Annotated in this window: 99 protein-coding genes and 2 pseudogenes (2 of these 101 cut by a window edge); 71 read left to right on the forward strand and 30 right to left on the reverse strand. The window is 70.7% G+C overall.

The features are described from left to right. A protein-coding gene (locus K3N28_RS14580; protein WP_228093278.1) for a carbon starvation protein A crosses the window boundary here: on the reverse strand, positions 1-1,505 show its 5' portion. The gene continues 244 nt to the left of window position 1, outside the view; the window shows 1,505 of its 1,749 coding nt (coding positions 1-1,505); it begins with the start codon at positions 1,503-1,505; its stop codon lies off the left edge, out of view. Positions 1,506-1,668: 163 nt separating this feature from the next. Here K3N28_RS14580 and K3N28_RS14585 point away from each other — a divergent pair, with 163 nt between their 5' ends. From K3N28_RS14585 to secG, 23 genes are all read left to right on the forward strand, one after another. After that, positions 1,669-3,051 carry a replication-associated recombination protein A gene (locus K3N28_RS14585; protein WP_228093279.1) on the forward strand — a complete coding sequence of 461 codons (1,383 nt, stop codon included), beginning with the start codon at positions 1,669-1,671 and terminating at the stop codon, positions 3,049-3,051. After that, positions 3,041-3,601: a hypothetical protein gene (locus K3N28_RS14590; protein ID WP_228093280.1), complete on the forward strand. Its 561-nt coding sequence runs from the start codon at positions 3,041-3,043 to the stop codon at positions 3,599-3,601. The genes K3N28_RS14585 and K3N28_RS14590 overlap by 11 nt, the downstream gene beginning before the upstream one ends. Before the next feature lie 347 nt (positions 3,602-3,948). Further along, positions 3,949-4,455, forward strand: coding sequence for a DUF948 domain-containing protein (locus tag K3N28_RS14595; protein ID WP_228093281.1), 507 nt, complete (start codon positions 3,949-3,951; stop codon positions 4,453-4,455). 63 nt (positions 4,456-4,518) lie between these two features. Continuing rightward, positions 4,519-4,803 (forward strand): hypothetical protein, encoded by a 285-nt coding sequence (locus K3N28_RS14600; protein ID WP_228093282.1) that lies wholly within the window; start codon positions 4,519-4,521, stop codon positions 4,801-4,803. Positions 4,804-4,822: 19 nt separating this feature from the next. After that, complete coding sequence (alaS, locus tag K3N28_RS14605) at positions 4,823-7,504, forward strand: alanine--tRNA ligase (RefSeq protein WP_228093283.1); 2,682 nt, start codon at positions 4,823-4,825, stop codon at positions 7,502-7,504. Beyond that, positions 7,505-7,996 carry a Holliday junction resolvase RuvX gene (ruvX, locus tag K3N28_RS14610; RefSeq protein ID WP_228093284.1) on the forward strand — a complete coding sequence of 164 codons (492 nt, stop codon included), beginning with the start codon at positions 7,505-7,507 and terminating at the stop codon, positions 7,994-7,996. Positions 7,997-8,003: 7 nt separating this feature from the next. After that, entirely contained in the window at positions 8,004-9,272 is a 1,269-nt protein-coding gene (mltG, locus tag K3N28_RS14615) for an endolytic transglycosylase MltG (protein ID WP_228093285.1), read from the forward strand. Continuing rightward, positions 9,272-10,105 (forward strand): shikimate dehydrogenase, encoded by an 834-nt coding sequence (locus tag K3N28_RS14620; protein ID WP_228093286.1) that lies wholly within the window; start codon positions 9,272-9,274, stop codon positions 10,103-10,105. The genes mltG and K3N28_RS14620 overlap by 1 nt, the downstream gene beginning before the upstream one ends. After that, the gene (locus K3N28_RS14625; RefSeq protein WP_228093287.1) at positions 10,102-10,503 is read left to right on the forward strand and encodes a thiol-disulfide oxidoreductase DCC family protein; all 402 of its coding nucleotides are present in this window, start codon (positions 10,102-10,104) and stop codon (positions 10,501-10,503) included. Before K3N28_RS14620 ends, K3N28_RS14625 begins: the two co-directional genes overlap by 4 nt. A gap of 51 nt (positions 10,504-10,554) precedes the next feature. Further along, positions 10,555-11,553, forward strand: a complete 999-nt coding sequence (locus tag K3N28_RS14630) for an ATP-binding cassette domain-containing protein (protein WP_228093288.1) — start codon at positions 10,555-10,557, stop codon at positions 11,551-11,553. An 82-nt stretch (positions 11,554-11,635) separates the two neighbouring features. Continuing rightward, positions 11,636-12,433 carry an ABC-2 family transporter protein gene (locus tag K3N28_RS14635; RefSeq protein WP_228093289.1) on the forward strand — a complete coding sequence of 266 codons (798 nt, stop codon included), beginning with the start codon at positions 11,636-11,638 and terminating at the stop codon, positions 12,431-12,433. Next, entirely contained in the window at positions 12,426-13,247 is an 822-nt protein-coding gene (locus K3N28_RS14640) for an ABC transporter permease (RefSeq protein WP_228093290.1), read from the forward strand. The genes K3N28_RS14635 and K3N28_RS14640 overlap by 8 nt, the downstream gene beginning before the upstream one ends. A 1-nt stretch (position 13,248) precedes the next feature. After that, complete coding sequence (locus tag K3N28_RS14645) at positions 13,249-14,037, forward strand: ABC-2 family transporter protein (protein ID WP_228093291.1); 789 nt, start codon at positions 13,249-13,251, stop codon at positions 14,035-14,037. Then, a complete protein-coding gene (locus K3N28_RS14650; RefSeq protein WP_228093292.1) occupies positions 14,027-14,833 on the forward strand; it encodes an ABC transporter permease in 807 nt (268 codons plus the stop codon). The genes K3N28_RS14645 and K3N28_RS14650 overlap by 11 nt, the downstream gene beginning before the upstream one ends. A 337-nt stretch (positions 14,834-15,170) precedes the next feature. Further along, entirely contained in the window at positions 15,171-16,103 is a 933-nt protein-coding gene (locus K3N28_RS14655; RefSeq protein ID WP_228093293.1) for a serine protein kinase RIO, read from the forward strand. Positions 16,104-16,140: 37 nt separating this feature from the next. Beyond that, positions 16,141-18,033 carry an excinuclease ABC subunit UvrC gene (uvrC, locus tag K3N28_RS14660; RefSeq protein ID WP_228093294.1) on the forward strand — a complete coding sequence of 631 codons (1,893 nt, stop codon included), beginning with the start codon at positions 16,141-16,143 and terminating at the stop codon, positions 18,031-18,033. Between the two features lie 94 nt (positions 18,034-18,127). Then, positions 18,128-19,027, forward strand: a complete 900-nt coding sequence (gene rapZ, locus K3N28_RS14665) for an RNase adapter RapZ (RefSeq protein ID WP_374209785.1) — start codon at positions 18,128-18,130, stop codon at positions 19,025-19,027. 144 nt (positions 19,028-19,171) lie between these two features. Then, on the forward strand, positions 19,172-20,104 hold the full coding sequence (gene yvcK / locus K3N28_RS14670) for a uridine diphosphate-N-acetylglucosamine-binding protein YvcK (RefSeq protein ID WP_228093529.1): 933 nt from the start codon (positions 19,172-19,174) through the stop codon (positions 20,102-20,104). Positions 20,105-20,107: 3 nt separating this feature from the next. Beyond that, positions 20,108-21,094, forward strand: a complete 987-nt coding sequence (gene whiA, locus K3N28_RS14675; RefSeq protein WP_255640278.1) for a DNA-binding protein WhiA — start codon at positions 20,108-20,110, stop codon at positions 21,092-21,094. Positions 21,095-21,486: 392 nt separating this feature from the next. Beyond that, positions 21,487-22,482 carry a type I glyceraldehyde-3-phosphate dehydrogenase gene (gap, locus tag K3N28_RS14680; protein WP_228093297.1) on the forward strand — a complete coding sequence of 332 codons (996 nt, stop codon included), beginning with the start codon at positions 21,487-21,489 and terminating at the stop codon, positions 22,480-22,482. Positions 22,483-22,489: 7 nt separating this feature from the next. Continuing rightward, the gene (pgk, locus tag K3N28_RS14685; RefSeq protein WP_228093298.1) at positions 22,490-23,686 is read left to right on the forward strand and encodes a phosphoglycerate kinase; all 1,197 of its coding nucleotides are present in this window, start codon (positions 22,490-22,492) and stop codon (positions 23,684-23,686) included. A 75-nt stretch (positions 23,687-23,761) separates the two neighbouring features. Further along, on the forward strand, positions 23,762-24,547 hold the full coding sequence (gene tpiA / locus K3N28_RS14690) for a triose-phosphate isomerase (RefSeq protein WP_228093299.1): 786 nt from the start codon (positions 23,762-23,764) through the stop codon (positions 24,545-24,547). A gap of 314 nt (positions 24,548-24,861) precedes the next feature. Next, positions 24,862-25,110 carry a preprotein translocase subunit SecG gene (secG, locus tag K3N28_RS14695; RefSeq protein WP_228093300.1) on the forward strand — a complete coding sequence of 83 codons (249 nt, stop codon included), beginning with the start codon at positions 24,862-24,864 and terminating at the stop codon, positions 25,108-25,110. A 235-nt stretch (positions 25,111-25,345) separates the two neighbouring features. Here the strand turns inward: secG and K3N28_RS14700 are convergent, their stop codons facing one another. Then, positions 25,346-26,011 carry a class I SAM-dependent methyltransferase gene (locus K3N28_RS14700; RefSeq protein ID WP_228093301.1) on the reverse strand — a complete coding sequence of 222 codons (666 nt, stop codon included), beginning with the start codon at positions 26,009-26,011 and terminating at the stop codon, positions 25,346-25,348. Between the two features lie 245 nt (positions 26,012-26,256). Here K3N28_RS14700 and K3N28_RS14705 point away from each other — a divergent pair, with 245 nt between their 5' ends. Together K3N28_RS14705 and K3N28_RS14710 are read left to right on the forward strand one after the other, a co-directional pair. Further along, positions 26,257-27,180, forward strand: coding sequence for an NADP-dependent oxidoreductase (locus tag K3N28_RS14705; protein WP_228093302.1), 924 nt, complete (start codon positions 26,257-26,259; stop codon positions 27,178-27,180). A gap of 257 nt (positions 27,181-27,437) precedes the next feature. After that, a complete protein-coding gene (locus tag K3N28_RS14710; RefSeq protein WP_228093303.1) occupies positions 27,438-27,791 on the forward strand; it encodes an RNA polymerase-binding protein RbpA in 354 nt (117 codons plus the stop codon). 110 nt (positions 27,792-27,901) lie between these two features. On the opposite strand, the gene pgl is transcribed toward K3N28_RS14710, so the two are convergent. The 6 genes from pgl to tkt are packed head-to-tail and all read right to left on the reverse strand — an operon-like array spanning position 27,902 to position 36,011. Beyond that, on the reverse strand, positions 27,902-28,645 hold the full coding sequence (gene pgl / locus K3N28_RS14715; protein ID WP_228093304.1) for a 6-phosphogluconolactonase: 744 nt from the start codon (positions 28,643-28,645) through the stop codon (positions 27,902-27,904). Then, the gene (locus tag K3N28_RS14720; RefSeq protein WP_228093305.1) at positions 28,642-29,586 is read right to left on the reverse strand and encodes a glucose-6-phosphate dehydrogenase assembly protein OpcA; all 945 of its coding nucleotides are present in this window, start codon (positions 29,584-29,586) and stop codon (positions 28,642-28,644) included. The genes pgl and K3N28_RS14720 overlap by 4 nt, the downstream gene beginning before the upstream one ends. A gap of 15 nt (positions 29,587-29,601) precedes the next feature. Further along, a complete protein-coding gene (gene zwf, locus K3N28_RS14725; RefSeq protein ID WP_228093306.1) occupies positions 29,602-31,140 on the reverse strand; it encodes a glucose-6-phosphate dehydrogenase in 1,539 nt (512 codons plus the stop codon). Continuing rightward, positions 31,141-32,757 carry a glucose-6-phosphate isomerase gene (locus K3N28_RS14730; RefSeq protein ID WP_228093307.1) on the reverse strand — a complete coding sequence of 539 codons (1,617 nt, stop codon included), beginning with the start codon at positions 32,755-32,757 and terminating at the stop codon, positions 31,141-31,143. It abuts the gene before it with no gap. Beyond that, complete coding sequence (tal, locus tag K3N28_RS14735; RefSeq protein WP_228093308.1) at positions 32,754-33,875, reverse strand: transaldolase; 1,122 nt, start codon at positions 33,873-33,875, stop codon at positions 32,754-32,756. The genes K3N28_RS14730 and tal overlap by 4 nt, the downstream gene beginning before the upstream one ends. Before the next feature lie 57 nt (positions 33,876-33,932). After that, positions 33,933-36,011 carry a transketolase gene (gene tkt, locus K3N28_RS14740; protein ID WP_228093309.1) on the reverse strand — a complete coding sequence of 693 codons (2,079 nt, stop codon included), beginning with the start codon at positions 36,009-36,011 and terminating at the stop codon, positions 33,933-33,935. Between the two features lie 212 nt (positions 36,012-36,223). On the opposite strand from tkt, the gene K3N28_RS14745 reads away from it, so the two are divergent. After that, positions 36,224-37,210, forward strand: coding sequence for a heme o synthase (locus K3N28_RS14745; RefSeq protein WP_228093310.1), 987 nt, complete (start codon positions 36,224-36,226; stop codon positions 37,208-37,210). A gap of 37 nt (positions 37,211-37,247) precedes the next feature. Continuing rightward, complete coding sequence (locus K3N28_RS14750) at positions 37,248-37,463, forward strand: hypothetical protein (protein WP_228093311.1); 216 nt, start codon at positions 37,248-37,250, stop codon at positions 37,461-37,463. On the opposite strand, the gene K3N28_RS14755 is transcribed toward K3N28_RS14750, so the two are convergent. The 4 genes from K3N28_RS14755 to K3N28_RS14770 all read right to left on the reverse strand — a co-directional run bounded on the left by K3N28_RS14755 (position 37,442) and on the right by K3N28_RS14770 (position 39,472). Further along, positions 37,442-38,158, reverse strand: a complete 717-nt coding sequence (locus K3N28_RS14755; RefSeq protein ID WP_228093312.1) for a spermidine synthase — start codon at positions 38,156-38,158, stop codon at positions 37,442-37,444. The two genes, K3N28_RS14750 and K3N28_RS14755, sit on opposite strands and share 22 nt — an antisense overlap. 110 nt (positions 38,159-38,268) lie before the next feature. Further along, positions 38,269-38,589, reverse strand: coding sequence for a multidrug efflux SMR transporter (locus tag K3N28_RS14760; RefSeq protein ID WP_228093313.1), 321 nt, complete (start codon positions 38,587-38,589; stop codon positions 38,269-38,271). Further along, the gene (locus K3N28_RS14765) at positions 38,589-38,945 is read right to left on the reverse strand and encodes a multidrug efflux SMR transporter (protein ID WP_228093314.1); all 357 of its coding nucleotides are present in this window, start codon (positions 38,943-38,945) and stop codon (positions 38,589-38,591) included. Before K3N28_RS14765 ends, K3N28_RS14760 begins: the two co-directional genes overlap by 1 nt. After that, positions 38,942-39,472, reverse strand: coding sequence for a TetR/AcrR family transcriptional regulator (locus tag K3N28_RS14770; protein ID WP_228093315.1), 531 nt, complete (start codon positions 39,470-39,472; stop codon positions 38,942-38,944). Before K3N28_RS14770 ends, K3N28_RS14765 begins: the two co-directional genes overlap by 4 nt. Positions 39,473-39,682: 210 nt before the next feature. Here K3N28_RS14770 and K3N28_RS14775 point away from each other — a divergent pair, with 210 nt between their 5' ends. From K3N28_RS14775 to K3N28_RS14810, 8 genes are all read left to right on the forward strand, one after another. Next, positions 39,683-43,000, forward strand: coding sequence for a DUF4132 domain-containing protein (locus K3N28_RS14775; RefSeq protein WP_228093316.1), 3,318 nt, complete (start codon positions 39,683-39,685; stop codon positions 42,998-43,000). A gap of 134 nt (positions 43,001-43,134) precedes the next feature. Further along, on the forward strand, positions 43,135-46,461 hold the full coding sequence (locus tag K3N28_RS14780; protein WP_228093317.1) for a DUF4132 domain-containing protein: 3,327 nt from the start codon (positions 43,135-43,137) through the stop codon (positions 46,459-46,461). Between the two features lie 340 nt (positions 46,462-46,801). After that, the gene (locus tag K3N28_RS14785) at positions 46,802-48,934 is read left to right on the forward strand and encodes a DUF4132 domain-containing protein (protein ID WP_228093318.1); all 2,133 of its coding nucleotides are present in this window, start codon (positions 46,802-46,804) and stop codon (positions 48,932-48,934) included. A gap of 16 nt (positions 48,935-48,950) precedes the next feature. Next, complete coding sequence (locus K3N28_RS14790) at positions 48,951-50,033, forward strand: AAA family ATPase (protein ID WP_228093319.1); 1,083 nt, start codon at positions 48,951-48,953, stop codon at positions 50,031-50,033. Then, the gene (locus K3N28_RS14795) at positions 50,030-52,333 is read left to right on the forward strand and encodes a DUF5682 family protein (RefSeq protein ID WP_228093320.1); all 2,304 of its coding nucleotides are present in this window, start codon (positions 50,030-50,032) and stop codon (positions 52,331-52,333) included. The genes K3N28_RS14790 and K3N28_RS14795 overlap by 4 nt, the downstream gene beginning before the upstream one ends. After that, positions 52,330-53,487 (forward strand): VWA domain-containing protein, encoded by a 1,158-nt coding sequence (locus tag K3N28_RS14800; protein ID WP_228093321.1) that lies wholly within the window; start codon positions 52,330-52,332, stop codon positions 53,485-53,487. The genes K3N28_RS14795 and K3N28_RS14800 overlap by 4 nt, the downstream gene beginning before the upstream one ends. Further along, on the forward strand, positions 53,484-55,439 hold the full coding sequence (locus K3N28_RS14805; protein ID WP_228093322.1) for a hypothetical protein: 1,956 nt from the start codon (positions 53,484-53,486) through the stop codon (positions 55,437-55,439). Before K3N28_RS14800 ends, K3N28_RS14805 begins: the two co-directional genes overlap by 4 nt. A 180-nt stretch (positions 55,440-55,619) precedes the next feature. After that, positions 55,620-56,783 carry an NADP-dependent malic enzyme gene (locus K3N28_RS14810; protein WP_374209786.1) on the forward strand — a complete coding sequence of 388 codons (1,164 nt, stop codon included), beginning with the start codon at positions 55,620-55,622 and terminating at the stop codon, positions 56,781-56,783. A gap of 37 nt (positions 56,784-56,820) precedes the next feature. Here the strand turns inward: K3N28_RS14810 and K3N28_RS14815 are convergent, their stop codons facing one another. Continuing rightward, complete coding sequence (locus K3N28_RS14815; RefSeq protein WP_228093324.1) at positions 56,821-57,774, reverse strand: ADP-ribosylglycohydrolase family protein; 954 nt, start codon at positions 57,772-57,774, stop codon at positions 56,821-56,823. 81 nt (positions 57,775-57,855) lie between these two features. Continuing rightward, complete coding sequence (locus K3N28_RS14820; protein WP_228093325.1) at positions 57,856-58,782, reverse strand: alpha/beta fold hydrolase; 927 nt, start codon at positions 58,780-58,782, stop codon at positions 57,856-57,858. 62 nt (positions 58,783-58,844) lie between these two features. Between K3N28_RS14820 and K3N28_RS23550 the strand changes: the two are divergent. After that, positions 58,845-59,296 (forward strand): annotated as a pseudogene (locus K3N28_RS23550) (hypothetical protein); the annotation flags it as partial. Between the two features lie 188 nt (positions 59,297-59,484). Continuing rightward, positions 59,485-61,962, forward strand: coding sequence for an alpha-L-arabinofuranosidase C-terminal domain-containing protein (locus K3N28_RS14825; protein ID WP_228093326.1), 2,478 nt, complete (start codon positions 59,485-59,487; stop codon positions 61,960-61,962). A gap of 61 nt (positions 61,963-62,023) precedes the next feature. Here K3N28_RS14825 and K3N28_RS14830 read toward each other — a convergent pair whose 3' ends face one another. Then, positions 62,024-63,001 (reverse strand): heme A synthase, encoded by a 978-nt coding sequence (locus tag K3N28_RS14830; RefSeq protein ID WP_228093327.1) that lies wholly within the window; start codon positions 62,999-63,001, stop codon positions 62,024-62,026. A gap of 164 nt (positions 63,002-63,165) precedes the next feature. Between K3N28_RS14830 and K3N28_RS14835 the strand changes: the two genes are divergently transcribed. From K3N28_RS14835 to K3N28_RS14875, 9 genes are all read left to right on the forward strand, one after another. Next, positions 63,166-63,894 (forward strand): metalloregulator ArsR/SmtB family transcription factor, encoded by a 729-nt coding sequence (locus K3N28_RS14835; protein ID WP_228093328.1) that lies wholly within the window; start codon positions 63,166-63,168, stop codon positions 63,892-63,894. Positions 63,895-63,921: 27 nt separating this feature from the next. Then, positions 63,922-65,355, forward strand: a complete 1,434-nt coding sequence (gene sufB / locus K3N28_RS14840; protein WP_228093329.1) for a Fe-S cluster assembly protein SufB — start codon at positions 63,922-63,924, stop codon at positions 65,353-65,355. A gap of 36 nt (positions 65,356-65,391) precedes the next feature. Beyond that, positions 65,392-66,615, forward strand: coding sequence for a Fe-S cluster assembly protein SufD (sufD, locus tag K3N28_RS14845; RefSeq protein WP_228093330.1), 1,224 nt, complete (start codon positions 65,392-65,394; stop codon positions 66,613-66,615). Next, positions 66,616-66,954 carry a non-heme iron oxygenase ferredoxin subunit gene (locus K3N28_RS14850; protein ID WP_228093331.1) on the forward strand — a complete coding sequence of 113 codons (339 nt, stop codon included), beginning with the start codon at positions 66,616-66,618 and terminating at the stop codon, positions 66,952-66,954. Between the two features lie 13 nt (positions 66,955-66,967). After that, positions 66,968-67,729 carry a Fe-S cluster assembly ATPase SufC gene (sufC, locus tag K3N28_RS14855; protein ID WP_228093332.1) on the forward strand — a complete coding sequence of 254 codons (762 nt, stop codon included), beginning with the start codon at positions 66,968-66,970 and terminating at the stop codon, positions 67,727-67,729. 20 nt (positions 67,730-67,749) lie between these two features. After that, the gene (locus K3N28_RS14860; protein ID WP_228093333.1) at positions 67,750-69,018 is read left to right on the forward strand and encodes a cysteine desulfurase; all 1,269 of its coding nucleotides are present in this window, start codon (positions 67,750-67,752) and stop codon (positions 69,016-69,018) included. Next, complete coding sequence (gene sufU, locus K3N28_RS14865; RefSeq protein WP_228093334.1) at positions 69,018-69,470, forward strand: Fe-S cluster assembly sulfur transfer protein SufU; 453 nt, start codon at positions 69,018-69,020, stop codon at positions 69,468-69,470. The genes K3N28_RS14860 and sufU overlap by 1 nt, the downstream gene beginning before the upstream one ends. 97 nt (positions 69,471-69,567) lie before the next feature. Then, on the forward strand, positions 69,568-69,906 hold the full coding sequence (locus K3N28_RS14870) for a metal-sulfur cluster assembly factor (protein ID WP_228093335.1): 339 nt from the start codon (positions 69,568-69,570) through the stop codon (positions 69,904-69,906). A 151-nt stretch (positions 69,907-70,057) separates the two neighbouring features. Further along, positions 70,058-70,714: an acVLRF1 family peptidyl-tRNA hydrolase gene (locus K3N28_RS14875; protein ID WP_228093336.1), complete on the forward strand. Its 657-nt coding sequence runs from the start codon at positions 70,058-70,060 to the stop codon at positions 70,712-70,714. A gap of 15 nt (positions 70,715-70,729) precedes the next feature. Here the strand turns inward: K3N28_RS14875 and K3N28_RS23555 are convergent. Continuing rightward, positions 70,730-70,831, reverse strand: a pseudogene (locus tag K3N28_RS23555) (aspartate racemase); the annotation flags it as partial. 112 nt (positions 70,832-70,943) lie between these two features. On the opposite strand from K3N28_RS23555, the gene K3N28_RS14880 reads away from it, so the two are divergent. The 3 genes from K3N28_RS14880 (at position 70,944) to K3N28_RS14890 (ending at position 72,998) form a co-directional block, all read left to right on the forward strand. Then, on the forward strand, positions 70,944-71,420 hold the full coding sequence (locus tag K3N28_RS14880) for an RDD family protein (protein WP_228093337.1): 477 nt from the start codon (positions 70,944-70,946) through the stop codon (positions 71,418-71,420). Positions 71,421-71,580: 160 nt separating this feature from the next. Further along, positions 71,581-71,799: a hypothetical protein gene (locus K3N28_RS14885; RefSeq protein ID WP_228093338.1), complete on the forward strand. Its 219-nt coding sequence runs from the start codon at positions 71,581-71,583 to the stop codon at positions 71,797-71,799. After that, positions 71,796-72,998, forward strand: a complete 1,203-nt coding sequence (locus K3N28_RS14890; protein ID WP_228093339.1) for an MFS transporter — start codon at positions 71,796-71,798, stop codon at positions 72,996-72,998. Before K3N28_RS14885 ends, K3N28_RS14890 begins: the two co-directional genes overlap by 4 nt. 97 nt (positions 72,999-73,095) lie before the next feature. Here K3N28_RS14890 and K3N28_RS14895 read toward each other — a convergent pair whose 3' ends face one another. The 5 genes from K3N28_RS14895 to K3N28_RS23560 form a co-directional block, all read right to left on the reverse strand. Beyond that, the gene (locus tag K3N28_RS14895) at positions 73,096-73,728 is read right to left on the reverse strand and encodes a hypothetical protein (RefSeq protein ID WP_228093340.1); all 633 of its coding nucleotides are present in this window, start codon (positions 73,726-73,728) and stop codon (positions 73,096-73,098) included. 130 nt (positions 73,729-73,858) lie between these two features. Continuing rightward, positions 73,859-75,001, reverse strand: a complete 1,143-nt coding sequence (locus tag K3N28_RS14900) for a DUF6183 family protein (RefSeq protein WP_228093341.1) — start codon at positions 74,999-75,001, stop codon at positions 73,859-73,861. Between the two features lie 105 nt (positions 75,002-75,106). Further along, positions 75,107-75,958, reverse strand: a complete 852-nt coding sequence (locus K3N28_RS14905) for an NAD(P)H-binding protein (protein ID WP_228093342.1) — start codon at positions 75,956-75,958, stop codon at positions 75,107-75,109. 77 nt (positions 75,959-76,035) lie between these two features. Beyond that, positions 76,036-76,281, reverse strand: coding sequence for a DUF397 domain-containing protein (locus tag K3N28_RS14910; protein ID WP_228093343.1), 246 nt, complete (start codon positions 76,279-76,281; stop codon positions 76,036-76,038). Between the two features lie 2 nt (positions 76,282-76,283). Then, positions 76,284-76,559, reverse strand: a complete 276-nt coding sequence (locus K3N28_RS23560) for a Scr1 family TA system antitoxin-like transcriptional regulator (RefSeq protein WP_374209787.1) — start codon at positions 76,557-76,559, stop codon at positions 76,284-76,286. On the opposite strand from K3N28_RS23560, the gene K3N28_RS14915 reads away from it, so the two are divergent. Further along, on the forward strand, positions 76,558-77,022 hold the full coding sequence (locus K3N28_RS14915) for a hypothetical protein (RefSeq protein WP_228093344.1): 465 nt from the start codon (positions 76,558-76,560) through the stop codon (positions 77,020-77,022). The genes K3N28_RS23560 and K3N28_RS14915 overlap by 2 nt on opposite strands. Positions 77,023-77,132: 110 nt before the next feature. On the opposite strand, the gene K3N28_RS14920 is transcribed toward K3N28_RS14915, so the two are convergent. From K3N28_RS14920 to K3N28_RS14940, 5 genes are all read right to left on the reverse strand, one after another. Beyond that, on the reverse strand, positions 77,133-77,747 hold the full coding sequence (locus tag K3N28_RS14920; RefSeq protein ID WP_228093345.1) for an NADPH-dependent F420 reductase: 615 nt from the start codon (positions 77,745-77,747) through the stop codon (positions 77,133-77,135). Between the two features lie 33 nt (positions 77,748-77,780). Beyond that, on the reverse strand, positions 77,781-79,373 hold the full coding sequence (locus K3N28_RS14925) for an MDR family MFS transporter (RefSeq protein WP_228093346.1): 1,593 nt from the start codon (positions 79,371-79,373) through the stop codon (positions 77,781-77,783). A gap of 46 nt (positions 79,374-79,419) precedes the next feature. After that, a complete protein-coding gene (locus K3N28_RS14930; protein WP_228093347.1) occupies positions 79,420-81,330 on the reverse strand; it encodes a beta-galactosidase in 1,911 nt (636 codons plus the stop codon). 232 nt (positions 81,331-81,562) lie between these two features. Further along, positions 81,563-82,279, reverse strand: a complete 717-nt coding sequence (locus K3N28_RS14935) for a type 1 glutamine amidotransferase (protein WP_228093530.1) — start codon at positions 82,277-82,279, stop codon at positions 81,563-81,565. A 25-nt stretch (positions 82,280-82,304) separates the two neighbouring features. Continuing rightward, on the reverse strand, positions 82,305-83,549 hold the full coding sequence (locus K3N28_RS14940; protein ID WP_228093348.1) for a MurT ligase domain-containing protein: 1,245 nt from the start codon (positions 83,547-83,549) through the stop codon (positions 82,305-82,307). Positions 83,550-84,257: 708 nt separating this feature from the next. On the opposite strand from K3N28_RS14940, the gene mraZ reads away from it, so the two are divergent. The 5 genes from mraZ (at position 84,258) to K3N28_RS14965 (ending at position 89,764) form a co-directional block, all read left to right on the forward strand. Then, positions 84,258-84,689, forward strand: a complete 432-nt coding sequence (mraZ, locus tag K3N28_RS14945; RefSeq protein ID WP_228093349.1) for a division/cell wall cluster transcriptional repressor MraZ — start codon at positions 84,258-84,260, stop codon at positions 84,687-84,689. A gap of 17 nt (positions 84,690-84,706) precedes the next feature. Then, positions 84,707-85,678: a 16S rRNA (cytosine(1402)-N(4))-methyltransferase RsmH gene (gene rsmH, locus K3N28_RS14950; protein WP_228093350.1), complete on the forward strand. Its 972-nt coding sequence runs from the start codon at positions 84,707-84,709 to the stop codon at positions 85,676-85,678. Next, a complete protein-coding gene (locus K3N28_RS14955; protein WP_228093351.1) occupies positions 85,675-86,247 on the forward strand; it encodes a hypothetical protein in 573 nt (190 codons plus the stop codon). Before rsmH ends, K3N28_RS14955 begins: the two co-directional genes overlap by 4 nt. Before the next feature lie 8 nt (positions 86,248-86,255). After that, positions 86,256-88,514 (forward strand): penicillin-binding protein 2, encoded by a 2,259-nt coding sequence (locus tag K3N28_RS14960; RefSeq protein ID WP_228093352.1) that lies wholly within the window; start codon positions 86,256-86,258, stop codon positions 88,512-88,514. Positions 88,515-88,852: 338 nt separating this feature from the next. Then, a complete protein-coding gene (locus K3N28_RS14965) occupies positions 88,853-89,764 on the forward strand; it encodes a proteasome assembly chaperone family protein (RefSeq protein ID WP_228093353.1) in 912 nt (303 codons plus the stop codon). 54 nt (positions 89,765-89,818) lie between these two features. Here K3N28_RS14965 and typA read toward each other — a convergent pair whose 3' ends face one another. Then, complete coding sequence (gene typA / locus K3N28_RS14970; RefSeq protein WP_228093354.1) at positions 89,819-91,693, reverse strand: translational GTPase TypA; 1,875 nt, start codon at positions 91,691-91,693, stop codon at positions 89,819-89,821. A gap of 174 nt (positions 91,694-91,867) precedes the next feature. Between typA and gsmA the strand changes: the two genes are divergently transcribed. The 4 genes from gsmA (at position 91,868) to K3N28_RS14990 (ending at position 97,302) form a co-directional block, all read left to right on the forward strand. Then, a complete protein-coding gene (gsmA, locus tag K3N28_RS14975) occupies positions 91,868-92,932 on the forward strand; it encodes a sporangiospore maturation cell wall hydrolase GsmA (RefSeq protein WP_228093355.1) in 1,065 nt (354 codons plus the stop codon). Positions 92,933-93,213: 281 nt separating this feature from the next. Next, positions 93,214-96,120, forward strand: a complete 2,907-nt coding sequence (gene uvrA / locus K3N28_RS14980; RefSeq protein ID WP_374209794.1) for an excinuclease ABC subunit UvrA — start codon at positions 93,214-93,216, stop codon at positions 96,118-96,120. Between the two features lie 134 nt (positions 96,121-96,254). Beyond that, positions 96,255-96,866: a prepilin peptidase gene (locus K3N28_RS14985; protein ID WP_228093357.1), complete on the forward strand. Its 612-nt coding sequence runs from the start codon at positions 96,255-96,257 to the stop codon at positions 96,864-96,866. A 112-nt stretch (positions 96,867-96,978) separates the two neighbouring features. Next, positions 96,979-97,302 (forward strand): hypothetical protein, encoded by a 324-nt coding sequence (locus K3N28_RS14990; protein WP_228093358.1) that lies wholly within the window; start codon positions 96,979-96,981, stop codon positions 97,300-97,302. 166 nt (positions 97,303-97,468) lie between these two features. Here K3N28_RS14990 and K3N28_RS14995 read toward each other — a convergent pair whose 3' ends face one another. Both K3N28_RS14995 and K3N28_RS15000 read right to left on the reverse strand, forming a co-directional pair. Then, complete coding sequence (locus K3N28_RS14995) at positions 97,469-100,048, reverse strand: glycoside hydrolase family 9 protein (protein ID WP_228093359.1); 2,580 nt, start codon at positions 100,046-100,048, stop codon at positions 97,469-97,471. Positions 100,049-100,257: 209 nt separating this feature from the next. Then, entirely contained in the window at positions 100,258-101,244 is a 987-nt protein-coding gene (locus tag K3N28_RS15000; protein ID WP_255640279.1) for a LacI family DNA-binding transcriptional regulator, read from the reverse strand. 244 nt (positions 101,245-101,488) lie between these two features. On the opposite strand from K3N28_RS15000, the gene K3N28_RS15005 reads away from it, so the two are divergent. From K3N28_RS15005 to nusB, 6 genes are all read left to right on the forward strand, one after another. Then, entirely contained in the window at positions 101,489-101,827 is a 339-nt protein-coding gene (locus K3N28_RS15005) for a hypothetical protein (RefSeq protein WP_228093361.1), read from the forward strand. A 161-nt stretch (positions 101,828-101,988) separates the two neighbouring features. Continuing rightward, a complete protein-coding gene (gene aroC / locus K3N28_RS15010; protein WP_374209788.1) occupies positions 101,989-103,170 on the forward strand; it encodes a chorismate synthase in 1,182 nt (393 codons plus the stop codon). Positions 103,171-103,321: 151 nt separating this feature from the next. After that, positions 103,322-104,878 (forward strand): 3-dehydroquinate synthase, encoded by a 1,557-nt coding sequence (aroB, locus tag K3N28_RS15015; protein WP_228093363.1) that lies wholly within the window; start codon positions 103,322-103,324, stop codon positions 104,876-104,878. Further along, entirely contained in the window at positions 104,875-105,300 is a 426-nt protein-coding gene (gene aroQ / locus K3N28_RS15020; RefSeq protein ID WP_228093364.1) for a type II 3-dehydroquinate dehydratase, read from the forward strand. The genes aroB and aroQ overlap by 4 nt, the downstream gene beginning before the upstream one ends. Positions 105,301-105,578: 278 nt before the next feature. Next, complete coding sequence (gene efp / locus K3N28_RS15025; RefSeq protein WP_228093365.1) at positions 105,579-106,136, forward strand: elongation factor P; 558 nt, start codon at positions 105,579-105,581, stop codon at positions 106,134-106,136. Positions 106,137-106,138: 2 nt separating this feature from the next. Next, a complete protein-coding gene (gene nusB / locus K3N28_RS15030; RefSeq protein WP_228093366.1) occupies positions 106,139-106,579 on the forward strand; it encodes a transcription antitermination factor NusB in 441 nt (146 codons plus the stop codon). 62 nt (positions 106,580-106,641) lie between these two features. On the opposite strand, the gene K3N28_RS15035 is transcribed toward nusB, so the two are convergent. After that, positions 106,642-107,142 (reverse strand): transcriptional regulator, encoded by a 501-nt coding sequence (locus K3N28_RS15035; RefSeq protein ID WP_228093367.1) that lies wholly within the window; start codon positions 107,140-107,142, stop codon positions 106,642-106,644. Between the two features lie 272 nt (positions 107,143-107,414). On the opposite strand from K3N28_RS15035, the gene pyrR reads away from it, so the two are divergent. The 6 genes from pyrR to K3N28_RS15065 form a co-directional block, all read left to right on the forward strand. After that, positions 107,415-107,996: a bifunctional pyr operon transcriptional regulator/uracil phosphoribosyltransferase PyrR gene (pyrR, locus tag K3N28_RS15040; protein ID WP_228093368.1), complete on the forward strand. Its 582-nt coding sequence runs from the start codon at positions 107,415-107,417 to the stop codon at positions 107,994-107,996. Next, the gene (locus K3N28_RS15045; RefSeq protein WP_228093369.1) at positions 107,993-108,913 is read left to right on the forward strand and encodes an aspartate carbamoyltransferase catalytic subunit; all 921 of its coding nucleotides are present in this window, start codon (positions 107,993-107,995) and stop codon (positions 108,911-108,913) included. Before pyrR ends, K3N28_RS15045 begins: the two co-directional genes overlap by 4 nt. After that, positions 108,910-110,211, forward strand: coding sequence for a dihydroorotase (locus K3N28_RS15050; protein WP_228093370.1), 1,302 nt, complete (start codon positions 108,910-108,912; stop codon positions 110,209-110,211). Before K3N28_RS15045 ends, K3N28_RS15050 begins: the two co-directional genes overlap by 4 nt. Next, a complete protein-coding gene (carA, locus tag K3N28_RS15055; protein WP_228093371.1) occupies positions 110,208-111,356 on the forward strand; it encodes a glutamine-hydrolyzing carbamoyl-phosphate synthase small subunit in 1,149 nt (382 codons plus the stop codon). The genes K3N28_RS15050 and carA overlap by 4 nt, the downstream gene beginning before the upstream one ends. Then, positions 111,349-114,672: a carbamoyl-phosphate synthase large subunit gene (gene carB / locus K3N28_RS15060; protein WP_228093372.1), complete on the forward strand. Its 3,324-nt coding sequence runs from the start codon at positions 111,349-111,351 to the stop codon at positions 114,670-114,672. The genes carA and carB overlap by 8 nt, the downstream gene beginning before the upstream one ends. A 75-nt stretch (positions 114,673-114,747) precedes the next feature. Continuing rightward, on the forward strand, positions 114,748-115,343 hold the 5' portion of the coding sequence (locus K3N28_RS15065) for a quinone-dependent dihydroorotate dehydrogenase (RefSeq protein ID WP_228093373.1). It continues 487 nt past the right edge of the window; the window shows 596 of its 1,083 coding nt (coding positions 1-596); its start codon is at positions 114,748-114,750; its stop codon lies off the right edge, out of view.

Consider the following 115,343-nt stretch of genomic DNA (forward strand, 5'->3'; position numbering starts at 1 on the left):
AGGATCGCGATCGGGTTGGAGCGGCGCTTGGTCACCCACACCGCGATCACGGCGAGCGCGAGGCCGGCCAGGAGCTGGTTGGTGGTGCCGAACAGCTGCCACAGCACCCCGAAGGCGTATCCGGCGTCCTCGCCGCCCGGCATGAGGGCCAGGGCGAGCGGGACGGCGACGGCGACGAGCCCGGCGAGCGTCAGGTTGTCCGCCAGGCGGCGCCAGCCGACCAGCTGGGCGATCTCCTGCACGACGTACCGCTGCAGCCGGACGCCGGTGTCCATGGTCGTGGCCGCGAAGGAGATCACGACGACCGCGCCGAAGATGACGGCCAGGTCGAAGGGGATGCCGATGTTGTTCGCGAACGTGGCGATGCCGGTCACGAAGTTGCCGACCGCGCCGCCCGAGGCGGTCCCGAAGTCGGCGTAGAGCCCGTCCCATTCGGCGCGTGAGGCGGCCACGCCCGCGCCGACGGCGAGGATCGAGCACAGCGCGAGCGTGCCCTCGCCGAGCGCGCCGCCGTAGCCGACGTACTTCGCGTCGGTCTCCTTGTCGAGCTGCTTGGCCGTGGTGCCGGAGGAGACCAGGCAGTGGAAGCCGGAGATCGCGCCGCAGGCGACGGTGATGAACAGGAACGGGAAGAGGCTCGGGCTGCCTTCGGGGACGGCGTTGATCGCGGGCGCGACCATCGTGTTCCATCCGACGCCCACGCCGAGGAGCACGATCGCGAGCGCGATGAACAGCTGGTGGGAGTTGATGTAGTCCCGCGGCTGGAGGAGCACCCACACCGGGATGCGCGAGGCGATGAAGGTGTAGACGAAGAGGATCACGATCCACACGTTGCGGGTCTGCTCGACCCCGAGCGCCTCCGCGAGCGGCGTGATGTCCACCGGGACGGCCTGGCCGACCCAGATGAGCAGGTACAGGGCCGCGACGCCGAGCAGGCTCGGGACGAGGGCGGCGCTGCGCCTGCGGTAGACGTGGTAGCCGATGGCGATCGCGATGGGGATCTCGCCGAAGATCGGGATCACCGCGCCGGGGTTGGCGACCAGCAGGTTGCCGATGACCACCGAGAAGACGGCGTTCACGAGGGTCAGCAGGAAGAAGATGACGATCAGGAACAGGGTCCCGGCGCGCCGTCCGATCACGTCCTTGGTGAGCGTACCGATGCCTCGGGCCCGGTGCCGCACGGAGAGCACGAGGGCGCCCATGTCGTGGACGCCGGCGGCGACGATGGTGCCGAGGACGATCCAGATCAGGGCGGGCATCCAGCCCCAGTAGACGGCGATGGCCGGGCCGACGATGGGCGCGGCGCCGGCCACCGAGGTGAAGTGGTGTCCGAAGAGGACGTGCTTGTTGGTGGGGACGAAGTCGACGCCGTCGCGGTACCGGTGGGCGGGGGTCACGTAGTCCGGGTCGAGCCGGTAGACCTTTTGGGCGAGATACCGGGCGTAGAAGAGGAATCCGCAGGCGAACAGCGCGAGGACCGCTATCGCCAGGACCATGGCGGGCATCCTTGCCTCCCAATGTGATTGTGATGTGGGCAACATTTCGGTGCTCCCAACTTAGGGTAGGCAATCACGCCTGTCAATGCTTCTGCGGCGATGGGCCCGGAACCTCCCGGTTCGACGGCGGATCTGCGTTCTGCCTATGCAGATGGCTTACGCTGGAGAGGACATGGACGCACCAGGCTTGTTCGACATCGCCGGCCCCCCGGAACCCCAGGGCTCGGGCATCCTCGGCACCGGCTCGGCCACCGGCGACGAGCCGCTGGCCGTGCGGATGCGCCCGCGCACGCTCGACGAGCTCGTGGGCCAGGACCACCTCCTCGGGCCCGGCTCGCCCCTGCGCCAGGTGGTCGAGGGCCGCCAGCCGCTCTCGGTGATCCTGTGGGGCCCGCCCGGCTCCGGCAAGACCACCATCGCGCACCTCGTCGCGCAATCCGGCGACCGGCGCTTCCGCGCGATGTCGGCGCTCAACTCCGGCGTCAAGGACGTGCGCGCCGCGATCGACGAGGCCCGCCGCGTCCGCCGCACCGGCGGCCCCCAGACGATCCTGTTCATCGACGAGGTCCACCGCTTCACCAAGACCCAGCAGGACTCCCTGCTCGGCGCCGTCGAGGACCGCACCATCACGCTCCTGGCCGCCACCACCGAGAACCCCTACTTCTCGGTCGTCGCCCCGCTCGTGAGCCGCTGCGTGCTCCTCACCCTGCGCGAACTCGACGCCACCGACATCGGCGAGCTCGTCGACCGGGCCGTGGCCGACGAACGCGGCCTCGGCGGCGCGGTCACCCTCGAACCCGAGGTCCGCGACCACCTCGTGCGCACCGCCGCCGGCGACGCCCGCAAGGCCCTCACCGCACTGGAGGCCGCGGCGCTCACGGTCCAGGCGGACGACCCCGGGAAGCCGCCCGCCATCACCGTCGCCGTCGTCGAAGCCGCCATCGACACCGCCGCGGTCCGCTACGACCGGGACGGCGACGGCCACTACGACGTCGCCAGCGCCCTCATCAAGAGCCTGCGCGGCTCCGACGTGGACGCCGCGATGCACTACCTCGCACGGATGATCGTCGCGGGGGAGGACCCGCGCTTCATCGCCCGCCGCCTGGTCGTCTTCGCGTCCGAGGACGTCGGCATGGCCGACCCGACCGCGCTCCAGACGGCCACGGCCGCCGCCACGGCCGTCGAGCGGATCGGCCTGCCCGAGGCCCGCATCAACCTCGCCCAGGCCGTGGCGCACCTGGCGACCGCCCCGAAGTCGAACGCGGTCATCGTCGCGATCGACGAGGCCATTCGCGACGTGCGCCAAGGGAAGGTCGGCCCGGTGCCGCCCGACCTGCGCGACTCCCACTACCAAGGCGCGGGCCAGCTCGGCCACGGCGTCTCCTACGTCTACCCGCACGACGACCCACGCGGAGTCGTCCCGCAGCGGTACGCCCCGGACGTGGTCGCCGGGCGCGACTACTACCGCCCGACCCGGCACGGCAACGAGGCCGAGATCGGCCCGCGGCTCGAGAAGCTGCGCCGGATCGTCCGCAAGCGGGCCGATGGCGACTGACCGTCCGCCGCGCCCCGGCCGCGCTTCGGACCGGCTGACGGCCGACCTGGAGCACACGGGCGCGCGCATCGAACGGCTGCGCATGACCGTCCTGGCCATCGCCGTCTCCGCGGTCCTCCTCGTGGCGGCCGTGCTGTGGCTGGGCCGGGCCTTCACCGTCGACCCGACGCGCCGGGCCGCCGACGAACTGGCCGTGCCCCGCTGGGCCGCCGTCACCGTGGCCGACGAGACCTACGGCAGCCGCTGGTGCCTGGGCGAGTGCCGGGTCCGGATGCGCACCTGGACCTCCGAGGGCACCGTGGACGACACGGCGCGCGAGTACTGGCAGGCGGCCCTGAACGCGGGCTGGATCCCGGCCGACCCGGAGACCTGCATCGGCGGCCCCGGCGAGGAGGGCTGCTACGTGCGCGACGAGCTGTACCTCGAACTGTGGGTCGTCCCGGTCGACTGCGGGGACCGCTACGAGCTGTGCGTCGGCGCCGAGGTGACCGCCGTCGTGGCCGCCCGGGCCGCACTGCCGCGACTGGCCGAGGAGCGCCACACCGGTTGACGGCTCGGCGGCTTCGCCGAGACCGCCTGCCTGCGGCTCGCCGGTGCGCCGCCGCACGGCTCGCCGCCTTCACCAGGCCAACCGCCGCGGTGCAACTGGAAAGTGGACTGACTGCCCCATTGCACCGGATGTCCGGTCCCGCAATGTAAGGTCGGTACCGCGCCGCTCAAGCGCGAGATTCCGGCCGAGTCGCCGGCGCCGCGTTTCCGGCGCGTTCGGGCCCACGGCGCCGACTCACGGCTCGCAGCCTGCGCTCGCAGGCCGTGGACGATCATGCCGAGGGCGGCCGAGAGACCACACACTTCATCGCCGGTGGAGCCACCGGCGGTATCGGACAGGGGGAGACCGTGCCTGAGGACACCGTTGCGGCGGGATGGACCGGAAGCGTCTGGGAGCTGGGGGTCCTGCTCGCCGGACTCGGATTCTTCCTGCTCTGCGTCATGCTCGCGTTCCGACTGATCAACAAGGCCACCGCCACGCTCAAACGGGTCAACTCGACCCTCGACAAGGTCGACCACGAGATCGGCCCGATCCTGCGGAACGTGAACACCACGCTCGACAACGTCAACGGGTCCCTCACGCAGGTCGAGGGCGAGCTGGAGAAGGTCGGCGCCATCACCGGGAACGCCGCGCACATCTCGTCGAACGTCGCCAACGTCACGAGCCTGGTCGTCGCGGCCGTCGGCTCGCCGCTGGTGAAGGCCGCCGCGTTCGGCTTCGGCCTGCGCTCGGCCGTGAAGAAGCGCAACCAGGGCGTCGAGGAGGACCAGGTCCGCCGCATGGTGGAGGCGTCCCGCCAGAGCAAGCGCGAGTCCAAGCGCGCCGCCAAGGCCCGCAAGCGCGTCACGCAGTAGCCGAGCAGTAATCGACTGGCGCCGCTGCCGGGCATCGGCGAGGATCGTGAGGGGAGTCCCGTGTTGAAACGGATCATCTGGGTAGGCATCGGCATCGCCGTCGGCGTGGTCGTGGTCCGCAAGGTCACCAAGGTGGCGGAGTCGGTCACTCCCGGCGGGGTCGCCGAGCGTGTGGGCGATGCCGGTGCTGAAATGAAGGCGTCGTTCAAAGCGTTCTGGGCCGACGTCTCGGAGGCCAAGCAGGCCAAGGAGGCCGAGCTGTTCGACGCGATCGAGCGCGGCGAGGACGTCACGTCGCTCCTCGGCGAAGAGGACGACGAACAGGCCCTGAACGGCCGGCAGTACTAGCCCTTGAAGGAGGTGCCCCATGGAGACCGCTGAAATCCAACGCCGGTTTCTGAAGTTCTTCGAGTCCAACGGCCATACGGTGGTCCCCAGCGCACCGCTGCCGGCGATCGAGGACCCGAACCTGCTGTTCATCAACGCGGGCATGGTCCAGTTCGTGCCCTACTTCCTGGGGCAGGCCGACCCGCCGTGGAACCGCGCGACGTCGGTGCAGAAGTGCCTGCGCACGCCCGACATCGAAGAGGTCGGCAAGACCTCCCGCCACGGCACGTTCTTCCAGATGAACGGCAACTTCTCCTTCGGGGACTACTTCAAGGAGCAGGCGATCCGCTTCGCCTGGGACCTGTCCACCGGCTCGGTCGCCGACGGCGGCCTCGGGCTGGACGGCGACCGCCTCTGGGCGACGGTCTACCTCGACGACGACGAGGCGCTCGACATCTGGCACAAGCAGATCGGGCTCCCGCTCGACCGCATCGTGCGCCGCGGCCAGGTCGACAACATGTGGTCCATGGGCATCCCCGGGCCGTGCGGCCCCTGCTCGGAGCTGTACTACGACCGCGGCCCGGCCTACGGGCCCGAAGGCGGCCCCGAGGTCGACGAGGACCGCTACCTCGAGTTCTGGAACCTCGTGTTCATGCAGCAGGAGCGCGGCGAGGGCCCGGCCAAGGAGGACTACGAGATCCTCGGCGACCTGCCCAAGAAGAACATCGACACGGGCATGGGCCTGGAGCGCATGGCCGCGCTCCTCCAGGGCGTCGACAACATGTACGAGACCGACCAGGTCCGTCCCATCATCGACAAGGCCTCGGAGCTGACGGGCAAGCGCTACGGCGTCTCGACCTCGCAGACGGCCTCCGAATCCCACCCGGACGACGTCCGCTTCCGCGTGATCGCCGACCACGTGCGCTCCTCGCTCATGCTCATCGGCGACGGCGTCGTGCCCTCCAACGAGGGCCGCGGCTACGTGCTGCGCCGCATCATGCGCCGCGCGATCCGCGCCGTGCGCCTGCTCGGCTACGACAAGCCCGCGATGCCCGAGCTGCTGCCGGTGGCCATGGAGCGCATGGCGACCGCGTACCCCGAGCTGCGCACCGACTTCGACCGGATCTCCTCCTACGCGTACGGCGAGGAGGAGGCGTTCCTGAAGACCCTCAAGCACGGCACCACGATCCTCGACACCGCCGTGTCGGAGACCAAGGCGCAGGGCGGCGCGACCCTCTCCGGGGCCAAGGCGTTCGAGCTGCACGACACGTACGGCTTCCCGATCGACCTGACCCTGGAGATGGCCGAGGAGCAGGGCCTCGCGGTCGACCAGGACGGCTTCCGGCAGCTCATGACCGAGCAGCGCCGCCGCGCGAAGGCCGACGCGGCCGCGCGCAAGACCGGCCACGCCGACCTGTCCGCGTACTGGCAGCTCCTCCAGGAGCAGGGCCCGACGGACTGGAAGGCCTACGAGACCCTCGAGACCGAGTCCCGCGTCATTGGCCTGCTGTCGGGCGGTCAGTCGGTGCCCGTGGCGAAGCCGGGCGAGATCGTCGAGGTCGTGCTCGACCGGACCCCGTTCTACGCCGAGTCCGGCGGCCAGCACGCCGACGCCGGCGTGCTCATCGGCCCGAACGGGCGCGCGGAGGTCGTCGACGTCCAGCGCCCGGTCAAGAAGCTCGTGGTCCACCGCGTCCGCGTCCTCGAAGGCGAACTCGTCCTCGACGACAAGGTCGAGGCCTCCGTCGACCCCGAATGGCGCCTCGGCGCCCGCCAGGCCCACTCGGGCACCCACGTGGTGCACGCGGCCCTGCGCGAGGTGCTCGGCCCGTCCGCGCTCCAGTCCGGTTCGTTCAACCGGCCCGGCTACCTGCGCCTGGACTTCTCGTGGCGCTCGAAGCTCTCGGACGAGACCAAGAGCGAGATCGAGGAGGTCTCCAACCGGGCCGTCCGCGACGACCTCCCGGTCGCCGTCAAGTACATGACGCTCCCGGAGGCCAAGGAGTACGGCGCGGTGGCGCTGTTCGGCGAGACCTACGACGAGACCGTCCGCGTCGTCGAGATCGGCGGCCCCTGGTCGCGCGAGCTCTGCGGTGGCACGCACGTGTCGCACTCGGCCCAGATCGGTCCGCTCGTCCTCACCGGCGAGTCCTCGGTCGGCTCCGGCCAGCGCCGCGTCGAGGCCGCCACCGGCATGGAGGCCTACAAGTACCTCGCGCGTGAACGCGACCTCGTCTCGCAGATCGCGGAGGAGATCGGCGCGCAGCGGGGCGACGTCCTCGAACGCGTCCGGGCGATCCTCCAGCGCTCCAAGGAGGCCGAGCGCGAACTCGCGGGCCTCCAGGCGAAGCTCGTCTCCGGCCGCGCGGCCGAGTTCGCGGCCGCCGCGAAGCAGGTCGGGCCCGTCAAGGTCGCGGCCGTGCAGGCGCCCGAGGGCACCAAGGGCGGCGACGTCCGGAACCTGGCGACCCAGATCCGCGGGCACCTGCCCGAGAGCGAGCCCGGTGTCGCGGCGGTCGTCGCGACCGCGGGCGGCAAGGCCAGCATCGTGGTCGCCGTCAACGCCGCCGCGAAGGCGCAGCACGTCTCGGCCCAGGCCCTCGTCAAGGCCGCGCTGTCCGGCAAGGGCGGCGGCAACGACGAGATCGCCCAGGGCGGCGGCGTCCCCGCCGACCAGGCCCCGCGGCTGCTCGACGCCGTGGTCGGAGCGCTCGACTCCTAGATGGAAGACGCATCGAACGGCCCCGCCGCCACTCCCGCCACTCGGGAGTGGCGGCGGGGCCGCCGTCTGGGCATCGACCTCGGCAAGGCCCGCATCGGCGTCGCCGTGTGCGACCCGGACGGTCTGCTCGCCACCCCGGTCGCGACCATCCGTCGCGACCCACGGGCCCCAAGTGAGGACATACCCGCCGATATTCGCGAAATAGGCGACCTCGCCTCGGAATACGACGTGGTCGAGATCGTGGTCGGCCTACCCGTTACCCTTTCGGGTGAGGAGGGGCTCGCCGCGGCTCACACCCGGCAATGGGTCGAGCGGTTCGCGAGTCATGTCTCACCCGTTCCGGTGACCCTGACCGACGAGCGCATGACCACCGCCGTCGCCACCCGCAGACTGAACGAAGGCGGCGTGCGCGGCAGGCGGAAACGCTCCATCGTCGACCAGGCCGCCGCGGTGGAGATCCTCCAGCATTGGCTGGACCGGCGGCGGAGGTAAGAAGAGGATGCTCGGCGACTTCAGGACCGAGGACGAGCGCGACATCGCGCCCCGACGCCACCGCCGCAAGGACTCCGGCAAATCCCTGATCGCCATGACGCTCGTCGTCGCGCTCTTCGGCGTGCTCGGCGTCGGCGGCTGGTGGGCGTACGAGAACGTCATCAAGGAGCACTTCATCGCCGAGGACTTCACCGGCGCCGGCAACGGCACCGAAGTCGTCGTCACCGTCGAGGAGGGCTGGACCGTCGCCGACATCGCGAACGAGCTGGAAGCGCAGGGCGTCGTCGCCTCCGCGCGGGCCTTCCTGAACGCCTCCGAGGACGACGGGAACTCCGGCCAGGGGATCCAGCCGGGCACCTACGAGATGCAGGCCGAGATGTCGGCCGCCTCGGCGCTCGCGTTCCTCCTCGACGCGGCGAATCGCATGACCAACGCGGTCACCATCCCCGAGGGCTACCGCATCTTCGAGGTCTTCACGAAGCTCTCCGAGCACACCGGCGTCCCCGTCGCCGACTTCGAGGCCGCCGCCGCGGACCCGGAGGCGCTCGGCGTCGACCCGCTCTGGTTCGAGGGCTTCGGCGACCGCCAGGTCAAATCCGTCGAAGGCTTCCTGTTCCCGGCCACCTACGAGTTCGACGACGAGATGACCGCCGCGCAGATGCTCTCGGAGATGATCGCGAAGTTCAACGCGACCATCGAGGAGATCGGCTTCCTCGAGGACATCCAGAACATCCAGGACCCCGACCCCGACTTCGACCCCAGCGCCCTCACCGAGCAGACGTTCAACCCGCCCACTAACGGCGAGTTCGAGATCTACCCGTGGATGGCGCTCCAGATCGCCTCGATCGTCCAGTCCGAGTCCGGCATCCCCGAAGACGACGCCAGGATCGCCCGCGTCATGTACAACAAGCTCTACCTCAGCTGGATCGAGCACGGGCAGACCAACTGCAACTGCTTCGAGAGCGAGGCGATCTGGAACTACGGCCGCCTCTACAACGGCGAGGAGGCCATCACCTCGCACGCGGACATCGACTGGTTCTCGGTCATGCGCGACCCCGACAACCCGTGGGCCGCGAGCGCCCCGGAGAACGCGGGCTACATGCCCACGCCCATCTCCAACCCCGGCGCCGCCGTGCTCGAAGCCGCCGCCAACCCCGTCGACGGCGACTGGCTGTTCTTCGTGACCGCCTACGAGGACGGCAGCGCCCTCTTCGCCCACGACTACGACGACCACGAGGACAACACCGAGATCGCCCAAGCGAACGGGATGGCCTGATGCGCGCCGCAGTCCTCGGCAAACCCATCGAGCACTCGCTGTCTCCGGTGATCCATAACGCCGGGTACACCGCCGCGGGGCTCACCGACTGGTCCTACACCCGCCGCGAATGCGACGAGCCCGCGCTCGCCCGCTTCGTCGACGGCCTGGACGAGACCTGGGCCGGGCTCTCGCTCACCATGCCGCTCAAGGAGATCGCCCTCGCCGTCGCCGACGAGGCCACCCCCGTGGCCGAGGCGATCGGCGCGGCCAACACGCTCGTCCTGCGCGGCGGCCGCCGCGTCGCGGACAACACCGACGCGCCCGGGATCCTCGACGCGCTGGCCCAGATCGGCATGACCGAGGCCTCCGAGGTCGCCGTCCTCGGCGCGGGCGGCTCCGCTCGCGCCGCGCTGGCCGCGGCCCGGCAGCTCGGCGCGGGCACCGTCCACGTCTACGCCCGCCGCCGCGAGGCGATCCGCGACCTCGAACCGGTCGCCTCGGCGCTCGGCCTGCGGCTCAAGGCCTCGGGCTGGGACGACGCGATCCTCGCCGGGAGCGCCGACCTCGTCGTGGCCACCGTTCCCAAGGGCGTCACCGACGACCTGCACCTCGCGTGGAACCCCGGCGCGGTCCTCTTCGACATCCTCTACGACCCGTGGCCCACCCCGCTCGCCGCGCGGGCCGCGACCGCCGGCGTCCGCGTCCTCGACGGCCTCGCCCTCCTGCTGGCCCAGGCGGTGCGACAGTGGACACAGTTCACCGGCCTGGACGAGGCCCCCGTCACCGCCATGCGCGAGGCCCTCTACCGGGCGGTACCGTCGAGGGAGGACACCGGGACGAGGCCTGCATGACGCGCACCTTCCTCTACGACGGCGACTGCGCCTTCTGCAGCGCCAGTGCGCGATTCCTCAAGCGGCACATACGCACCGACGCCGAAGTCGTCCCGTGGCAGTGGGCCGATCTCGATCGTCTCGGCGTCACCGAGGAGGAGGCCGAGTCGGCCGTCGTCTGGGCCGAGACCGGTCTCACCAAAGCCGGACCGGACGCGATCGCGGTCCTCCTGCGCCGCGCCCAGTGGTACTGGAGACCCGTCGGCGGCGTCCTCTCGTTGAAGCCCGTCTCGCGCCTGGCCTGGCCGGTCTACCGGCTCGTGGCCCGCAACCGCCACCGCCTGCCCGGCGGCACCGCCGCGTGCTCGCTCACCCAGGCCCAGCGCGACCGCCTCGCGGAGGCCGAAGCGGCGTCCTGACCAACGGAAAACGGGTGGAACATCGCCGCCGCATTTTCCTACGGTTGACGCATGCCGATTCTCGAAGCCCGATCCCTCACCAAGAACTTCCGCAGGCCCGACAAGGCCTCGGGTTTCAAGGGCGCCGTCACGCACCTGATGCAGCGCAAGTACAAGAACTACACCGCGGTGAACGGGATCGACCTGTCGATCGAGGCGGGGGAGTCGGTGGCCTACGTCGGCCCCAACGGCGCGGGCAAGTCCACCACCGTCAAGCTCCTCACCGGCATCCTCAAGCCCAGCGAGGGCACCGTCCGCGTGATGGGCCGCGACCCGCACGCCGAGCGGATCGCCAACGCCCATGACATCGGCGTCCTCTTCGGCCAGCGCACCCAACTGTGGTGGGACCTGCCCGTGGAGGAGTCCCTGAAGCTCCTCAAGCACATGTACGGCGTCTCGGACGCCGACTATCGCGCCCGAATTGCAAGGTTCGACGCGCTGCTCGACCTCGGCGAGTTCATGCCCGCGCTCGCCCGGACCCTCTCGCTCGGGCAGCGGATGCGCGCCGACCTCGCGTGCGCGCTCATCCACGACCCGAAGATGGTCTACCTCGACGAGCCGACCATCGGCCTGGACATCTCGGTGAAGGACCGCCTGCGGGCGTTCCTGCGCGAGATGGCCGACGACGGCACGACGCTCCTGCTGACGAGCCACGACCTGGCCGACATCGAGGAGGTCTGCGAGCGCATCGTCGTCATCGACAAGGGCGCCATCGCCTACGACGGGCCGATCCGCCAGCTCAAGGCCCACTACATCACGACCAAGACCGTGCACCTGTTCCTGGAGGGCCCGGCGGACGTGCCGGTCCTGGCCGAGAAGTTCCCCGACTACGACTGGGCCGCTGGTGAAGCCCCCAGCGAAGTGGTCGTCACGTACGAGTCGAACCGCTTCACCACCGCCGAAGTGCTCGGCAGCCTCACGAGCCGGCTCGCCCCGCGCGACCTGTCGCTCTCCGAACCGAGCATCGAAGACGTCATCCGCCGCCTGTACGCGGGGGAGCTCACCGAATGAGCCCCGCACCGCCCGGCCCGTCCCGGGACACCCGGCGCGCCCGCCGTATCCGACCGCTCGCACCGAACCGGAGTGAACGACGATGAGCCACGCCCACGCGGTCGACCGCGCGCTCGTGGTCGTCTCGTTCAAGCGGCGGCTCGCGTACAAATCCCAGTGGGCCCTCGGGCTCGCCCTCGGCGGCGGTTCGATGCTCATCGCGATGGCCATGTGGCACAACCTGCTCGGTTCCGGCACGCTCGCCGGGTACGACTGGGACTCGATGCGCGCCTACACGATCATCGGCTTCGTCGCCGCCACCATGGTCTTCGGCGCGGCCGACTTCCAGATGGCCGACCGCATCCTCGACGGCCACATCGCGGTCGACCTGACCAAGCCGGTCGACTTCCAGCGGGCCCGCGCCGCGGAGTACATCGGCTCGATGATCTCCACGGCCCCGACCGCGGTGGCCGGCGTCCTCGGCGCGTGGCTGCTGTTCGACCCTCCGGGTCCGGCCACGCCGCTCGCCGGGGCGCTCACCGCCGTGAGCTTCGCGCTGGTGTTCCCGCTCGCCTTCGGCATCACGTACCTCTCGGTCCTGGTGTGCTTCTGGACGAAGCGGTACCTCGGCGTCATGTGGCTGCGCGAGGCCCTGCTCAGCTTCTTCTCCGGACTCATGATCCCGCTGGCCTTCATGCCCGGCTGGCTCCAGACCCTCGCCTGGGCCCTGCCGTTCCCGCACTTCACGACCACGCCCGCGGTGATCTACCTGGGCCGGGTCGACACCGCGGGAGCGCTCGGGCTCATCGCGGCCGAGGCCGCATGGGCCGTCGGGCTGTGGTTCCTGGGCCGCCTCGTCTTCCGCCACGCGGTCAAGAAAGTGACGGTGCACGGTGGCTGAGGCCTTCGCGCTCAAACGCTCGGTGCCGGTGCGGCACGTCTTCGCGATCTACTGGCGGTCGCTGGCCGCCCAGATCCGGTCCGTCTTCGAATACCCCGCCGACCTGTGGGTCATGGCCTCGGCCGGGGCCACGTGGAACCTCCTCCAGTTCGCGTTCCTGGCGGTCCTGTTCGCCACCGTCCCGGACGTCGCCGGGTGGAGCTTCCACGAAATGCTCCTGCTCTCCGGGCTCCTCAGCGTCGCGGGCGGCGCGAACGCGCTGTTCGCCGACGGCGTGTGGAGCACCGGCAGCTACGTCGTCAGGGGCGAGATCGACTACCGGATCACCCGGCCCGCGCCCGTGGTCGTCCAAGTGGCGTCCTCCCACCTCGGGCTGCAGTCCTTCGGCGAGATCCTGCTCGGCCTCGCGATGTTCGGCTACGGCTGGATCGGCGCGGGACTCGGCCTCGCCTGGCTCCCGGTCGGCGCGCTGGCGCTGGTCTGCGCGAGCGTCATCCAGTGCGCGCTCGTGACGGCGCTGTGCGCGGTCAACTTCTGGGTCAAGGGCCCGATGTCGATCTTCGCGTTCCTCATGATCGACCTGCAGGGGCAGTCGATGCGGCTCCCGCTGGGGATCTTCCCCGCCGCCGTCAGGATCGTGACCCTGTTCGTCGTCCCGGTCGCGTTCGTCAACTTCGTGCCCGTCGCCGTCCTCACCGGTCACCTGTCCGCGTGGTGGCTGATCGGCACGCCGCTGACCGCGGCGGCGTCGCTCGCGCTGGCCGCGGGCGTCTACCGGCTCGGCCTGCGCTCATACGACTCGTCGGGACACTGACATGGCAAGCGTCGACGTCGCGCTCGCGACCATCTCGTTCAAACGCAAGATCGCGTACAAGACCACCTGGGTCTTCTCCATCCTCTTCGGAGGATGGTCGCTCCTGGCCGGCCTCGCCGTCTGGAACCACCTCATCGGGGACGGCGAACTGGGCGGCTACGACTGGCCGGCCATGAAGGCCTACCTCATCATCGGCTTCCTCACCGGGACGCTCGCGTGGGCCGGTTCGGACTGGGAGATGGCCAACCGCATCCTCGACGGCCTGGTCGCCGTCGACCTCACCAAGCCCGTGGACTTCCAGCGGGCGCGCGCCGCCGAGTACATGGGCGGCATGACCGCCTCGGTGCCCGCGGCGGTCCTCGGGACCGCGGCGGCCGTGCTGATCTTCCAGCCCGCGCCGCCGGTCTCGCCGCTCGCGGGCGCCCTGACCGCGTTCAGCCTGCTCTTCATCTTCCCGCTGGCGTTCGGGATCAGCTACCTCTCGATCCTCACCTGCTTCGTGACCCAGCGGTACCTCGGGATCCAGTGGGCCAAGGACAGCATGGTCGCGTTCTTCTCCGGCATGATGGTCCCGCTCGCGCTCATGCCGGGCTGGCTGCAGGTCCTCTCCTGGACGATGCCGTTCGTCCACTTCACCACCACGCCCGCCTCGATCTACCTCGGCCGCGTCGACACCGCGGGCGCCCTCGGCCTCATCGCGGCCGAGGCCGCCTGGGCCGTCGGCCTCTGGGCGGCCGGCCGCCTGATCTGGGGCGGGCTCGTCAAGAAAGTGACCATCCATGGCGGTTGACGCGCGCCCGGCCCGCCACGCGGCGGGCGTCTACCGCCGCTCGATCGGCGCCTACCTCCGCTCCATCGCCGAATACCCGGCCGACTTCTGGGTCATGGCGTTCGCCGGGACCTTCTGGCAGGTCATGCTGTTCGCGTTCCTGAGCATCCTGTTCGCGAACGTCAACGCCATCGCCGGCTGGAACTACCACGAGATGCTCGTCCTCGCCGGGTTCCTCGCCACCTCCTGGGGCTCCACGGCCCTGTTCTGGGACGGCATCTGGGACACCGGCAAGCTCATCGTCGAAGGCGACATGGACTACCGGATCACCCGCCCCGCGCCGGTCCTCGTCCAGGTCGCGTCGAAACACGTGGGCATGCAGGTCTTCGGCGAGGTCACCTTGGGCGTCGTGATGATGGCCGTCGGCTGGATCGGCGCCGGACTCGGCCTCGCGGCGATCCCCGTGGCGCTCTTCCTGCTGCTGTGCGCGGCGGTCGTCCAGGCCTCGCTGCTGACGATGGCGAACGCGGTGAACTTCTGGGTCAAGGGCCGCCACCCGGTCACGGGGTTCATGCTCGCCGAACTCCAGAACGAGGCCATGCGCTTCCCGCTCCAGATCTACCCGGCGGCCGTCCGCCTCACGCTCACCTTCGGCCTGCCGCTGGCCTTCGCCAGCTTCATCCCGGTCCAGATCCTCACCGGCAAGCTCGACCCGTGGTGGATCGCGGCCCCGCCGGTGGTGGCCGCCGTGACCGCCTGCCTCGCGGTCGGGGTCTTCCGGACAGGGCTGAAGGCCTACGACTCCGCGGGCCACTGACGCGACCGCCGCGCGTTCGCCCGCGGCCCTCGCCCCTCGTCGCGCTGACGGGTCTGCTCCGCCGCAGCGGCCGGCGGGTCAACGAATCCGCCGGTCACTGAGGCGGCCGGCCGCGCGCGGGAAAAACCACTTGCGCGATCCGAGCCCGCGCCGTTAGCATCATCGCTGTTGCCCGAGGCGCGTCGCCTTGGGACTCTTGTGGATTGGAGGTGTGACTGATGGCTGTCGTTGTCTGCAACCCCGCCTCGAAGTTCAGTTCACCTCCGGTCGGCGCGCTGTAGCGTTCGCGTGCCGCCGGTCGCTTCTCAGAAGCACCGTCACACAGGAGCCTGTCACCTTGCCTCGCAAGCAGCAAACCTCTGAAACCTTCCAATCCACCAAGCGCCGCCGTCGCGCCTTCGACGACGACGAGGTGTTCGCCGCCGAGGACCGGGCCCGGTTCGAGGAGATGCGCACCGAGTTCGACGAAGGCCCGGTCGACGACGGCCCGCCCGAGGGCGACCGCTGGACCATCTGGTGGGAGTCCGAGCCGCTCCAGCGCGGCCCCGAACCCCTCCCGGAGTGGGTCGTCACCGACCACGGCGCCGTCGACTACGAGCTCGGCATCCTCAAGACCGGCAAGGAAGCCGACGTCTTCCTCATCGAACGGGCCGTCCCGGGCACCGACCGGGCCGTGGTCCTCGCGTCGAAGCGCTACCGCAGCGCCGAGCACACCCAGTTCAACCGGGCCGGCGACTACATGGCCGGCCGCGGCGCGAAGCGTTCGCGCGACGTCCGCGCCATGGCCAAACGCACCACGTTCGGCCTCGAGCAGGCCGCCACGCGCTGGGCCGCCGCCGAATTCGACGCGCTCAAGCGCCTCTACACGGCCGGAGTCCCGGTCCCCTACCCGGTGCAGGTCCTCGGCCGGGAGGTCCTCATGGAGTTCATCGGCGAAGGACGCGCGGCCGCGCCGCGGCTCGCGGAGACCCGACCCGACGAGGACGAGCTCGACAGCCTGTGGGAGCAGGCCGCCGAGGCGCTGCGGCGCATGACCGAACTCGGCTTCGCGCACGGCGACCTCTCGGCGTACAACACCGTCGTCCACGACGGCCGCCTCGTCGTCCTCGACCTCCCGCAGGTCGTCGACCTCTACGCCAACCCGCTGGGCTTCGGCTTCCTCAGCAGGGACGTCGAGAACCTCGGGTCCTGGTTCACCGCGCGCGGCATCCCCCGCGGCGAGGTGGACGCGCTGCAGGCGGAGCTGCAGGCGCTGGCGGCCATGCCGTAGCGGCGGGAGTGTCGGGGGCGGGTCATATCCTTGTGGTGTGGCAGTTGATTACCGTCCCGCCCCCGGCACCATCCCGACCGCTCCGGGCGTCTACCGCTTCCGGGACCGCGACCGCAGGGTCATCTACGTCGGCAAGGCGAAGAACCTGCGCAACCGCCTCAACTCCTACTTCGCGGACGAGACGCGGCTGCACGAGCGCACCCGCCGCATGGTCACCACCGCCCGCAGCGTCGAATGGACCGTGGTGGCCACCGAAGTCGAGGCCCTCCAACTGGAGTGGACCTGGATCAAGGAGTACGACCCGCGGTTCAACGTCATGTTCAAGGACGACAAGTCCTACCCCTGGCTCGCCGTGACCGTGGGGGAGGAGTTCCCGCGCGCCCAGGTCATGCGCGGCTCCCGCCGCAAAGGGGTGCGCTACTTCGGGCCGTTCGGGTCCGCCTGGGCCATCCGCCAGACCCTCGACCTGCTCACCCGGGTCTTCCCGATCCGCACCTGCTCCGACTCCGAGTACAAGCGCTGCAACCGGATCGGCCGCCCCAACCTCCTCGCGGACATCGGCAAGTGCTCGGCCCCGTGCGTCGGCCGCATCACCGCCGAGGAATACCGCGAACTCGTGAACGGCTTCTGCGCCTTCATGTCCGGCGACACCGCCCCGGTCCGCCGGCGCCTCCTCAAGGAGATGCAGGACGCCTCGGAGGCCCTCGAGTTCGAGCGCGCCGCCCGCCTCCGCGACGACCTCGCCGCGCTCGACAAGGTCCTCGAACAGCAGGTCGTCGTCCTCGCCGAGGACGTCGACTGCGACGTCATGGCCGTCGCCGACGACGAGCTCGAAGCGGCCGTCCAGGTCTTCCACGTCCGCGGCGGCCGCATCCGCGGCCAGCGCGGCTGGGTCATCGACAAGGCCGAACCGGTGGACCTGCCGGGCATCGTCGAGCGCTTCTGCCTCCAGTTCTACGGCGAGCAGAACGAGGTGGTCCCGCGCGAGGTCCTCGTCCCGGCCCTGCCCGACGACGCCGCGGCCATCGCCGAGCTCCTCACCGAGCGCCGCGGCGCGAAGGTCGACGTGCGCGTGCCGCGCCGCGGCGACAAGCGCGCGCTCGCCGAGACCGTCGAGAAGAACGCGGTCGAGAACCTCCAGCGCCACAAGCTGAAGCGCGCCGGGGACCTCACCGCCCGCTCCAAGGCCCTCGAAGAGCTCGCCGACGCCCTCGACCTGCCCGAGGCGCCGCTGCGGATCGAATGCTACGACGTCTCCCAGTCCCAAGGGGAGGACGTCGTCGCGTCCATGGTCGTCTTCGAGGACGGCCTGCCGCGCAAGAGCGAGTACCGCCGCTTCGTCATCAAGGGCGAACGCAAGGACGACCTCGCCTCCCTCCAGGAGACCCTGCGCCGGCGCCTCTCGAAGCTCGCCGACCAGCCGCTCGGCTCGCCCGCCGAAGAAGGCGCCGAAGCGGAGGAGCCCAAGCGCGGTTTCCACTACCCGCCGCAGCTGCTCGTCGTCGACGGCGGCCAGCCGCAGGTCGCCGCCGCCGAAGCGGTCTTCGCCGAACTGGGCATCGACACGATCAACCTCGCCGGGCTCGCCAAGCGCCTGGAGGAGATCTGGCTCCCCGGCGAGGACTACCCGGTGATCCTCTCGCGCACCTCCGAGGCCCTGTACCTCATGCAGCGCGTCCGTGACGAGGCCCACCGCTTCGCGATCTCGCTGCACCGCACCCGCCGGCGCAAGAGCCTCATCACCTCGGCGCTCGACGGCGTGCCCGGCCTCGGCGAGTCCAAGCGCAAGGCCCTCCTCAAGCAGTTCGGGTCCGTCAAGCGCATCCGGGAGGCCGAACTGGCGGATCTGGAGGCGGTGCCCGGCATCGGGCCGAAACTGGCCGAGGCCTTGCAGACACATCTGCGTAATCCCGACGACAGCGGGGCTTGAGACGCGGCTGGTAGCTATACGCTTGTCAGTTCGGCGTGCGACGCCGACGCCGTGTCACCACGGCGGCAGGAACGAACTCGGGGATACTTGACTTATGGGTGTGGCAGCAGTGCATGTGGATTCGTCCGACCGCAGCGAATTGGACCTCGTGATCGTCACCGGCATCTCGGGAGGCGGCCGCTCGACGGTGGCCCAAGCGCTGGAGAACGTCGGCTACTACGTCATCGACAACCTCCCCGAATCGCTCGTCGGCCAGGCCGCCGAGCTGGCGGCGGCCGGGGGGGACGAGGTGCGGCGCACCGCGATGGTCCTCGACGTGCGCTCCCGCGCGTTCACCGCCGACCTCGTGGGCGTCGTGGAAGACCTGCGCAAGGCCGGTTTCAAACCGCACCTGGTGTTCGTCGACGCCGACGACGACGTGATCATCCGCCGCTTCGAGAAGGTCCGCCGCGCCCACCCCCTCCAAGGCGACGGCCTCCTCGGCGACGCCATCGCCGCCGAGCGCCGCCTCCTCGAACCGGCCCGCAACTCGGCCGACACGCTCTTCGACACCACGCACCTCAACGAGAACCAGCTGCGGTCCCGCGTCGAGGAGGCCTTCCTCGCGCCCTCGTCCGCGGGACTCCAGTTCACGTGCCTGTCGTTCGGGTTCAAGTACGGCATCCCGCGCGACGCCGATTACGTCGCTGACGTACGATTCCTTCCCAACCCGTACTGGGTTCCCACCCTGCGCGAGTACACCGGGACCGACCAGGACGTCTCCGACTACGTCCTCGGCCAGGACGGCGCCGAGGAGTTCGTCGACGCCTACGCCTCCCTGCTGCTCGGCACCACCCAAGGGTTCGAACGGGAAGGCAAGCGTTACATGACGATCGCCATCGGCTGCACGGGCGGCAAGCACCGCTCGGTCGCCATCGCCGAAGCGCTGGCGAAGCGCCTGAACGCCGCCGGGTTCCCCGCGAACACCCACCACCGAGACCGGGGCAACGAGTGACCGACGCGCTCGGCGGATCCGTCACGGGCGGCAGCGCCGCCCCGGCGGTCCCGCCGGGCCCCGCGTCGGCGCGCCGCTCGGACCGGCGCGAACCGTTCGCTCGCGTCGGGCGTCCCCGCATCCCGATACCGAGGTAACCGCTTGATGCTCAAAGTCGTCGCGTTCGGCGGCGGGCGGGGGCTCTCCGCCTCGCTCCGCGCCCTCACCAGGCTCGACATCGACCTGACGGCCGTGGTCACCGTCGCCGACGACGGCGGCTCCTCCGGCGTCATCCGCGCCGCCCGCCCCGTGCTGCCGCCCGGCGACCTCCGCAAGGCGCTCGTCGCCACCGCCGACCCCGCCCGCGCCGAAGCGGTCGCGCTGTTCTCGCACCGCTTCGGCGGCCAGGACTTCCTCACCGGCCACCCCGTCGGCAACATCGTCCTCACCTCGCTGCTCGAACGCCACGACGACCCCGTGGTCGCCCTCGACGCCGCCGCGCGCATCGTCGGCTCCCGCGCCCGCATCCTCCCGATGTCCTGCACCCCGCTCGACATCGAGGCCGACCTCGTCGACGACTCCGGCAGCCGCACCATCCTCGGCCAGCACGACGTCGCCGTGGCCGACGGCAACGTCAAGGACGTGCGCCTCCTGCCCTCGGACGCCGCCGCCTGCCCCGAGACCCTCCAGGCCGTCGCCGACGCCGACTGGCACGTCTTCGGCCCCGGCTCCTGGTACACCAGCGTCATCCCGCACCTGCTCCTGCCCGACCTCCGCGAGGCCATCGGCGCCTCCCGGGCCCGCCGGATCGTGGTGCTCAACCTCTCCGAGGAGAAGGAGACCGACGGCCTGACCCTCTCCGGTCACCTCGACACGCTGCGCCGATACGCCGAAGGTGTTCGGTTTCACTACGTCGTCTCAGGCGACGCCCGAACCCTCGTCGATCCCGGATCGTTGAACAGTGCGGCACAATCGTTGGAGGCCGAGCTGGTCGCGGCGGACCTCGCCGCCGACGGCGTGACGCACGACGTCGCCGCACTGGCCGCCGTTTTGGGAAATCTGTTGATCGATGATCGGTCGGGCGAAGTTGGTGGTTGACGAATGGCGATGACCTCTGAGGTCAAGGACGAACTCAGTCGCATAGAGGTGACGAAGTCCTGCTGCCAGCGCGCCGAACTCGGCGCGCTGTTCCGATTCGCCGGGGGCCTCCACCTCGTCGGCCAGGGCAACGTCGTCGTCGAGGCGGAAGTCGACGCCGGCAACGTCGCCCGCCGCGCCAAGCGCATGATCGACCAGCTCTACCACTACGAGTCCGAGATCCACGTGCTCGTCGCCGCGGGCCTGCGCCGCAACAACCACTACCTGCTGCGCGTCATGGCCGACGGCCAGGCCTTCTCCAAGCAGATCGGCCTCACCGACCAGCGCGGCTACCCCGTCCGGGGCCTGCCCAACCACGTCGTCGGCGCCTACCCGTGCTGCGCCGAGGCCGCCTGGCGCGGGGCCTTCCTCGCCCGCGGATCCCTCACCGAACCCGGCCGCTCCTCGTCCCTCGAGGTCACCTGCCCCGGCCCCGAGTCCTCGCTCGCGCTCGTCGGCGCCGCCCGCCGCCTCGGTATCACCGCGAAGTCCCGCGACGTCCGCGGCGTCGACCGCGTCGTCATCCGCGACGGCGACGCCATCGGCGAACTGCTCACGCGACTCGGCGCCCATTCCTCCGTCCTCACCTGGGAGGAGCGGCGCGTCCGCCGCGAAGTCCGCGCCACCGCCAACCGCCTCGCCAACTTCGACGACGCCAACCTGCGCCGCTCCGCCCGCGCCGCCGTCGCCGCCGCCGCGAAGGTCACCCGCGCCCTCGAAGTCCTCGGCGACGACGTCCCCGAGCACCTCGCCTCCGCCGGGCGCCTGCGCCTCGACCACCGCCAGGCCTCCCTCGAAGAGCTCGGCGCGCTCGCCGACCCGCCGCTCACGAAGGACGCCATCGCCGGGCGCATCCGCCGCCTCATCAACATGGCCACCAAACGCGCCCAAGAAGCCGGCATCCCCGGCCCCGACGACGTCGTCGCCGAAGAGGAAGCCCTCGTCGGCTGACACCCGCCGGCCGCCTCGTCCACGTGGCCGCCGAACGCGCCGGGCCGGCGTGCTCGGCCCCGGCGGCGTCGTCGCCGAAACAGCCCTCATCGGCCGATGCCGCCGGTTGAGACGCCCGCGACCTGCCGTCTCCGGGCGCGGCACGCGGCATCGCGGCGGCACCGAAGGGCTACGCTTAACCGCGATGTCACACCCTTGTTCCGGGTGTGACATGATCGGGGGGAACCGGCCGCAGCGCGTTCAGGAACTGCCGCGGTAGGTTCGAAAAGTGCTCGGCGACGAGGCCGAACAGCGATCTGTTCCACCGTCGCTATTCGGCTGAACGGATCGCGTACGAGACCTCCCTCGGTCTCAGTCAATATCCGATCCTGTTCTAGCGAGGAGATGGGCACGTGACCATCCGCGTTGGCGTCAACGGCTTCGGCCGCATTGGACGCAACTTCTTCCGGGCGGTTCTCGCCTCCGGTGCCGATATCGAAGTGGTCGCCTACAACGACCTGGGCGACGCCGAGACCATCGCAAACCTGCTGAAGTACGACTCGATCCTGGGTCGCCTCCCCTACGAGGTCAAGGTCGGCGCCGGTGAGATCACCGTCAACGGCAAGACCATCAAGGCGTTCGCCGAGCGCGACCCCGCCAACATCCCGTGGGCCGAGGTCGGCGCCGACGTCGTCATCGAGTCGACCGGCTTCTTCACCGACGGCACCAAGGCCGCCGCGCACCTCGGCGAGACCGTCAAGAAGGTCATCATCTCCGCTCCGGCGAAGAACGAGGACCTCACCGTGGTCATGGGCGTCAACCACGAGAAGTACGACCCCGAGAGCCACCACATCATCTCGAACGCCTCCTGCACCACCAACTGCCTGGCCCCGATGGCCAAGGTCCTCAACGACGCCATCGGCATCGAAAAGGGCCTGATGACGACCATCCACGCCTACACGCAGGACCAGAACCTGCAGGACGGCCCGCACAAGGACCCGCGTCGCGCCCGCGCCGCCGGCCTGAACGTCGTGCCCACCACGACCGGCGCCGCCAAGGCCGTCGGCCTGGTGCTGCCCGAGCTCAACGGCAAGCTCGACGGCTACTCGCTGCGCGTCCCGATCGCGACCGGGTCGATCACCGACCTCACCTTCGAGGCCTCCCGCGAGGTCACCGCCGAAGAGGTCAACGGCGCGCTCAAGGCCGCCGCCGAGGGCCCGCTCAAGGGCATCATGGCGTACACCGAGGACCCGATCGTCTCCAAGGACATCGAGACCGACCCGCACTCGTGCATCATCGACGGCCTCCTGACCAAGGTCATCGGCAACCAGGTCAAGGTCTTCGGCTGGTACGACAACGAGTGGGGCTTCTCGAACCGCCTCGTCAGCCTCGTCGAACTGGTCGGTTAACGATCCGATGAAGACGCTCGACGAACTCCTGAAGGAGGGCGTCAACGGTCGGCGCGTACTCGTACGCGCCGACCTCAACGTCCCTCTCGACGGGAAGAACATCACCGACGACGGCCGCATCCGCGCCGTCGCGCCCACCGTCAAGGCCCTGGCCGAGGCCGGCGCCCGCGTCGTGGTGTGCTCGCACCTGGGCCGCCCCAAGGGCGAGCCCGACCCCGCCTTCTCGCTGGCCCCCGTGGCCCAGCGCCTCGGCGAGGTCCTCGGCCGCGAGGTCGCCTTCGCGGCGGACACCGTCGGGACGGACGCCGAGACCAAGGCCGTCGCCCAGACCGACGGCGACGTCCTGCTACTGGAGAACCTGCGCTTCAACAAGGGCGAGACCAGCAAGGACGACACGCAGCGGGCCGAGTTCGCCGGTCAGCTCGCCGCCTTCGGCGACGTGTACGTGGACGACGCCTTCGGTGCGGTCCACCGCAAGCACGCCTCCGTCTACGACGTCGCGAAGCTCCTCCCGCACTACGCGGGTTGGCTCATCGCGAAAGAGGTCGAGGTCCTCTCGAAGCTCACCGGCAGCCCCGAGCACCCGTACGTCGTGGTCCTCGGCGGCGCGAAGGTCTCCGACAAGCTCGCGGTCATCGACAACCTGCTCGACAAGGTCGACACGCTCATCGTCGGCGGCGGCATGATGTTCACCTTCCTCGCGGCCCAGGGCTACGAGGTCGGCTCCTCGCTGCTCGAGAAGGACCAGATCGCGGTCTGCAAGACCTACCTCGAGCGCGCGAAGGAACTGGGCGTCGAACTGCTGCTGCCGGTCGACACCGTCACCGCGGCCGAGTTCGCCGCCGACGCCGAGCCGCTCACCGTGGCCGTGGACGCCATCCCGGCCGAGCGCATGGGCCTGGACATCGGCCCCGAGTCGGCGACGCTCTTCGCCGACCGGATCGCCGCGGCCAAGACCGTGTTCTGGAACGGCCCGATGGGCGTCTTCGAGTTCCCCGACTACGCCGCCGGCACCAAGACCGTCGCGCAGGCGCTCGTGGACTCCGAGGCGTTCAGCGTGGTCGGCGGCGGCGACTCCGCCGCCGCGGTCCGCACCCTCGGCCTGCCCGAGGACGGTTTCGGCCACATCTCGACCGGCGGAGGGGCGAGCCTCGAATACCTCGAAGGCAAGACCCTGCCCGGCCTGGACGCACTGGAGCAGTGAACATGGCCCACACCCGTCGCCTTGCCCAGCCGGCGCCGCTTCGCGACGCCGCTCCCGAAACCGGAGTGAACGCCGATGTCTGAAACCCGCAAGCCGCTCATCGCCGGCAACTGGAAGATGAACCTCAACCACCTCGAAGCGATCGCGCTGGTGCAGAAGCTGGCCTTCAGTCTCACGCGTGAGCAGCTCGAAGCGGTCGAGACCGTCGTCCTGCCGCCGTTCGTCGACATCCGCAGCGTGCAGACGCTCGTCGACGGCGACAAGCTGACCATCGGCTTCGGCGCCCAGGACCTGTCGGCGCACCCGTCGGGGGCCTACACCGGCGAGATCGCCGGTTCGATGCTCGCGAAGCTCGGCTGCTCGTATGTGGCCGTGGGCCACTCCGAGCGCCGGCAGTACCACAACGAGGGCGACGAGCTGGTGGCCGCGAAGGTCCGCCAGGCGCTCAACAACGGCATCAGCCCGATCCTGTGCGTCGGCGAGGCCCTGGACGTCCGCGAGGCGGGCGACCACGTGCCGCACACCGTCAGCCAGCTGATCGCGGCCGTCGACGGCCTCACCGAGGAAGAGCTCGAGAAGGTCGTCGTGGCCTACGAGCCCGTCTGGGCCATCGGGACCGGCCGCACGGCCACCCCCGAGGACGCCCAGGAGGTCATCGGGGCGCTGCGTCAGGCGCTGGGCGAGAAGTTCGGCGCCGTGGCCGAGCGGGTCCGGATCCTGTACGGCGGTTCGGTGAAGTCCTCGAACGTCGCGCAGATCATGGGCAAGCCGGACATCGACGGCGCCCTGGTCGGCGGCGCGAGCCTCGACGCCGAGGAGTTCGCCAAGATCGTGCGCTTCCCCGAGCACGCCGGCGCGTAGGGCGACTGAGCTCAGCCCGGAACACGCGGGAGCGTAAGGAAATTTGCCCGCAGCGCCGCAAGGCGCTGGGGCGTGAAGCAGGGCCGCCGTACAACGTCGTACGGCGGCTCCTCGCATTTCGGTGGCGCCCCTGGGACTGTCATATCCATATGACGGTCACGCCATCCCCTCGCCAGGCAAGTCGGCTGGTAGCAGCGGATTCTGCCTCGAAATGGGCGAGGGCGAGTGTCAGGTCCGCCTGACAAACCGCTAGACTCGGCCGTGGCCCACGCCCCATGACAGGCCAGAACTGCTGAGAGGACACCCGATCACCGATGACGACGGTTCTGAGTTACGCCCTGATGATCCTCCTGCTGCTGTCCAGCGCAGTGCTGATCCTGATGGTGCTCCTGCACAAGGGCAAGGGCGGCGGTCTGTCGAGCATGTTCGGCGGCGGCATGTCCTCGGTCGCGTCGGGATCCTCGGTCGCGGAGAAGAACCTCACGCGCATCACCATCGGTGTCGGGGTCATCTGGTTCGCCTGCATCGTGGCCTTCGGCCTCCTCCTGCGGACCCTGGTCTAGCAGCGACAGGCCTTACCCGCAGACTTCAACGGACGGCCCGCCAGAGCATCGCTCTGGCGGGCCGTTTCGCTGCGCCTCGACAATGATCTTCGGCCGGCGGGGCGACCGCTGACTGCCGAGCTCTTGACGGGGCGACAACCGGGTAAGAGTCGTTCGGGCCGCCGATAACGGGGGCCGGTCCCGCTGGACGACCGGAAGCGCCTGCGAGGCATCTTGTTCGCGCTCTACATCGGGATCAACTGGAAGCCTCTGCCGCTTCGGCGGGGCGGCGTGCGAAGAGCAACGCTTGCGGGACTTCCTCGTCGGGGTCGCACAGCCACTGGGCCTCGATCACGAAGCCGGCCTCCCGCATCCAGGAAGCCACCTTGTCGGGCTGACGGTGGTGAACGTGGACCGACATGGGGTGGCCTCCATACCCTTCCGTCTTCAGCCGCGAAGTGTCACCGACGTGGAACCCGATCTGCAACGGTCCGCCCGGACGCAGCACCCGGCGGAAGTGCGCGAAGACGGTCGGCACCTCCTCGTCGGGGATGTGGATCAACGACCACCAGGCGAGCAGGCCCGCCACCGAAGCGTCGCTCAGGTGCAGGTCGGTCATCGAGCCCACCTCGAACCGCAAGTCGGGGTGGTCGCGCCGGGCCACGTCGATCATCCCCGGAGAGAGATCGATGCCGAAGGCGTCGACACCGAGGCGGTGCAGGTGGGCGGTGACGTGCCCGGGCCCGCAGCCGACGTCTGCCACGGGCCCTCCGCCGGCGGTCTGCACCTGTTCGGCGAACACCGCCAAAGCGGCGCGAAGGTGAGGGCCGCCGGCGATGGCGTCGCGCAACTGGTCGGTATAGCTGACAGCGACGGTGTCGTAAGAGGTTCGGGTATCGGCCACCCAGTCGTCTGTGGTCATGCCCGACAACCTAGTCCGTCATCGCCATCGCGCCGGCCGCCGGCACGAAGCGGTCGGCGACCGGCCCGCGACCTGGGCCGGCCCGGCAACCGAAGTGGGGCCGGGAGCGAATGCCGCCGCGCTGTCGCCTCCACAGACCCGGCCCCGGGGAACCCGGAGTCGCGACACTTCGACAGTTGACGGGGGACTCCTCGCGATCGTCGAACTTCGCCTGCCTTCGGCCGATTCGTGGTGGTATGCCTTCTATGAAGGCAGTGGCATTGCCTCGCTATGGCGGGGCCGACGGTCGCGAAGTCGTCGATCTTCCCCGTCCGTCGTGGTCGGCCGGCGAAGTCCTCATTCGACTCAAGACCAGTTCGGTCAACCCCGTGGACTGGAAGCTCGGGGCCGGATACCTCGACTCCGTCATCCCGGGGGAGTTCCCGCTCATCCCCGGTTGGGACGCCGCCGGGGTGATCGCCGAAGTCGGCTCCGACGTCACGGACTTCGCCGTCGGCGACGAGGTGTTCGGCTACGTGCGCCGCCCCGTCGCCAAGTGGGGCGCCTACGCCGAGTACATCGTCGCCGAGTCGCACATGATCGCCCACAAGCCCGCCTCGCTCGACCGGGACTCCGCGGGCGGGCTGTCCCTCGCGGGCCTCACCGCGGTCCAGTCGCTCGACGCCGTGCGCGTCAAGGAGGGCGACACCGTGCTCGTCCACGCCGCCGCGGGCGGCGTCGGCACGCTCACCGTCCAGGTCGCCCGGGCCCGCGGCGCCCGCGTCATCGGCACCGCCAGCGCCCGCAACCACGACTACCTCGCCGCGTTCGGGGCCGAGCCGATCGAGTACGGCCCCGGCCTGCTCGAGCGGATCCGGCGGCTCGCGCCCGAGGGGCCCGACGCGGCGGTCGACGCGATCGGCGGGGACGCCGTCGACGTGTCCATCGCGGCGGGCACCGAGCCCTCGCGGGTCGTCTCGGTCGCCGACCCGGCGGTCCGCGAGAAGGGCGGCAAGTACGTGTTCATCGACGTCACGCCCGAGGACCTGCGCACGTTGGCGGATCTCGTCGAGGACGGCCGGCTCACGGTCCCGATCGCGGAGGCCTATCCGCTGGAGCGCACCGCCGACGCGTGGCGCGCGAGCCGGTCCGGCCACGTCCGCGGGAAGATCGTCCTGCGCCTGGCATAAGGGCGGTGTCAGCGTCCGACTCCTCACTTCCTGTGAAACATATTCGTGATCGTCTTTACAGTGTGTGCCTTACGTCATAGAATTGCTGAGGGCGGCGCCCCAGCCGCTCCGACCGGTGACTCCATGACCACACGCAGGGGGTTCGCGCGGTCTCCCTCCCGCGGATTCCCTCCACTGCGGTCATGGCGACGTCTGCCTCGCGCAGGTGTCCACGGTCGACATCCAGATCCCCCGTCTGTTGAGGAGCGATCACACATATGTCCAACGGACAAGCCATCCGAGGCACTCGAATCGGCGCCACCCCGGGACTCCACTCGGAACGCGGCGAGCCGGTGCCCCGGCAGCACGTCACGTACTGGTGCGCCAACGGACACGAGACCGTCCGGTCCTTCGCGCTCTACGTGGACGTGCCCCAGGAATGGGACTGCACCTGCTGCGGGTGGCCCGCCAGCCTCGACCCGAGCAACCCTCCCGCCCGCCAGGCGGCCAAGCCGTACAAGTCGCATCTCGCCTATGTGCGCGAGCGCCGCAGCGAGGAGGAGGCCGAAGACCTCCTCGCCGAAGCCCTCGCCGCCCGCGCCGCCGCACGCGGCGAACGTTCCCTCTATTAGCCGGGCGGTCCCCACCACCGCGCCGGACGGCACGACATCGCAAGGTTGGGCGATGCGCCGCTGACACACCGAAGGGCCCGGATCGGACGATCCGGGCCCTTCCGCGTCTATCAGAACTCGAGGTGCTTCAGCTGCGCCGCGGCGTCCCTGTCGATCAGCCACCGCGTGTGGCCCTGCGCCTCGACGCGGCCGGCGGGCAGCTCGCGCTTCGCGAGGGCCTCGTCGACCGCTGCGGCCTTGCCCTCGCCGGAGGCGATGATCCACGCCGCCGTGGCGGTGTTGATCGCCGGCATCGTCAGCGAGACCCGTTCAGGCGGCGGCTTGGGGGAGTTGCGCACTCCCGCAACCGTGCCCGCGGCCTCCAGCGCCGGGTTCCCCGGGAACAGCGACGCGACGTGCCCGTCCTCGCCGATCCCCAAGAGCAGCAGGTCGAACGCCGGCACACCGGAACCGCCCGCCGAGGCGGCGAGCTCCGCTTCGTACCGCTCGGCCGCCTCCTCCGGCGTGTCCGCCTCGTCGGCGGCCGCCATCGGATGCACCCGCGCCGGGTCGACGGGCAGCCGGTCCAGGAACGCCTCCCGGGCCTGCGTCTCGTTCCGGTCGGGGTCGCCGGACGGCAGGAACCGCTCGTCGCCCCACCAGAAGTCCACACGCGACCAGTCGACGGTCCCGCGCAGGTTCGACGCCAGGACGTTCGCGTAGACCCTCGCCGCGATCCGGCCGCCGGTGAGCACGATCGAGGCCTCCCCGCGGTGCGCCTGCGCGTCCGCGAGCCGGTTGATCAACCGCGCCGCCACCGCTTCGGCCAGGACCTCGGCGTCGTCGTGGACGATCACGGCACCCGAGCGGCTCATGCGTTCGCCCGCTCGGCCTGGTAGTGCTCCTGGAACGTGTCGAGCACCCGCTTGTACGCCGTGTCCGGGTCGATGTGCCGCAGCTCCTCGGCGAGCAGCTGACCCAACGTGCGGCCCTGCAGCGTCTGGCGGCGCTTCGGCAGCCCCGCCTGGCGCAGCACCGTGGTGCCGTCGGCCTCCCGCTGGACCTCCATCGTCTCGCCGCCGTCCATCGTGAACGCCACCGAGGCGATCGCGGGGAGGTGCTCGGAGTTCCGTTCGACCTCGGTGTCCACGATCTCCGGCGACACCCCGAGGCGCGTGTGAAGCCACGCGGCCATGAGCTGCGCCGACGGGTCGTCGTCGTCCGCCTTGATGGTGATGTGCTCGACCGCCTGGTTCACCCCGTCGAAGGCGCTGGCGATGAGCGAGCGCCACAGGCTGATCCGGGTCCAGCAGATGTCGGTGTCCCCGGCCGTGTAGGTCTCGGCGCGCCGGTACAGCGACTCCACGGGGTCGGCCGCGCGGGCCGAGTACGTGATGCGGCGGTCCGCGAAGGTGCGCAGCTCCGCCTCCAGGCCGTACCGGACCGGGTCGAGCAGCCACCAGGTGACCACCGGGACGTCCGAGGCCAGCATGGGCAGCACGATCGAGGTCAGATGGGAGGCGGCGGGGCCGTCGAGGCGCAGGATGATCGCCTCGGCGGAGCCCAGCCGTTCGCCCACGGTCACCTCGGCGTCGATGCGCGGCTCAGCGGCCTCCAGGTCGCGGGGGATCGCCAGGATCAGCCGGTACGGGTGCTCCTGCGAGGCGACGGAGGCGGCCTTCTCGACCTCCTCGCGTTCGTCCTCGGTGGTCAGGGCGACCAGGTTGAGCGCGAGACCGGAGGTGCCGCCGACCTCGTGCAGCAGGCCGCTGAGGGCCTTCATGATGTCGCCGGTGGTGGTGTCCTTCAGATGCACGTCCAGACTCCCCTTCTAGGCCCGGCGCCAGCGGCGGCCGGACGATTGCAGCATGAGATCGGAGCCGGTGGGGCCCCACGTGCCGGACTCGTACGGCTCGGGCTTGGTGCCCGCCCAGTACTCCTCGAGCGGGTCGATGACCGCCCAGGACGCGTCGACTTCCTGCGCGTCGGGGAACAGCGTCTTGTCGCCCAGGAGCACGTCGAGGATGAGCCGCTCGTAGGCCTCGGGGCTCGACTCGGTGAAGGTCTCGCCGTAGCCGAAGCCCATCGAGATGTCACGCACCTCCATGCCGGTGCCCGGGACCTTCGAGCCGAACTTCACGGTGAGGCCCTCGTCCGGCTGGACGCGGATGACCAGCTGGTTGTTGCCGAGCGTCTTGGTGTCGTAGTCGGCGAACGGCATGTGCGGCGCCTCCTTGAAGACCACCGCGATCTCGGTGACCCGCTTGGGGAGGCGCTTGCCGGTGCGCAGGTAGAACGGGACGCCGTTCCAGCGCCGGTTCTGGATCCCCAGCTGCACCGCCGCGTACGTCTCCGTGGTGGAGTTCGGCGGGATGTTCTCCTCGGACAGGTAGCCGACGACGGGGCGGCCCTGCACCCAGCCGTCGGTGTACTGGCCGCGGATCGCCGTGGCCTCGAGGTCGTCGTGGAGCTTGATGGCCCGCAGGACCTTCAGCTTCTCAGTGCGGATCTCCTCGGCCTCGAACCCGTTGGGCTGCTCCATCGCGGCGATCGCGAGGAGCTGCAGCACGTGGTTCTGGAGGACGTCGCGGGCGGCGCCGTTGTCGTCGTAGAACCCGGCCCGGGTGCCGATGCCGACGTCCTCGGCCATGGTGATCTGCACGTGGTCGACGTAGTTGGAGTTCCAGATCGGCTCGAACATCGCGTTCGCGAAGCGCAGCGCGAAGATGTTCTGCACCGTCTCCTTGCCCAGGTAGTGGTCGATGCGGAACACGTCGTTCGCCGTGAACACGCGGTCGACCAGGCCGTTGAGCTCGGAGGCGGACTCGCGGTCCTCGCCGAAGGGCTTCTCGACCACGACGCGGCGCCAGCCGCCGCCGTCCTGGCGGTTGTCGGCCATCCCGGTGCGCTCCAGCTGCTTGAGCACCGTGGGGAACGCCTGGGGCGGGATCGAGAAGTAGAACGCGGCGTTGCCGACGATGCCGTGGGTCTCGCGCAGCTCGTCCAGGGTCTGGTCGAGCTTGTCGAAGGCCGCGTCGTCGTCGAACGAGCCGGGCACGAACTTGAAGTTGCCGGCCAGCCGAGCCCAGACCTCTTCGCGCCACGGGGTGCGCGCATGCGACTGCGCGGCCTCGCGGGCCATCTCCTCGAACGTCCCGTGGCTCCAGTCGCGTCGGGCGAACCCGAGGATCGCGAACGAGGCCGGCAGGAGCCCGCGGTTGGCGAGGTCGTAGATCGCCGGGATCAGCTTCTTCTTCGCGAGGTCGCCGGTGACGCCGAAGATCACCAGCGCGCACGGCTCGGGGATCCGCGGCAGCCGCCGGTCGGCCGGGTCGCGGAGCGGGTTGGTGGAATGCAGGGAAGCGGCCATCTAGCTCAGCTCCCTCACGGCGTGGAGCAACTGGTTGACACCGCGCTTGCGGTGGGTCAGGTGGAGGCGCACGAGCGGGCGGTCGCGGGACTGGAGGGCCTGGCGGTCCCCGGCGGCCTGCGCCGCCTGCAGCCCGGCGAACGTGTAGTCGCGGCCGGGGATGAGCAGGTCTTCGCCGACCTCGCCGGTGAGCTGCAGGAACACGCCCGTGGGGCGACCGCCCTTGTGGAACTGGCCCGTGGAGTGCAGGAACCGCGGTCCCCAACCCCAGGTGACGGGCGCGCCCGTGCGTTCGGCCAGCTCGGCCCGGAGCTTCGCCGCCTCGGCGTCGTCGATCCGGTCCAGGTAGGCCATGACGGCGATGTAGGCGCCCTCGCTGTCGGCGTCGAGGAGGATCTCGCCGAGCGCGCCGGCGACGGTCGTCGAGTGCGAGCCGTAGATCTCCACGGCCCCGTCGACGGCGTTCGGACGCTCCTCCGGGAGGCCGTCGGCGAGGATCCGCTTCGTGTTCTCCTTGGACTCGGTCACGTTCGGCTGGTTGAACGGGTCGATGCCGATCAGGTAGCCCGCGTACGCGGTCGCCAGCTCCCACGCGAGGAACTGGGCGCCCAAGGGGCCGTTGACGACCGCGTCCGGCATCGCCAGCGCCGAACCGGAGCTCGGCAGGCCCGTGGAGGAGCCGCCGACCGTGACGTAGACGCGGTCGGAGCCGCGTGCGCCCGGGGCCCCGGGCTCTTCGAGGACCACGGGCAGCGTGCCCTTGCCGTCCTTGCCGAGGGACTCGGCGATGAGCTGCTCGGCCCAGTCGCCCAGGCCCACGATGCCGGAGCCGTCGTCGGCGATGGTGATCGTCGGCTTGGACGCGATGATCGCACCGAGCACGACCGCCGGGTCGTCGTCGTCGGAGCCGATCGTGGTCGCGAAGGTCTCGGCCTGGTCGATCAGGTCGGCCACGTCGGCGCCCGCGAGCGCGGCGGGGACGAGCCCGAACGCGGTCAGGGCCGAGTAGCGGCCGCCCACGGTGGAGTCGGCGAGGAACAGGTGCGAGCCCTGCTCGTTGGCGAGTTCCTCCAGCGCGGAGCCGGGGTCGGTGACGAACACGAACCGCTTGGTCGAGTCCTCGATGCCGACGCCCTTGAACGCGGCCTCGAAGGCGCGGCGCTGGGAGTCGGTCTCCACGGTGGACCCGGACTTGGAGGACACCACGACGGCGGTGCGCCGCAGGGAGGCCTCGCCGAGCTCGGCGACGATCTGCCCCGGGTCGGTGGTGTCGAGGATGCTGATCCCCAGGTCCAGGGTCCGGGAGATGACCTCGGGCGCGAGCGAGGAGCCGCCCATGCCCGCGAGGGCGATGTGGTCGATGCCCTGCTCGTTGAATTCGGCGCGCAGCTTCGCGAGCGGCGCGAGGAGTTCCTTGGACTCGACGAAGGTGTCGACCCAGCCGAGCCGGATCGCGGCCTCCTCTTCGGCCTCGGGGCCCCACAGGGTGGCGTCCTTCGCCGCGACCTTGGCCGGGACGCCCTCGGCCCTGAGCCGCTCGACGTCGCGGTTCACGTCCACGCCGGTCGTGACCGCGAGGCCCCCGGCCGCTTCCATCTTCCCCATCGGATCGCTCACTTCTGGTCTCCGCTCATGCTGAGCTTGGATTCGATCTGCTCCAGGAGCTGGTTCCAGCTGACGATGAACTTCTCCACGCCCTCGTCCTCCAGCACCTGCACGACGTCGTCGTAGTCGACCCCGACCTGCTCCAGGCGCCGCATGACCTCGGCGGCGTCGTCATAGAACGGACGCACCGTGTCGGCCTCGGTCACGCCGTGGTCCCCGTAGTCGTGGATGGTGCCCTCGGGCATCGTGTTCACGGTCCCGGGGACGATGAGCTCCTCGACGTACAGGACGTCGCGGTACTCGGGGTTCTTCACCGACGTGGACGCCCACAGGGGACGCTGCGGGTGGGCGCCGGCGTCGGCCAGGGCCTGCCAGCGCTCGGACGCGACGACGTCCTCGAACGCCTTGTAGGCCAGCCGCGCGTTCGCGACGGCGGCCTTGCCCTTGAGCGCCTTGGCCTCGTCCGAGCCGACCGCGTCCAGCCGCTTGTCGATCTCGGCATCCACACGGGACACGAAGAACGAGGCGACGGAGTGGATGGTGGACAGGTCGATGCCGGCGGCCTTGGCCGACTCGAGGCCGGCCATGTAGGCGTCCATGACCTCGCGGTAGCGCTGCAGGGAGAAGATCAGCGTCACGTTGACGCTGATGCCCGCGGCGACGGCGGCGGTGATGGCGGGGAGCCCGGCCGGGGTGGCGGGGATCTTGATCAGGGTGTTGGGTCGGTCGACCATCCACCACAGGGCCTTGGCCTCGGCGACGGTCGCCTCCGTCTCGTGGGCGAGACGCGGGTCCACCTCGATGGACACGCGGCCGTCCTGGCCTCCGGTGCTCTGGAAGACCGGGGCCAGGACGTCCGCGGCCCAGCGGATGTCGTAGGTGGTGATGGCGCGAGCGGCTTCCTCGACGCTCACCTTGCGGACCGCCAGGTCGGCGATCTGCTCGTCGTAGCCGCTGCCCTTGGAGATGGCGGTGGCGAAGATGGTCGGGTTCGAGGTGACGCCCACGACGGACGACTCGTTGATGAGGTCTTGCAGGTTGCCCGTCTCCAGGCGGTCGCGCGAGATGTCGTCGATCCAGACCGACACGCCCGCCGCCGACAGTCCTGCGAGGTTCTCGTTCGCGCTCATCGGTTTCCTCCAGCTATCCAGCTAGTTCTGATTCCGCTGTCTCAGTGTGCAGTACTGCTACTGCTGTGCCTTCTTCATGGAGGAGCGGGCGGCGTCCGCCACGGCCGCGGCGGTGATGCCGAACTCCTCGTACAGCTTCTCGAACGGCGCCGAGGCCCCGAAGTGTTCCAGGGAGACGCTGACTCCTGCGTCACCGACCAGGTCGCGCCAGGACAGGGCGATGCCGGCCTCGACCGACACGCGCGCCTTGACGGCCTTGGGCAGCACCGACTCGCGGTAGGCCTCGTCCTGCTCGTGGAACCACTCGATCGACGGCACCGACACGACGCGGGCCTTGACGCCCTCGGAGGCGAGGGTCTCGGCGGCCTGGACGGCCAGCTGGACCTCCGAGCCCGAACCCATGAGGATCACGTCCGGGGTGCCCTCGGTGTCGAGCAGCGTGTACGCGCCCTTCGCGGCGCCCTCGGCCGAGGCGAACTTCGTGCGGTCGAACACCGGGATGTTCTGACGGGTCAGCGCCAGCGCGGCCGGGCGGTCCTGCTTCTGCAGCAGCGTCTTCCAGACCACGGCGGTCTCGTTGGCGTCGCCGGGGCGGATGACGTCCAGGCCCGGGATCGCGCGCAGGCTCGCGAGGTGCTCGACCGGCTGGTGGGTCGGGCCGTCCTCGCCGAGGCCGATCGAGTCGTGCGTCCACACGTAGACCACGGGGGTCTTCATGAGGGCCGCCAGGCGCACCGCGCCGCGCATGTAGTCGGAGAACACGAGGAACGTGCCGCCGTAGGGGCGCGTGGGGCCGTGCAGCTTGATGCCGTTGAGGATCGCGCCCATGCCGAACTCGCGGATGCCGAAGTGGAGGGTCCGGCCGTACGGGTTGCCCGGGTAGGCCTTGGTCTGGCGCGACTCGGGCAGGAACGACGGCTCGCCGTCCATCGTGGTGTTGTTGGACCCGGCCAGGTCGGCCGAGCCGCCCCACAGCTCGGGCAGGACGGGCGCGAGCGCCGAGAGCACCTTGCCGGAGGCCGAACGGGTGGCGACGCCCTTCGCGGACGGCTCGAACTCGGGGAACGCGGCCTCGAAGCCCTCGGGGAACTCGCCCGCCCACAGGCGGTCGTGCAGCGCCTTGCGCTCGGGGTTCTCGGCGGCCCAGTTGTCGAAGTCGGCCTGCCACTGCGAACGCTCGCGCCGGCCGCGCTCGATCGTGCCGCGCGTGTACTCGAGGACCTCGTCGGGCACGTTGAAGGACTTGGCCGGGTCGAAGCCCAGGAGCTCCTTGGTCGCGGCGACCTCCTCGGCGCCCAGGGCCGAGCCGTGCGCGGCGTACGAGTTCTGCTTCTTGGGGGCGGGCCAGCCGATGATGGTCTTCAGGCGGATCAGCGAGGGCTTGTCGGTGACGGCCTTGGCCTGCTCGATCGCCTCGAAGAGGGCCTTCGGGTCCTCCTTGTAGTCGTCGCCGTCGCGCCAGTTGACGTCCTGCACGTGCCAGCCGTAGGCCTCGTAGCGCTGGGCGACGTCCTCGCCGAGGGCGATGCGGGTGTCGTCCTCGATCGAGATCTCGTTGTCGTCGTAGATCAAGACCAGGTTGCCCAGCTCCTGCACGCCCGCGAGCGCGGAGGCCTCGTGGGTCACGCCCTCCTCGATGTCGCCGTCGGAGGCCAGGACGTACACGTGGTGGTCGAACAGGCTCTCGCCGACGGCGGGCTCGGGGTCGAACAGGCCGCGCTCGCGGCGGGCGGCCATCGCCATGCCCACGGCGGTCGCCAGGCCCTGGCCGAGCGGCCCGGTGGTGGTCTCAACGCCCGCGGTGTGGCCGACCTCGGGGTGGCCGGGGGTCAGGGAACCCCACTGGCGCAGGCTCTGCAGGTCCTCGAGCTCGAGGCCGTAGCCGTGGAGGTACAGCTGCACATAGAGGGTCAGGCTCGAGTGGCCGCACGAGAGCACGAAGCGGTCCCGGCCCTCCCAGTGCGGCTCGCTGGGGTCGTGCCGCATGACCTTCTGGAACAGGGTGTGGGCCACGGGGGCGAGGCTCATGGCGGTGCCGGGGTGGCCGTTGCCGGCCTTCTCCACCGCGTCGGCGGCGAGCAGCCGCGCCGTGTCGACCGCCTTCTGGTCGAGCTCGGTCCACTCGAACTTTGCCACTGCGATACTCCTTGGTACTCGTCGTATTTGGGCCTTTGACGTGTGTCTTCTGACCCTACCTACACGGGCTGAACTTTATGCGCAGTCTCTCGGGGGGCGGAATTTCACGGGTTGTGAACCCGCCCACGAGGCGTGCTCGCATCAGGAAGCCCCTGGTAGCGCCCCTGCCCCACGCCCCGACCGCCACCGCACGGACCGTATGGTGGGCGGTGATGAACGAGGACCCAGCCCGCGCCCTGGCCGATCACCCCCGCCCCCAGGCCCGCAATCGCATCGAACTGCCCGAACCCGGCCGCGAGGCCCCGGTCAAGCCGGACCTGCGCGCGCTCGTCGGCGCGTACGTGTCGTTGACGAAGCCGCGCATCGTGGAGCTGCTCCTCATCACCACGATCCCGGCCATGCTCGTCGCGGCCCGCATGGAGTACGGCGGCCTGCCCTCGCTCACCGCGGTCCTCGCGACCATCATCGGCGGCGCTCTCGCCGCCGGGTCGGCGAACGCGATCAACTGCTACATCGACCGCGACATCGACCAGCTCATGGGCCGCACCTCCCGGCGCCCGCTCGCGAAGCACCAGATCCCGCCGCGCAACGCCCTGGTCTTCGGCCTCATCATCGGCGTGATCGCGGTCCTGGGCATGGGCCTGCTCGTCAACTGGCTCGCCGCGGCCCTGACCTTCGGCGCCATCGTCTACTACGACGTCGTCTACACGATCTGGCTCAAGCGGACCACCCCGTACAACACGGTGTGGGGCGGCGCCTGCGGCGCGGCCCCCGTCCTCATCGGCTGGGCGGCCGTCACCGGCCACATGTCCTGGATGGCGTGGGTCCTGTTCGCCGTCGTGTTCCTGTGGCAGCCCCCGCACTTCTACGCGCTGGCCATGAAGTTCAAGGACGACTACATCGCCGCGGGCATCCCGATGCTCCCCGCCGTCGCCCCCGCCAGGCGGGTCGCGATCGAGTCGGTCGTCTACGGCTGGGCCATGCTCCTGGTCTCGCTGGTCGCGGTGCCGCTCGGGTCCACCTGGGTGTACGGCGTCGTCGCGCTGGTGACCGGCGGCATGTTCGTCCTGGAGTGCCACAAGCTCCTCGGCCGCGTCAACCGCGGCGAGGACCCGAAGCCGATGCGGCTCTTCCACTGGTCGGTCAGCTACCTGACGCTGCTCTTCCTGGCCTTGGCGGTCGACAGCTTCCTGATGTAGGGACAGCCGCGAAGGCGGCTCGCGTTACCCTGCTGGGATGAAGACCGCGGGGATCCTGCTGTCGTCGCTCGCGCTCCTGGCGGTCGGAGCGGTGGCGGTGCTCGTCCTCGTCTTGGGCGGCCTGAAGGCCGTCTTCGATCCCGACGGCGGCGTCGTCGACCGGGTCCGTGAAGCGGACTGCGATCGGCAACCCGCCGAGGACCACTTCTGCCCCGGTGAGCCGCGGCCGGCTCAGGCCTTGGTCGCGAGGTAGACGGAGTTCGAGGACTCGCCGCCGGTGTAGGGGTTGTCGAACCAGATCTCCTCGTTCTCGACGTCGGTGAAGACCTCGCCGAGCGCGTTCATGAACTCGTCCTCGGCCGGGTCGTCCGACCACATCGCGAAGCAGCCGCCCGGTTTGAGGTGCGCGGACAGGGCACGGAGGCCGTCGACGGTGTAGAACGCGGTGTGCGGCTCGTGCAGCACGTGCCGGGGCGTGTGGTCGATGTCGAGCAGGATCGCGTCGTAACGGCGCCCGGGCTCGTCGGGGTGGAAGCCCGCCTCGCTCATCCCGGCGGCGAAGAAGTCGGTCTGCGCCAACTGGACCCGCGGGTCGGCGGCCAGGCCGGCGGTGTCGGGGATCAGGTCCTTGCGGTGCCATTCGATGACCGCGTCGGAGTACTCGACGACGGTGAGCGTCTCGACGCGCCGGTCCTCGAGGGCCGCTTGGGCGGTGTAGCCGAGGCCGAGGCCGCCCACGATCACGTCGAGCCCGGTGCCGGGCGTCCGGGCGAGCCCGAGCCGGGCCAGTTCGATCTCCGCGACCGGGAACAGGCTCGACATGAGGAACTCTTCGCCGAGCTTGACCTCGTAGACCTCGCTCTGCACCTCCCGGTCGTACCGGCGCCGCAGGCTGATCTCGCCCATGGGCGTCGATCGCCAGCCCAGTTCCTCGAATCGTGTGCTCATCGGTCAATCGAACCGCGTCGGGGTCCTCACGTTGCACGCGGGGCGGCGGGGAACCCGACTGCGACACGGCGGAGCGCGGCGGGCGAGTGCCCGCCGCGCCCCCGATCGGCTCAGTGGCCGGCGCCGAGTTCGACCAGGAGGACCCCGGCCGCGACCATGGCGATCCCCGCGGCCATGACCTTGGTGAACGGCTCCTTGAACAGGTACTTGCTCGCGACCGCGGTGAGCGCGACGCCCGAGGCGGCCCAGACGCCGTAGGCCACGCCGATGCCCATGCCGAGGTCGAGCACCAGCGTGAGGGCGGTGAGCGCCACCGTGTAGCCGACCGCGACGAGCACGTACCAGGCGTTGCGGCCGCCGGTCGCGGCCCTGAGCGAGAGCGCCGCCGTGACCTCCGAGAGGATGGCGACCGCCAGGAACACCCATGCCATCAGGCGTTCACCTCCTGCGCTTCGCGGGCCGCGGCCCGCTGCGATCCGAACTCGATCGTGACGACCCCGCCCATGATGAGCGCGATCCCCACGCCCATGAGCGCCGTCAGCGGCTCGTCGAAGAGGACGGCGCCGAGGAGAGCCGTGAGGGCCACGCCGAGCGCGCCCCAGACGCCGTAGGCGACGCCGAGCGGCATGCCGGCCCGCAGCGTCCCGGCCAGGAACGCGAAGGCGGCCAGGAAGCCGACCACGACCACGGCGTACCAGACGGGCTGCTCGAGCGCCGCCTTGAGCGAGAGCGAGGCGCTGACCTCGCTCCCGATCGCCCCGGCCAGCAACAGCCATTTCGTGCTCATTCGATGCCCTCCAAGAGGTTCAGCGCGAGTGCGCGCAGGTGATCGCGTGATGCGCCTTCGGGCGGGAACGCGCAGAGCGCCTCGGCGAACCACGTCCCCTCGGCGATGAGGCGGACCGCCATGAGGCGCGCCCGCTCGTCGGCCGGCAGTTCGTCGGGCAGTTCGAGCCAGGGGCGCATCCGTTCGACCCACCGGCCGGTGAGCTGGTCGCGCAGCCGCGGGTCGGCGAACATCACCAGGTCGCCCTGGTCGACCTCGCAATCGAGGGCCCAGCCGAGATAGGCGCGGATGCGGTCGCCGGGCGGGGTCTGCTCGAGCGGCCGGTGCAGCCGGGCGGCCAGGTCCCGTTCCCAGCCGTCGACCACGCGGTCGAGCAGGGCGACCATCAAGGCCTCCTTGGTGGGGAAGTGGTACATCACGCCCGGCTTGGTCAGTCCCGCCTGCCGGGCGGCCGATTCCAGTGAGACGGTGGCGCCGGCCCTGAGCATGGCCACCGCGCCGTCGAGGATCTCCGCTTTCGAACTCATCACTCGACTTTACCAACCAGAAGGTTGGTTTCCCTCATAGAGTGAGCGACCTCACGCTCGCGCTCGCGCCGACCCGGTCGCCGCCCTGAGGCCCTCGCCGGCCTGGTTCGCCTCACCGGCAGGGTCTGACCCGAACCCGCTCGCACCACGGCGATGTCGCACCCCGCCCCTATGCTCAACCGAGCAACCCCGGTCGAACGAAAGACGTCGATGACGAATCACCTTGCACCCCAAGAAGACGACATGCGCCTCCCCGCGGCCTGGGCCCGGTTCGTCCTGCCCCGCCGCGGCCGCGACACTCCCGACGTGAAGCTCGACCCCGGCGCGCTCGACGCCTACCGCGAGCGTCTCCGGCGCACCGCGCCCCAACTGCAGGAGACCCTCCGGCTCCCCGCCAACCGCGACTGGCACGACGACGCGCAGGCCTATCTCCTCGGCGAGCCGAACCCGCGCGGCGCGGCGACCGTGGCCGCGCTGGCGGGCTCCGACGAGGCCGACTCGGACACCGCCCTGCTGCGACCCGCGCTCGACGTCTGGATGCTCGAATTCGGGCTCCCGTTCGCCACCGCCGCCGCGGTCGAACGCCTCACCCGCGTGGTCGACCGGACGATCGCACGGGGCGAGCGCCGCCTCCTCGGCGGCATCGACGCCTACCCGCACCTGCTCATGAAAGGCCTCGGCCACGGTTGCCGCGTCCTGCGCGGACTGCTCGCCGACGCCTCCGACGAGGAATACGCGGCCGCCGTCGCGGCCGTCGCCCCGCTCCGCGACGACCCCGCCCGCCGCATGGCCGCCGCCCTGCTCCTGCCCGACGAGACCGCGTGGACCGAGGAGGCCAGCGCCGACTACGAGCAGCACCAGGACTGGGGTTGGACCGACGTCCTCTTCTGGAACTGGGTCCGCACCCCCGAACAGCTCGCCGCCGCCAAGCTCACTCGCATCAACGAGTACCTCATCACCGTCGAATCCATCGCGGCGCTGACCGACGGCCTCGGCCCGGCGGCCCTGCCGGTCCTGACCGCGACCCTCGACGGCGGCAAGCGCCCCAACGCCGCCGACCGCCGCCTCCTGCTCACCGCGATCGCCGCCCTGCCGAGCGACGAGGCGATGACCTACCTCATCGGCCGCCTGCACGAACCCGACGTCTTCGGCGCCGCCGCGACCGCCGTCGGACACTTCCCCGTGCGCGCCCTCCGGCACCTCGCCCGCGTCGCGGGCGCCACCCCGGTCGAGCGGCGGCCCCGCCTCGCCGCACTCGCCGCCGCCATAGCGGCCGACGCCCGCGACCACCTCACCGAGACCGAACGCGCCGCCCTCGACACGCTCGTCACCGCGACGTCGGCCGTGCCCGCCGCGGCTCTCGGGGACCTCCCGCCCCTCCTGGCCTCCCCGCCCTGGACCGGCAGGCGCCCCAAGCGACAAGCCGTCGTCCTCGAAGGACTCGAAGCACCGTCCGAGACCGTCCTGGTCTGGGCCCCAGGCGAACAGGAACGCTGGGCGAACCTGCACCATCTGGACTACAGCGGCTACGACGACCGGCGGTGGGCCGCGATCGCCGGCCGGCCGCATCCGTCCCACGACTCCTGGGTCACCGAACTCGTCGCCTTCGCGCCGCCCGAGCTCGCCGCCCGCTTCAAGGACCGATGGAACGGGAAGATGAGCACCTATCAGGGAGAGGCCATGCTGCGGCGCATCATCGGCCGATTCGGGGCCGAAGCGGCCGACCGGGCCGTCGCCGCGGTCGCGCGGCACCACCAGTTCACCGCGGCGCTGCTGCCGATCCGCGGCGTCGCGGCCGCCAGGCTCGCCGCCGAGCGGCTGGGCCTCAAGTCGGCGCGGCCGCAGGCCGCGGCCTGGTTCGACCGGCACGGCGTCGACGCGGCGGCCCTGCTCGTCCCCGACGCGCTCGGCACGGACCCGGCACGCCGCCGAGCCGCCGAGACCGCGCTGGCGCACCTCGCCCGCACCGTCGGTCCCGACGCCGTCCGCGACGCCGCGAGACCTTATGGGCCCGAAGCCTTCGAAGCCGTCAGCGCCCTCATGGACGCCGACCCGCTCGAACCGGTCGGCGCCAGGATCCCCAAGCCCGGCCCGTGGGCCAACGCGGCCATGCTCCCGCAGGTCCTCCTGGCAGGACGCGAGCGCGCCGTGCCCGCCGCCGCGGTCCCGCATCTGGTCACCGTGCTCGCACTCGGCGCCCCCGAGTTCCCGTACGCGGGCGTCGACGTGGTCGCCGAGGCCTGCGACCGCGAGTCCCTGCGGCGCTTCAGCTGGGCCCTGTTCGAGGAGTGGATCGCGATCGGCGCGCCCTCGAAGGACGGCTGGGCGCTCACCCAGCTCGCGCACGTCGCCGACGACGTCACCGTCAGCCGCCTGGCCGCGCTCATCCGCGAATGGCCCGGCCAGGGCCAGCACAAGCGGGCCGTCACCGGACTCCGCGTGCTCGGCGCGATCGGCAGTGAGGCCGCCCTGCGGGCCATCCACGCCATCGCGCAGAAGGCGAAGTTCAAGGCCCTCAAGGAGGAGGCGGGCCGCCAGATCGAAGCGGTCGCCGAAGGGCTCGGCCTGAGCACCGAGCAGCTCGCCGACCGGCTCGTGCCCGACTTCGGGCTCGACGACGCCTCCAGCATGGTGCTCGACTACGGGCCGCGGCGGTTCCGGGTCGGCTTCGACGAGGCGCTGAAGCCGTTCGTCACCGACATGGACGGCAAGCCCCGCAAAAGTCTCCCCAAACCCGGCGCGAAGGACGACGCGCTGCTGGCGCAGGCCGCCCGCGAACGGTTCGCGTTCCTCAAGAAGGAACTGCGCACCGTCGCCGCCGACCTCGTGGGCCGCCTCGAGTCGGCGATGATCCAGGGCCGCACCTGGACCGCGGAGGAGTTCCGCCGGCACTTCACCGACCATCCGCTGGTGCGCCACCTCGCCCGCCGCCTCGTCTGGACGGCCGAGGCCGACGGCGAGCGCATCGCGTTCCGCCTCGCCGAAGACGGCACCCTCAGCGACGCCGACGACGACGCGTTCACGCTCCCCGACGAGGCGACGGTCCGCCTCGCCCACCCGATCCTCCTCGGGGACCAGGCGGGCCGGTGGGCCGAGATCCTGGCCGACTACGAGATCCTGCAGCCGTTCGAGCAGCTCGGCAGGCCGATGTACGCGTTCGAGGCCGCGGACCTGGCGACCGGGCGGCTGACCCGCTTCGAGAGCACCGTGGTCGAGACCGGCCGCATCCTCGGCATGACCAAACGCGGCTGGGAACGGGCCGCACCCGCCGACGCGGGCATGGAGCCCGGCATCGCCTACCGGATCGCCGACGACGCCTACCTCCTGGTCGAACTCGACCCGGGCCTCTACGCCGCCGCCTACGAATCGGCGACCGAGCAGACCATGCGGCAGGTCCGGCTCGCGGCGACGGCGAACTTCTGGAGCGGCGACGCCGGACCCGACGTGCTCGCCCGCTTCGCGGACCTCGACCCGCTGCGCGCCTCCGAAGCGCTCGCCTCACTGCACCGCTTGGCGGGCAAGGAATAGCGCCTCTGCCGGCCCGGCTCCGAATCCCCTTGCGGAGCCGGGCCGCAATGGTGTCCACTGTGCTGACCGCTGTGGCGTTCACCGCGCGTGCCGGCGCGGACACCGTGTCGTACCCGGTTCCTAAGCTGTCGCCCATGACCGAATCCGACACCCCCGCAACCGAAGCGGCGACGCTGCCCGACGAGGACCGCCTCGCCTTCCCCGACACCTGGAAGCGCTTCGTCCGGGCCCGGCGCGGCCAAGGCAAGCCCCGCCGGATCAAACTCGACGCCGAAGCCGGACGGGCATTCCTGGCCGACCACGCGGACCGGGCCCGCAAGCGCCTGGACCTCGCGGGCAATCGGGAATACCGGAACCCAGGGCTCGCCTTCCTCGACGGCGACCCCGATCTCCTCGGAGCCGCCGCGGTCATGGCGCTCGCCAGTCCCGCGGTCACCAGGACCCAAGTCGTCAACCGTCCGATGTTCGACCTCGTCACAGCCGACCACGGCCTGCCGTTCGCCGTCGCCGCGCTCGCCGAGGCGCTCACCTTCCAGGTCGACCAGACCGGCCCCCAGAACACCCTCAGGCTCCGCCGGATGGCGTTGAACAGCCATTTCTGGTCGAAGCTACTGCAGCACAAGGAGATCAACGACGTCCGCGCCCTCCTGGCCGGGGCCTCCGACGCCGACTACGCGGCGGTCGTGGCCGCGGTCGCCCAGCGGCGCACCAGCCCCGCGCACCGCGTGACCGCGAGCCTCCTGATCCCCGACGAACACGCCTGGATGGACGAGGCCTGCGCGGAGCACCACCGGCACCAACCGAGCGAGTCCTGCACGAGCCTGCTCCTCGAAGTGGTCGCGACCGGCCCGCAACTGGCCGTCCTGGGCGTGAAACAGATCGGTTCCCCCTGGGTGCAGGCGGCCGAGATCGCCGACCTCCTGCACCGCTTCGGCGGGGAGGCCTTTCCCGCCGTCGCGCACCACCTCGACGGCTACATCGACGGCAACGAGAAGAAGATCCTGTTCCGGGCGCTCGCCGCGATGCCCACCGACCAAGCCGTCCAGGCCCTGCTCGACCGCCTCGACGAATCCGCCGCCGCGGGCTTCGCGATGGAGGCCGCCGCGAACTTCCCGCGGCGGACGCTCCGCCTCATCGCCGCGCGTCTCCCGGACGCCGGGCCCGACGAGCAGAAGCGGCTTTCCGCACTCCTGTACGCCGACCCGATCCTCCTCGAAGCCGCCTTGCCCGAGACGGACGAGCAGACGCGAGCGGCGATCGCGACGCTCACCGCGGAGCACCGGCGCCTCCCCGAAGCCCCGGACGAGTCCCTGCCGCGACTGCTCACCTCGCCGCCGTGGACCGGCGCCGCACGCGAAGCGGTCGTCATCAAGGGCCTGACCCCACCGCCGATCAACCGACTCGTGTGGGCCGAGGGCGAGCGCGAAGCGTGGTCCGAAGAGGACACGTACGGTATGCGCCACTACGGCGACCGCGACTGGGAGCGAGAGGCGCAGGACTTCGACAAGCGGTCGAGCCGCTCCCAAGCGATCGTACTCGCCTTGGCGCCCAAAGCCATCGCGCAAGACCTCCTGCCTCGCTGGCGGATCCGCGACCAGTACTTCGAACTGGAACTGCTCCAGCGCATCGTCGTGAACCTCGGCCCCGACGCGGTGGAGCAGGTCGCGGCGGCCACCCCCTGGGACGCCTCGATGCGCGAGGTCCTGCTGCCGATCGCGAACCTCACCGCCGCCCGGATAGCCGCCGACGCGCTCGCGCGGCTGAAGACCATGCGCGCCTTCGCGCTCGCATGGCTCGACCGCCACGCCGCCGACGCGGCGGCGCTGCTCGTCCCCGACGCCCTCGGCAAGACGAAGCGGCCCCGCATCGCTGCGGCAACCGCACTGCGCTACCTGGCGTCGACACACGGCGCCGATCTCGTCAACTCGGCCGCCGTCCAATACGGCGAGGAGGTCGCCGCGGCCGTCGCCGCGTTGGTGGACATCGACCCCCTGCAACCGGTCGGTGTGCCGATGCCGAAGCCCGGCGCATGGGCCTCCCCGGCGGCGCTGCCGCAAGTGCTGCTCGCCGGGCGCGAGCGGGGGCTCTCGCAGGAGGCGACGCGGCACCTCATCACCGTGCTCGCCCTCGGCACGCCCGAGTACGACTACCCGGGCGTCGCGGTCGTCGCCGAGACCTGCGACCGCTCCTCCCTGGCGCGGTTCTCGCTCGCGCTGTTCGAGCAGTGGCTGGCGGCGGGCGCCCCATCCGAGGACGGCTGGGCCGTGACGCAACTGGCGCACTTCGGCGACGACGAGGCCGTGCGCGTCCTCGGGCCACTCGTCGCGACCTGGCCGGGGGAGAGCCGGCACCAACGCGCCGTCACCGGTCTGCGGGTGCTCGGGGCGATCGGCACCGAGACCGCGCTCCGGGCGATCAACCGGATCGCCGAGAAGGCCAAGTTCGACAGGATCAAGGCCGAAGCGTGGGACCAGATGGAGGCGGTCGCCGAACGCCTCGGGCTGACGGCCGAGCAGCTCCGCGACCGGCTCGTGCCGGACTTCGGGCTCGGCGAGGAGGCCGCGCTGGTCCTCGACTACGGGCCGCGGCGGTTCCGGGTCGGCTTCGACGAGGCGCTGAAGCCGTTCGTGACCGATATGGACGGCAAGCCCCGCAAGACGCTGCCGAAACCGGGGGCGAAGGACGACGACCTCTTGGCCGAGGCCGCGTACCGGCGGTTCGCGGTGCTGCGAAAGGAACTGCGCGAGGTCGCGTCCGAGCAGGTGCGGCGCCTCGAACGCGCCCTGGTGAGCGGGCGGACCTGGAGGTTCGACGAGTTCGAGGAGCACTTCGTCCGGCACCCGCTGATGTGGCACCTGACGCGGCGGCTCGTGTGGACGGCGAGCGCGGTCGGCGGGCCGGTGGCGTTCCGCCTCGCGGAGGACAAGGGCTGCACCGACGTCGACGAGAACGAGTTGCGCCTGCCCGGCTCCGCGGTGGTCCGGCTCGCGCACCCGGCGCTCATGGAGCGGGGCGAGATCGAGTCGTGGTCGGCGATCTTCGCCGACTACGAGATTCTGCAGCCGTTCCCGCAGCTGGGGCGACCGGTCATGGCCTTCATGGACGAGGAGCTGCGAACGGGCCGCCTGACGCGGTTCGAGGGGATCACGGTGCACGTGGGTCGGCTGCTGGGGATGACCAACCGGGGTTGGAGCCGCTCCGAACCGCTGGACGGCGGGGTCGAGCCGGGGATGACCCGGTGGCTCAAGGGTGCGGGTTGCATCGTGATCGACCTCGATCCGGGGATCCTGGTCGGCGCGATCGACCAGTGCCCCGACCAGACGCTGCGGCAGGTCGTGGTCGCGAACGAGGGCTTGGGCGGCTGGAGGGTTCCCGAGCCGGTGCGCGACTTCGGGCCGGTCGACCCGGTGGACGCCTCGGAGGCGCTCACCGCCCTGGCGAATGCGACCGGAGTGAGCTGAACGCCCTCCGGCCGTCCCCAACCCCCACCTTCCCGAGAGGGGTAGAGAAGGTAGGGCGAGCCCGGCAGCCGGGTCCGACAAGAATCCGCGCCGCCGGGCCGCCCGTCCGCAAGATCCACCCGATCGGGTGCGGTCCGAGCGAGGGGTGATGGACCGGGCGCGGTTCGCACGCCGAATCAGACGGCAGATCAGGCGACTCGGACGCCGCGAAACCGCCGCTCCCAGCCCGGGTGCCGCCCTCGCTCAGCGGCACTGCGGCCGTTCGAACACGGCGGCGCGGGGCGGTGTCGCACACGGCTTCTATGCTCGGCATGACGCCTCCGCCGCTGGAAAGTTGCACATGCCCCAACACGTTGCGCCACAAGATGATCGGCCCGAACTCCCGGAAGCCGCGCTCGACCGCCTGCCGTCGGTGCTCGCCGATCCGCCATGGACTCGCAAGCGACGCAGGTCCAAAGCCCCCACGGTGATCCCGGGCCTCGAGGCCCCCGCCCCCCAGCTCGTCGGGCGGCCCGGCGAATTCGAAGCGGCCCTGGCGATCGAGCCGACCGTCACCGAATGGGACGAGGCCGAGTACTGGGACGGCGACCCCGAGTCCCCGATCCGCCTGCCCGGCTTCTTCGGCGCCGGCAAGTGCCTGTCCCAGCTCGCCCGCAAAGGCGTCGCCGTGGCCGACGCCGCCGTCCGCGAACTCGAAGACGAACCGTGGTCCGGCCGCGCCCTCCTGCCCATTCGCAGCACCCCCGCTGCGAGGCTGGCCGCGCACTGGGCCCTGCGCCGCCGCGACGGCCGCAGGCCCGGCCTCGACTGGTTCGACCGCCACGGCCTCCGCGCCGTGCCGTTCCTCGTGCCGGAGGCGTTCGGCCCCCAGGCCTACCGCCGCACCAGCGCCCGCAGTGCCCTGCGCCTCCTCTCCTGGCGGTACGGGTCCGACGCCGTCGTCGGCGCCGCGGAGCCCCACGGGCCCGAAGCGGTCGCCGCCGTCGCCGCGCTCTTCGACACCGACCCCCACCAACCCCTGCTGGAGGCCCCCCAGACGGGTGCGTGGGTCCACATCGCCGAGAACCTTCCGCCGGTGCTCACCGCCGACCGGGCCGCGATCCTCCCGCCCGCGGCGATCCGCCACCTGATCGAGGTCCTCTGCCAGTGGGCGCCGCGCGTGCCCTACCCCGGCCTCGACGCCGCCGCGGCCCACTGCGACCGCGAATCGCTCGCCCGCTTCTCCCTCGCGCTCGCCGAAGAACTGATCGGCGTCGACTGGGCCATCGGCCCGCTCGCCTACTTCGGCCTCCCCGAGGGCGCCGCGCTGCTCGAAGCCGCGATCCCCAGCTCCGGCGGCAGAGAGCCCGAGACCACGGCCTTCGAGCTGGAAGTCCTCGCCGCGTTCCCCGCCGAGATCGCGTTCCCGCCGCTCTACCGGCTCTCCCGCGGCACCATGAAACCCGCGCAGCGCGCGGAGGCCGCCGAACGGGCCCGCGCCGTCGCCGAACGCCTCGGCGCCGAACCCGAACCGCTCGCCGACCGCCTCGCCCCGACCCTCGGCCTCGACGACCCGGCGACCCTGACCATCGACTTCGGGCCCCGCGCCTTCTACGCGAAGCCGGACGACCGGCTCAAGTTCACCATCGTCGACGACGCCGGCCGGACCCGCCCGCGCCTGCCCCGGCCCGGCGTCCGCGACGACGCCGCGACCGCCGCCGCCTCGATTGCCCGCTACCGGAAACTGACCAAGGACGTCACCGCCCAGCTCGCCTTCCAGAGCGCCCGCCTCGAGGACGCCATGCTCGACGGTCGCCTGTGGACCTCACGGGAGTTCGCGCGCCTCACCGCCCACCCGGTGCTCGCCCCGATCGCCCGGGGCCTGCTGTGGCTCGGCGGCACCCCCGAAGCGGCCCAGTGCTTCCGCATCGCCGAGGACGGCACCCTCGCCGACGTCGACGACAAGCCGTTCGCGCTCGCCGAGCACGACCTCGTCCGCCTCGCCCACCCGGCCCTGCTCTCCCCGGCGGACCTGGAGGCCTGGACCCGGGTGTTCGCCGACTACGAGATCCTGCAGCCCTTCGACCAGCTCGTCCGACCGGCGCTCGGCCTCCTTCCCGAAGAGGTCGAGAGCGGGATCCTGCACGGCTTCACCGGGGCCGTGGCGAGCTTTCACGGCCTCAAGGCCGTCATGGACCTCGAGAATCTCGGCGTGAGCGGGGACTGGAACGCCCGGGTCGACTACACCCGGGCGTTCAGCAAGGCCCTGCCCGGCGGGGTCTGGCTCCTGGCCCAGGTCGACCCGGCGCCGCCCTGGCACGACCCCAGGCCCGACAGCTGGCATCGAATCGAGTCGATCTGGTTCGCCACCACCAAGAACCGCCGCCAAGGCGTCCCGACCCTCGCCGGACAGGACCTCCTCGAAGCGCTCGACCCCGTCGTCCTCTCCGAGCTCCTCGCCGGACTGAACCGCGCCGCCGGTCTCCACCTCTAACCCGTAGAAAGCCGACATGACCGAGATCACCGCACCGAAACTCCAGCGCCCGCCCGCCGAGCGGCGCTACGCCGCCGAACTCGCGAAGCTCGCCGACGAGGACGAGTCGCCCCGCCCGCCCGGGTGGGCCCTCAGCCTCCAGGCCGCCCGCACCTTCATCGTCGGCGACGACTCCCGCGGCATCGCCCGCAAGTTCGTCGGCGACCCCTCGCTCATCGACCGCGCCCTCGTGACCCTCGCGACCAGCCGCGGCCTCATGCTCGTCGGCGAGCCCGGCACCGCCAAATCGCTGCTGTCCGAACTCATCGCGGCCGCCGTCTCCGGCGACTCCACCCTCACCATCCAAGGCGGCGCCTCCACCACCGAGGACCAGATCGCCTACTCCTGGAACTACTCCCTGCTCGTCTCCGAGGGCCCCACCCAGCGCGCGCTCGTGCCCGCACCCCTCCTGCGCGGCATGGCCGAAGGCCGCGTCGTCCGCTTCGAGGAGATCACCCGCTGCCCCCTCGAAGTGCAGGACTCCCTGCTCTCGCCCCTGTCCGACCGCGTGCTCGCCATCCCCGAACTCGACGGCGACTCGATGGTCTTCGCCCGCGAAGGCTTCAACATCATCGCCACCGCCAACACCCGCGACCGCGGCGTCAACGAGATGAGCGCGGCCCTCAAGCGCCGCTTCAACTTCGAGACGGTCTTCCCCATCGCCGACTTCCAGACCGAACTCGACCTCGTCGAACACGAGGCCGCCGCCGCGCTGGAGCGGTCGGGCGTCCCGACCCCGCCGTCGCGCGACGTGCTCGAAGTGCTCGTGCGGGTCTTCCGCGACCTCCGCACCGGCGAGGCGGGCGGCGACCGCCCCCAGGCCGTCATGTCCACGGCCGAGGCCGTCTCGGTCGCCCACGCCGTCGGCATCAAGGCCTGGTACCTGCGCGGCGGGAAGGCCGAGGCCGGCGACATCGTGGACTGCATGGCCGGGGCCGCCGCCAAGGACAACGCCGAGGACCTCGCGCGCCTGCGCCGCTACCTCGAACAGAAGGCCCCCAAACGCCAAGGCCCGCACTGGCACTCGCTCTACCAGGCGCGGAACCTGCTGCCGGGATGACGAGTCGACTGCATCTGCAGGGCGTGCGGCACCACTCGCCCGCCTGCGCCCGCCTCGTCGCCGAACGGATCGAGCGGCTGCGGCCCTCGGCCGTGCTCATCGAGGGCCCGGCCGACTTCAACGACCGCCTCGACGAGCTCGCCCTCGCCCACGAGCTGCCCGTCGCGATCTACTCGTACGCGAGCACCGACGCCGCCGTCCGGCGCTCCTGGGCCCCGATGTGCGACTACTCGCCCGAATGGGTCGCGCTCACCGAGGGCCGCAAAGCGGGCGCCGAGGTCCGCTTCATCGACCTCCCCGCCTGGCACGAGTCCTTCGAGGGCGTCGAGAACCGCTACTCGGACGCCGAGCGCCGCTACACGGACGCGGCGGACCGGCTCTGCCGCGCCTTCGCCGTCGACAACGTCGACGCCCTGTGGGACCACCTCGTCGAAGTCGCCGACCCCGACGGACTCGAAGCGCGGCTCGACCAGTACTTCGCGCTCCTCCGCGGCGAAGCCGACACGGGGGCCGCCGACACCGCGCGCGAAGCGTACATGACCCGATGGATCCGCGCGGCGCTCGAAGCCCACGACGGTCCGGTCCTCGTCGTCTGCGGCGGCTTCCACGCCCCCGCCCTGCGCCGCATGATCGACGCGGCGCCGGAGGCGACCGACGCCGGGCCGCCCGCCCTCCCCGAACCCCCCGAGGGCGCCGAGGTCGGCACCTACCTGGTGCCCTACTCGTTCAAGCGCCTCGACGCCTTCGCCGGGTACCAGTCCGGGATGCCCTCACCTGAGTACTACCAGCGCCTCTGGGAGGCCGGACCCGAGGAGGCCGCCGCCGTCCTCGTGCAGCGCATCACCGAGCGCCTCAGGGACCGCGGCCTCCACGTGTCCACGTCGGACCTCATCGGCGCGCGCAGCCTCACCGAAGGCCTCGCGCGCCTGCGCGGCCACGAGCGCCCCGGCCGCACCGACCTCCTCGACGGCCTCGCCAGCGCCCTCATCAGCGACGACCTCGAACGGCCGCTGCCGTGGGCCCGCCGTGCTTCCCTCACAGTGGGAACGCATCCCGTGGTGGTCGAGATGACCGCCGCGCTCACCGGCGAGCGCGTCGGCGCCCTGCACCCGGACACGCCGCGCCCGCCGCTCGTCGCCGACGCCGAAGCCGAGATGGAGCGGCTCGGCCTCGACGTCGAGGGCCCGCTGCAGCTCGACCTCACCAAACCCGTGGACCTGCAACGCAGTCGCGTCCTCCACTGCATGCGCCTCCTCGGCCTGCCCGGGGTGCACCGGGTCGGCGGCCCCTCCGCGGGCGCGGACGTCACCGCCGAGGAGCACTGGACCCTCCGTGCGAGCCGGGACCGCCTGCCCGCGCTCATCGAGGCCGGGGCCCTCGGCCCCACCTTGGGCGACGCCGCGCAGGTCCGTCTTGAACACCGGCTCGAGCGCAGCCTCCACGACGCCTCCGGTGCGCTCGACGCGCTGGCCGTCCTGCTCTTCGACGCGGCCCTGTGCGGGCGCGCCCGCCTCACCGGCCGCCTCGGACAGGCCGTTGAATCCGCAGTGGACGAATGCGGCGGCCTGGGGGCCGTGGGCGCGGCGCTCGCCACCGTGCTCGCGCTGTGGCGCCACGACCACCTGTTCGGCACCGCCGGCAGCGACCTGTACGCGGCGGTCGTGACCGCCTGCGCGAGCCGCATCCTGTGGCTCGCCGAGGGCCTGCACGCCGGGCCCGGCCCGGCCGACCTCGGCAGGCTCGGCGCGATGCGTGCCCTGCGCGACGCCGTCCGGCACGCCTCCCCGCTCGTCCCGCCGGTCGCCACGGTCACCGCTGCGGCGCAGCGCATCGCAGTGGACGGCCAGGCCCCGCCGGACCTGCGCGGCGCGGCCCTGGGCCTCGTGTGGGCGCTCGGCGCGCCCGCGGACGCGGCGGCCGCGGCGGAAGGCGCGGCCGGTCCGGACCGGCTCGGCGACTGGCTCGCGGGCCTGTTCGCCGTCGCCCGCGAGGAAGTCCTCGCCGAAGCCGACGACGGCGGCGTGGTGTCCGCTGTGGACGGACTCGTCGCCGAACTGAACGAGCAGGAGTTCCTCGTGGCCCTGCCCGCGCTGCGGCAGGCGTTCGCGATGTTCCCGCCGCGCGAGCGCGGCCTCATCGCCGAACGCGTGGTCGCGCTGCGGGGCGGCGGCGACGCCCGCGGCCTCACCGCGCGGCTGCGCGTCGACCCGCTCACCGTGGCGTCCTCGATGGCGCTCGAAGCCCGCGTCGAGGCCGTCCTCGCCCGCGAAGACCTCAGATTCGGAGAAGAGTCCCGATGAGCGACGACACGAACGCCGCGCAGGCGGACCTGCAGCGCTGGCGGCTCATCCTCGGCCCCGCCGCCGAAGGCTGCACCGGCGGCCTCAGCGAGGAGAACGCCGGGCGCGACGCCGCGCTCGACTGGCTCTACGGCCGCGACGACGACCTCGGCAAACGCGACGTGCGCCGCGGCGGGGTCCGGTCCGGCGAGCGCGGCGGGGGGAGCGAGCCCTCCATGCTCGCCACCGTGGACTGGCTCGAAGGCATCCACCGGCTCTTCCCGAAGGAGACGATCGAGCGGCTCGAACGCGACGCGATCGAACGCTACGAGATCCACGACGTGCTCACCGACCCCGAAGTGCTCGAGCGCGTCGAACCGAACGCGGCCCTGCTCAAAGCGGTCCTGCGCACCAAGCACCTGATGAACCCGCAGGTCCTCGCAGCCGCCCGCCGCATCATCGAGCAGGTCGTGCGCGAACTGGTCGAGAAGCTCTCCGTCCAGGTCCGCACCGTCTTCACCGGCAGCCGCTCCCGCCGGCCGAGCCGGCACCGCCGCGCCCGGGACTTCGACCTCAAACGCACGCTCCGCGCCAACCTCAAGCACTACCGGCCCGAGGACCGCCGCGTCGCCATCGAGCGCCCGCACTTCCACTCGCGCACCTCCAAGCGCCTGGAGCAGTGGCAGCTCGTGCTCCTGGTCGACCAGTCCGGGTCCATGGCCGGATCGGTGATCCACTCGGCCGTCACCGCCTCGTGCCTGTACGCCCTGCCGGGCCTCAAGACCCACCTCGTCGCCTTCGACACCTCGGTCGTCGACATGACCTCCGAGGTGGACGACCCGGTGGAACTGCTCATGAAGGTCCAGCTCGGCGGCGGCACCGACATCGCGCGCGCCGTCGAATACGGGGCCGGGCTCATCGAGAACCCCCGCCGCTCCATCGTCGCCCTCATCAGCGACTTCTACGAGGGCGGCAACGCCTCCCGGCTGATCCACACCGTCAAGCAGCTGTGCGAGCAGGGCACGCAGGTCCTCGGCCTCGCCGCCCTCGACGAGGACGCCAACCCCGACTACGACCACCAGATGGCCGCGCAGCTCGCCGCCGTCGGCGCCCACGTCGGCGCGATGACCCCGTCCCACCTGGTCGAATTCGTCGCAGAAAGGCTGGGCTCGTGACCGCTCCGCACCAGCGAGGCGACCTCCTCGCCCTCACCCCCGACGCCCTCGCGGCCCTCGCCAACCGCGGCCTCGTCAAACGCGCCGCCAAGGACCTCGACGCCGGGGTCGTCCCCGCCATCACGCTCGCCGACGGGACGCTCACCGCCGTCTTCCCCGACGGCGCCGAAGCGACGCTGCCGGCCGAAGGCGGACTCGAAGCCGCCGCCTGCACCTGCGGCGCGACGGGCAAATGCCGCCACCGCGTCGGCGCGGTCCTCGCCTACCAGCGCGAACAGGACGCGCCCCGAGGGGACGACGAGACCCCCGCCGAGATCGCCGACCCGGGCGCGATCACCGACGAGCAACTGCGCGAAGCCCTCGGCCACCACGCGCTCAAGGCCGCCGAGCAGACCCGCCGCGCCGGATACACCGCCCGCCTCGTCCGGCCCGGCGTCGACCGGCCCGCCGTCGCCGAACTGCCCGCCGCCACGGTGAGCTTCCTCGTCCCCGGCCTCGGCTACGTCCACACCGACGCCACCGGTCCCGCCCGCGACACCGCGATCGTCCTCGCCGTGTGGGCCTTCCGCGAAGCGGCGGCGGACGCCGCCACCGTGAGCGTCGGCGGCGGCGCCGAATCGGACGGCCTCGCCGAAGCGCTCGCCCTCGCCGAACGCGTCCTCCTCGACGGCGCGGTCGGCGCGGACGGCGTCCTGCGCGCCGCCCTCCAACGCGAGTCCAAGGCCCTCACCCGCCGCCGCGCCCACTGGCCCGCCGGCGCGGTCGACGACCTCGTCGACCAGCTCCAGCGCTACGAGGACCGCTCCGCCGCCTACGACCCCCAGCGCGTCGCCGCCCTGCTCGCCGAACTCCCCGCCCGCGCCCGGGCCGCCCGCCGCAGTACCGCTGAACGACACGCAGGCGGCACCCCCGCGGCCCAGGTCCTCGGCAGCGAGGAGGCCGCCGCCACGCCGCTCACCCTCGTGCGGCTCACCGCCCTCGGCGCGCGCGTGGGCACGGAGGGCGACACCCGCACGCTCGAGCTCTACCTCGCCCAGCCCGAGACCGGCATGGTCCTCGCCGTCCGGCGCGACTGGCCCGTGACCGAGAACGACGCGCTCACCGGCCCCGAACTCGCCGGCCGCCGCCTCGGCGGGTGCAGGATCGGCGCGCTGGCCTCGGGGAACACCGTCACCGAAGCCGCCTCCCGCACCGCGGCACGCGCGCTCAAGCTCGGAACCGGCCGCCTCGCCAAGACCCAGGTGCTCCCGCTCGGCACGGCCTGGGACGACCTCCCGGCCTCCCTGCGCGCCACCGATCTCGACGCCCTGGCCGCCGAACTCGCCGACCGGCCGCCCGCGTTGGTGCGGCCCCGCGTCGCGGCCGAGTCCCTGCGCGTCATCGTCGTCGAATCGGCCCGGCACCTCGGCTACGACCCGGCCTCCCAGTCCCTCGAAGCCCTGATCGAGGCCCCCGGCGGCGGCACGGCCCGCCTGCGCCTGGTGCACCGGGCCGCCGCGCCCGGCGCGCTCGAAGCCGTCGAGCGCGCCCTCACCGGCGAGCTCCTCGCCGTCGCCGGGCACGTGCGCCGGCACCGCGGCGAGCTCATCGTCGAACCGACCGCCCTGCTCACGCCCCGCGGCCCGGTCGTCCCCGACCTCGCCCCGGGGGACGACGCCGCCGACCTCGCCGCGGGCGGCGAAGCGCGCCCCGCCGACTCGGTCGCGGCCGCGATCGAAGGCGCGCTCACTGCCTGCGCGGACCTCGCCCACCAGGGTCTCCGCCGCTCCCGCGAGCCCTCGCGCGCCCGCGTCGAGTCCGCCGCGGCCGAGCTGCAACGCGTGGGACTCCAAAGGGCGGCAAGCGATTTCGTTCAGTTGTCCAAAGCGTTGGGGGAGGAGGACGACGCCGCGAAGACCGCGGCCTGGACCGCCGCCGCCGTCCGGATCCTCGTCACCGCTGAGCTACACTGACGGTTCTGGGCGATCCCAGTCTCGGCGCAGTTCGCGGACCATAAGTCCGCCGTCTTGGCGCCGCCTGCAGTCTCGGCGCCGCTTGCAAGCCATACGCGCGCACTGTCGAATTCCAGCCGCTCGAATCTCCAGCGGAGCCATCGTTTCGCGTTCGCAGAGTCGGCGATCATCATCGAAGCAATGGGGCTTTCCGTGCCATCTCAACCTGTGATCGACCTGCAAGACCCGATCTTCCTGGCCCACCGGGGCGGCAAACTGCGCACCGTCACCACCGTCCCGCTCGACAGCCGCGAGGACCTCTCCATCGCCTACACGCCCGGAGTGGCCCGCGTCTGCGAGGCCATCGCCGCCGACGAGTCGCTGGCGCGGACGCACACGTGGCGCTCGAACGTGGTCGCGGTCGTCACCGACGGCACCGCCGTCCTCGGCCTGGGCGACATCGGCGCCGCCGCGTCGCTCCCCGTCATGGAGGGCAAGGCCGCCCTGTTCCGCCAGTTCGCGGACGTCGACGCGGTCCCGATCTGCCTGGGCACCAAGGACCCCGACGCCATCGTGGCCGCCGTCGCGGCCATCGCGCCGTCCTTCGGCGGGATCAACCTGGAGGACATCTCCGCGCCCCGCTGCTTCGACATCGAGGACCGCCTCAAGGCGATGCTCGACATCCCGGTGTTCCACGACGACCAGCACGGCACCGCCGTCGTCGTCCTCGCCGCGCTCACCAACGCGCTGCGCCTCCAGGACCGCCGCGCCGAGGACCTCACGGTCGCCATCGTCGGCGCGGGCGCGGCGGGCGTCGCGATCACCAAGATCCTGAGCGAGGCCGGCGTCGGGGACGTCATCGTCTGCGACTCCACCGGCATCATCCACGAAGGCCGCGACCGCCTCAACCCGGTCAAGGAGCGGCTCGCCGCCATGACGAACCGGACCGGCCGCAGCGGCGGCGTCGCCGAGGCGCTCAAGGGCGCGGACGTCCTGGTCGGCGTCTCCGGCGGCGCGGTCCCCGAGGCCGCGCTGGAAGGCATGGCCGAGCGCGCGATCGTGTTCGCGCTGGCGAACCCGACGCCCGAGGTCGATCCGGCGATCGCCGCGAAGTACGCCGCGATCGTGGCGACCGGCCGCAGCGACTACCCGAACCAGATCAACAACGTCCTCGCGTTCCCCGGGATCTTCCGGGGCGCGCTCGACGCCGCGGCCCCGCAGATCACCGAGGCGATGAAGCTCGCCGCGGCCCGCGCCATCGCGGACATCGCCGCCGAGGACCTGGCCGCCGACCGCATCGTGCCCTCGCCGCTCGACCCGCGCGTCGCCCCGGCCGTGGCCGCCGCGGTCAAGGCCGCCGCCTAAGCCGACCGCAGGGTGGTCCGGCGCCCCGCCGGGCCGCCTACGCGGCGGCCATCAGGTCCGCGAGCGTCGCGATCACGTCGCGTCCCTCCACTTGGGACGCCCACTCGATCGGCAGCGCCGCGTGGCCGTACGCCGCGCCGTAGAGGTTCCCGAGGATCGCGCCGGTGGAGTCGGAGTCGCCGCCGTGGCTCACGGCCGCGGTGAGCCCGGCGCGCACGTCGTCGGTCCCGAGCAGGCAGTACACCGCGATCGCCAGGGCCTCCTCCGCGATCCAGCCCTCGCCGAGCGGCGTGCACGTGTTCGGCCCGGGCGGGACGTTCCCGGCCAGCGCGTACGCCCTCTGGAGGAGGTCCGCGGTCTCCGAGCGGTCGAGGCCGCCGCGCAGGTGCAGCAGGGTGTCGGAGACCGCGCGCTGCGGGCTGACACCGTTCGTCAAGTGCGCCACGATCATCGCGAACGCGCCCGCCGAGGCCCCGGCGGTCGGGTGCCCGTGGGTGAGCGCCGAGCACTGCTCGGCCAGGTCGAAGGCCTGTTCGGGCGGGAAGCGCAGCCCGAACGGCGCCGAGCGCATGACGGTGCCGCAGCCCTTCGAGTTCGGGTTCACGCCCGGCCGCGCGCCGTCCTTGAGCCCGGAGAGGCAGGCGTTGCCCGGCGCGCGGCGCGCGTACAGCCACGGCTGGGCCGCCAGGCCCTCGGAACCCATGGGCGGCATGGGCTCCCGCTGCGTCTCCAGCCACCGCAGATAGGCGAGGCGCACCTGCTCGACCTCCTCGCCCGGTGCGGCGAGCAGCAGCCCTTCGGCGGTGAACAGGGTCATCTGGGTGTCGTCGGAGATCCGGTTGCCGAGCATCCGATCGACCCCCTGCGGCCCGAACCGCCGCTGAATGGACTCCCAGCGGTCGAATTCCACCTGGTAGCCGAGGGCGTCGCCCACCGCGCCCCCGACGAGGCACCCGAGTACGCGGTCGTGTCGCGAGATCGCTGCAGTCACGCGGGAATTCTATGGCCCCCATGCACGTCGCGCCAGGCCCTGCCGCGGGCGTCCGAAGCGGACGCCCGCGGCACGGCCGGTTCAGTCTGACGCGCGTTCGACGATCTCGCGGGTCGCCTGGACGATGTCGTCGGCACGGTCGCTGATGAGGCGGGTGTGGTCGGTGTCGTGGAGCACCCGCTGCTCGCCGCGGGTCACCGAGCCGGCCAGGTTCGCGTCGAGCCGCGTCTTGCCCTCGTGGATCGCCTGCAGCGTCTCCTCGGTCATGAGCGCCTGCTGGTTGGGGTCCACGCCCAGCGGTGTGAAGGCGACGACCGGAACGTCCGGGACGCCGGGGCCGGCCTGGAGTTCCTCCGCGATCGCGACCAGCGTCCCGCGCTCGGCCATGCCGACGCGGATCCACGCCTCGCTCGCGTGGTAGCCGGCCACGGCCTCCCGCACGTCCTCGGGATAGTCCGGGTACATCGCGGCGACCATGTCGCGCATGAACGGCAGGGCCTGCCGCAGCTGCTCGGCGGTGGGCGCCATCGCCTCGCCCGCGGCCAGGCCGCCCTCGGCGGGCATGTGGTCGTCCCACTCGCGGTGGAAGGCGTCGAGCCAGACCAGCCCGGCGACCTCGCCGGGGAAGTCCTGCGCGAACCGGAACGCGTACGCTCCGCCGAGGGAATGGGCGACCAGCACGTACGGGCCGGGAACGCCCCGGGCGCGGAGCAGCTCGCGCAGCTCCGCGGCGACGGACTCGGCGGTGCGCGGCAGCGGGAGCGGATCGCTGTAACCCGACCCGCCGCGGTCGTACACCACGGCGGTGGTGAACTCGGCGACCCGCTGCTGGAGGCCGTAGTAGTTGAGCCCGATCGCGCTGGCGCCGGGGAGGAAGACGACGGCGGGACCGCCGGTGCCGGAGGTGTGGATGTAGATCCGGCGGCCGTCGATCTCCTGGAAGCCGCCGACCGGGGGAGTGTGCTGGGAGGCGAAGTCGCCGTTGGCGGAAGTGTGGTTCTCGTTCATGCGGACAACTGTCGAGGGTCGGCCTGACACGGCCCTGACACGGTGCTGACATGTTCGCCCCCTTGGATTCTCGACGGCCGTGCCGGGTTCGGCGGCGCCGCTGGGGCGGCGGGAGGGACCAGGATGAGGGGTGCCTCCACGCTTCGTCGTTCGGTGCGGCGGCGGCCGCGTACGCCGAGCACCGTCCGGATCACGCGCGGGCCGCGGTGCGCTGGGCGCTCGAACACGCGCCCGGTCTGCGCGTGCTGGACCTCGGCGCCGGCACCTGTCGGGCACCGGCCCCGACGCCCGGTTCGGCTCACCGGAGCAGAACGAGTTCCCACACGGCCGGCACCGGCCCGCGGAGTCGCTCGCCGCGACGCTCGCCACGCGCGCGGGGATGCTCGTCATGCCGGAGGAGGAGCGGGCCGCCGCCCTGGACCGGATCCGCGCCTACCTCGCGGGCCGACCGGAAACCGCCGACGGGGAGTGCACGCTCCCGATGCCGACCGGCGTGCTCCGCGTCCGGCGGCTCTCGGGGACGTCGCCGCCCGGTATCGCGTGTCGGCCGGCGATCCGAGCTGCCGCGTGCCTCCTCGGCGTCATTCCCCCGCAACGGGGTTCGCCCTGCTCAAGGGGCTCCGGCCGCCGGCCTCTTGACTGAGTGACCGTTAACATGCAGAATACATCGACATGTTTCACCGCCTAAGAGGACGGGAGCCGATGCAGCCTCCGATCAGAATCCGCACCATGGCCGCGGCGGGAGCCGCCGCCGTGGTGCTCACCTCGCTGTCCGCCGCCGAGGCCTCCGCGAACGAGGCCGACGCGAGCATCAAAGTGGACCTCGCCGCCGCCACCGACATCTCCGACGAGCTCTACGGCCTGTTCTACGAGGACATCAACCACGCCGCCGACGGCGGGCTCTACGCCGAGCTGGTCCAGAACCGCTCGTTCGAGTTCACCGCCGCCGACGAACCCTCCTACACGCCGCTCACGGCCTGGGAGGCCCTCAGCGGCTCGGTCGCGGTCGAGTCCGCCGACCCCCTCAACGGGAACAACCCCACGTACATCAGCGCGACCGCCGGGACCGCGATCGTCAACGCCGGCTACAACACCGGGATGGCCTTCACCGAAGGCGCGTCCTACGACTTCAGCGTCTGGGCGAACGCCGACGCCGCCACCGAACTGCAGGTCGCCCTCGTCGACGCCGAGGGCACCGCCCTCGCCGCACCCGCGCTCGTCCCCATCTCGGGCGCGGGGGAGTGGGCGAAGGCCGAAGTCGTCCTCACCGCCGACGCGACCAGCACCACCGGCCGCCTCATGGTCACCGCCGCGGGCCCGGTGAGCCTCGACATGGTCTCGCTCTTCCCGCAGGACACGTTCCTCGGCCGCGAGAACGGCCTCCGCAAGGACCTCGCCGAACTCATCGCCGACCTCGAGCCCTCGTTCCTGCGCTTCCCGGGCGGCTGCATCGTGAACACGGGCTCCTTCGACCCCGACAGCCGCGAGCGCGCCTACAACTGGAAGGACACCGTCGGCCCCGTCGAGGAGCGCAAGGCCAACCACAACTTCTGGGGCTACCACCAGAGCTACGGCCTCGGCTACTTCGAGTACTTCCAGTTCGCCGAGGACCTCGGCGCGGAGCCCGTGCCCGTCGTCCCGGTCGGCGTGACCGGCTGCGGCGACTCGCCCGAGATCACCGACCCGGCCGAACTCGAGCGCTGGGTCCAGGACACGCTCGACCTCATCGAGTTCGCCAACGGGCCCGTCGACTCCGAATGGGGTTCGCTGCGCGCCGAGATGGGCCACCCCGAGCCGTTCGGCCTGGAGAAGATCGGCCTCGGCAACGAGGAGTACAAGGAGCAGTTCTACGCGAACTACCCGGCCTTCCACGACGCCGTCCGCGAGGCGTACCCGGACATCGAGATCATCGCCAACTCCGGTGTGGACGACTCCGGCGCGGTCTTCGACCGCAGCTGGGAGTTCGCCCGCGAGCAGGGCGCCGACCTCGTGGACGAGCACTACTACAACGCGCCGGAGTGGTTCTTCGCCAACAACGACCGCTACGACTCCTACGACCGGACGGGCCCGCACGTGTTCGTCGGCGAGTACGCCTCGCTCTCGAACACCTGGTGGAGCGCCCTCTCCGAGGCCTCCTACCTGACGGGCATCGAACGCAACGGCGACGTGGTCGACATGGCCTCCTACGCGCCGCTGCTGTCCAACATCGACTACGTCGACTGGGCGCCGGACATGATCTGGTTCGACAACCACCGCACGGTCAAGTCCGCCAGTTACGAAGTGCAGCAGCTGTTCGGCACCCACGCGGGCGACCAGGTATTCGCCTCGCAGGTGGAGGCGGACCCGATCGTCTCGCCCGACATCGCGGGCGGCATCGGCCTCGCCACCTGGAACACCGCCGCGGCCTATGACGACGTGAAGGTGACCGCGGCCGACGGCTCGGTCCTGTTCGAGGACGACTTCGCCACCGGCAGCGACGGCTGGACGCCCGGCGGCAACGCCGCGGGCGTATGGGAGGTCGCGGATGGCGCGTACACCCAGACCGCGCTCGTCGAGGACGCCCGCAGCACGGCCGGTTCGGCCGACTGGTCGAACTACACGATGGAGCTCAAGGCCACGAAGACCGCCGGCAGCGAAGGCTTCCTGGTGATGTTCGGCGTCGAAGGGTCGGACGACTACTACTGGTGGAACCTCGGCGGCTGGAACAACACCACCAGCGCGGTCGAGAAGGCCACCAACGGTGGCAAGTCCACGCTGGTCAACCACGACACCGTGATCGAGACCGGCCGCACCTACGACCTGAAGATCGAGGTCGAGGGCCGCACCATCACCGGCTACGTGGACGGCGAGCAGGCCTTCAGCGTGGTCGACGAGCAGCGGATCGAACCGCTCTACCAGGTCGTCACCCGCGACGAGGACACCGGCGAGATCACCCTGAAAGTGGTGAACGCCCAGGACCGGGCCGTCACCACGGACGTGGAGCTCGAAGGGCAGCGCCTCAAGCACAAGGCCGAGGTCACGACGATCGCGTGCGACCCGGGCTGCGACAACCTCCTCGGCGAGGACCAGGTCGTCTACCCCGTGACCGAGACCGTGAAGGGCCTCGGCAACGAGTTCACCTACGAGTTCGAGCCGTACTCGGTCACGTTCATCACCTTGACCCCGAAGGGCAAGCGCTAGAACCGAAACGAGTGCGGCCCCGGACGGGAGTCCGGGGCCGCACTCGTTGTCGCAGCCTGGTTCAGGCCACGGGTTCGGGTTCGACGATCCTGTCGCCTTCGCGGTCGCCGTGGATCTCGTAGTGCAGCGGCTGGACGCCTTCGACCTGCGGTCGGCGCTTTCTCAGGCTGAACGGCACCGCGACCGCCGCGACCCACAGGACGCCCGCGCCCAGCATGTGCATCCCGACCAGCAGCGCCGGCAGGTCCAGGTAGTACTGCGTGTAGCCGATGACCCCCTGCAGGAGCTCGACCGCCAGCAGCGCGTAGGCCGCGCGCTTCGCCGTCTCCGGCGCCTTCACCGCGTGCAGCGCCGCGATCAACGCGACGGTCATGCCCAGCAGCAGCCACACCAGGTCCGCGTGCAGCTGCGACATCAGTTCGGGGTCCATGCCGTTGCGCGGGGTGTCCGCGTCGCCCGCGTGCGGGCCCGAGCCCGTGACCACCACGCCGAGCACGATCACCGCGCCGGCGACCGCCACGAGCCAACGGGCCAGCAGTGTCACCGCTCGCGGCACCAGCGGCACCACCGCGCCGTCCGGCTCGCCCGAGCGGAGGTACAGCGCGACGGAGATCGCCACGAGCGGGATCGAGGCCAGGAAGTGCAGGCCCACCACCCACGGGTTGAGGTTCGTCCAGACGGTGATCCCGCCGATGACCGCCTGCGCCGGGACGTACAGCAGCCCCGCCGCCGCGAGCTTCACCAGCGACATCCGCCGCGGCACCCGCAGCCACGCCGCCAGCAGCGCGCCCACGGCGACCGCGATGAGCACCCCCGTCAGGGCCCGGTTCCCGAACTCGATCGCCCCGTAGATCCCCATCTCAGGGGTCGCCACCAGGGAATCAGCGGTGCACTTGGGCCACTCGGGGCAGCCCAGGCCCGACTCGGTCAGGCGCACGGCGCCGCCGGTCACGATGATGCCGACGTTCGCGATCACACTGGCCAGCGCCCACCGGCGCACCGCGCCCGGGCGGGCGAACCACCGCTGCAACAGGTTCACGCGGCGAATCTATCCCCGGGCCCGCTCCGCGCCTCGGCCCGGGTCTCGCAGTGTGGGCTGGCACCGTACTTGCGCACGTGAGGTTAGGCAACCCTGCGTGCCCGGTCTCACCGTCGGCCGTCTCGACGTGCCGGAGCGAATTAAGTAACATTTACCTTGTGGAAATGGTGACGAGGGCGACGAGCCACTCGACGGACGGGGACACCCGCCGCCGAGTGACCCGCCTGCTGCTCGAACGCGGCCACGCCACGGCCGCCGAACTCGCGCACGACCTCGGCATCACCGCCACCGCCACCCGCCGCCATCTCGACGTGATGGAAGCCGAAGGCCAGGTCGAGACCCGTGTGGTCAAGACCGCCGGCCGCGGGAGGCCCGCCAAGAGCTACCAGCTCACGCCAGCCGCCCGCACCAACTTCGGCCACACCTACGACGACCTGGCGATGGAGGCGCTGCGCTGGATCCGCCGCTTCGAAGGCGAGGACGCCGTGGGCGGCTTCGCCGCCGAGCAGGTCGCGCGCCTGGAGTCCCGATGCCGGGCCGCCATGGACGCGGTCGACTCGGACGACCCGATGGCCCGCGCCCAGGCGCTGGCGACCGCCATGTCCGGCGAGGGCTACGTCGCCACGGCGTCGGTCATCGCCTCCGGCGGGCAGATCTGCCAGCACCACTGCCCGGTGGCGGGCGTGGCCGCGGAGTTCCCGCAGCTGTGCGAGGCGGAGACGCGGGTGATCAGCCGCCTGCTGGGCGTCCACGTCCAGCGCCTGGCGACGATCGCCAACGGGGACGGGGTGTGCACCACCCACGTGCCCGGCAAGAGCGGCCACAGGGCCGCGGGCGCCGACGGTGGAAGCGGACCGGTACCGCTGCCCGACCCCGAACGCGCAGACCGATAACCCGACAGGTCAAAGGTGAGACTTGAGATGACCGACACGCAGAAGAGCGCACCGCTCAGCCAGGACGAGGCTCTGGCCTCGCTGGGTCAGTACGAGTACGGCTGGGCCGACTCCGACGTCGCCGGCGCCAACGCGCGGCGCGGACTGACCGAGGAGGTCGTCCGCGACATCTCCGCGCGCAAGGGCGAGCCCGAATGGATGCTCGACATGCGCCTGAAGGGCCTCAAGCTCTTCGGCCGCAAGCCGATGCCGAACTGGGGCGCCGACCTGTCGGGCATCGACTTCGACAACATCAAGTACTACGTCGAGGCGTCCGAGAAGCAGGCCGAGTCCTGGGAGGACCTGCCCGAGGACATCAAGAAGACCTACGACAAGCTGGGCATCCCCGAGGCCGAGCGCCAGCAGCTCGTCTCCGGCGTCGCCGCCCAGTACGAGTCGACGGTGCTCTACCACTCCATCCGCGAGGACCTGGAGCAGCAGGGCGTCATCTTCATGGACACCGACACGGGCCTGCGCGAGCACCCGGAGATCTTCAAGGAGTACTTCGGCTCCGTGATCCCGGTGGGCGACAACAAGTTCGCTGCGCTGAACACCTCCGTGTGGTCCGGCGGCTCGTTCATCTACGTGCCCAAGGGCGTCCACGTCGACATCCCGCTCCAGGCCTACTTCCGGATCAACACCGAGAACATGGGCCAGTTCGAGCGCACGCTGATCATCGCCGACGAGGGCTCGTTCGTGCACTACATCGAGGGCTGCACCGCCCCGGTGTACTCCTCGGACTCGCTGCACTCCGCGGTCGTGGAGATCGTCGTCAAGAAGGACGCCCGCGTTCGCTACACGACCATCCAGAACTGGTCGAACAACGTCTACAACCTGGTCACCAAGCGCGCGATCGCCGAGCAGGGCGCGACCATGGAATGGGTCGACGGCAACCTCGGCTCCAAGGTCACCATGAAGTACCCGGCCGTGGTCATGGTCGGCGAGCACGCCAAGGGCGAGGTCCTGTCCGTCGCCATGGCGGGCGAGGGCCAGCACCAGGACACGGGCGCGAAGATGACCCACGCCGCGCCGCACACGTCCTCGACGATCGTCTCCAAGTCGATCTCCCGCGGCGGCGGGCGCACCTCGTACCGCGGCCTCGTGAAGGTCGACGAGGGCTCGCACCACTCGCGGTCCACGGTCAAGTGCGACGCGCTGCTGGTCGACACCATCTCGCGCTCGGACACGTACCCCTACGTCGACATCCGCGAGGACGACGTCGACATGGGCCACGAGGCCACGGTCTCCAAGATCGGCGAGGACCAGATGTTCTACCTCATGAGCCGGGGCCTCACCGAGGACGAGGCGGCGGCCATGATCGTGCGCGGCTTCATCGAGCCCATCGCCAAGGAGCTCCCGATGGAGTACGCCCTGGAACTGAACCGACTCATCGAACTCCAGATGGAAGGCGCCGTCGGTTAACCGGCCAGGCGCTAGGACAAGGAAACCAGAGATTTCATGAGCATCGAATTGGCGACCGCCAAGCCGCACACGCACGGCGTCGGCGAAGTGCCCTCCGAAACCGTGCCCCCGAAGACCAAGTCGCAGCTGCTGCGCTCGTTCGAGCCCGCCGACTTCCCGGCCCTCACCGGCCGGGAGGAGGACTGGCGCTTCACGCCCATCAAGCGCCTCGCCGGGCTCGCCGACCTCGACACCGCGCCCGCGGTCAAGGCCGCCGAGTACGCCATCCGCGACCTGCCCGAAGGCGTCACCGCCGACGCGATCGGCAAGGAGGACCAGCGCCTCGGCTCGATCCTCACGCCGTTCGACCGGCCGAGCGCCGTCGCCTGGGCCAAGAGCGAGAAGGCCCTCCTCGTCTCGGTCGCGCCCGAGGCAGCGGTGTCCGCTCCGGTCTGGATCGACGTGACCGGCGGCGGCCTCGACGGCGCCACCTGGGCCCACACGTTCATCGAGATCGGCCACCACGCCGACGTCACCATGATCGTGCGGCACACCGGCCTGGCCCGCCTCGGCGACAACGTCGAGATCTCGGTCGGCGACGGCGCGCACCTGCGCCTGGTCGTCGTCGCCGAATGGGACCGCGAGTCCACGCACGTCGAGCACCAGAAGGCCCGCCTCGGCCGCGACGCCAAGCTCGACCACGTGGCCGTCACGCTCGGCGGCGACCTGGTCCGCCAGTACCTGTCGGTCGACTACGCCGCCCAGGGCGGCTCCGTCGACGCCTACGGCCTGTACTTCGCCGACGCCGGCCAGCACCTGGAGCAGCGCCAGCTCGTGGACCACTCGGTCCCCGACTGCCGCTCCAACGTGAACTACCGCGGCGCGCTCCAGGGCGAGACCGCCCACACCGTGTGGGTCGGCGACGTCCTCATCCAGGACAAGGCCACCGGCACCGACACGTACGAGATCAACCGCAACCTCGTCCTCTCCGACGGCGCCCGCGCCGACTCGGTCCCCAACCTGGAGATCGAGACCGGCGAGATCGTCGGCGCCGGCCACGCCTCGACGACCGGCCGCTTCGACGAGGAGCACCTGTTCTACCTCCAGTCGCGGGGCATCCCCGAGCCGGAGGCCCGCCGCCTGGTCGTCAAGGGCTTCTTCAACGAGGTCCTCCAGAAGGTCCCCGACGCAGGCCTGCGCGAGGAGCTCACCGAGCTCGTCGTCGCCCGCCTGGATGCGGGAGAGTTCGTGGCCCCCGGGGACATCGAGACGGGTGCCTAGATGACCGACACCGATTTCCTGCGCGTCTGCGCGCTCGACGACCTGCCGGAGTCCCAGCCCATCGCGGCCGACATCCACGGCACGTCGATCGTGCTCGTGCGCAAAGGCGACGAGGCGTTCGCGCTCTACGACGAGTGCTCCCACGCCGCCGTGGCGCTCTCCGAAGGCGACGTCGAGGACTGCCAGATCGAATGCTGGCTCCACGGCTCGAGCTTCGACCTGCGCACCGGCAAACCGTCGGGGCCGCCCGCCACCACGCCGGTGGCGACCTACCCGGTCGAAGTCCGAGACGGCGACGTCTTTCTCAGCCTGAAGCCCAAGACCACCGAAGACTCTTAGAGGAACACCTGTTATGAGCAAGCTCGAGATCCGCGACCTGCACGTCTCGGTCAACACCGACGAGGGCGCCAAGCCGATCCTGCACGGGGTCGACCTGACGATCAACTCCGGCGAGACCCACGCCATCATGGGCCCCAACGGCTCCGGCAAGTCGACCCTGGCCTACTCGCTGGCCGGGCACCCGAAGTACGAGATCACCTCCGGCGAGGTCCTCCTCGACGGCGAGGACGTGCTGGAGATGGCCGTCGACGAGCGCGCCCGCGCCGGCCTGTTCCTCGCCATGCAGTACCCGGTCGAGATCCCCGGCGTGTCGGTCTCCAACTTCCTGCGCACCGCCAAGACCGCCATCGACGGCGAGGCCCCGAAGCTCCGCACCTGGATGAAGGACCTCAAGGGCGCCATGGCCGGCGTGAAGATGGACGAGGCGTTCGTCAACCGCAACGTCAACGAGGGCTTCTCCGGCGGTGAGAAGAAGCGCCACGAGATCGTCCAGATGGAGCTGCTCAAGCCGAAGATCGCGATCCTCGACGAGACCGACTCCGGCCTCGACGTGGACGCCCTGCGCATCGTCTCCGAGGGCATCAACCGCGCCAAGGAGACCACGAACTCCGGCGTCCTGCTCATCACCCACTACACGCGCATCCTGCGGTACGTGAAGCCGGACTTCGTCCACGTCTTCGTCGACGGCCGGATCGCCGAAGAGGGCGGCTCGGAACTCGCCGACAAGCTCGAAGCCGAGGGCTACGAGTCCTACGTCGGCGCGAAGGCCGCCTAGCCAACAGGAAGAAGGAGCCCGTGGAGGCTGCAAGCAAGCTCGACGTCGAGGCCATCCGCGCCGACTTCCCGATCCTGCAGCGCAAGATCGGGGGCCGGCCGCTGGCCTACCTCGACTCGGCCGCGACCTCGCAGAAACCGGTCCAGGTCGTGGAGGCCATGCGCCGCTTCACCGACCACTCGAACGCGAACATCTCGCGCTCGGTCCACACGCTCGGCGCCGAGGCCACCGAGGCGTACGAGGGCGCCCGGGCCAAGGTCGCCGCCTTCATCGGCGCTCCGAGCCCCGACGAGGTCGTGTTCACCAAGAACTCGACCGAGTCGATCAACCTCGTGGCCTACGCCTTCCAGAACGCCACCATCGACCCCGCCGCCGACCCGCGCTTCAAGCTCGGCCCCGGCGACGAGGTCGTGGTGACCGAGATGGAGCACCACGCCAACCTCATCCCGTGGCAGCAGCTGTGCCTGCGGACCGGCGCGACGCTCAAGTGGATCGGCATCACCGACGCCGGCCGCCTGGACGTCGAGAGCGTCGACGACGTCATCACCGAGCGCTGCAAGGTCGTCTCGTTCGTCCACGTCGCCAACCTGCTCGGCACGGTCAACCCGACCTCGCAGATCACCGCCCGCGCCCGCGAGGTCGGCGCCCTGGTCGGGCTCGACGCCTCCCAGTCCGTCCCCCACATCCCGGTGGACGTGACCGAACTCGGCGTCGACTTCATCGCCTTCACCAGCCACAAGATGCTCGGGCCCACCGGCATCGGGGCCCTGTGGGCGAAGGCCGAGATCCTCGACGCCATGCCGCCGTTCCTCACGGGCGGCTCGATGATCGAGACCGTCAGCATGGAGCGCACCACGTTCGCGAAGGCCCCGGCCAAGTTCGAGGCCGGGACGCCGCCGATCGCGGAGGCGGTGGGCTTCGCCGCCGCCGTCGACTACCTCGACGAGCTCGGCATGGAGAACGTGCGCGCCCACGAGAAGGAATACGTCTCGTACATGCTGGAACGGCTCGAGACCGTCGACGGCCTCCAGATCGTCGGCCCCCGCGTCCCGATCGGGCGCGGCGCCACGGTGTCGTTCACGCTCGAGGACGTGCACCCGCACGACGTCGGGCAGGTCCTCGACGCCGAGGGCATCGCCGTCCGGGTCGGCCACCACTGCGCCAAGCCGACCTGCGTCCGCTTCGGCGTCAACGCGACCACGCGCGCCTCCGGGTACGTCTACAACACCCACGAGGAAATAGACCGGCTCGTGGACGCGTTGGGCCAGGTGCGAAAGGTGTTCCGCTGATGAATCTCGACGAGCTGTACCAGGAAGTGATCCTGGACCACTACAAGCGTCCCCGCGGCGCGGGCCTGCGCGAGCCCTTCGAGGGCGAGTCGCACCAGGTCAACCCGACCTGCGGCGACGAGATCACCCTCCGGGTCCACGTGGACGGCGACCGGGTCGCCGACGTCTCCTACGACAACGTCGGCTGCTCGATCTCCAAGGCCTCCGCCTCGGTGATGTACGAACTGGTCAAGGACGCCAAGGTCGACGACGCGCTGGCCCGCATGGCCGAGTTCACCGAGCTGATGAACTCCCGCGGCCAGGCGGAGGGCGACGAGGAGACCCTGGAGGACGCGGTCGCGTTCGCCGGCGTCTCGAAATATCCGATGCGCGTCAAGTGCGCGCTGCTGGGCTGGATGGCGTTCAAGGACGCCCTGGTCCGGGCTTCGGCCACGGGTGCGGGCCGTCAATGAGCACCTTCGGCGACGCGTGCGAGCCGTCAATGAGCACCTTCGGCGACGCGTGCGAGCCGTCAATGAGCAGAGCCTCGATCCCAGGAAGGACCGACGCATGAGTGACACCGTGAAGGCCAAGGAGGACGACGTCCTCGAAGCCATGAAGGACGTGGTCGACCCCGAGCTCGGCATCAACGTCGTGGACCTGGGTCTCATCTACGGCGTCCACGTCGACGAGCACAACGTGGTCACCCTCGACATGACGCTGACCTCGGCGGCCTGCCCGCTGACGGACGTCATCGAGGACCAGTCCCGCTCGGCGCTGTGCAGCGGCGCGGAGGGCGGGCTCGCCGCGGACCTGAAGATCAACTGGGTGTGGATCCCGCCGTGGGGCCCCGACAAGATCACCGACGAGGGCCGCGACCAGCTCCGCGCGCTCGGCTTCAACGTCTGACGAAGTCGGACTTGAAGGTTGAGTTCAGGAACGTCTGACGAAGTCGGACTTGAAGGTTGAGTTCAGGAACGTCTGACGGAGCCGGGCTCGCACGATGTGTTCAGGAACGGCTGACGAAGCCCGACGCGTCGAAGCACGGTAACGTCGAGCCATGGTGAAGATCCGCCCCGCCTCCGGCGGGGGCAGGATCGTCGAGGTCGAACCCGAACGGCTCCCGAGGTGGGTCGCGAACTTCGCCGCACGCAACGGCGGCATCGCGAACCACCACGCCGAGGGCGACGCCTGGACGATCGAATCGAACGAAGGACCGTCGGCCAGTGTCAAATGGACACTGGCCGACGGCCTCCCGTCCGCATGGCTCCTGGACGACGACCCGGTGAAGGCCGCCGAACACCTCCGCGATTACGCCCTCGAACCGCGCCGCATAGCGGTCCTTCTGGCCCGCAAGGGCGCGTATTCGGTCGGCATCGTGGAGGACGGCCGGGTGAAGGTCTCCAAGACCGACACGGCCTACGTGCAGGGCACGACCAAAGCGGGCGGCCAGTCGCAGCAGCGCTTCGCGAGACGACGCGAAGGCCAGGCGAAGGCCGCCGAGAAACGGGCCCGGGAAGCGGCCTTCGCCGTCCTCGGCAACGCCGATTTCGACGCGCTGGTGACCGGCGGCCCGGCAGAGGGCATCCTCGAAGACCCGCGCCTCGCCAAGCTGAAACCGACCACCCACTTCGGCGACATCGCCGAGCCCAAGCAGGCCCTGCTGACCGAAACCGCCTATCGAGCCATCGGCTTCGAAGTCCGCATCACCGACTGACCGTCCGGGGCGCTTGTGCCGCCCGCCGAGCCGGCCTCGGACGTCCTCGTTGAGCAGGCGGTAGTACTCGGCCGAGGACTCCCAGGACATCCCGCCGATCAACCCGATGGTGCGCATCGACCCACTGTGCCCGCCGTCTTCGGTCGCCGGAAGCCACCAGCGGTACGAGGAGCGTTGAGGCCCTTCGACCCGGTGCTCGAAATTGCGGCGGAACACTAGTGTCGCGGTCATGGCGGGGAAGAAGATCAAGACCTTCGGCGACGGCGTCCCCTACATCGAACCCGGAGGAGGGGCCCTCACGTTCACCTGGCTGATCGACTTCGTGATGTTCGTACTGCTCTTCGGCGTCGGCGCCCTGATCGCGCTGAGAATCGGGGAGGCCCTCGATCTGAGCAACAACGCGGTCGCCCTCGGCGTGCTCGCCACGCTGTTCGTCACGCCACTGGTCTACGGCCTCTTCTACACCAACGGCCGAGCGCTCGGCGCGGTGTGCACCGGCACCCGACTGGTTCGGGCCAGCGACGGCGGCCGGATCGGCGCGAAGGGCCCCTGGGCGATGCTGGTGCGCACGATCCTGCTGCCGCTCTTGATCATCGCCGTCGTGGTCGGCGGCGGCTACGCCGACGGATCGCTGAAGCGGATCAGCATCGACGAGAAGCGGACCCGCGCGCTGCAGGAGAGCGGCTACCCCGCGACCCCCAGGTAGGCACGGCTCAACGACGGCTCGGGCGAAATCCCGTTGACGGGACCGGACCCCCGGGTGGAGGATCGGCGGGTCAGGACGTTGCGTCATCCGTCGAATGCGGAGGAACCGATCATGCGCCAACTCATGTGCGAGCCCAGGACCGACCAGCACATGAGGAGCCATGAACCGATCGCACGAGTCCGCCCATGCCCGACCTGATGCCCATGCCGGAGCGCTGCGGCGCTGCGTCGACCTCGGGGTCGTCGCCCATGCCGACGCGGGCACGACCGGCCTGACCGACACGCTCGCCGCCGCGTACGGCATCCGAGTCGAGTCCCCGAGCACGACCGTGGTGCGCGTCGAGCGCCTCGTCCGCGCCTCCCCCAGGCGCCTCCGATGACACCCGACCTCCTCGCGCGCCGCTTCCTGGCCTGGAACTTCCTCAGGGCCGTCCTGCACCAGGGCTGGTGGCTGGTCACCAGCCTCTACATGGTCGTCGACGCCGGTCTGTCCACCGCCGAACTGCTGCTGATCGCGGCGGCGCAGGGCATCGCGAGCTTCGCGTTCGAGATCCCCGCCGGGGCCCTGGCCGACACGGTCGGCCGCAAACCCGCGATCGTGGTGTCCCACCTCCTCATGGCGGCCGCCATGATCACCACCGGGCTGTCTCCCGAGTTCGCCCCGCTGATGATCGCCCAGATGCTCTGGGGCATCTCTTGGACCTTCGCCAGCGGCGCCGACGTCGCCTGGGCCACCGACGAGATCGACCGACCCGACCGCATTCACCTCCTCCTCGCCGCCCAGGGACGCTGGCAGATGATCGGCGCGGGAACCGGCATCCTCGCCTTCGGAGCGCTCGCAACGCTCATCGATCGGCCTACCGCGATCGTCGCCGCCGGGGTCCTGATGCTCGCTCTCGGCGCATGGTTCGCCCGGTGCCTGCCCGAACGCAACTTCATCCGCATTCGCACCCGGCATGTCCATGCCGCACTTGACATCGCGCGCCGAGGCGCCCGACTGGCCGTCCGCGACCGCACCCTGCTCGTCCTGGTCGCCGTGACCATCCTCGTCAACGGCGCCGCCGATGCCTTCGGCCGCGTCTACCCGGTCGCCCTCGCCGACCTCGGCCTGCCCACCGGACCGGCCGGCACCGCCTGGTTCACGGCGATCGCGCTCGCCGGCTACGTGCTCGCCGCCCTCGCCCTCACCGCCGTCCAACGCGGCCTCCACACCGACCGCGGGACCCGCACCGGCCTCATCGCCGCCTGCCTCACCGGCGCGTTCGGCCTCGCGCTCACCGGCCTGGCCCCCACCCTCGAACTCGCCGTCGCCGCCGTGATCATCGCGAGCGGCATCGCCATGCCCCTGACCCGCACCCTCACCGCCATCTGGGTCAACCGCCGCACCACCAGCGACATCCGCGCCACCACGCACTCCTTCTTCGCCCAATCCGAGTACATCGGCGAGATCCTATGCACCGCGACGCTCGCTTCGCTGGCGGCGACAGGCGGCACCTTCGTCCTCACCGCCACCCTCTGCACCGCCGCCGCCGCGATCCTCGCCCTGCATCGCCCGAACAGGACGCCCACGCCGCGATGACCGCCACGTACTCCTCACCGGACCGAGCGGCGGTGGACCCGGCTGCGCGAGCAGGACGCCGGCCCCACTGCAAGAAGCTCGCCACCTGCGAGCACCGCTAAGCGGAGGCGTAATACGTGTAGGTCTCCACGTCCCAGGAGTTCAGCAGCGCCATCTCGATGACGGCGCCTTCGATCTTCTCGGTTTCGATGGGGACGCACCGGTTGGCGGTGAAGGACTCGCCGGGCGCGACCTCGCCGACCTCGAGGACGTCGTTGGGGACGATGCCGCAGTCGCTCTGGTAGGTCCAGGATCCGTTGCGGACGCCGATCAGGAGATCGGTGGGAGCGGCGGCGGCGTCGGCCCTGTTGGCGCCGGTCACCGTGATCATGAAGTACTGGGAGCCCTCGGCGGGGGCCTCGTTGGTGGCGTCGGCCGCCAGGATCGTGTCGGTCGCGTCGACTTCCACGGCGGTGACCGCGATGTCCCACGTGTCGACCTTGCCGGTCGCGCACATGTCGAGCGGGGCGTCGATGCTCTGGCCGGCCTCGGGATCGGCCTCTGCGGGCACGTAGTCGCATTCGATGACCACGGGAGCGGCCTCGGTCGTCTCCTCGGCGGCGGTCTCGGTGCCGCTGTCGTCGCTGGAATCGGCGGCGGTGCACGCGGTGAGGCCGGTGAGCCCCATGAGACCGGTCCCGGCGACGGCGAGGAACTTCTTGGCGGCCAGTGCGGCGATGACGGGGTGCACGATCGGTCCTTCGAGTGGAGGCGTGTGAGACACCCGTGAAGTTACTGCACCGACACCACGTCCGGAACCGGATCGTCGGCGTGGGGGACGGCGGCGACGATGCCCTCCGCCAGTCAAGGCAGCTCTGGGTTCAGTCCGTGTCCGTGGCGGCCAGGACGGTGACGTGCCGTGCGTCGGGGGACAGCGCGACCAGCCCGATGTCCCAGGCGACCTGTTCGAACCATGTCGTGTCAGCGGTGAAGCTGAACCAACGGCAGGCTTGGACGCGCTGCTCCAGCTCGGCAGACGGAGCAGTCGCGCTCGCGCCGGACAGCGCGGCGATCGATCGCCGGGCGTACAGCCGCCCATAGGCCCCGCGATGCCCGTAGTTGTACGCACCGCCCGAGGACGCGGCCGAGAACAGCACTCGCCAGGCTCGACGGGGCTCGACGGGCGACCAGGTGAGGGGAGTCTGCTCGTCGACGCCTCGCAGGCTTTCCAGATCCAGCTCGACCAGCAGATCGGGCAGGCCGGCATCCGCGACCGGTTCGGCCAGGTCGAAGGCTCGGGCCTCGAAGCGGCCGTTGGACTCCTCGACCCAGTTCATCACCGCGGCGGCGGCATCGGAGCTGAAGTCCTCGGTGGTGACCTCGGTGGCCGACGGCAGCCGCGAAGCGCCGCGCAACGTCGTGGGGGCGTCGTTGCCGGGCCGCCCGTAAGGCATGGCGCTGGCAGATCCACGCGACGAGTACTGGGGCAGCGCGGAGTCCGTTTCGAAGGCGTCCAGTTCCAGCGGCAGAGCGCCGAGCGGGTGGTCACGCCAATGCGCCGACCTCGTCCACTGGTGGATGGACGGTATCGCGGCGATCGCCGCACCCCGGAGCACCAACTCGTGCACCAGACTGGCCCGCAGCTCTTCCGAGGCCCCGGGGTCACCGCCCGTGAAGGCTGCGGACAGGTCCTCGGGCATGTGGCTCGAGGCCAGCATCGAAGCGACATAGCGGTCGAAATTAGCGCTCTCCGGTGCGACCATCGCCACCAGCCGCAAGGCCTGCTCGACATGGAGGCGCCCGGGCGTCGTGGCGAAGAGGCGAAGCAGGTGGTCGAAGACGGACCCGTACTGCCAGGTCTCGTCTCCGCCGGCAGCGCGCTTCTCGACCATCAAGGCGCCGGCGAGATCGGCGAGGAAGGCGATGTCGCCAGAGGCCAGGCGCTCGTCAGCCTCCCGGAACACCTTGTCAACGCTCTTCAATCGAGGCAGCTCAGCCACGATCTGCTGGATCCGTTCGTCCACCTGGCGAGCATAGGTCGTGTCAGCGGAAAGGCTCCTGGTTCGGCCCCTGCGGTCGCTTGCAGCACAACTGACGCACCGAAGCCTTCATCGATGCCCGGGCCCTGCTCAGCTGCCGCCGTCGGCGAGGCGTGTCCGGAGGAACGCGTCGAAGCGCACCGGGGGTGTGCCGGTCAGGCGCTCGACGTCGCCGGGAGCGGAGGCGAAGCGGCCTGCGCGTACGGAGGCGAACATGCTCGCGTACGCCTCGATCAGCCAGTCAGGTTCGCCTGCGGCCTGGAGCCGAGGGCGGTAGTCGGCGTCGCCGATCGGCCGGTAGGTCAAGGGCATGCCGGTCGCCTCGGAGGCGAGGGCGGCGATGCGGTCCCCGGTGGCATTTTCGGGCCCGGTGAGTTCGAGGACGCCTTCGAGCCCGTCGAGGACGGCCGCGGCGAGGGCGCGGGAGACGTCTTCCCGGGCGACCAGCGACATCCCCGCTTGACCGAGCGGGAGCACGAGTTCGCCGGTGGTGAGCGCGGCCCCGAGCCAGCTGTCGGTGAAGAAGTCGGCGAACACGGAGGTGCGGGCGAGGCAGTGGGGACGGCCGGCCAGGAGCGCTTCGGTGGCCTGGTGTCCGGGGGCGTAGTAGAAACCGCTGCCTGGGGCGACGTCGAGAATGCTGGTGTAGACGATCCGGCCCACACCGGCCGCGTCGGCGGCGGCGATCACGTTGCGGTGGTGGCGTTCCATGGTCTCGGCGCGGCCGTCACTGGAGACCATGACGAGGACGTCGAGGTCGCGCATGGCGGCCTTGAGCGAGGCCGGGTCGTCGTAGTCGGCGCGGCGGGCCTCCAGGCCCGGCGCGGGCGGGATCGCTTCAGGACGGCGGGCCAGCGCGGCCAGGTCGTCGCGCCCGGCGGCCAGGAGGTGTCGAACGACGCCGGAACCCACACCCCCGGTCGATCCGGTAACGCCGATCATCTCGTCTCCCTTCCGTAGACCAGCCGCCTCAGTTGGTGAGGCGGCGCAGGCCGACGCAGCCCCGGCTGTGCCGTCTTTCAGTCGGTGAAGTCGAATTCGCCGTCTTTGGCTCCGGCGAGGAAGGCGTCCCACTCGGCGCGGGTGTAGACGATGACCGAACCGTCGGGGTGGTGGGAGTGTCGCACCGCGATCCGGCCCGAGCCGTCAGCGAGCGGCCCGGCCTCAACGCACTGACCGCCGTTGTTGGTGCTTCGGGTGCTGACCTTCCATCGGATACCGGCCAGCTCCTCGCTTGAAAGCTGTTGCTTAGTGCCGGTCGTCATCGCTACGTCTCCTTCAAAACGGCCTTGACCAGGGCATTTGACCGCCGCCGGTCGAGCGCGCCATTCCACAGATCCTCCCACGCCCGTTGAAAATTCTCGACGCGAGGGGCTTCGATATACAGTGCGCCGCCGAGGGATTCGACGTAGGCGACACTCGAGAGCTGATCCTGAGAACGCAGAGCGAGGGCCGGTCGATCCTCAGGATCGACCGGCCCTCCGCGAGCAGGCCGGTTCGCTTCGGCGTGAGGTGGGCACGGACCGCTAGACTTCGGCCGCATGAGCGAAGACGCCAACCCCTGGGGACATGAGAACGGCGTCCCGATACGGCGAACGGAGCGCGTTCAGGCGATGCTCCGGACGCTCTGGGTCAGCGCCGCGCAGGTCATCGCGGCTGTCGTGGTGACGATGGGCTGCTTCGCCGCCGCCGCCGGAGCGGCATCCAGCGGCTCGGACTCGTACGACGACAACTGGGAAGGCTTCGAGTACGTCCTCGCCGCGCTGGTGCTCGTGCCGCTCGGCGCGATGATCGCCGGGGTGCTCGTCGCCAAGAAGCTCCGCCTGGCCAGCTGGGGCTCCTTCGCCCTTTCCGTCATCGCGGTCGTCGTGGTCATGAGCTTCGATCTGTGGAACCCGGGCTTCTTTTCCCTGAACCTTCCGCTCGCGCTGCTGGCCCTGGTCGGCGTGAACCTCCTCCTCGGCTACACCGCCGGCATGCGTCGGGATTCGCCCGACCGAGACTGAGCACGGGTCTCCCGCTCAAGGCGACGCCCTGCCGCGGCGTCTGAAGACACCGAACGAGGACCGGCCGACGGATCGACCGGCCCTCGTGGCCTCGGAGTTGGGTCGAACCCTCAGAGCGCAAAAGTGATCGCGGTCGACCAGTTGCCCTGGATCTGGTCCTGGACGCGCATGTGGAGCAGCTGGAACGCTTCGAGGGCGCCGGCGTGCTGGAGGCCGCCCACGTCGATGGGCCGCAGTTCCGCGCTGCTGCACAGGTCCGCGATCTGCCGTTTCGCGTCTTCGTCGTCCCCGGCGATGAACACGTCGAGTGGCCCCGGGGCGGCGAGTCTGCTCGCGAACGTGGTGTTGAAGGCCTTCACGACCTTCGCGCCCGAGGCCGCCCCAGCGATCTCCTCCGCGGCGGAAGTCCCTGCGGGAGTGACGAGTCGGTCGAAGGTGTCGAAGTCGACCGGGTTGCAGATGTCGACCACGGTCGTGCCCGCGAGGTCGTCGGCCCACCGTCGCGCCATCTCCTTGCTGCCCTCGTACGGGGTGGCGAGGACGACGACGTCGGCGCCCTCCGGGCTGTCGAGCGGTTCACCGCCGGCGTTCTCGCCGAGTTCGGCGGCCAGGTCCGCGGCCTTGTCGGGGTCGCGGTCGGCGATGCGCACCCGGCGGCCGCCGTGTACGAGCCGCAGGCCGATGCCCCGGGCCATGTTGCCCGAGCCCACGATCAGGATCTCCATGTGCTTCCTCCTCGGATGGAACGGTCTGGTGCCTCAGGGGGTGGTCTCGGCTCTGATCTCGGCCGCCTTCGTTTCCGGGTCGTGCTCCGGGCCCGCGCCGCGGAGGGTCAGGTTCGGCATGAGCAGCGACAGCACGATCGTCACTGCGGCGATGCCCGCGGCGACGAGGAACACGCGGTCGAGGCCGTCGGTGAAGGCCTGCTGCACCACGACCCTCACCGGTTCGGGCAGGTGCGCGACCACCGTCGGGGATTCCATGACCTGGGAGAGGTCGGTCTCGCCGAATGCCGCGGCCTGTTCCGGCGGCAGCTGGGCCACCGCCTCGGGCAGGTTCTCGGCGAGTTCGTCGTTGAGCCGCGAGGTCATGACCGCGCCGAGCACGGCGGTGCCGATCGCGCCGCCCAGCGACCGGGCGAAGTTGTTGGTGCTCGTGCCCGCTCCGAGGTCCTCGACGCTCACGATGTTCTGCATCGCGAGCACCAAGGGCTGCATGAACATGCCCATCCCGATGCCGAGGACGAGCAGGTACAGGCTGCTGAGCCACAGCGGCGTGTCCACGTGCAGTCGGCTGAACAGCGCCAGCCCGCCGGTGATCACGAGCGAGCCGGCCACCAGGAACCACTTGTAGCGGCCGATCCTGGAGATGACGAAGCCCGAGGACACCGAGGTCAGCACCATCCCGGCCATCATCGGGATCATGAGCAGGCCCGACGCGGTGGGGGAGTAGCCGCGCACCATCTGGAAGAACAGCGGGATGTAGACGATCCCCGAGAACATCCCGACGCCGAACACGAGGGCGATGACGGCCGCGAGCGCGAGCGTGCCCTGCTTGAACATGCGCAGCGGCAGGATCGGCTCCTCGGCGCGCGTCTCGACGTAGAGGAACGCGACGGTCAAGGCGGCGGCCGCGGCGAACAGGCCCACGATCACGCCCGAGTCCCACGCGTAGTCGCTCCCGCCCCAGGTCACTGCCAACAGCAGGCAGACGACGGCAGGGACGAGGCACGTCGCGCCCAGGTAGTCGATCTTGCGCTGCCTCGTCGGGAACGTGTGGCGGCGCAGGATCTGGTTCACCGCGATCATCGCGGCGAAGCCGAGGGGCAGGTTGATGTAGAAGATCCACCGCCAGTCCACTTCGGCGAGCCAGCCGCCGAGAACCGGCCCGGCCACCGAGGAGACGCCGAAGACCGCGCCGAAGAATCCCTGGTACTTGCCGCGTTCGCGGGGCGAGACGACGTCGGAGACGACGGTGAACGCGAGTGAGATGAGGCCGCCGCCTCCGAGACCCTGGAGGCCGCGGAAGAGGATGAGCTGCAGCATGTTCTGCGAGAGCCCCGCCAGCGCGGACGCCACCAGGAAGATCACGATCGCCGTGAGGATCACCGGTCTGCGGCCGTACAGGTCGGAGAGCTTGCCGTACAGCGGGGTCGAGGCGGTGGTGGCGATCAGGTAGGCGGTGACGACCCACGTGTAGTCGCCCATGCCGTCGAGGTCGCCGACGATCGTCGGCAGCGCGGTGCCCACGATCGTCTGGTCGAGGGAGGCGAGCAGCATGGTGAGCATGAGCGCCCCGAAGAGCGTGTACAGCTCTCGCCGGCTCATGTTCGCGGCGGCGCGTTCGGTCATGAGCCCGAGCGTATGGCCCGCCTCCGCGGAGGCGGGCCGAAATCCGCTATTGCGGTTTCTTGTCGACCGCCCACGACCCGGCCGGGACGATGACGTGGCCGACCTGTGCTTCGGCGTCGGTGTGGTTGACGATGAACCGCCAGTCGCCGCGGTCGATCACGTCGAGCCCGGCCCGCCCGGGACCGGTGAGCTGGAGTTCTTCGAACAGCCGGTCCCAGGCCTCGTCGACGAGTTTGCACGAGACGTACCAGGCCTCGCCCTCGCCGAAGGGGTTGACGGTGACGGCGGGCTGGTTCTCGATGACGTCCCCGCTCGCGTACTGGGTGACGCACTGGGCGCCGCGCAGTTCGACGAGTTCGCAGAATCGTTCGGCGGCGCCGAAGTTCCACAGGGCGCGCACCTCGCCCGCGGGCTGCGGGAGGTGCTCGGTGACGCGGATGCCGAACAGGTCGGTGAGCCCGCCGAGATACCCGTCGAGCCAGACCTGGCAGTGCTCGTCGACGGCCCCGGTGAGGTAGGAGGCGACGAGCCGGCCGCCGCCGGCGGTGAACCAGCGGAGGTTCTCGGCGGCGGCCCGGCCGAGCACGTACGTGGTCGGGGCGATCACGGTCTGGTACTTCGAGAGGTCGCCTTCGGGCGAGGCGAAGTCGACGACGACGCCGCGGTCGCGCAGGACCCGGTGGATCTGGGCGACGTTCTCGAAGTAGTCGACCGGGCCGGGCAGGTGCGTGCCGGCGGTGGCCCACCAGGTCTCGGGGCTCCACAGGATCGCGACGTCGGCCTCGACGGGGGCCTCGGTGGTGTGCGCGATGCCCGGGAGCGTGTTGCCGAGCTCGGCGACCTCGCGGAACATGCGGGTGTTCTTGCCGGCGTGGGGGAGGAGCGCGGAGTGCCACTGCTCGGCGCCGCCGCGTCCGGCGCGCCACTGGAAGAACATGGCGCCCTTGGAGCCGCGGCTGATGTGGATCATCGAGTGGCGTGCCATGCGGCCCGGGGCCTTGGCGATCGAGCCGTCCTTGGAGTGGATCGTGGCGGCGGCCTGCTCCATGAGGAGCCAGTCGCCGCCGTCGGCCCAGGAGCGCGAGAGGTCGGCGTGGAGGGCGCTCTGCTGCTCGGCCCGCTCGTCGGGCGCGGACGGGTAGGAGTCGAACGCGACGAGGTCCACTTCGGCCGCCCACTTCCACGGGTCGACCGGGACCCATTGGCCGAACACGAAGTTCGTCGTGATCGGGACCTCGGGGTTCGCTTCGCGGAGGATATCGCGCTGCTCCTTGTAGTGCTCCAGCATCGCGTCGGAGGTGAAGCGCTTGAAGTCGAGCTCGTGCGCGGGGTTGTGGAGGTACTGGGTCGCGCGGGGCGCGAGGATCTGCTCCCAGTCGCTGTAGTGCTGGCTCCAGAACGAGCCCCACCAGGCGTCGTTGAGCGCGTCCAAGGTCGCGTACTTCGCCTGCAGCCAGACGCGGAAGTCGCGTTCGGCGTGGGCCGAGTAGGTGGCCGAGCCGTACTCGTTGTGGACGTGCCACATCGCGAGCGCCGGGTGCTGCGCGTACCGCTCGGCGAGCTTCGCGGCGATCCGCCGGGAGGCCTCGCGGTAGGCGGGCGCGCAGACGTCGTAGGTGTCGCGCGAGCCGTGGACCTGCCGCACGCCGTCGGGCCGCGTGTTGAGCGCGTCCGGGTGGGCGAGGGTGAACCACGGCGGCGGCGAGGCGGTCGGGGTGGCGAGGTTGACGCCGATGCCGCCGGCGTGGAGCTTGTCGAGCACCCGGTCGAGCCAGCCGAAGTCGTACTCGCCCTCGCGCGGTTCGAGCCGGGCCCAGGAGAAGACGCCGACGCTGACGAGGTTGACCCCCGCTTCGCGCATGAGGAGGACGTCGTCGTCCCAGACCTCCTCGGGCCACTGCTCGGGGTTGTAGTCGCCGCCGTAGCTCAAGCCTTCGACGCCTTTGGGCCAGTCCATGGGTCCTCCGTCGCACACTGCACCGCACGCGGGTCGCCGACGCGGGAGGCGCGGCTCGCCGGGGCGGCGATTTGGGGATCAGTTAGTTGCCTGACAAAACTAACTGGTTCTGGGATGGTTTGGCCAGCCTAATGCGAGCGGAGGAGACGTTCGGCGGAGGCGTCGCGGTCGCCACGCCGAGGAGGGGGCCGGGCGCCGCTCGGCGCGCGGCCCCGCGAAGGGAGCGGCTCGGTTACTGCGCGGCGGTCACGGCCTGGAACCGCTCGGCGCGCAGCCGCTCGGGCCAGGTGTCGTCGATCGGGGGCAGGTGCGCCGGATCGGTGCCGACCGCCCACGCCAGCAGCAGGTCCGCGATCCGCGGGTTGCGCGACAGCGCCGGACCGTGCATGTACGTGCCGATGACGTGCCCGGCCCACGCGCCCTCGGTCGCGCCGTCGTTGCCGACCCCGGCCGTGACGCGCGCCAGCGGCTGCACGGCCTCGCCCAGGTGCGTGCGCCCGCCGTGGTTCTCGAACCCCGTGATCGGGCCGATGCCCAGCTGCGGGGCGGCGTCCCCGGCGATCTCGCCCACGGCCCGCGACGGGCCCCGGTCCGAGCGCAGGTCCAGGATGTTCAAGCCGGCGTAGGCGCGGCCGTTGGCGTAGAAGGACTCGCCGAGCAGCTGATAGCCCGCGCAGATCGCGAGGATCGGCTTCCCGGCCTCGGCGGCCCGGTTCAGCGCGCCGTCGTCGAGGAGGCGCTCGGCCGCGACGGCCTGCGGGCCGTCCTCGCCGCCGCCGATGAGGTACATGTCGGCGGTGTGGGGGATGCGCTGGTCGCTGCGGACCTGCATCGGCTCCACGTCGATGCCGCGGGTGCGGGCCCGGTGGGCCAGCACCAGCAGGTTCCCCCGGTCGCCGTAGGTCGACAGGAGGTCGGGGTAGAGCCAGACGATGCGCAGGGTGCTCATTGCCACGGTGGGACGCTCGCTTTCGCTAGTTGACCCGGTTGAATTCGGCGCGGATGTCCTGGAAGGCCGTGTAGTTCGCGACGACCTCGACCGGACCCGGCGGCACCGCCGCGATCGCGGCCCGGATGTCGTCCACCACCAGGAAGTCGACCCCGTCGACCTCCAGGCGCACGGCCAGGTCGGTGCGGCGGTCGCCCGTGACGACCACCTTGCGGCCCGCGAGCGAGGTGAAGTCCACGTCGTAGATCCAGGACGTGTCGAAGCCGTCGACCTCGCGGGCGTTCAGTGACAGCACCACCGGCGGGTTCGGGTCGATCATGTCGAACGACTCGAGCCACCCGGCCGGGTTCTTCGCCAGCAGCAGCCGCAGGTGGCGGCCCTCCCGCTCGACCTTCGCGTACCGCCCGGCCACCGAGGCGACCTCCGACAGCCGCGGCGCGGCCTGCGCCGGGTCGACCCCGAACAGGCTCGCGATGGCCAGGGCGGTCGCGGCGTTGGCGCGGTTCACGCGGCCCGGCAGCTGCAGGTTCAGCTCGTAGCGGCGACCGTCGGGACCCACCACGGCCTCGCCCTGCTGCGCCACCGACCACTGCGGGCTCGGCCGGTTGAGGCCGCAGTTGGTGCAGCGCCAGAACTCGCCGAAGCGGTCGAGGTGCGAGCCGCAGTTGGGGCAGATCGCCGAGTCCGCGGTCCAGCTCTGGCCCGCCGCGACCCACACGACGCGCTGGCAGACCGAGGCGGCCCACACGATGAGCGGGTCGTCGGCGTTCGCGACGACCGTGGTCTGCGCGGCCGAGGCCTGCAGGGTCTGGCGCCACTTCGCGGCGAGCGCGGTGACCTCCATGGCCCGGTCGAGCTGGTCGCGCGAGAGGTTCAGCAGGGCCACGACCTTCGGGCTCGCCGCGTCCAGCAGCTGCCCCAGGTAGTGCTCGTCGCATTCGAGCGCGGCGTACTCGGCCTTCGGCGCCTTCGCGAGCGCGGTCGTGTGCCCGGTGGGCATGTTCGCGCCGAACGAGTTCGTGGCGACCTTCCCGATCGCCTCGATGGCGGCCGTGGTGAACCGGGTCGTCGTGGTCTTGCCGTTGGTGCCGGAGATGAGCACGACGTGGCGGCCCTCGGCCAGCAGTTCCAGCAGCCTCGGTTCGACGATCAACCCGACGCGCCCGCCGATCACCGAGCCGTCGCCCCGGCCCGTGGCACGTGAGAGCGCGGCCGCGGTCCTGAGGAGCGTGGTGGCGAATTTCGCGCGTGGGGTCAGATTCGCGCTCATGCGGGCTCGCTTTCGGCTTGATCGGACGCAACGACTATGCACAAGAGTTTGTCACATGGCCGCCTGAACCCGTGATGAGCTGCCCTGAGCGTGAGCTGTCCTCCTCGGCGGTGCGTGCGAGTCGTGAATCGCCCCAGACCACGCGAGGAGGCGCAGCGATGAACGCCGATGCGCCCGCGGCGCCGCCGCCGCGGACCGCTGCGCGCCGAGCCGAGGGACCCGCTCGCCGGCGTCGCCGCAACCGCGACCCGCCGGGAGAAGGGGACGACTCGCGGACCGCCGGAGGCCGCGGCCCGTTCCGACCGGCTCACGGTTCGCGCGCCTCGCCGGCCCTCCTCCGCCGCCCGCTCCCCACGGCCCTCCACGCGTCACTCCACAGTGACCGCACGTGCGCGCAGGGTGCCCGCGCCCGTCGCCCTGCGTGCCCGTGCCGTGGCCCGAAGCGCGATCGGCTTGCGCCGCTTACTGCTCATAGGAGTAAACAACGAATGAAGCTCATCTTTAGTGACCCTTGTTGCGCACTCGTCACTCCACTGTCCTCCACCAACCTTGACCAGCCGCTTCGCCACGCCCACCACGAATGTCGCGCGGAAACAACCCCCAAGGGTGGGGGAGAGTGGAGTAAGGTGGGGCGCAATGGCGGGGCCGGAGCCCCGCCTACGCGGTCGGAGCGGCCGCGCAGCCTGAAAGTCACGGGGGGTGGCGCCGATGTTCCTCGGTACCCACACCCCGCGCCTGGACGACAAGGGCCGCGTCATCCTCCCCGCGAAGTTCAGGGAAGGACTGGCGGAAGGAGTCGTCATCACCAAGGGCCAGGAACGCTGTCTGTACGTGTTCCCCGAAGCGGAGTTCACGCGCATCGCCGAAGCGCTCCAACAGGCTCCCATGTCGAGCAAGACCGCCCGCGCCTACAGCCGCGTGTTCTTCGCCTCGGCCCACGACGAGGTCCCGGACAAGCAGGGCCGCGTCACGATCCCCCCGCGGTTGCGCGAGTACGCCGGCCTCGACCGCGACCTCGCGGTCATCGGCGCCTCCAACCGCGTGGAGATCTGGAACTCCCGGACCTGGGACGACTACCTGGAGGCCTCCGAGGAGGCCTTCGCCGACATCGAAGAGGGCGACCTGCCCGAAGGACTGTAGAGAAGGAGGTGAGCGGAATGAACGACGCACCGCACGTACCCGTCATGCTCGACGAGGTGCTCGACTACCTGGCGCCCGCCGCGTCCCGGCCCGGCGCGCTGGCCGTCGACGCGACCCTCGGCGCCGGCGGGCACACCGAGGCCCTGCTGACCGCTCACCCCGGCCTCACGGTCATCGGCGTCGACCGCGACCCGACCGCGCTCGAACTCGCCTCCAAGCGCCTCGCCGACTTCGGCGACCGCTTCATCCCGGCCCGCGCCGTCTACGACGCGATCCCGGAAGTCCTGGAGGACAACGGCTTCGAGACCGCGGACGCGATCCTCTTCGACCTCGGCGTCTCCTCGATGCAGCTCGACCAGGCCGACCGCGGCTTCGCCTACAGCCAGGACGCGCCCCTGGACATGCGCATGAACCCCGACGACGACCTCACCGCCGAGATCATCGTCAACACCTATGCGCCCGGGGAGCTCGTGCGGATCCTCCGCGTCTACGGCGAGGAGAAGTTCGCGCCGCGCGTCGTCAGCGCGATCGTGTACGCCCGCAACAAGGCCCGCATCACCTCCAGCCGCGCCCTCGCGGACCTCGTCCGGGACGCCATCCCGGCCGCGGCCCGCCGCACCGGCGGCAACCCCGCCAAACGCACGTTCCAGGCCCTGCGCATCGAGGTCAACGGCGAACTCGAGACGTGGGAGCGGGCCCTGCCCGCCGCGCTCGACCGGCTCGCCCCCGGCGGCCGCGTCGTCGTCCTGTCCTACCACTCACTGGAAGACCGCATCACCAAACAGGAGCTGGCCCGACGGGCCCACTCCACCAGCCCGGTCGGCCTCCCGGTCGACCTCCCCGGCACCGAGCCCACCTTTCGACTCCTTACGAAGAAGGCCCAGCAACCGACCCAGACCGAACTCGACCGCAATCCGCGCGCGGCGCCCGCCCGGCTCCGCGCAGCAGAACGCATCGCACCGTCCAGAGAAGCAGGAGGCGCATCATGAGCGACCAGTACCGTCGCGCTCAGGCCGACCCCGAGGAGATCATCAAGGCCGCCCGTCGCCGGGCCCGTGCCGCGTCCTCGCGTCGCCGGTCCCTCGTCGGGGACGCCGCCTCCGATGCCCCTGCCTTCGACGGCAACCTCGCCGTGCAGCCCGAGACCATACCGGTCGAGTCGCCGCCCGTCGAGGCCCCGGCCGCGCCGCAGCGCGACACCGTGGTGCTCCCGCGCACCCGCACCGAGACCAAGGCGAAGCCCGTCCCCGAGCCGGTCGAGGTGCCGCGCCCGGCGTTCGTCGGCGGCATCCTCGCGCTCGTGGTCGCCGGCATCGTCGGCCTGCTCGTGCTGAACACGGTCATCAACCGGGACGCCTACCACCTGCAGGAGCTGCGGGCCCAGGCCGGCGAACTCGACCAGACCGAGCAGGCGCTGTCCGACGAGCTGTCCCGCATGGAGATGCCGAACTACCTCCAGTCCCAGGCCGTCCTCTACGGCATGGAGCGCCCGGAGAAGGTGACCTTCCTGTACCTGCCCGGCGGCGAGACCGTCGAGGTGCCCTGGAACGAAGAGTAAGGACGTCGATGACCGAATCCGACCCCCGTCGACGGCGCGACCCCTCCTCGATCAGCCGGGCGCGTCGTTACACGCCTCGCGGGCGGACCGTCCGCGAGGCGGCGGAGGGGCCCGAGGACAACCGGGCCCGCGAGAACGGGGCGCGCGACCGCGAGGCCGCGCGCCGCGAGCGCAATCGGACGGCGAAACAGCACGAGACCGACGACCTCGCGGCGCTCCGGCGCCGCGAGGCCGCGGCCCGCTCACGCGAGCGACGCCTGCGCGAGACCGGCACGATACCGCCCGAACCGCGCACGCCCCGAACCCAATCGAAGGCCACGACCTCCCGCGCCACCGGCTCCGTGAAATCGGAGCCGGTGCGGCGCACCGGGACCGTGCGCACGTCCACGACCCGGCGCACCGGCACGGTGAAGCCGCAGCGCCGAGGCGCGCCCCGGCGGACGGGCCGTGCCGGCGGGCCGGCGCCGGTCCGGCCGCTGCCGAGCCTGCCGCGCCTGGGCAACCCGTCGCGGCGCCTGCGCATGGCCGCGGCCTTCGTGATGATCCTGCTGATCGTCTCGGGCGGGCGGCTCGTGCAGCTGCAGATCACCGACTCGGCCGCGTACGCGGCGGACGCGCTCAACCAGCGCCTGACCACCGAGCCGCTCCCGGCCGAGCGCGGATCCATCATGGACCGCAACGGCAACCGCCTCGCCTACTCGATCGAGGCGAACTACATCGCGGTGGACCCGGCGATGGTCAAAAGCGACCCGGCGCAGCTGGCGGCGACCCTGGCGCAGCTGCTGGGCCGACCGGCGTCCGAACTGGAGCCGCTCATCGCGACCGAGCAGACCCCCCAAGGCGAGGACATCCGCTTCGTGTACCTGCAGCGCGGCGTCGACCTCGCGATCGGCGACGAGATCCGCGAGCTGGAGGACCCCGGCCTCATCATCGGCGACGACGAGCGCCGCGTCGTGCCCGGACACGACTTGGCGGCCAACGTCATCGGCTTCACCGGCGGCGACGAGGGCGAGGGCCTCGGCGGCCTGGAGGCCGCCTACGACACGTGGCTCTCCGGTACCGACGGCTCGGTCTCCTACGAGCGCAGCCAGACCGGTCAGCCGATTCCGGGCGCGTTCTACCGCGAGGAGGAGGCGGTGCCGGGCAAAGGCATCCAGCTGACCCTCGACGCCGACCTCCAGTTCCAGGTGCAGAAGATCCTCGAGGCCACGGTCACCGAGCACGACGCCGAATTCGGCTCGGCGATGGTGATGGAGGTCGGGACCGGCGAGATGCTGGCGATGGCCTCGACCCCGACGTACGACGCGGCCAATCCGTTCGAAGTGGACGACACCGAGGCCTACCGCGACTACGGCACGCAGGCCACGGTCGACCCCGGTTCGATCCACAAGGCGATCGTGTTCGCCGCCGCGCTCGAAGAGGGCTGCATCGAGGCCGACGGGACGATGGCCGTCGAGCAGTCGATCAACAAGGGCGGGGTCTGGTACGAGGACGGCTACCAGCACGGCGACGCGGTGCTGAGCCTCGCCGGGATCATCGCGCAGTCCTCCAACGTGGGCACCATTCAGCTGGCCGACTGCATCGGCAAGGAGAAGTTGTACGAGTACCAGCTGGCCTTCGGCCTCGGCGCGCCCACGGGCGTGGGCGTCGCCGGCGAGTCCTCGGGCATCCTGCAGGAGCCCGAGAACTGGTCGGGCACCTCGGAGGGTTCGGTCCCGATCGGCCACGAGGGCACCGCGACGATCATGCAGATGGCCGCCGTGTACGCCACCATCGCCAACGACGGCGTCTGGGTGCAGCCCACCCTCGTGGACCATCTCTTGGACGCCGAAGGGAACGTCGTCGAAGGCACGCTCGACGAGGACGGCAACGTCGTCGAGGGCGAGGAGCCCGAGCCCGAGACCCGCCAGGTGATCTCGGCGGAGACCGCCCGGAACCTCCAGTACCTGCTGCAGGCCCCCATCGCGGCCGAGACCGGCACAGGTCGCAACGCCCAGCTGGAGAACTACCACCTGGCCGGGAAGACCGGCACCGGCAGCCTCGTGGTCGACGGCGAGTACGCGCCGGGCAACGTGACCTCGTTCGTGGGCTTCGCCCCGGCCGAGGACCCGCAGTACGTGGTGGCCGTCAGCGTCTACGTCCCCGGCGGCGGGGGCGGCGGTTCGACGACCGGCGAGGCGTTCAAGGAGATCAACGAGTTCGCGTTGGGCTACTTCGGCGTTCGCCCCGCGACCGAGCCGGCCCCGGCGTTCGACATATGGGGATGAGGCGCGGCGCGGCGGTTCGGCCCCGGCCGGGGCGTGGAGTCGCGGCGGGACATGACGGGATGACGGGCATGGGAATGGGACGCCGCGCAGCCGCTCCGGTTCGGGGTGTGGGTGGGGCGACGGGTGCGGGAATGTGGCGCGGCGTGGCCGCTCCGGTTCGGGGTGTGGGTGGGGCGACGGGTGCGGGAATGTGGCGCGGCGTGGCCGCTCCGGTTCGGGGTGTGGGTGGGGCGACGGGTGCGGGGGTGACGATCCCCCGAAGTTCTGCCCGAGGGGGAATCCGGGGTCGGCGTGCGGCGTTAGCATCGAAGGCGTCAAGGAAGAAGGAGCCGATTGTTTTGAACGTTGACCCTTGGGCACTGTGTGAAGTCCTCGCCGAACCCGCGGATGCGCAGGGCGCCGTGCTGCTGCACTTCCTCGACGGGTTCATGGACGCGGGGCAGGCGGGCCGCGGGGTCGTCGACCACCTGTTCAAGACCTGCGAGCACACGCCGGTCGCGTCCTTCGACGTGGACCAGCTCATCGACTACCGATCCCGGCGGCCCAACCTGACGTTCTCGATCGACCGCTGGGCCGACTTCGAGGCCCCGCAGCTGGTCGTCTACCTGATGCGCGACGCCTCCGACAAACCGTTCCTGCTCATGACCGGCCCCGAACCCGATTTCGCGTGGGAGCGGTTCGTGGACGCGGTGGAGGACCTGATCGAGCACTGGCACGTGCCGCTCACCCTGGGCTTCCAGGGCATCCCGATGGGCGTCCCGCACACCCGCGCCCTGGGCATGACCGTGCACGCCACGCGCCCTGAGCTGGTCTTCGACAACCGGCCGGTGTTCAACGAGGTCACGGTCCCCGGCAACGCCGCGGGGCTGCTGGAGTACCGCCTCGGCGAATCCGGCCGCGACGCGATCGGCCTCTCGGTGCACGTGCCGCATTACGTCATGCAGATGACCTACCCGGCCGGGACGATCCGGCTCCTGGAGGGCATCCGCGAGGCCACCGGTCTCGACCTGCCCTCCGACGAGGAGTTGGAACTCGAACGCGCCCAAGTGGATTCGGACATCGCCGAGCAGGTGGCCGAGTCCGAGGAGGTCGCCGACGTGGTGAAGACCCTTGAGGAGCAGTACGACTCGTTCACCGAGGCCGCCGAGACCGACGAGCTGCTCCAGGACGGTCGCATGCCCACCGCGGACGAACTCGGCGCGGCCTTCGAGTCGTTCCTCGCCGAGCGCAACAAGGGCGACGAGGACTGAGACGCGAAAAAGCGGGCCGAGCCGGAAGGCTCGGCCCGCTTTCGCTTGTGCCGCTTACACGTTGCCGTGCTTGGCGCGCGAGGCCGCGCGGCCGCGCTCCTTCTGGTCCAGGACGACCTTGCGGATGCGGACGGTCTCCGGGGTGATCTCGACGCACTCGTCGTCGCGGCAGAACTCGAGCGACTGCTCCAGCGACAGCGCGCGCGGCGGCACCACGTTCTCCGTGGAGTCGGCCGCGGCGGCGCGCATGTTGGTGAGCTTCTTCTCCTTGGTGATGTTCACGTCCATGTCGTCGGTGCGCGAGTTCTCGCCGACGATCATGCCCTCGTACACCTCGGTGCCCGGGCCCACGAACAGGACGCCGCGCTCCTGGAGGTTGATCATCGCGAAGGCGGTGACCATACCGGCCCGGTCGGCCACGAGCGAACCGTTGTTGCGGGTGCGCAGCTCGCCGAACCACGGCTCGTGCCGCTCGTAGATCGAGTGCGCGATGCCGGTGCCGCGGGTCTGCGTCAGGAACTCGGTGCGGAAGCCGATGAGGCCGCGGGAGGGCACGAGCCACTCCATGCGGACCCAGCCGGAACCGTGGTTCGTCATGGTCTCCATGCGGCCCTTGCGGGTCGCCATGAGCTGCGTGATCGCGCCCAGGTGCTCCTCGGGGGAGTCGATGGTCATGCGCTCGACCGGCTCGTGGGTCTTGCCGTCGATCTGCTTGGTGACGACCTCGGGCTTGCCGACGGTGAGCTCGAAGCCCTCGCGGCGCATCTGCTCGACCAGGATCGCCAGGGCCAGCTCGCCGCGGCCCTGCACCTCCCAGGCGTCGGGGCGCTCGGTCGGGAGCACCCGCAGCGAGACGTTGCCGACCAGTTCGCGGTCGAGGCGGTCCTTCACCTGGCGGGCGGTGACCTTGTGGCCCTTGCCGCCCTTGCCGACCAGCGGCGACGTGTTCGTGCCGATGGTCATCGAGATCGCGGGCTCGTCGACGGTGATGAGCGGCAGGGCGACCGGGTGCTCGGGGTCGGCGAGGGTCTCGCCGATCATGATGTCGGCGATGCCGGCGATGGCGCAGATGTCACCGGGGCCGGCCTTCTCGGCGGGCTTGCGGGTGAGCGCCTCGGTCATCATGAGCTCGGTGATGCGGACGTTCTGCTGCGAGCCGTCGCGCTTCATCCACGTGACGGTCTGGCCCTTGCGCAGCTCGCCCTCTTCGACGCGGCACAGCGCGATGCGGCCGAGGAAGTTGTCGGCGTCGAGGTTGGTGACGTGGGCCTGGAGCGGCGCGCCGGGCGTGTACTCGGGCGCGGGGACGTGCTCGATGATGGTGTCGAAGAACGGCTTGAGGTTCTCCGAGTCCTCGGGGACGGTGCCGTCCTTGGGCTTGGTCAGCGAGGCGACGCCGTCGCGGGCGCAGGCGTAGACGATCGGGAACTCGATCTGCTCCTCGTCGGCGTCCAGGTCCAGGAACAGGTCGTAGGTCTCGTTGACGACCTCGTCGATGCGGGCGTCGGGCCGGTCGGTCTTGTTGATGCACAGGATGACCGGCAGGCGCGCGGTGAGCGCCTTGCGGAGCACGAAGCGGGTCTGGGGCAGCGGGCCCTCGGAGGCGTCGACGAGGAGCACGACCGCGTCCACCATGGACAGGCCGCGTTCGACCTCGCCGCCGAAGTCGGCGTGGCCGGGGGTGTCGATGATGTTGATGACCATCGCCGAGCCGTCGGCCGGGTTGGTGTAGTGGACCGCGGTGTTCTTCGCGAGGATCGTGATGCCCTTCTCGCGTTCCAGGTCACCGGAGTCCATGACGCGGTCGTCGACGGCGGCGCCCTCGCGGAAGGCGCCCGCCTGCTTGAGCATGGCGTCGACGAGGGTGGTCTTGCCGTGGTCGACGTGGGCGACGATGGCGATGTTGCGCAGATCAGAGCGTGTAGACACGACGACCATTGTCGCCTAAGCACGAGACCGACCTGGCGTCAACCCAGGTGATCGCGGACACCGGTGAGACGGCTCTGCAGCGGAGAAATATTCACATTACCGCTTTTCATGATGAGATATCCCTCATTTCATAGAATGCCGTACATGGGCGTATTCCATGTATCCATCCGATTCATGCTGATTCTCGTGCTCGCCGCCGGAGCGATCCTCGTCGGCGCGGCCCCGAGTCAGGCGAAGATCACCGGTGCGATCATCACCACCGAAGGCGGCACGCTCAACGTGCGGTCCGGCCCGGCCACCGACCAGAAGACCGTCGGCACGCTCGCGAACCGAGCCAACCCGGAGGTCTTCTGCAAGGTCCGCGGCGAGGAGATCGACGGCCACGTCCGCACCTCCTCCACCTGGCTGCGCATCGGCAAGGACCGGTGGATCTCGGAGGCCTACGTCACCTGGTCGCCCTCGCAGCCCGTCCCCTGGTGCTCCGCCGCCAGCAAGGCCGCCACCGAAGCCCGCGTGACCACCGCCGGCGGCGAACTCAACGTCCGCTCCGCCGCCTCCTCCGGCGCCAGCCGCCAAGGCGGCCACCCCAACGGCGCGATCGTCGGCGTCGAATGCCAGGTCTGGGGCCAGCAGGTCGACGGCACCGCCGGCAAGACCGGCGTCTGGTACAAGATCGGCGACAAGCGCTACGTGTCCGCCGCCTACATCAAATGGACCGCCGGCGTGCCGTGGCTGCCGTGGTGCGGCCAGAACCCGCCGACCGTCCCGCGCGGCGGCAACCAGGGCTTCATCGACACGCACGCCCCCGCCGCCCAGGCCAGCGACCGCGCCACCGGCGTCCCCGCCTCCGTGACCCTCGCGCAGGCCATCCTGGAGACCGGCTGGGGCCGCGGCGCGCTGGCCCGCGAGGACCACAACCTCTTCGGCATGAAGTGCTTCGGCTCGCCCGGGAAGCACGCCATCGGGTGCCGCGACTACGCCACGTTCGAGTGCAGCCCCACCGGCGGCTGCTTCGACATGAACGCGACGTTCCGCGCCTACGCGGACGTGGCCGACTCCTACCGCGACCACGGCGAGCTGCTCGCGAACTGGTCCCGCTACGCCACGGCGATGCAGCACGCGGACGACCCGAAGCGCTTCGCCAAGGAGATCCACAAGGCCGGCTACGCGACCGACCCCAAGTACGCGGAGAAGCTCATCGGGATCATGGACGACCACGACCTGTACCGGTTCGACTGAGTCGCTCGACCGGCCGCACCGAAGACCGCGTTCCCGCCATCGGAAGCGGGCCCCGCCGAAGGGCGGGGCCCGTTTTCGGCACCGTGAAGGATGAGTGAAACGTCACATCGGCACGGGAATCCGCAGCACGGAGGAGGGTAGCCTCGAGAGGCGGTCCGCGTTCGAACAGCGGGCCTCCAGAAACTGTCGGACCCGAACGTTAGATTCCCACCGTGGCCAACGAGCACCTTCTGACCGAATCCAAAGCGCACTCCGCCTCTGAACGACACGCGTCCGGCACCATCGTCGTGCGCGGCGCCCGCGAGCACAACCTCAAGGACGTCGACCTCGACCTGCCCAGGGACTCCCTGATCGTCTTCACCGGCCTGTCCGGTTCCGGCAAGTCCTCCCTGGCCTTCGACACGATCTTCGCCGAAGGCCAGCGCCGATACGTCGAATCGCTCTCGGCCTACGCCCGCCAGTTCCTCGGCCAGATGGACAAGCCCGACGTCGACTTCATCGAGGGACTCTCGCCCGCGGTCTCGATCGACCAGAAGTCCACCTCGCGCAACCCGCGGTCCACGGTCGGCACCATCACTGAGATCTACGACTACCTGCGGCTCCTGTTCGCCCGCATCGGCGTCCCGCACTGCCCGCAGTGCGGCGAGGCCATCGTCAGCCAGTCGCCGCAGCAGATCACCGACCAGATCATGGCCATGGCCGAGGGCACGCGATTCCAGGTCCTCGCGCCCGTGGTGCGCAAGCGCAAGGGCGAGTTCGTCGACCTCTTCGCCGAACTCCAGCAGCAGGGCTACGCCCGCGCCCGCGTCGACGGCCAGGTCTACGCCCTCACCGACGTGCCCAAGCTCAAGAAGCAGGAGAAGCACGACATCGACGTGGTCGTCGACCGACTCGCCGTCAAGCCCTCCTCGATCCAGCGCGTCACCGACTCGGTCGAGTCCGCGCTCGCCCTCGCCGACGGGGTCGTCGTGCTCGACTTCGTGGACGTCCCCGAGGACGACCCGAACCGCACCCGCCGCTTCTCCGAGAAGCTCGCCTGCCCCAACGACCACCCGCTCTCCCTCGACGAGCTGGAGCCGCGCACCTTCTCCTTCAACGCCCCCTTCGGCGCCTGCCCGGTCTGCCACGGCCTCGGCGTCCGCAAGGAGGTCGACCCCGAACTGGTCATCCGCGACCAGGAGGCGACCATCCGCGACGGCGCGCTCGCGCCCTGGTCGTCGGTCGGCATGGGCGACTACTTCCTGTTCCAGATCGTCGCCCTCGGCGAGGCCGTCGGCTTCGACGTCGACACCCCGTGGGCGGACCTGCCCGACCGCGCGCACAAGGCGGTCCTCTACGGCTACGACGAGACCCTCCAGGTCGCCTACCGCAACAAGCGCGGTCAGCGCCGCTCCTACGAGACCCGCTTCGAAGGCGTCGTGCCGTGGGTCGAACGCCGCCACCACGAGACCGACTCCGAGTGGACCCGCGAGAAGTACGAGCAGTTCATGCGGGAGATCCCGTGCTCGACCTGCGAGGGGACCAGGCTCAAGCCCGAGGTCCTCGCCGTCACCGTGGAGGGCCTGTCCATCCACGAGGTCTGCACGCTCTCGATCGCCGAATGCGCGACCTTCTTCAACGCGCTCGCGCTCTCCAGCCGCGACACGATGATCGCCGCGCCCATCGTCAAGGAGGTCACCGCCCGGCTCCAGTTCCTGCTGGACGTCGGCCTCGACTACCTCACGCTCGCGCGCTCCGCCGGGAGCCTCTCGGGCGGCGAGGCCCAGCGCATCCGCCTCGCCACGCAGATCGGCGCCGGCCTCGTGGGCGTCCTCTACGTGCTCGACGAGCCCTCGATCGGCCTGCACCAGCGGGACAACAACCGGCTCATCGCCACGCTCGAACGCCTCCGCGACCTCGGGAACACGCTCATCGTCGTCGAGCACGACGAGGACACCATCCGCGTCGCCGACCACATCGTCGACATCGGCCCGGGCGCGGGCGAGCACGGCGGCAAGGTCATCTACTCCGGCCCCGTCGCCGGGCTCACCGAGGCCGAGGGCTCCATCACCGGCGACTACGTCTCGGGCCGCCGGCACATCCCCGTGCCCGAGAAGCGCCGCCCGGCCGACCACGGCCGCGAGATCGTCGTCAAGGGCGCCCGGGAGAACAACCTCAAGGGCATCGACGCGGTCTTCCCGATGGGCTGCATGGTCGCCGTGACCGGCGTGTCGGGCTCCGGCAAGTCCACGCTGGTCAACGAGATCCTCTACAACACGCTCGCCGCCGAGATCAACGGCGCGAAGATCGTCGCGGGCCGGCACCGCACCATCACCGGCCTCGACGAGGTCGACAAGGTCGTCGGCGTGGACCAGTCCCCGATCGGGCGCACGCCGCGCTCGAACCCGGCGACCTACACCGGCGTGTTCGACAAGGTGCGCAAGCTCTTCGCGGGCACCCCCGAGGCGAAGGTGCGCGGCTGGGGTCCCGGCCGGTTCTCCTTCAACGTCAAGGGCGGGCGCTGCGAGGCCTGCAGCGGCGACGGCACGCTCAAGATCGAGATGAACTTCCTGCCGGACGTGTACGTGCCGTGCGAGGAGTGCGGCGGGGCCCGCTACAACCGCGACACGCTCAAGGTCCACTACCGCGGCAAGACCATCTCGGACGTGCTCGACATGCCCATCGAGGAGGCCGCCGACTTCTTCGAGCCGATCCAGACGATCCACCGTCACCTCAAGACCCTCAACGACGTCGGCCTCGGCTACGTGCGTCTGGGGCAGCCCGCGCCGACCCTGTCCGGCGGCGAGGCCCAGCGCGTGAAGCTCGCCTCCGAGCTCCAGAAGCGCTCGACCGGCAAGACCGTGTACATCCTGGACGAGCCGACCACCGGTCTGCACTTCGAGGACGTCCGCAAGCTGCTCGGCGTGCTCGACGGCCTGGTCGACAAGGGCAACACCGTGATCACCATCGAGCACAACCTCGAAGTGATCAAGTGCTCGGACTGGGTCATCGACCTCGGTCCCGAAGGCGGCGACAAGGGCGGCACCCTCGTCGCGGCGGGCACGCCCGAAGAGGTCGCCGCGATCGCCGCGAGCCACACCGGCGCCTACCTGCGGCCGCTGCTCGGCCTCGACGGGGACGGCAACGGCGACGGCCCGGCCGCGCGACGGGCGAAGGCCGGCAACGGCCGCAGGAACGCCAAGCGGTAGCCCTGCCGAACGGCGTGTGCAGCGAAGGGGTTTCGCAAGCGCCGCAATCGAAGACCGTGTGACTCGAGCGACGCGGCCGGAACCGGCCGCGTCGCTCCCGTCTGCCGCCGCAAGGGAATGCGAGCATCACCGGCATGCTCTTCATAGGAGCGGTCACGGCCGCCCTGCTCACGAGTCCCGGCCTCGCACGATGCGTCGCCCTCGCCACCGACCGACACCCCGACCCGCGGCTCGTCGCCGCCGTGAGCGTGGCCTCGGCCCTGCTGATCGCTTGGCGCGCCGAGGGACTGCTCTACGGCTGCGCGCTCGGCGTGGTCGCCGCGGTCGGCATCCCGGCGGGCTGGATCGACGTCTACCAGCGGCGCCTGCCCGACCTCCTGATCCTGCCCGCCTACCCGCTGACGGCCGCGCTGCTGCTGGCGAGCGGGGACGCGGACGCGATGCTGCGGGCCGCGGCGTGCGCGGCGGCGGGCATGGCGCTCTACGGGGTGGGCTGCGTCGCAGGGCACGTCGGCTTCGGCGACGTGAAGCTGGCGGGACTCCTCGGCCTCGTACTCGGCTGGATGTCCTGGCAGAGCGCACTGGCCGCGGCGGTTGCGGCAGCCCTCATCGGCGGGGTGCAGGCGGTCGCGGTGCTCCTGATGCGCCGCATCGACCTTCCCTTCGGGCCGGCGATGCTGCTCGGCACGGCCGCGGCGCTGGCAGTGACAAATATGGACATTATTCACTTAGCGCTGATTTCATAAAGAAAGCCGTGACACGCGGAAAATCCCATGAGATCCTCCCAAATGCCCATATAGTCATAATCGGTTCTGCGATATCGGGACCGACCATCGAAATCGATTCAAGGGAGCGTTCATGCTTCGTAAAGCTCTTCAGGGTGCTGCGGTCGCCACTGGCGCCGTCGCCCTCGCCGTCAGCGTGGCCTCGCCCGCCATGGCCCAGAACGGGTACGACTACAGCCCTGACGATGTCGGCGGCTTCTACATCCTGTCGAACATCTGCTTCGACGTCAAGGAGATCGTCTACCTGGTGGACGTCGAGGTGCTCACCAACGACGGCACCAACTGCGACTTCATCAGCAGCGAGACCCACGCCAACGGAAACGACGTCGTCTTCAACGGCACCGACCGTGGCTGGCACGACCGCGACCACAAGCACAAGCACGGCTGGGACGACTAAGTCGACCTGCCTGGCGCCTCTGACGTGAACCGGCACTGCAACTGGTGCGAGCACCAGGAGTCCACCGGTCGCTAGGCGCCTGAGTGAGAACATCGAGGGGCGGTCCACTGACACCATGGACCGCCCCTTCGCCGCGCCCGGGATCACCCGGGCGCGGCCGTCGTTCCTATCCCGCCGAGCAGCTCACCGAGGTCGGCGCCACCGCGGTCCGGGCGTCCTTGGCGCCGATGAGCCCGAACGTGAACGTCCGGCCCGGCCCCAGGGCCGTCCCTCCGCCCAGCTCGGTCGCGGTCACCGTGTGGCCCTGCTGGGTCAGCTCCACGCTCCACGAGTGCAGGATGGACTGACCGGTCGGCAGCGCCCACGTCAGCCGGAGGTCCTCCAGCGGCTCGGTGCCCGTGTTCGTCACCAGGACCTGCGCGTTGAACCCGCCCGGCCACTGGCCGTTGATCTTGTACTGGACCTCGCAGGAAGGCGAGGCCGCGTCCGTCCCGGCCTGGTCGGCCGCGAAGTTCGCGACCTGCGCGAGCGAGGCGTTCCAGTTGATCGTCAGCTCGTTCGTGGCCCACGAGCCGATGTCGTCGATGTAGCACCGCTGGGGCGCGCAGCCGCCCAGCCAGCGCTGCGCGACCGGGTCCCACGTACCGGTGACCGTGTTCGGGCCGCCCGCGAGCGTCCCGGCCGGCGGGTTCGGCAGGCTCGGGTCGAGCTGGTTCGCGTACCAGCGGCTGTGCTGGTTCCGCGAGTCGTGCGAGCCGTACCCGGTCACATAGGAGTTCCCGAGCGCGTTGCGGCCCAGGATGTAGTCGAGGCCGACCAGCACGCCGTCGCGGTACCGCTGCTCGCCCGTGAGGTCGAAGGCGGCGCCGACGACCACGAGCTCGTTGAGCACCAGGCTGTTGGAGCCCCAGTCGAAGGTCCCGTCAGAGCCGTAGGACAGGTCCCACGGGCTCGACTCCTGCTGCGCCAGGTACTGTTCCGCGCCCGCGACGACCTGCTCGATCACGTCGGCGCGTCCCGGCAGCGCGTTCGGCACGAGCGCCAGGTCGAGCTTCGCGAGCGGGGCCACGTGTCCCCAGTCGAAGCCGCCCGCGTTGAACACGTCGGCCTCGTGCAGTTTCGAGGCGAGCACGTACTCCTCATAGGACTTCTTGCCGGTGGTCAGGAACAGCTCCGCCGCGGCCCAGTAGAACTCGTCCGAGACGTCGTTGTCGCCGTACGGGCCGCCGCCCGCACCGCGGTCGACCGCGTACACGTCCGGGTGCGCCAGCGCCGCCGCCCAGGCGGTCTCGGCCGCCTCCAGGGCCTGCGCCGCGAACTCGGCGTCGTAGGGCTCGAAGAGCCGGGCCGCCTGCGCGGCCGCGGCCGCCAAGTTCAGCGTGGCCGCCGTCGACGGCGGTTCGAGGAACCGCGCCTCCGGGTCGTCGGCCGGCATGAGCGGCAGCCCGGTCCAGTTCTCGTCGTGGATCTTGTGGTGGGCCATGCCCGCGAGCTCCTCGCCGGCGGGGACCTGCATCGCCATCAGGAACTCGATCTCCCAGCGGGCCTCGTCGAGCACGTCCGGCACGCCGTCGCCGTGCTCGGGGAGGCGCAGGCTGCCGTCGGCGAGACGGCTCGCGTCGCCGGTGGGAGCGTGCAGGGCCCGCTCGTACACCGACATGACCTGCGCGACCGAGATGCCGCCGTTGACGACGTACTTGCCGTGGTCGCCGGCGTCGTACCAGCCGCCGGTCACGTCGAGCGTGTAGTCGCAGGCGCCGCCGTAGCAGGGGACGGCTCCGTCGCCCTGGTTGGGCGCGACGTCCACGTGCCCGGCCTCGCGGCCGTACCCGGGTGCGATCGCGTCGTCGATCGCGATGCCCGAGCGCTGCGGGTAGTAGAACGACAGGGCGTCCACCGCCATGTCGCCGTACACGTCGCCGCCGATGGCGAACGGGTAGGAGGTCTCGCCGTCGGCGGTGATGGTGAAGCCCTCGCCGGTGGCGGACACGTCCGAGAAGTCGATGACGTGCACCGATTCGCCTGAAGTGGGGTCGGCGCCGTGCGGGGCCGACTCGCCCTCGGCGACCAGGGCGCCTTCGGCGTCGTGGAGCTGCCACGGAACCGGATCGGCCGCCTCGGTGACGAGCGTGGCGCGCTTGGGACCGTCGGCGAAGTACGCGACCTGGTTGACCCGCACGCGCGGGCCGGTGTCGGGGTCGTAGACGGGCGGTTCGGCTCCGGTGAGCAAGGCGACCTCCGAAAGGCAGAACTGCCAGGGCTCGGCCTGGCGGCCGATCTGGAACGCCAGCTGGGCGTCGTTCCAGTCGGCGTTGGCGGTGAAGACGTAGCTGAAGTTCTGCGGCTCGGGGGTCAGCGCCGGGAACTCCTCCATAGCGGTCGGCCACGGGTCCACGTCGCGCTGGACGAGGGCCCGGACGCTCACGTCGGACGATGCTCGGGCGGTGAACTGGAGCTCGTAGGACTCGCCGGCGACCAGTGGCAGGTCGTTCTGGCCGACGATGGCGTCCCAGGCGTTCGCCGTGCCGCCCGGCACGTCGAGACACCATTCGCCGTCGGCGACCGCCCCGGTGAGGTTGGCGGTGGCCCACCAGCCGTTGGTTCCCGAGGCGAAGTCGCCGTTGGTGATCAGATCGTGTGGTTCCTCGTCCTGCGCGAGCGCGGCCGGGGCGGCGGCTGCGGCGCCGAGGGTGAGAGCGGTGAGGACGGCGACGCCGAAGCGTCGACGCATGTGCGGTCGCGGCATGGGGGTGCTCGCCTCCGATGGTTTGGGAGCGTTACCACACGACATCTTGTCATTGAAATTCGTGAATGTCAATAAGTCGTCCGCCGATCCCGCCGCCCAGAGGACGCCCACCCGCGCGGGCACGGCGAGCACCGAGGACCGCGGCCACCGGGCCGCCCGAACGAGCGGTGAGGCGGCGGGCCGGGGACGGCGCGGTGGGAGCGCCGGTGTCACCGGCGGGTCGGGGGACCGCTCGTCCCCCGTACGACCAGCTTCGATTCCAGCTTGAGGAGCACCCCCGGTTCCCTTGCGCCCCTGAGCTGTTCGTCAGCCGCCTCGACCGCCAGCTGCGCCAGCCGCGGCACGTCCTGCCGCACGGTCGTCAAGTCGATGTGGCTGAGCCCGGCGATGTGGCTGTCGTCGTACCCCACGATCGAGACCTGCTCGGGGATCTTCACCCCGGCGCGGGTGAACACGTCCAGCAGCCCGATCGCGCACTGGTCGTTCGCCGCGAACACCGCCGTCGGCAGCGGCCGGACGTCCTTCAGCAGCCGCATCGCCGCCTCCGAACCGCCCTCCTGCGAATGGTCCCCGGAGATCACCCGGATCCGATCGCCGAGCCCGTGCGCGCGCATCGCGTCCCGGTATGCCCGCCGCCGCTCCGGCCCGCCCGGCTGGCTCCCCGCGTCCACGTGCACGATGTCGCGGTGCCCCAGCCCCACCAGGTAGTCCACCACCTCGCGGGCCCCCGGCCGGTCGTACGAGGTCACCACGTCCACACCGGCGTCCTTGATGTGGCGGCCCAGCACCACCGTGGGCACCCGGTCACCCAAGGCGCTCACGTCGTCGTCGGGGATCGTCGGCCCGCACAGCAGCAGCGCCTCGCTGCGGTGCCCGATGAGCGCCTCGATCGCCTTGTGCTCGCTCCGGGTCGGCACGGCGGCGCTCAGCACCAGGTCGTAACCGAGCTCCTCGGCGGCCGGGTAGATCGCCTCCACCAGGTCCACGTGATAGGGGTTCCGCGCGGTGAACAGCACACCGAGGACCTTGCTGCGTCCGCGGGCGAGCAGTCGCGCGGCCATGTCCGGCTTGTAGCCGAGCCGTGCGGCGGCGTCGAAGACGCGCTCGCGGGTGTCGGGACTCGCGCCGGGCTGGCCGCGGAACACCAGTGAGACCAAGGCCCGCGAGACGCCGACTTCGGCGGCGACGTCGGCCATCGTGGGCTTGCGAGACCGCGGTGCCGGGGAGCGGTCTGCGGATTTCCGCGAGTGCCTGGGGTTCATCGCACCGACGTCCTTCCATTATGCAGCTGTGCGGGAATCATTGAATCTTTCACCAAACCGACCTGACCTGGGGACACAGTCGAGACAGTCTATCGAATGCCGCACTGAGTCCAGGTACGTCGGAATTGCGATCAATACGCGCGTTGCGGCCATGGACTCGATGGAGGAGATGAGGGCAATGAGCCGAGTCGCAGTCGAGAACTTCGACGCCGCGGACGAGTCGACCGACCTCAGCGGACACGGCGGGCGCGACACCGTGGCGATCGACGGCATGCCGGTCGAACGCTCGCGGTTCGACCGGGGACGGCGCCGGTCCACCGACGGGACCGAGTCCCGCCGGGCGCCCCGCCTCGGCCGCTGCGTCGAAGGACATCTGCTGGTCCACATGGAGGACGGCGCCGACAAGGACATCAACGCGGGCGCCGCGTTCGAGACCCCGCCGGGCCACGACGCGGAAGTCGCCGGCGATCGCGAGGTCGTCCTGGTCGACTTCGGCAAGGCGTTCGACAACCGATAGCGGGAGGCCGATCGCTCGAAGCGGGAAGCACCTCTCGCGACGCCCGATCCGGCGCCCGGGTCATGCCTCGACACGAGAGCGGCCCCACTCGCGCCCAACCGTTGAGACACCACGTCCACCAGGTGCAGAATCACACCCGCCCCAGTGGCAGACTTGACGACGTGTTGCGATGGATGACAGCTGGAGAATCTCACGGACCCGAGCTCGTGGTCACCCTCGACGGCCTGCCCGCCGGGATCGAGCTGACCACCGGCGCCGTGGCCGACGAACTCGCCCGACGACGCCTCGGTTACGGCCGCGGCGCGCGCATGAAGTTCGAAGCCGACGTCGTCAGCTTCATCGGCGGCGTCCGCCACGGGCGCACCCTCGGCTCGCCCGTCGCCATCCGCGTCGGCAACTCCGAGTGGCCCAAGTGGGAGACCGTCATGGCCGCGGACCCGGTCGACCCCGAGGAGCTCGCCGGGATCGCCCGCAACGCCCCCCTGACCCGGCCCCGGCCCGGCCACGCCGACCTCGCCGGGATGCAGAAGTACGACCACGAGGACGCCCGCCCGATCCTCGAGCGCGCCTCCGCACGCGAGACCGCCGCGCGCGTCGCCGGAGGCACCGCCGCGAAGGCCTTCCTCAAGCAGGCCTTCGGGATCGAGATCGTCTCCCACGTCAAGGCCCTCGGCCCCGTCCGCGCCAAGGACGGCCTCGTGCCCACGCCGGACGACGCCGCCGCGGTCGACGCCGACCCGCTGCGCTGCATGGACCCCGAGGCCTCCGCCCGCATGGTCGCCGAGGTCGACGCCGCGAAGAAGGACGCCGACACTCTCGGCGGCGTCGTCGAGGTCCTCGCCTACAACGTCCCGCCCGGGCTCGGCTCGCACGTCCAGTGGGACCGCAAGCTCGACGCCCGCCTCGCCACCGCGCTCATGTCGATCCAGTCGGTCAAGGCCGTCGAGATCGGCGACGGCCTCATGCAGGCCGCCGTCCGCGGCTCCTCGGCGCACGACGAGATCGTGCCCGGCCCCGCCGGCGGCGTCCAGCGCCTCACCGACCGCGCGGGCGGCCTCGAAGGCGGCATCACCACCGGCCAGCCCCTGCGCGTCTCGGCCATGCTCAAGCCCATCTCGTCGCTGACGCGCCCGCTGCGCACCATCGACACCACCACCGGCGAGGCCGCCGAGGCCATCAACCAGCGCTCCGACGTCTGCGCGGTCCCCGCCGGGGCCGTCGTCGCCGAGCACATGGCCGCCTACGTCCTCGCCGAGGCGGCACTGGAGAAGTTCGGCGGTGACTCCGTGGGCGAGTCCAAGCGCAACTTCGAGCACTACATCGAGAACCTGCAGGTGCGCTGATGATCCCGCACCCGTCACGCCCACCCGTCGCCCACCGCCACCCGACATCGAGGGCGCTGCGCGCCCGCTGCGGCCAAGCCGGCCCGCTGCTCCGGGAAACTCGAAACACTCGTCGTTCCGGACGACTCGCCCCTCACCGGAGTGAACGCCGATGAGCCTGGTCGCCATCGTCGGGCCTCCCGGCTCCGGGAAGACCACCATCGGCCGCGCGCTGGCCGCGGCGCTCGACGCGCCGTTCCGGGACACCGATGCGGACATCGCCGAGGCGGCGGGCAAGCCCATCCCCGACATCTTCGTGGACGAAGGCGAGGCGCACTTCCGCGCCCTCGAACGCGAAGCGGTCCGCCGGGCCGTGGCCGAGCACGACGGCGTCCTCGCCCTCGGCGGCGGCGCGGTCCTCGCCGAGTCCACCCGCAAGCTCCTCGCCGGCGTCACCGTCGTCCACCTGCGCGTCGACCTCGGCGAAGCGGTCAAGCGCACCGAGATGGACAAGGGCCGCCCGCTCCTCCAGGTCAACCCGCGCGCGACCCTCCGCCGCCTCATGGACGAGCGCCTGCCGCTGTACCGCGAAGTCGCCGACATCGAGATCGACACCACCGGAAGGGACGTGTCCGAAGTGACCGATGCGATCACCGCCCGACTCGCCGTCGCCACCGTCACGGTGAACGACGCCGAGGCCCCCTACCCGGTCCTCATCGGACGCGGCACCACCGCGCGACTGCCCGAGTTCCTCGGCAAGGCCGCCCGCGTCGCCGTCCTCCACACCGCCAACACCGCGGCACTCGCCGAACGCGTCGGCGCGCTCATGCCCGACGGGGTCGAGGCGACCCTCATGGAACTGCCCGACGCCGAGGACGGCAAGACCGTCGCCGTCGCCGAGCAGTGCTGGGAGGCGCTCGGCGCCGAAGGCTTCACCCGCACCGACCTCGTGGTCGGCGTCGGCGGCGGCGCGGTCACCGACCTCGCCGGGTTCGTCGCCGCCTGCTGGCTGCGCGGCGTCGCGGTCGTCCACGTCCCGACCTCGCTCCTCGGCGCGGTCGACGCGGCCGTCGGCGGCAAGACCGGCGTGAACACCGCCGCCGGGAAGAACCTCGTCGGCGCGTTCCACCCGCCGCGCGCGGTCCTCGTCGACCTCGACCACTTCGCCACCTTGCCCGAGCGCGACCTCGCCGCCGGACTCGCCGAAGTCGTGAAGGCCGGGTTCATCGCCGACCCGGTCATCCTCGACCTGGTGGAGGCCGACCCCGCCGCCGCGCTCGACGCCTCCGGTCCGGTCGTCGCCGAACTCGTCGAGCGCGCCATCGCCGTCAAGGCCGAAGTCGTCGGCTCCGACCTCAAAGAAGGCGGCCTGCGCGCCATCCTCAACTACGGGCACACCTTCGCCCACGCGGTCGAGAAGCTGGAGCACTACCGCTGGCGGCACGGCGACGCCGTCGCCGTCGGCATGGTCTACGCCGCCCACCTCGGGGCCATCACCGGCCGCGTCGACCTCGTGGAGCGCACGAAATCGGTGCTCGCCTCGCTCGGCCTGCCGATCACCTACGAGGCCGGGCGCTGGGACGACATCCTCAAGGTCATGAAGATCGACAAGAAGAACGTCGGCGCGACCCAGCGGTTCGTGCTCCTCGACGCCCTCGCGCGGCCGGTGGTCGTCGACGACGTGACCGCCGAGCAGCAGCGCGAGGCCTATGAGAGGCTGACCGCATGAAGACCCTGGTCTTGAACGGCCCCAACCTCAACCGGCTCGGCAAGCGGGAACCCGAGATCTACGGCTCCCAGACGCTCGCCGACCTGGCCGAGCTGTGCGCCGCCACCGGCAAGGACCTGGGCCTGGACGTCGACTTCCGCCAGACGAACCATGAGGGCGAGCTGCTGGAGTGGCTGCACGAGGCCGCCGACAACGGCCACCCCGTGGTCCTGAACGCGGCCGCCTGGACCCACACGTCCGTGGCGGTCGGCGACGCGTGCGCGCAGCTGACCGCGCCGCTCATCGAGGTCCATCTCTCCAACGTCCACAAGCGCGAGCCGTTCCGGCACCACTCGTACGTGTCGGCCCACGCCACCGGCGTGATCGTCGGCCTCGGCTTCCAGGGGTACGTCGCCGCCCTCGATGCGATCGCGGCCGGCTGAGCTCCGGCCCGCGCCGGACGTGTCAGGCGGGATCCAGGCCGACGGCGTGGCCCCGGCGAGCACGTCCTCGACCGGCATCCCCTGCTCGGCGAGCATCGCCATCTCGCGGTACACGCCCGCGCCCGTGACGATCCCGGAACACGGGTCGCGGACCGATTCGGCCGAGGGGGCTGCGCCGCTGGACACAGCCGGTGCGGCCGGGCCCGAGGGCGTCCCGTTCGCCGGTTAGCATTGACGGTCGGTCAAGACAGAACCTCTACCGAAAGAGACGAACGCCCGTGGCAACCACGAACGACCTCAAGAACGGCATGGTGCTCAACCTGGAGGGCCAGCTCTGGCAGGTGCAGGAGTTCCAGCACGTCAAGCCCGGCAAGGGCCCCGCGTTCGTGCGCACCACCCTCAAGCAGATCCCCTCGGGCAAGATCGTCGACAAGACCTTCAACGCCGGCACCAAGGTCGAGACCGCGAACGTCGACCGCCGCAACATGCAGTACCTCTACAAGGAGGGCGAGGACTTCGTGTTCATGGACATGGAGTCCTACGACCAGTTCCCGCTCACCCCGGCCCTGGTCGGCGACGCCGCCAAGTTCATGCTCGAGAACTCCGAGGTCACCGTCGCGATGCACGACGGCAAGGCGCTCTACGTCGAGCTCCCCGCCTCGGTCGAGCTGACCATCACCTACACCGAGCCGGGCCTCCAGGGCGACCGCTCCTCCGGCGGCACCAAGCCCGCCACCGTCGAGACCGGCGCGCAGGTCCTCGTGCCGCTGTTCATCGACAACGGCGAGAAGATCAAGGTCGACACCCGCGACGGCAAGTACCTCTCCCGGGCATAGGCGTGGGGAACCAGCAGCAACGACCTGACCGCCTCACCGCCCGCACCAAGTGGCGGATGCGCGCCGTCGAGATCCTGTACGAAGCCGAGAGCCGCGACATCGAGCCCTCGAAGGTCCTCGCCGAGCGCGCCGACCGGGCCTTCAAGGACCCCGAGGCCCCGCGTCTGCCCGCCTACTCGGAGCAGCTCGTGCGCGGCGTCGCACAGAAGCTGGACGAGCTCGACGCCGTCCTCGGCAAGGCCTCCTCGGGCTGGTCGGTCGAGCGGATGCCCGCCGTCGACCGGAACGTCCTGCGCGTGGGGCTCTACGAGATCCGCCACGTCGCCGACGTCGACACGCCCGTCGCCATCAAGGAGGCCATGCGCGTGGCCGAGCAGATCGGCTCCTCCGACGACACGTCGTTCATCAACGCCGTCCTCGACACCGCCGCCAAGGCCGAGTAGACACGCGAAAGCCGGGTCTCCTGTTCCAGGAGGCCCGGCTGCTGCCGTCGGCTCCGGTCGCCCTATTCGGCTTCCGAGGCGAAGAACGCCTGCAGGTCGTGCACGAGGACGCCGAAGTCCTCGAGCTTCTCGATCAGGCCCGAGGGCGTGGTCGAGTACACGACGGCCAGGGTGTAGAGGTCGTCGGCGCGGATCGAGAGGATGCGGCCGTTGTAGTCACCGCGGCGCTGCTGGATCGAGCGGGCCAGCTTGGCCACGTGCTCCAGCTCGGGGTCGGGGTGGTCGTAGAGCGCCTCGAGGTTGAGGACGATCTTCTCCGCCTGCTCGACCGGGAGCGGCACGCCCTCGGGAAGCAGCTCGGAGACGGGGATCCGGTAGAAGTCGGCCAACTCGGCGAGGCGGCTGACGGTGATCGACCGGTCGCCCCGCTCGTAGGAACCGATGACGACGGCCTTCCACTTGCCGCCGGACTTGTCCTCGACGCCTTGCAGCGACAGCCCCTGCTGCATGCGGATGTCACGCAGCCGGTTGCCGAGCGCCTTGGCGTAGTCAGATGTCGCCATGCTGGGATCAACTCCAATTTTCGGTACGAGAGGAATCCTATTGTTGACTACGGTCGGTGACCATCGGCCGTTGGGGTGCCCCCAAACAGTGTTCTTCGTCGCGTGAGACCCTCGCAACCGCCAGGCAAACCTTATAAAACCCGACATTCATGCTGCTACCGGCCCTGCCTTTTTGGGATCCGCCTTTACGCTCCGTCACCGGCGGCGTAGCATGGCCCGCGACGAAACCGTTCTTTAACAGACCGTCCAGTGAGGCGGAGAAGGAGGTTCGCGTGGTTTCCCCTGCCCTCAGGCAGCCTGAGGAAGACCCGTCGGGCAGCAAGCAGATCCTCTCGGCCGAGGACATCGGCCGGATCCTCGACCGCATCGCCCACCAGATCCTCGAGAAGACCAAGGGCGCCCCCGACACCATGCTCCTGGGCATCCCCACCCGCGGCGTCGCGCTGGCCGGACGGCTCGCCGACCGGATCCGCCGCTTCGCCGACGTCGACGTCCCCGCCGGGACCCTCGACATCACCCTCTACCGCGACGACCTGCGCCGCAACGCGCTCCGGGCCCTCGGCCCGACCGACCTGCCGCCCGGCGGCGTCGACGACCAGCGCGTCATCCTCGTCGACGACGTCCTCTACTCCGGACGGACCGTCCGCGCCGCCCTCAACGCCCTCTACGACCTGGGCCGGCCCGCCAGCGTCCAGCTCGCGATCCTGGTCGACCGCGGCCACCGCGAGCTGCCCATCCGCGCCGACTACGTCGGCAAGAACATCCCCACCGCCCGCGACGAGAACGTCGCCGTGCGCCTCCACGAGTACGACGGCCTCGACGCCGTCGTCCTCACCGGAGGGCGGGACCGATGAAGCACCTGCTCACCACCAAAGCGCTCACCCGCGAGGAAGCCGAGCTCATCCTCGACGTCACCGAGCAGATGGCCGAGGCCGTCACCGGCCGCGAGGTCCCCAAGCTCCCGGCGCTGCGCGGACGCACCGTCGTGAACCTCTTCTACGAGGACTCCACCCGCACCCGCACCTCCTTCGAGACCGCCGCCAAGCGGCTCTCGGCGGACGTCGTGAACTTCGCGGCCAAGACCTCCAGCGTCAACAAGGGCGAGAGCCTGCGCGACACCGCGCTCACCCTGCAGGCCATGGGCGCGGACGCGGTGGTCATCCGCCACCCCGCCGCCGGGGCCCCGCAGCGGCTCACCGAATGGCTCGACGGCGCGGTCCTCAACGCCGGGGACGGCACCCACGCCCACCCGACGCAGGCCCTGCTCGACGCCTACACCATGAAGCGGCGGCTCGGCGGGATCGAGGGCCGGACCGTCGCCATCGTGGGGGACATCCTCCACTCGCGCGTGGCCCGCTCCAACATCTGGCTGCTCACCAAGCTCGGCGCGAACGTGCGCCTGGTGGGCCCGCCCACGCTGCTGCCCAAGGACATCGACGGCTGGCCCGTGGAGGTCGCCTACGACCTCGACGCGAGCCTCAAAGGGGTCGACGCGATCATGATGCTCCGCGTCCAGCGCGAGCGCCAGAACGCCTCGTTCTTCCCGACCGCCAACGAGTACGCCCGCCTCTACGGCCTCGACGAGCGCCGTCTCGCCCTCCTGCCCGACCACGCCATCGTCATGCATCCCGGCCCGATGAACCGCGGCATGGAGATCGCCGCGGCCGTCGCCGACTCGCCCCGCGCCACCATCACCGAGCAGGTGACCAACGGCGTCTGGGTCCGCATGGCCGTCCTCTATCTGCTCCTGACCGCCGGGGAGGCCCGATGAATCCCGTCAAACTCATCAAGAGCGCGAATCTGATCGGCCGGGGACGCCAGGACGTCCTCGTCCGCGACGGCCGCGTCGCCGAGATCGGGTCGCTGCGCGACGCCGGCGCCGAAGTCGTCGACGCCGACGGCCTCGTGCTCCTGCCCGGCCTGGTCGACCTCCACACCCACCTGCGCGAACCCGGCCGCGAGGACGCCGAGACCGTCCTGACCGGCACCCGCGCCGCCGCCAAGGGCGGCTATACCGCGGTGTGCGCCATGGCGAACTCCTATCCGGTGGCCGACACCGCCGGCGTCGTCGAGCAGGTCGCCGCGCTCGGCCGCGCCGCCGGCTACGCCGACGTCCAGCCCATCGGCGCCGTCTCCATCGGCCTGGAAGGCAGGCAGCTCGCCGAGATCGGCGCGATGGCCCAGTCCGCCGCCGCGGTGCGCATGTTCTCCGACGACGGCCACTGCGTCCACGACCCGGTGCTCATGCGCCGCGCCCTCGAATACGTGAAGACCTTCGGCGGGATCATCGCCCAGCACGCCGAGGAACCGCGCCTCACCGAGGGCGCGCAGATGAATGAAGGCGCCGTCTCGGCCGAACTCGGCCTGCCCGGCTGGCCCTCGGTCGCCGAGGAGGCCATCATCGCCCGCGACGTGCTCCTCGCCGAGTACACCGGCGCGCGCGTCCACTTCTGCCACGTCTCCACCGCCCGGTCGGTCGCGATCATCCGCGAGGCCAAGGCCCGCGGCGTCCAGATCACCGCCGAGGTCTGCCCGCACCACCTGCTGCTGACCGACGAGGCCGCCCGCAGCTACGACCCGGTCTACAAGGTGAACCCGCCGCTGCGGCAGGAGTCCGACGTGGCCGTGCTGCGCGCCGCGCTGGCCGAGGGCGTCATCGACGCCGTCGCCACCGACCACGCCCCGCACGCCCCGCAGGACAAGGAATGCGAGTGGGCCGCCGCGCGGCCCGGCATGCTCGGCCTGGAGACCGCCCTGTCCATCAGCGTCGCCGCCCTCGGCGGCCCGGACGACGTGGACTGGGACCTCCTCGCCGAGCGGACCTCCCGCACCCCCGCCCGGATCGCCGGGCTCGAAGCCCACGGCCGCGACCCCGAACCCGGGGTCGAGGCCAACTTCACCCTCGTCGACCCCTCGGCGACGTGGACCGTGGTCCCCGAAGGCCTCGCGTCCCTGTCGCGCAACACCCCCTATGCCGGGATGGAACTCCCGGTCACCGTGGAAGCGACGTTCCTTCGCGGACGCGCCACGGTGCTGAACGGCAAGATCGCAGAGGAGACGACCGAATGACCAGCAGAGCACCAGCGATCCTCGTCCTGGAGGACGGCCGCGCCTTCCACGGCGAAGCCTTCGGCTCGGTCGGCGAGACCTTCGGCGAGGCCGTCTTCAACACCGGCATGACCGGCTACCAGGAGACCCTCACCGACCCGTCCTACTACGGGCAGGTCGTCGTCCAGACCGCCCCGCAGATCGGCAACACCGGCTGGAACGACGAGGACGACGAGTCCCGCCGCATCTGGGTCGCCGGGTACGTCGTCCGCGACCCCGCCCGCATGGCCTCCAACTGGCGCTCCGAGCGCGGCCTGGAGGACGAGCTGGCCGCCCAGGGGATCGTCGGCATCAGCGGCGTCGACACCCGCGCCCTCACCCGCCACCTGCGGTCCGCCGGGGCCATGCGCGTCGGCATCTCCTCGCGCGACACCGACGTGGACGCGCTCCTGGCGAAGGTCCGCAACGCCCCGCACATGGCCGGCGCCAACCACGTCGGCGCCGTCACCGCCTCCGAGCCCTACACCTACGCGGCGAAGGACCCGAAGTTCCACATCGCCGCCCTCGACCTGGGCATCAAGCGGAACACGCCGCGCCGCCTCGCCGAGCGCGGCATCACCACCACCGTGTACCCGGCCTACGCGACGGTCGAACAGCTGCTCTCGGACGGCCCCGACGCGGTGTTCCTCTCCAACGGCCCCGGCGACCCGGCCACCGCCGACCACCAGGTCGAGCTCACCCGCGAGCTCCTGCGCCGGCGGGTGCCCGTCTTCGGCATCTGCTTCGGCAACCAGATCCTCGGCCGCGCCCTGGGCCTGGCGACCTACAAGCTCAAGTTCGGCCACCGCGGCATCAACCAGCCGGTGCTCGACCGCCACACCGACAAGATCGAGATCACCGCCCACAACCATGGGTTCGCTCTGGCCGCTCCGGAGTCCGGCGAGTACTTCGACACCGACTTCGGCCGCGTCCAGGTCAGCCACGTCTGCCTCAACGACGACGTCGTCGAAGGCCTCACCTGCCTCGACGTCCCCGCCTATTCGGTGCAGTACCACCCCGAGGCCGCCGCCGGCCCGCACGACGCCGACTACCTGTTCGACCGCCTCGTCGAGCTGATCGACACCACGCACACGACCGACAGCGAAGGGGCCCAGACCCATGCCTAAGCGCGAAGACCTCCAGCACGTCCTGGTCATCGGGTCCGGACCCATCCAGATCGGCCAGGCCTGCGAGTTCGACTACTCCGGCACCCAGGCCTGCCGCGTGCTGCGCGACGAGGGCCTCCGCGTCACCCTCGTCAACTCCAACCCGGCCACGATCATGACCGACCCCGAGTTCGCCGACGCCACCTACGTCGAGCCGATCACCACCGAGGTCATCGAGCAGATCATCGCCAAGGAGAAGCCGGACGCGCTCCTGCCCACCCTCGGCGGCCAGACCGCCCTCAACGCCGCCGTCGCCCTCCACGAGGCCGGCATCCTCGAGAAGTACGGCGTCGAGCTCATCGGCGCCGACATGGACGCCATCCAGCGCGGCGAGGATCGCCAGCAGTTCAAGGACGTCGTCCTCAAAGTCGGCGGCGAAGTGCCCCGCTCCAAGGTCTGCCGCACCATGGACGAGGTTCGGCAGACCATCGACGAGCTCGGCCTGCCCGCCGTCATCCGCCCCTCCTTCACCATGGGCGGCCTCGGCTCCGGCATGGCCTACACGTGGGAGGACGTCGACCGCATCGCCGGCAACGGCCTCGCCGAGTCCCCCACGACCGAGGTCCTCATCGAGGAGTCCGTGCTCGGCTGGAAGGAATACGAGCTCGAGCTCATGCGCGACCACAAGGACAACGTGGTCGTGGTCTGCTCCATCGAGAACATCGACCCCATGGGCGTCCACACCGGCGACTCCGTCACCGTGGCCCCCTCGATGACCCTCACCGACCGCGAGTACCAGCACATGCGGGACGTCGGCATCGCCGTCCTCCGCGAGGTCGGCGTCGACACCGGCGGCTGCAACATCCAGTTCGCGATCGACCCCGCCGACGGGCGCATCATCGTCATCGAGATGAACCCGCGCGTCTCGCGCTCCTCGGCGCTGGCGTCGAAGGCCACCGGCTTCCCGATCGCCAAGATCGCCGCGAAGCTCGCCATCGGCTACACGCTCGACGAGATCCCGAACGACATCACCAAGGCCACCCCGGCCGCGTTCGAGCCCACCCTGGACTACGTGGTCGTCAAGGTCCCGCGCTTCACCTTCGAGAAGTTCCCCGGCGCCGACCCGACCCTGACCACCACCATGAAGTCCGTGGGCGAGGCCATGAGCCTCGGCCGGACCTTCCAGCAGGCCCTCCAGAAGGCCCTGCGCTCCACCGAGACCAAGGCCGCCGGGTTCTGGACCCGCCCCGACCCTGAGGGCGCGACCCTGGAGAACACGCTCGAGGCGCTCAAGACCGCGCACGACGGCACGCTCTACACCGCCGAGCGCGCCCTGCGCCTGGGCGCCACGGTCGCCCAGGTCCACGAGGCCTGCAAGATCGACCCGTGGTTCCTCGACCAGGTCGCCCAGCTCATCGACCTGCGCGACGAGATCGAGCGCGCCGCCGTCGTCGACGAGGCCCTGCTGCGCAAGGCCAAGCGCGCCGGGTTCTCCGACGCCCAGATCGCGGCCCTGCGGCCCGAACTCGCCGGGGAGGACGGCGTCCGCCGCCTGCGCCACCGGCTCGGCCTGCGCCCGGTCTACAAGACCGTCGACACCTGCGCCGCCGAGTTCGAGGCCCACACGCCCTACCACTACTCGACCTACGAGGACGAGACCGAGGTCGCGCCCTCCGACCGCCCGAAGGTCATGATCCTCGGCTCCGGGCCCAACCGCATCGGCCAGGGCATCGAGTTCGACTACTCGTGCGTCCACGCCGTCCAGGCCCTGCGCGAGGTCGGCTACGAGACCATCATGGTCAACTGCAACCCCGAGACCGTGTCCACCGACTACGACACCGCCGACCGGCTCTACTTCGAGCCGCTCACCTTCGAGGACGTCGCCGAGGTCTTCCACGCCGAGCACACCAGCGGCACCGCCGCGGGCGGCCCCGGCGTCGTCGGCGTCGTCGTCCAGCTCGGCGGCCAGACCCCGCTCGGCCTCGCCGAACGCCTCCAGGACGCCGGCCTGCCCATCGTCGGCACCAGCCCGAAGGCCATCGACAACGCCGAGGACCGCGGCGTCTTCGGGCGCCTGCTCGACGAGCTCGGCCTCGTCGCCCCCGCGGGCGGCACCGCCACCTCCTACGAGGAGGCCCGCGAGGTCGCCGCCCAGATCGGCTACCCCGTCCTGGTGCGGCCCTCCTACGTCCTCGGCGGCCGCGGCATGGAGATCGTCTACGACGAGGACACCCTCGCCGGGTACATCTCCCGCGCCACCGAGGCCAGCCCGGAGCACCCGATCCTCATCGACCGCTTCCTCGACGACGCCGTCGAGATCGACGTCGACTGCCTCTGCGACGGCGTCGACTTCTACCTCGGCGGCATCATGGAGCACATCGAGGAGGCCGGCGTCCACTCCGGCGACTCCTCCTGCGCGCTCCCGCCGATCACCCTCGGCGCCAACGTCATCGAGCAGATCCGCGACTACACCGCCAAGCTCGCCTTCGGCATCGGCGTGCGCGGCCTCATGAACGTCCAGTACGCCCTCAAGGACGAGCAGCTGTACGTCCTCGAGGCGAACCCGCGGGCCTCGCGCACCGTCCCGTTCGTCTCCAAGGCCACCGCGGTCCCGCTCGCCAAGGCCGCCGCCCGCATCGCCCTCGGCGCCACCATCCCGCAGCTGCGGGCCGAAGGCCTGCTCCTGCCCGAGGGCGACGGCTCCGACGCCGGACCCGAGGTGCCGATCTCGGTCAAGGAAGTGCTCCTGCCGTTCAAGCGCTTCCGCACCGTCGAGGGCGCAGGGCTCGACGCGGTGCTCGGCCCGGAGATGAAGTCCACCGGCGAGGTCATGGGCATCGACTCGTCCTTCGGCCTCGCCTTCGCCAAGGCCACCCTCGCCGTCTACGGGAAGCTCCCCACCTCCGGGAAGGTCTTCGTGTCCGTCGCCGACCGCGACAAGCGCTCCATCGTCTTCCCGGTGCGCCGTCTCGTCGACCTCGGCTTCACCGTCTACGCCACCGAGGGCACCGGGCTGGTCCTCAAGCGCCACGGCATCGACTTCACGCCCGTGGCCCGCCACAGCGCCAATCCGGGGGACCTCCAGGACGCGATCAGCCTCATCGGCTCCGGCGAGATCGACCTCGTCATCACCACGCCCTCGGCCTCCTCCGGGCCTCGCACCGACGGCTGGGAGATCCGTTCGGCCGCCGTCGTCGCCGACGTCGGCTGCGTGACCACGATCCAGGGCGCGGCCGCCGCCACCCAGGCCATCGAGTCGGCCTCCCGCGGCGAGCTCCGCGTCGCCTCGCTCCAGGAGCTGCACCAGCGCCTGCGCGGCGACGAGGCCCGCGTCTGATCCGTCGCCGGGTGAGCGATATGGCACCTGTAGCCATGTCGCTCACCCGGCGCATTGACGTATACAGGAATGAGCATGCTGTATCAGAACCTGGCCCGCCCGATCCTGTTCCGGATCGGCCGCGGCGACGCCGAGCGAGCGCACGACACCACCCTGCGCTGGCTCTCCCGCCTGTCCGAACACCGGCAGGCCCGCAACGCGCTCATCAAGGTCAACCAGGTGAGCGCTCCCGTCACCGTCTGCGGCATCCCGTTCCCCAACCCCGTCGGCCTCGCCGCCGGGATGGACAAGCACGGCCTCGCCATCGGCGCCTGGCCCGCCCTCGGCTTCGGCTTCGCCGAGATCGGCACCGTCACCGCCCAGCCCCAGCCCGGCAACCCCAAACCCCGCATGTACCGTCTGCCCCGCTCGCAGGGCATCGTCAACCGCATGGGCTTCAACAACGACGGCGCCCAGGCCCTGGCCGCGCGCCTCGCCGCCGCCCCGGCCGTGAACTGCCCGCTGGGCATCAGCATCGGCAAGTCCAAGGCCGTGCCGCTCGAAGGCGCGATCGACGACTACCTCCAGTCGATGCGGTTCCTCTACCCCTACGCCGACTACTTCGCGATCAACGTCTCCTCGCCCAACACGCCGGGCCTGCGCCAGCTCCAGGACGCCGGGGCCCTCCGCGC

This window comes from Glycomyces sp. TRM65418, from assembly GCF_019710475.1.
In the GTDB taxonomy this organism is placed as follows: domain Bacteria; phylum Actinomycetota; class Actinomycetes; order Mycobacteriales; family Micromonosporaceae; genus Glycomyces.

Coding starts and splice junctions, on each gene's coding strand:
- K3N28_RS14585 (WP_228093279.1), top strand. CDS start 1,669: ATGGACGCACCAGGCTTGTTCGACATCGCCGGCCCCCCGGAACCCCAG.
- K3N28_RS14590 (WP_228093280.1), top strand. CDS start 3,041: ATGGCGACTGACCGTCCGCCGCGCCCCGGCCGCGCTTCGGACCGGCTG.
- alaS (WP_228093283.1), top strand. CDS start 4,823: ATGGAGACCGCTGAAATCCAACGCCGGTTTCTGAAGTTCTTCGAGTCC.
- ruvX (WP_228093284.1), top strand. CDS start 7,505: ATGGAAGACGCATCGAACGGCCCCGCCGCCACTCCCGCCACTCGGGAG.
- mltG (WP_228093285.1), top strand. CDS start 8,004: ATGCTCGGCGACTTCAGGACCGAGGACGAGCGCGACATCGCGCCCCGA.
- K3N28_RS14620 (WP_228093286.1), top strand. CDS start 9,272: ATGCGCGCCGCAGTCCTCGGCAAACCCATCGAGCACTCGCTGTCTCCG.
- K3N28_RS14625 (WP_228093287.1), top strand. CDS start 10,102: ATGACGCGCACCTTCCTCTACGACGGCGACTGCGCCTTCTGCAGCGCC.
- K3N28_RS14630 (WP_228093288.1), top strand. CDS start 10,555: ATGCCGATTCTCGAAGCCCGATCCCTCACCAAGAACTTCCGCAGGCCC.
- K3N28_RS14635 (WP_228093289.1), top strand. CDS start 11,636: ATGAGCCACGCCCACGCGGTCGACCGCGCGCTCGTGGTCGTCTCGTTC.
- K3N28_RS14645 (WP_228093291.1), top strand. CDS start 13,249: ATGGCAAGCGTCGACGTCGCGCTCGCGACCATCTCGTTCAAACGCAAG.
- K3N28_RS14650 (WP_228093292.1), top strand. CDS start 14,027: ATGGCGGTTGACGCGCGCCCGGCCCGCCACGCGGCGGGCGTCTACCGC.
- rapZ (WP_374209785.1), top strand. CDS start 18,128: ATGGGTGTGGCAGCAGTGCATGTGGATTCGTCCGACCGCAGCGAATTG.
- yvcK (WP_228093529.1), top strand. CDS start 19,172: ATGCTCAAAGTCGTCGCGTTCGGCGGCGGGCGGGGGCTCTCCGCCTCG.
- whiA (WP_255640278.1), top strand. CDS start 20,108: ATGGCGATGACCTCTGAGGTCAAGGACGAACTCAGTCGCATAGAGGTG.
- pgk (WP_228093298.1), top strand. CDS start 22,490: ATGAAGACGCTCGACGAACTCCTGAAGGAGGGCGTCAACGGTCGGCGC.
- tpiA (WP_228093299.1), top strand. CDS start 23,762: ATGTCTGAAACCCGCAAGCCGCTCATCGCCGGCAACTGGAAGATGAAC.
- secG (WP_228093300.1), top strand. CDS start 24,862: ATGACGACGGTTCTGAGTTACGCCCTGATGATCCTCCTGCTGCTGTCC.
- K3N28_RS14700 (WP_228093301.1), bottom strand. CDS start 26,011: ATGACCACAGACGACTGGGTGGCCGATACCCGAACCTCTTACGACACC.
- K3N28_RS14705 (WP_228093302.1), top strand. CDS start 26,257: ATGAAGGCAGTGGCATTGCCTCGCTATGGCGGGGCCGACGGTCGCGAA.
- K3N28_RS14710 (WP_228093303.1), top strand. CDS start 27,438: ATGTCCAACGGACAAGCCATCCGAGGCACTCGAATCGGCGCCACCCCG.
- pgl (WP_228093304.1), bottom strand. CDS start 28,645: ATGAGCCGCTCGGGTGCCGTGATCGTCCACGACGACGCCGAGGTCCTG.
- zwf (WP_228093306.1), bottom strand. CDS start 31,140: ATGGCCGCTTCCCTGCATTCCACCAACCCGCTCCGCGACCCGGCCGAC.
- tal (WP_228093308.1), bottom strand. CDS start 33,875: ATGAGCGCGAACGAGAACCTCGCAGGACTGTCGGCGGCGGGCGTGTCG.
- K3N28_RS14745 (WP_228093310.1), top strand. CDS start 36,224: ATGAACGAGGACCCAGCCCGCGCCCTGGCCGATCACCCCCGCCCCCAG.
- K3N28_RS14750 (WP_228093311.1), top strand. CDS start 37,248: ATGAAGACCGCGGGGATCCTGCTGTCGTCGCTCGCGCTCCTGGCGGTC.
- K3N28_RS14755 (WP_228093312.1), bottom strand. CDS start 38,158: ATGAGCACACGATTCGAGGAACTGGGCTGGCGATCGACGCCCATGGGC.
- K3N28_RS14760 (WP_228093313.1), bottom strand. CDS start 38,589: ATGGCATGGGTGTTCCTGGCGGTCGCCATCCTCTCGGAGGTCACGGCG.
- K3N28_RS14765 (WP_228093314.1), bottom strand. CDS start 38,945: ATGAGCACGAAATGGCTGTTGCTGGCCGGGGCGATCGGGAGCGAGGTC.
- K3N28_RS14770 (WP_228093315.1), bottom strand. CDS start 39,472: ATGAGTTCGAAAGCGGAGATCCTCGACGGCGCGGTGGCCATGCTCAGG.
- K3N28_RS14775 (WP_228093316.1), top strand. CDS start 39,683: ATGACGAATCACCTTGCACCCCAAGAAGACGACATGCGCCTCCCCGCG.
- K3N28_RS14780 (WP_228093317.1), top strand. CDS start 43,135: ATGACCGAATCCGACACCCCCGCAACCGAAGCGGCGACGCTGCCCGAC.
- K3N28_RS14785 (WP_228093318.1), top strand. CDS start 46,802: ATGCCCCAACACGTTGCGCCACAAGATGATCGGCCCGAACTCCCGGAA.
- K3N28_RS14790 (WP_228093319.1), top strand. CDS start 48,951: ATGACCGAGATCACCGCACCGAAACTCCAGCGCCCGCCCGCCGAGCGG.
- K3N28_RS14795 (WP_228093320.1), top strand. CDS start 50,030: ATGACGAGTCGACTGCATCTGCAGGGCGTGCGGCACCACTCGCCCGCC.
- K3N28_RS14800 (WP_228093321.1), top strand. CDS start 52,330: ATGAGCGACGACACGAACGCCGCGCAGGCGGACCTGCAGCGCTGGCGG.
- K3N28_RS14810 (WP_374209786.1), top strand. CDS start 55,620: ATGGGGCTTTCCGTGCCATCTCAACCTGTGATCGACCTGCAAGACCCG.
- K3N28_RS14820 (WP_228093325.1), bottom strand. CDS start 58,782: ATGAACGAGAACCACACTTCCGCCAACGGCGACTTCGCCTCCCAGCAC.
- K3N28_RS14825 (WP_228093326.1), top strand. CDS start 59,485: ATGCAGCCTCCGATCAGAATCCGCACCATGGCCGCGGCGGGAGCCGCC.
- K3N28_RS14835 (WP_228093328.1), top strand. CDS start 63,166: ATGGTGACGAGGGCGACGAGCCACTCGACGGACGGGGACACCCGCCGC.
- sufB (WP_228093329.1), top strand. CDS start 63,922: ATGACCGACACGCAGAAGAGCGCACCGCTCAGCCAGGACGAGGCTCTG.
- sufD (WP_228093330.1), top strand. CDS start 65,392: ATGAGCATCGAATTGGCGACCGCCAAGCCGCACACGCACGGCGTCGGC.
- K3N28_RS14850 (WP_228093331.1), top strand. CDS start 66,616: ATGACCGACACCGATTTCCTGCGCGTCTGCGCGCTCGACGACCTGCCG.
- sufC (WP_228093332.1), top strand. CDS start 66,968: ATGAGCAAGCTCGAGATCCGCGACCTGCACGTCTCGGTCAACACCGAC.
- sufU (WP_228093334.1), top strand. CDS start 69,018: ATGAATCTCGACGAGCTGTACCAGGAAGTGATCCTGGACCACTACAAG.
- K3N28_RS14870 (WP_228093335.1), top strand. CDS start 69,568: ATGAGTGACACCGTGAAGGCCAAGGAGGACGACGTCCTCGAAGCCATG.
- K3N28_RS14875 (WP_228093336.1), top strand. CDS start 70,058: ATGGTGAAGATCCGCCCCGCCTCCGGCGGGGGCAGGATCGTCGAGGTC.
- K3N28_RS14880 (WP_228093337.1), top strand. CDS start 70,944: ATGGCGGGGAAGAAGATCAAGACCTTCGGCGACGGCGTCCCCTACATC.
- K3N28_RS14885 (WP_228093338.1), top strand. CDS start 71,581: ATGAACCGATCGCACGAGTCCGCCCATGCCCGACCTGATGCCCATGCC.
- K3N28_RS14890 (WP_228093339.1), top strand. CDS start 71,796: ATGACACCCGACCTCCTCGCGCGCCGCTTCCTGGCCTGGAACTTCCTC.
- K3N28_RS14905 (WP_228093342.1), bottom strand. CDS start 75,958: ATGATCGGCGTTACCGGATCGACCGGGGGTGTGGGTTCCGGCGTCGTT.
- K3N28_RS14910 (WP_228093343.1), bottom strand. CDS start 76,281: ATGACGACCGGCACTAAGCAACAGCTTTCAAGCGAGGAGCTGGCCGGT.
- K3N28_RS14915 (WP_228093344.1), top strand. CDS start 76,558: ATGAGCGAAGACGCCAACCCCTGGGGACATGAGAACGGCGTCCCGATA.
- K3N28_RS23560 (WP_374209787.1), bottom strand. CDS start 76,559: ATGCGGCCGAAGTCTAGCGGTCCGTGCCCACCTCACGCCGAAGCGAAC.
- K3N28_RS14920 (WP_228093345.1), bottom strand. CDS start 77,747: ATGGAGATCCTGATCGTGGGCTCGGGCAACATGGCCCGGGGCATCGGC.
- K3N28_RS14925 (WP_228093346.1), bottom strand. CDS start 79,373: ATGACCGAACGCGCCGCCGCGAACATGAGCCGGCGAGAGCTGTACACG.
- K3N28_RS14930 (WP_228093347.1), bottom strand. CDS start 81,330: ATGGACTGGCCCAAAGGCGTCGAAGGCTTGAGCTACGGCGGCGACTAC.
- K3N28_RS14935 (WP_228093530.1), bottom strand. CDS start 82,279: ATGAGCACCCTGCGCATCGTCTGGCTCTACCCCGACCTCCTGTCGACC.
- K3N28_RS14940 (WP_228093348.1), bottom strand. CDS start 83,549: ATGAGCGCGAATCTGACCCCACGCGCGAAATTCGCCACCACGCTCCTC.
- mraZ (WP_228093349.1), top strand. CDS start 84,258: ATGTTCCTCGGTACCCACACCCCGCGCCTGGACGACAAGGGCCGCGTC.
- rsmH (WP_228093350.1), top strand. CDS start 84,707: ATGAACGACGCACCGCACGTACCCGTCATGCTCGACGAGGTGCTCGAC.
- K3N28_RS14955 (WP_228093351.1), top strand. CDS start 85,675: ATGAGCGACCAGTACCGTCGCGCTCAGGCCGACCCCGAGGAGATCATC.
- K3N28_RS14960 (WP_228093352.1), top strand. CDS start 86,256: ATGACCGAATCCGACCCCCGTCGACGGCGCGACCCCTCCTCGATCAGC.
- gsmA (WP_228093355.1), top strand. CDS start 91,868: ATGCTGATTCTCGTGCTCGCCGCCGGAGCGATCCTCGTCGGCGCGGCC.
- K3N28_RS14985 (WP_228093357.1), top strand. CDS start 96,255: ATGCTCTTCATAGGAGCGGTCACGGCCGCCCTGCTCACGAGTCCCGGC.
- K3N28_RS14990 (WP_228093358.1), top strand. CDS start 96,979: ATGCTTCGTAAAGCTCTTCAGGGTGCTGCGGTCGCCACTGGCGCCGTC.
- K3N28_RS14995 (WP_228093359.1), bottom strand. CDS start 100,048: ATGCCGCGACCGCACATGCGTCGACGCTTCGGCGTCGCCGTCCTCACC.
- K3N28_RS15000 (WP_255640279.1), bottom strand. CDS start 101,244: ATGGCCGACGTCGCCGCCGAAGTCGGCGTCTCGCGGGCCTTGGTCTCA.
- K3N28_RS15005 (WP_228093361.1), top strand. CDS start 101,489: ATGAGCCGAGTCGCAGTCGAGAACTTCGACGCCGCGGACGAGTCGACC.
- aroB (WP_228093363.1), top strand. CDS start 103,322: ATGAGCCTGGTCGCCATCGTCGGGCCTCCCGGCTCCGGGAAGACCACC.
- aroQ (WP_228093364.1), top strand. CDS start 104,875: ATGAAGACCCTGGTCTTGAACGGCCCCAACCTCAACCGGCTCGGCAAG.
- K3N28_RS15035 (WP_228093367.1), bottom strand. CDS start 107,142: ATGGCGACATCTGACTACGCCAAGGCGCTCGGCAACCGGCTGCGTGAC.
- K3N28_RS15045 (WP_228093369.1), top strand. CDS start 107,993: ATGAAGCACCTGCTCACCACCAAAGCGCTCACCCGCGAGGAAGCCGAG.
- K3N28_RS15050 (WP_228093370.1), top strand. CDS start 108,910: ATGAATCCCGTCAAACTCATCAAGAGCGCGAATCTGATCGGCCGGGGA.
- carA (WP_228093371.1), top strand. CDS start 110,208: ATGACCAGCAGAGCACCAGCGATCCTCGTCCTGGAGGACGGCCGCGCC.
- carB (WP_228093372.1), top strand. CDS start 111,349: ATGCCTAAGCGCGAAGACCTCCAGCACGTCCTGGTCATCGGGTCCGGA.